The sequence below is a fragment of the Pseudomonas sp. BJP69 genome, from assembly GCF_007633355.1.
Lineage (GTDB): Bacteria > Pseudomonadota > Gammaproteobacteria > Pseudomonadales > Pseudomonadaceae > Aquipseudomonas > Aquipseudomonas juntendi.
This window is the reverse complement of the sequence record NZ_CP041933.1, coordinates 283,439-398,781: the sequence shown is the minus strand read 5'-3', so window position 1 is coordinate 398,781 and position 115,343 is coordinate 283,439. Positions and strand designations below refer to the sequence as shown.

At 62.3% G+C, this 115,343-nt stretch carries 96 protein-coding genes, 1 tRNA gene and 6 pseudogenes; 53 read left to right on the top strand and 50 right to left on the bottom strand.

All coding sequences use genetic code 11. From position 1 onward, the window contains the following. Positions 1-119 precede the first annotated feature (119 nt). The 6 genes from FPB55_RS01830 to bioB all read right to left on the bottom strand — a co-directional run bounded on the left by FPB55_RS01830 (position 120) and on the right by bioB (position 4,995). The gene (locus FPB55_RS01830) at positions 120-416 is read right to left on the bottom strand and encodes a hypothetical protein (protein WP_009681533.1); all 297 of its coding nucleotides are present in this window, start codon (positions 414-416) and stop codon (positions 120-122) included. A gap of 120 nt (positions 417-536) precedes the next feature. Next, the gene (bioD, locus tag FPB55_RS01825; RefSeq protein ID WP_115293290.1) at positions 537-1,217 is read right to left on the bottom strand and encodes a dethiobiotin synthase; all 681 of its coding nucleotides are present in this window, start codon (positions 1,215-1,217) and stop codon (positions 537-539) included. Positions 1,218-1,227: 10 nt separating this feature from the next. Further along, a complete protein-coding gene (gene bioC / locus FPB55_RS01820) occupies positions 1,228-2,046 on the bottom strand; it encodes a malonyl-ACP O-methyltransferase BioC (protein ID WP_009681531.1) in 819 nt (272 codons plus the stop codon). Beyond that, positions 2,039-2,770: an alpha/beta fold hydrolase gene (locus FPB55_RS01815; protein ID WP_009681530.1), complete on the bottom strand. Its 732-nt coding sequence runs from the start codon at positions 2,768-2,770 to the stop codon at positions 2,039-2,041. Before FPB55_RS01815 ends, bioC begins: the two co-directional genes overlap by 8 nt. Then, a complete protein-coding gene (bioF, locus tag FPB55_RS01810; protein ID WP_144187436.1) occupies positions 2,763-3,935 on the bottom strand; it encodes an 8-amino-7-oxononanoate synthase in 1,173 nt (390 codons plus the stop codon). The genes FPB55_RS01815 and bioF overlap by 8 nt, the downstream gene beginning before the upstream one ends. Before the next feature lies 1 nt (position 3,936). Further along, entirely contained in the window at positions 3,937-4,995 is a 1,059-nt protein-coding gene (bioB, locus tag FPB55_RS01805) for a biotin synthase BioB (protein WP_009681528.1), read from the bottom strand. Positions 4,996-5,084: 89 nt separating this feature from the next. Here bioB and FPB55_RS01800 point away from each other — a divergent pair, with 89 nt between their 5' ends. From FPB55_RS01800 to rarD, 4 genes are all read left to right on the top strand, one after another. Beyond that, positions 5,085-5,816 (top strand): ComF family protein, encoded by a 732-nt coding sequence (locus FPB55_RS01800; protein WP_144187434.1) that lies wholly within the window; start codon positions 5,085-5,087, stop codon positions 5,814-5,816. Between the two features lie 54 nt (positions 5,817-5,870). Continuing rightward, positions 5,871-6,617, top strand: coding sequence for a TOBE domain-containing protein (locus tag FPB55_RS01795; protein WP_144187432.1), 747 nt, complete (start codon positions 5,871-5,873; stop codon positions 6,615-6,617). Positions 6,618-6,717: 100 nt separating this feature from the next. Continuing rightward, positions 6,718-7,692 carry a serine/threonine protein kinase gene (locus tag FPB55_RS01790; protein ID WP_009681525.1) on the top strand — a complete coding sequence of 325 codons (975 nt, stop codon included), beginning with the start codon at positions 6,718-6,720 and terminating at the stop codon, positions 7,690-7,692. Positions 7,693-7,756: 64 nt separating this feature from the next. Beyond that, positions 7,757-8,644 carry an EamA family transporter RarD gene (gene rarD / locus FPB55_RS01785; RefSeq protein WP_144187430.1) on the top strand — a complete coding sequence of 296 codons (888 nt, stop codon included), beginning with the start codon at positions 7,757-7,759 and terminating at the stop codon, positions 8,642-8,644. Between the two features lie 294 nt (positions 8,645-8,938). On the opposite strand, the gene FPB55_RS01780 is transcribed toward rarD, so the two are convergent. After that, positions 8,939-9,457, bottom strand: a complete 519-nt coding sequence (locus FPB55_RS01780; RefSeq protein WP_009681523.1) for an ACT domain-containing protein — start codon at positions 9,455-9,457, stop codon at positions 8,939-8,941. Positions 9,458-9,906: 449 nt separating this feature from the next. Here FPB55_RS01780 and FPB55_RS01775 point away from each other — a divergent pair, with 449 nt between their 5' ends. Next, positions 9,907-12,084, top strand: coding sequence for a malate synthase G (locus tag FPB55_RS01775; RefSeq protein ID WP_009681522.1), 2,178 nt, complete (start codon positions 9,907-9,909; stop codon positions 12,082-12,084). Between the two features lie 449 nt (positions 12,085-12,533). Here the strand turns inward: FPB55_RS01775 and FPB55_RS01770 are convergent, their stop codons facing one another. Beyond that, on the bottom strand, positions 12,534-13,073 hold the full coding sequence (locus FPB55_RS01770; protein ID WP_144187428.1) for a response regulator: 540 nt from the start codon (positions 13,071-13,073) through the stop codon (positions 12,534-12,536). A gap of 116 nt (positions 13,074-13,189) precedes the next feature. On the opposite strand from FPB55_RS01770, the gene FPB55_RS01765 reads away from it, so the two are divergent. The 8 genes from FPB55_RS01765 to FPB55_RS01735 all read left to right on the top strand — a co-directional run bounded on the left by FPB55_RS01765 (position 13,190) and on the right by FPB55_RS01735 (position 24,250). Further along, a complete protein-coding gene (locus FPB55_RS01765) occupies positions 13,190-15,127 on the top strand; it encodes a putative nucleotidyltransferase substrate binding domain-containing protein (protein WP_125854591.1) in 1,938 nt (645 codons plus the stop codon). Further along, positions 15,124-15,834: a 3'-5' exonuclease gene (locus tag FPB55_RS01760; RefSeq protein WP_144187426.1), complete on the top strand. Its 711-nt coding sequence runs from the start codon at positions 15,124-15,126 to the stop codon at positions 15,832-15,834. The genes FPB55_RS01765 and FPB55_RS01760 overlap by 4 nt, the downstream gene beginning before the upstream one ends. A gap of 152 nt (positions 15,835-15,986) precedes the next feature. Continuing rightward, a complete protein-coding gene (locus tag FPB55_RS01755; protein ID WP_029885025.1) occupies positions 15,987-16,505 on the top strand; it encodes an RNA polymerase sigma factor in 519 nt (172 codons plus the stop codon). After that, entirely contained in the window at positions 16,502-17,458 is a 957-nt protein-coding gene (locus tag FPB55_RS01750; protein ID WP_054881576.1) for a FecR family protein, read from the top strand. The genes FPB55_RS01755 and FPB55_RS01750 overlap by 4 nt, the downstream gene beginning before the upstream one ends. A 133-nt stretch (positions 17,459-17,591) precedes the next feature. Further along, complete coding sequence (locus FPB55_RS01745) at positions 17,592-20,024, top strand: TonB-dependent siderophore receptor (protein WP_144187424.1); 2,433 nt, start codon at positions 17,592-17,594, stop codon at positions 20,022-20,024. A 58-nt stretch (positions 20,025-20,082) separates the two neighbouring features. Beyond that, entirely contained in the window at positions 20,083-21,195 is a 1,113-nt protein-coding gene (locus FPB55_RS01740) for a PepSY-associated TM helix domain-containing protein (protein ID WP_009683341.1), read from the top strand. Next, positions 21,192-21,368 carry a hypothetical protein gene (locus tag FPB55_RS26160; RefSeq protein WP_009683340.1) on the top strand — a complete coding sequence of 59 codons (177 nt, stop codon included), beginning with the start codon at positions 21,192-21,194 and terminating at the stop codon, positions 21,366-21,368. The genes FPB55_RS01740 and FPB55_RS26160 overlap by 4 nt, the downstream gene beginning before the upstream one ends. A 71-nt stretch (positions 21,369-21,439) precedes the next feature. Then, positions 21,440-24,250 carry a DUF6543 domain-containing protein gene (locus tag FPB55_RS01735; protein ID WP_144187422.1) on the top strand — a complete coding sequence of 937 codons (2,811 nt, stop codon included), beginning with the start codon at positions 21,440-21,442 and terminating at the stop codon, positions 24,248-24,250. On the opposite strand, the gene FPB55_RS01730 is transcribed toward FPB55_RS01735, so the two are convergent. From FPB55_RS01730 to glnE, 8 genes are all read right to left on the bottom strand, one after another. Then, entirely contained in the window at positions 24,211-25,653 is a 1,443-nt protein-coding gene (locus FPB55_RS01730; protein ID WP_047150173.1) for a lipopolysaccharide kinase InaA family protein, read from the bottom strand. The two genes, FPB55_RS01735 and FPB55_RS01730, sit on opposite strands and share 40 nt — an antisense overlap. Next, entirely contained in the window at positions 25,653-26,405 is a 753-nt protein-coding gene (locus FPB55_RS01725) for a lipopolysaccharide kinase InaA family protein (RefSeq protein ID WP_047150174.1), read from the bottom strand. Before FPB55_RS01725 ends, FPB55_RS01730 begins: the two co-directional genes overlap by 1 nt. Further along, the gene (locus FPB55_RS01720) at positions 26,402-27,136 is read right to left on the bottom strand and encodes a lipopolysaccharide kinase InaA family protein (RefSeq protein ID WP_115293279.1); all 735 of its coding nucleotides are present in this window, start codon (positions 27,134-27,136) and stop codon (positions 26,402-26,404) included. Before FPB55_RS01720 ends, FPB55_RS01725 begins: the two co-directional genes overlap by 4 nt. Continuing rightward, the gene (gene rfaP / locus FPB55_RS01715) at positions 27,136-27,942 is read right to left on the bottom strand and encodes a lipopolysaccharide core heptose(I) kinase RfaP (protein WP_029885033.1); all 807 of its coding nucleotides are present in this window, start codon (positions 27,940-27,942) and stop codon (positions 27,136-27,138) included. The genes FPB55_RS01720 and rfaP overlap by 1 nt, the downstream gene beginning before the upstream one ends. Beyond that, positions 27,939-29,063 (bottom strand): glycosyltransferase family 4 protein, encoded by a 1,125-nt coding sequence (locus FPB55_RS01710; RefSeq protein WP_009683334.1) that lies wholly within the window; start codon positions 29,061-29,063, stop codon positions 27,939-27,941. Before FPB55_RS01710 ends, rfaP begins: the two co-directional genes overlap by 4 nt. Continuing rightward, on the bottom strand, positions 29,063-30,121 hold the full coding sequence (waaC, locus tag FPB55_RS01705) for a lipopolysaccharide heptosyltransferase I (protein WP_144187420.1): 1,059 nt from the start codon (positions 30,119-30,121) through the stop codon (positions 29,063-29,065). The genes FPB55_RS01710 and waaC overlap by 1 nt, the downstream gene beginning before the upstream one ends. Then, positions 30,122-31,171 carry a lipopolysaccharide heptosyltransferase II gene (gene waaF / locus FPB55_RS01700; RefSeq protein WP_144187418.1) on the bottom strand — a complete coding sequence of 350 codons (1,050 nt, stop codon included), beginning with the start codon at positions 31,169-31,171 and terminating at the stop codon, positions 30,122-30,124. 224 nt (positions 31,172-31,395) lie between these two features. Further along, positions 31,396-34,329: a bifunctional [glutamate--ammonia ligase]-adenylyl-L-tyrosine phosphorylase/[glutamate--ammonia-ligase] adenylyltransferase gene (gene glnE, locus FPB55_RS01695; RefSeq protein ID WP_029885037.1), complete on the bottom strand. Its 2,934-nt coding sequence runs from the start codon at positions 34,327-34,329 to the stop codon at positions 31,396-31,398. A gap of 383 nt (positions 34,330-34,712) precedes the next feature. On the opposite strand from glnE, the gene aceE reads away from it, so the two are divergent. The 5 genes from aceE to FPB55_RS01670 all read left to right on the top strand — a co-directional run bounded on the left by aceE (position 34,713) and on the right by FPB55_RS01670 (position 43,405). Then, positions 34,713-37,358 (top strand): pyruvate dehydrogenase (acetyl-transferring), homodimeric type, encoded by a 2,646-nt coding sequence (gene aceE, locus FPB55_RS01690; protein ID WP_029885038.1) that lies wholly within the window; start codon positions 34,713-34,715, stop codon positions 37,356-37,358. A gap of 13 nt (positions 37,359-37,371) precedes the next feature. Continuing rightward, complete coding sequence (gene aceF / locus FPB55_RS01685) at positions 37,372-39,012, top strand: dihydrolipoyllysine-residue acetyltransferase (protein ID WP_054881578.1); 1,641 nt, start codon at positions 37,372-37,374, stop codon at positions 39,010-39,012. A 249-nt stretch (positions 39,013-39,261) separates the two neighbouring features. Further along, positions 39,262-41,952 (top strand): GGDEF and EAL domain-containing protein, encoded by a 2,691-nt coding sequence (locus FPB55_RS01680; protein ID WP_144187416.1) that lies wholly within the window; start codon positions 39,262-39,264, stop codon positions 41,950-41,952. 157 nt (positions 41,953-42,109) lie between these two features. Then, a complete protein-coding gene (gene msrA / locus FPB55_RS01675; protein WP_029885041.1) occupies positions 42,110-42,778 on the top strand; it encodes a peptide-methionine (S)-S-oxide reductase MsrA in 669 nt (222 codons plus the stop codon). A 3-nt stretch (positions 42,779-42,781) separates the two neighbouring features. Next, positions 42,782-43,405, top strand: a complete 624-nt coding sequence (locus FPB55_RS01670; protein WP_115293276.1) for a glutathione S-transferase — start codon at positions 42,782-42,784, stop codon at positions 43,403-43,405. A gap of 175 nt (positions 43,406-43,580) precedes the next feature. Here FPB55_RS01670 and FPB55_RS01665 read toward each other — a convergent pair whose 3' ends face one another. Continuing rightward, the gene (locus tag FPB55_RS01665) at positions 43,581-44,081 is read right to left on the bottom strand and encodes an ATP-dependent zinc protease (RefSeq protein ID WP_144187414.1); all 501 of its coding nucleotides are present in this window, start codon (positions 44,079-44,081) and stop codon (positions 43,581-43,583) included. A 182-nt stretch (positions 44,082-44,263) separates the two neighbouring features. Between FPB55_RS01665 and FPB55_RS01660 the strand changes: the two genes are divergently transcribed. The 3 genes from FPB55_RS01660 to FPB55_RS01650 all read left to right on the top strand — a co-directional run bounded on the left by FPB55_RS01660 (position 44,264) and on the right by FPB55_RS01650 (position 47,575). Then, positions 44,264-45,151 carry an acyltransferase gene (locus FPB55_RS01660; protein ID WP_009682545.1) on the top strand — a complete coding sequence of 296 codons (888 nt, stop codon included), beginning with the start codon at positions 44,264-44,266 and terminating at the stop codon, positions 45,149-45,151. A 222-nt stretch (positions 45,152-45,373) separates the two neighbouring features. Continuing rightward, positions 45,374-46,723, top strand: coding sequence for an APC family permease (locus tag FPB55_RS01655; RefSeq protein WP_009682546.1), 1,350 nt, complete (start codon positions 45,374-45,376; stop codon positions 46,721-46,723). Positions 46,724-46,891: 168 nt separating this feature from the next. After that, positions 46,892-47,575: an RHS repeat-associated core domain-containing protein gene (locus FPB55_RS01650; protein WP_255751563.1), complete on the top strand. Its 684-nt coding sequence runs from the start codon at positions 46,892-46,894 to the stop codon at positions 47,573-47,575. Positions 47,576-47,583: 8 nt separating this feature from the next. Here the strand turns inward: FPB55_RS01650 and FPB55_RS01645 are convergent, their stop codons facing one another. Further along, positions 47,584-48,159 (bottom strand): DUF2780 domain-containing protein, encoded by a 576-nt coding sequence (locus FPB55_RS01645; protein WP_009682548.1) that lies wholly within the window; start codon positions 48,157-48,159, stop codon positions 47,584-47,586. Positions 48,160-48,351: 192 nt separating this feature from the next. Between FPB55_RS01645 and FPB55_RS01640 the strand changes: the two genes are divergently transcribed. The 4 genes from FPB55_RS01640 to FPB55_RS01625 all read left to right on the top strand — a co-directional run bounded on the left by FPB55_RS01640 (position 48,352) and on the right by FPB55_RS01625 (position 50,782). After that, positions 48,352-49,263, top strand: coding sequence for an RHS repeat-associated core domain-containing protein (locus tag FPB55_RS01640; protein WP_132476700.1), 912 nt, complete (start codon positions 48,352-48,354; stop codon positions 49,261-49,263). A gap of 456 nt (positions 49,264-49,719) precedes the next feature. Beyond that, on the top strand, positions 49,720-49,962 hold the full coding sequence (locus FPB55_RS01635; RefSeq protein ID WP_144187412.1) for a hypothetical protein: 243 nt from the start codon (positions 49,720-49,722) through the stop codon (positions 49,960-49,962). Between the two features lie 163 nt (positions 49,963-50,125). Next, positions 50,126-50,395, top strand: a complete 270-nt coding sequence (locus tag FPB55_RS01630) for a DUF3077 domain-containing protein (RefSeq protein WP_051095432.1) — start codon at positions 50,126-50,128, stop codon at positions 50,393-50,395. A gap of 162 nt (positions 50,396-50,557) precedes the next feature. Further along, positions 50,558-50,782 (top strand): hypothetical protein, encoded by a 225-nt coding sequence (locus FPB55_RS01625; RefSeq protein WP_009682552.1) that lies wholly within the window; start codon positions 50,558-50,560, stop codon positions 50,780-50,782. Positions 50,783-50,809: 27 nt separating this feature from the next. On the opposite strand, the pseudogene FPB55_RS01620 reads toward FPB55_RS01625, so the two are convergent. After that, positions 50,810-51,610, bottom strand: a pseudogene (locus tag FPB55_RS01620) (zinc-binding dehydrogenase); the annotation flags it as partial. A 35-nt stretch (positions 51,611-51,645) separates the two neighbouring features. On the opposite strand from FPB55_RS01620, the pseudogene FPB55_RS01615 reads away from it, so the two are divergent. Together FPB55_RS01615 and FPB55_RS01610 are read left to right on the top strand one after the other, a co-directional pair. Further along, positions 51,646-52,011 (top strand): annotated as a pseudogene (locus FPB55_RS01615) (Putrescine importer PuuP); the annotation flags it as partial. A gap of 323 nt (positions 52,012-52,334) precedes the next feature. After that, positions 52,335-53,033, top strand: coding sequence for an RHS repeat-associated core domain-containing protein (locus tag FPB55_RS01610; RefSeq protein WP_144187410.1), 699 nt, complete (start codon positions 52,335-52,337; stop codon positions 53,031-53,033). Between the two features lie 16 nt (positions 53,034-53,049). Here the strand turns inward: FPB55_RS01610 and FPB55_RS01605 are convergent. Beyond that, positions 53,050-53,614: pseudogene (locus tag FPB55_RS01605) on the bottom strand (DUF2780 domain-containing protein). 11 nt (positions 53,615-53,625) lie between these two features. Here FPB55_RS01605 and FPB55_RS01600 point away from each other — a divergent pair. Together FPB55_RS01600 and FPB55_RS01595 are read left to right on the top strand one after the other, a co-directional pair. Then, a pseudogene (locus tag FPB55_RS01600) lies at positions 53,626-53,949 on the top strand (transposase); the annotation flags it as partial. 72 nt (positions 53,950-54,021) lie between these two features. After that, on the top strand, positions 54,022-54,900 hold the full coding sequence (locus FPB55_RS01595; protein WP_144187408.1) for an RHS repeat-associated core domain-containing protein: 879 nt from the start codon (positions 54,022-54,024) through the stop codon (positions 54,898-54,900). A gap of 468 nt (positions 54,901-55,368) precedes the next feature. Here the strand turns inward: FPB55_RS01595 and fdhA are convergent, their stop codons facing one another. The 7 genes from fdhA to FPB55_RS01555 all read right to left on the bottom strand — a co-directional run bounded on the left by fdhA (position 55,369) and on the right by FPB55_RS01555 (position 64,532). Continuing rightward, complete coding sequence (gene fdhA / locus FPB55_RS01590; RefSeq protein WP_009683378.1) at positions 55,369-56,568, bottom strand: formaldehyde dehydrogenase, glutathione-independent; 1,200 nt, start codon at positions 56,566-56,568, stop codon at positions 55,369-55,371. A 401-nt stretch (positions 56,569-56,969) separates the two neighbouring features. Further along, the gene (purU, locus tag FPB55_RS01580) at positions 56,970-57,827 is read right to left on the bottom strand and encodes a formyltetrahydrofolate deformylase (protein WP_009683377.1); all 858 of its coding nucleotides are present in this window, start codon (positions 57,825-57,827) and stop codon (positions 56,970-56,972) included. Positions 57,828-57,839: 12 nt separating this feature from the next. Further along, positions 57,840-58,472: a sarcosine oxidase subunit gamma family protein gene (gene soxG, locus FPB55_RS01575; protein ID WP_009683376.1), complete on the bottom strand. Its 633-nt coding sequence runs from the start codon at positions 58,470-58,472 to the stop codon at positions 57,840-57,842. A gap of 179 nt (positions 58,473-58,651) precedes the next feature. Further along, positions 58,652-61,666 (bottom strand): sarcosine oxidase subunit alpha, encoded by a 3,015-nt coding sequence (locus FPB55_RS01570; RefSeq protein ID WP_047150218.1) that lies wholly within the window; start codon positions 61,664-61,666, stop codon positions 58,652-58,654. After that, a complete protein-coding gene (locus FPB55_RS01565; RefSeq protein ID WP_009683373.1) occupies positions 61,663-61,998 on the bottom strand; it encodes a sarcosine oxidase subunit delta in 336 nt (111 codons plus the stop codon). Before FPB55_RS01565 ends, FPB55_RS01570 begins: the two co-directional genes overlap by 4 nt. Positions 61,999-62,012: 14 nt before the next feature. Beyond that, positions 62,013-63,263, bottom strand: a complete 1,251-nt coding sequence (locus FPB55_RS01560) for a sarcosine oxidase subunit beta family protein (protein ID WP_003255680.1) — start codon at positions 63,261-63,263, stop codon at positions 62,013-62,015. A gap of 15 nt (positions 63,264-63,278) precedes the next feature. After that, positions 63,279-64,532, bottom strand: coding sequence for a serine hydroxymethyltransferase (locus FPB55_RS01555; RefSeq protein ID WP_009683372.1), 1,254 nt, complete (start codon positions 64,530-64,532; stop codon positions 63,279-63,281). A gap of 342 nt (positions 64,533-64,874) precedes the next feature. On the opposite strand from FPB55_RS01555, the gene FPB55_RS01550 reads away from it, so the two are divergent. Then, on the top strand, positions 64,875-65,915 hold the full coding sequence (locus FPB55_RS01550; RefSeq protein WP_009683371.1) for a low specificity L-threonine aldolase: 1,041 nt from the start codon (positions 64,875-64,877) through the stop codon (positions 65,913-65,915). Between the two features lie 106 nt (positions 65,916-66,021). Here the strand turns inward: FPB55_RS01550 and FPB55_RS01545 are convergent, their stop codons facing one another. The 3 genes from FPB55_RS01545 to FPB55_RS01535 all read right to left on the bottom strand — a co-directional run bounded on the left by FPB55_RS01545 (position 66,022) and on the right by FPB55_RS01535 (position 68,692). Then, on the bottom strand, positions 66,022-67,959 hold the full coding sequence (locus tag FPB55_RS01545) for a methyl-accepting chemotaxis protein (RefSeq protein ID WP_144187406.1): 1,938 nt from the start codon (positions 67,957-67,959) through the stop codon (positions 66,022-66,024). A gap of 203 nt (positions 67,960-68,162) precedes the next feature. Beyond that, positions 68,163-68,465 (bottom strand): cell division protein ZapA, encoded by a 303-nt coding sequence (locus tag FPB55_RS01540; protein WP_029886391.1) that lies wholly within the window; start codon positions 68,463-68,465, stop codon positions 68,163-68,165. Beyond that, positions 68,462-68,692, bottom strand: a complete 231-nt coding sequence (locus FPB55_RS01535) for a hypothetical protein (protein ID WP_009683367.1) — start codon at positions 68,690-68,692, stop codon at positions 68,462-68,464. Before FPB55_RS01535 ends, FPB55_RS01540 begins: the two co-directional genes overlap by 4 nt. Before the next feature lie 279 nt (positions 68,693-68,971). Between FPB55_RS01535 and FPB55_RS01530 the strand changes: the two are divergent. Next, positions 68,972-69,460 (top strand): annotated as a pseudogene (locus FPB55_RS01530) (MCP four helix bundle domain-containing protein); the annotation flags it as partial. 82 nt (positions 69,461-69,542) lie between these two features. Here FPB55_RS01530 and FPB55_RS01525 read toward each other — a convergent pair. From FPB55_RS01525 to gbcB, 3 genes and pseudogenes are all read right to left on the bottom strand, one after another. Then, positions 69,543-70,631: an IS3 family transposase gene (locus FPB55_RS01525; RefSeq protein ID WP_238706615.1), complete on the bottom strand. Its 1,089-nt coding sequence runs from the start codon at positions 70,629-70,631 to the stop codon at positions 69,543-69,545. Next, positions 70,628-70,915: pseudogene (locus FPB55_RS26885) on the bottom strand (transposase); the annotation flags it as partial. The pseudogene FPB55_RS26885 and the gene FPB55_RS01525, both read right to left, overlap by 4 nt. Before the next feature lie 121 nt (positions 70,916-71,036). After that, positions 71,037-72,137: a glycine-betaine demethylase subunit GbcB gene (gene gbcB, locus FPB55_RS01520; protein WP_009682911.1), complete on the bottom strand. Its 1,101-nt coding sequence runs from the start codon at positions 72,135-72,137 to the stop codon at positions 71,037-71,039. Between the two features lie 295 nt (positions 72,138-72,432). Here gbcB and gbcA point away from each other — a divergent pair, with 295 nt between their 5' ends. Beyond that, positions 72,433-73,725 carry a glycine-betaine demethylase subunit GbcA gene (gene gbcA / locus FPB55_RS01510; RefSeq protein ID WP_009682910.1) on the top strand — a complete coding sequence of 431 codons (1,293 nt, stop codon included), beginning with the start codon at positions 72,433-72,435 and terminating at the stop codon, positions 73,723-73,725. 1,246 nt (positions 73,726-74,971) lie between these two features. On the opposite strand, the gene FPB55_RS01505 is transcribed toward gbcA, so the two are convergent. The 6 genes from FPB55_RS01505 to FPB55_RS01475 form a co-directional block, all read right to left on the bottom strand. Continuing rightward, positions 74,972-75,742: an electron transfer flavoprotein subunit beta gene (locus FPB55_RS01505; protein WP_029886395.1), complete on the bottom strand. Its 771-nt coding sequence runs from the start codon at positions 75,740-75,742 to the stop codon at positions 74,972-74,974. 10 nt (positions 75,743-75,752) lie between these two features. After that, positions 75,753-76,985: an electron transfer flavoprotein subunit alpha/FixB family protein gene (locus FPB55_RS01500; protein ID WP_144187402.1), complete on the bottom strand. Its 1,233-nt coding sequence runs from the start codon at positions 76,983-76,985 to the stop codon at positions 75,753-75,755. Then, positions 76,985-78,937, bottom strand: a complete 1,953-nt coding sequence (gene dgcB / locus FPB55_RS01495) for a dimethylglycine demethylation protein DgcB (protein WP_009682905.1) — start codon at positions 78,935-78,937, stop codon at positions 76,985-76,987. The genes FPB55_RS01500 and dgcB overlap by 1 nt, the downstream gene beginning before the upstream one ends. Positions 78,938-79,142: 205 nt before the next feature. Further along, the gene (gene dgcA / locus FPB55_RS01485; protein WP_019096852.1) at positions 79,143-81,203 is read right to left on the bottom strand and encodes a dimethylglycine demethylation protein DgcA; all 2,061 of its coding nucleotides are present in this window, start codon (positions 81,201-81,203) and stop codon (positions 79,143-79,145) included. A 15-nt stretch (positions 81,204-81,218) separates the two neighbouring features. Beyond that, entirely contained in the window at positions 81,219-81,749 is a 531-nt protein-coding gene (locus tag FPB55_RS01480) for a DUF5943 domain-containing protein (protein ID WP_029886397.1), read from the bottom strand. 77 nt (positions 81,750-81,826) lie between these two features. Then, on the bottom strand, positions 81,827-82,804 hold the full coding sequence (locus FPB55_RS01475; protein ID WP_009682902.1) for a dipeptidase: 978 nt from the start codon (positions 82,802-82,804) through the stop codon (positions 81,827-81,829). Positions 82,805-83,089: 285 nt separating this feature from the next. Here FPB55_RS01475 and FPB55_RS01465 point away from each other — a divergent pair, with 285 nt between their 5' ends. The 3 genes from FPB55_RS01465 (at position 83,090) to FPB55_RS01455 (ending at position 85,024) form a co-directional block, all read left to right on the top strand. Then, positions 83,090-83,506 carry a lysozyme inhibitor LprI family protein gene (locus tag FPB55_RS01465; protein ID WP_033690412.1) on the top strand — a complete coding sequence of 139 codons (417 nt, stop codon included), beginning with the start codon at positions 83,090-83,092 and terminating at the stop codon, positions 83,504-83,506. A 134-nt stretch (positions 83,507-83,640) separates the two neighbouring features. Beyond that, positions 83,641-84,333, top strand: a complete 693-nt coding sequence (locus FPB55_RS01460; protein ID WP_144187398.1) for a hypothetical protein — start codon at positions 83,641-83,643, stop codon at positions 84,331-84,333. 73 nt (positions 84,334-84,406) lie between these two features. Continuing rightward, the gene (locus tag FPB55_RS01455; protein WP_115293263.1) at positions 84,407-85,024 is read left to right on the top strand and encodes a hypothetical protein; all 618 of its coding nucleotides are present in this window, start codon (positions 84,407-84,409) and stop codon (positions 85,022-85,024) included. A gap of 3 nt (positions 85,025-85,027) precedes the next feature. On the opposite strand, the gene FPB55_RS01450 is transcribed toward FPB55_RS01455, so the two are convergent. Then, on the bottom strand, positions 85,028-85,975 hold the full coding sequence (locus FPB55_RS01450; protein ID WP_115293262.1) for a GlxA family transcriptional regulator: 948 nt from the start codon (positions 85,973-85,975) through the stop codon (positions 85,028-85,030). 142 nt (positions 85,976-86,117) lie between these two features. On the opposite strand from FPB55_RS01450, the gene choX reads away from it, so the two are divergent. The 4 genes from choX to FPB55_RS01430 all read left to right on the top strand — a co-directional run bounded on the left by choX (position 86,118) and on the right by FPB55_RS01430 (position 89,576). Further along, positions 86,118-87,062, top strand: coding sequence for a choline ABC transporter substrate-binding protein (gene choX, locus FPB55_RS01445; RefSeq protein WP_115293261.1), 945 nt, complete (start codon positions 86,118-86,120; stop codon positions 87,060-87,062). 122 nt (positions 87,063-87,184) lie between these two features. Next, positions 87,185-88,069 (top strand): 3-keto-5-aminohexanoate cleavage protein, encoded by an 885-nt coding sequence (locus FPB55_RS01440; protein ID WP_115293260.1) that lies wholly within the window; start codon positions 87,185-87,187, stop codon positions 88,067-88,069. 63 nt (positions 88,070-88,132) lie between these two features. Continuing rightward, positions 88,133-89,098, top strand: coding sequence for an L-carnitine dehydrogenase (locus FPB55_RS01435; protein WP_115293259.1), 966 nt, complete (start codon positions 88,133-88,135; stop codon positions 89,096-89,098). Positions 89,099-89,108: 10 nt separating this feature from the next. Beyond that, positions 89,109-89,576, top strand: coding sequence for a thioesterase family protein (locus FPB55_RS01430; RefSeq protein ID WP_009682893.1), 468 nt, complete (start codon positions 89,109-89,111; stop codon positions 89,574-89,576). Between the two features lie 91 nt (positions 89,577-89,667). Here FPB55_RS01430 and FPB55_RS01425 read toward each other — a convergent pair whose 3' ends face one another. Continuing rightward, on the bottom strand, positions 89,668-91,614 hold the full coding sequence (locus tag FPB55_RS01425) for a reprolysin-like metallopeptidase (protein WP_238706614.1): 1,947 nt from the start codon (positions 91,612-91,614) through the stop codon (positions 89,668-89,670). Positions 91,615-91,992: 378 nt separating this feature from the next. Between FPB55_RS01425 and FPB55_RS01420 the strand changes: the two genes are divergently transcribed. Then, complete coding sequence (locus tag FPB55_RS01420; RefSeq protein WP_009682891.1) at positions 91,993-92,250, top strand: hypothetical protein; 258 nt, start codon at positions 91,993-91,995, stop codon at positions 92,248-92,250. A gap of 114 nt (positions 92,251-92,364) precedes the next feature. Here FPB55_RS01420 and FPB55_RS01410 read toward each other — a convergent pair whose 3' ends face one another. Continuing rightward, complete coding sequence (locus tag FPB55_RS01410) at positions 92,365-93,471, bottom strand: GlxA family transcriptional regulator (RefSeq protein WP_009682890.1); 1,107 nt, start codon at positions 93,469-93,471, stop codon at positions 92,365-92,367. Positions 93,472-93,919: 448 nt separating this feature from the next. Further along, entirely contained in the window at positions 93,920-95,296 is a 1,377-nt protein-coding gene (locus FPB55_RS01405) for an L-serine ammonia-lyase (protein ID WP_009682889.1), read from the bottom strand. A 451-nt stretch (positions 95,297-95,747) separates the two neighbouring features. Here FPB55_RS01405 and FPB55_RS01400 point away from each other — a divergent pair, with 451 nt between their 5' ends. The 3 genes from FPB55_RS01400 to choV all read left to right on the top strand — a co-directional run bounded on the left by FPB55_RS01400 (position 95,748) and on the right by choV (position 98,800). Next, positions 95,748-96,695, top strand: coding sequence for a choline ABC transporter substrate-binding protein (locus FPB55_RS01400; protein WP_009682888.1), 948 nt, complete (start codon positions 95,748-95,750; stop codon positions 96,693-96,695). Between the two features lie 81 nt (positions 96,696-96,776). Next, positions 96,777-97,625: a choline ABC transporter permease subunit gene (gene choW / locus FPB55_RS01395; protein ID WP_172828412.1), complete on the top strand. Its 849-nt coding sequence runs from the start codon at positions 96,777-96,779 to the stop codon at positions 97,623-97,625. Next, positions 97,622-98,800 (top strand): choline ABC transporter ATP-binding protein, encoded by a 1,179-nt coding sequence (choV, locus tag FPB55_RS01390; protein WP_009682886.1) that lies wholly within the window; start codon positions 97,622-97,624, stop codon positions 98,798-98,800. The genes choW and choV overlap by 4 nt, the downstream gene beginning before the upstream one ends. Before the next feature lie 103 nt (positions 98,801-98,903). Here the strand turns inward: choV and hisF are convergent, their stop codons facing one another. From hisF to FPB55_RS01360, 6 genes are all read right to left on the bottom strand, one after another. Next, the gene (gene hisF, locus FPB55_RS01385; RefSeq protein WP_144187396.1) at positions 98,904-99,674 is read right to left on the bottom strand and encodes an imidazole glycerol phosphate synthase subunit HisF; all 771 of its coding nucleotides are present in this window, start codon (positions 99,672-99,674) and stop codon (positions 98,904-98,906) included. A gap of 109 nt (positions 99,675-99,783) precedes the next feature. Beyond that, complete coding sequence (gene hisA / locus FPB55_RS01380; RefSeq protein WP_009682884.1) at positions 99,784-100,515, bottom strand: 1-(5-phosphoribosyl)-5-[(5-phosphoribosylamino)methylideneamino]imidazole-4-carboxamide isomerase; 732 nt, start codon at positions 100,513-100,515, stop codon at positions 99,784-99,786. A gap of 114 nt (positions 100,516-100,629) precedes the next feature. Then, positions 100,630-100,890 (bottom strand): DUF2164 domain-containing protein, encoded by a 261-nt coding sequence (locus FPB55_RS01375; protein ID WP_009682883.1) that lies wholly within the window; start codon positions 100,888-100,890, stop codon positions 100,630-100,632. Continuing rightward, positions 100,891-101,529, bottom strand: coding sequence for an imidazole glycerol phosphate synthase subunit HisH (gene hisH / locus FPB55_RS01370; protein ID WP_009682882.1), 639 nt, complete (start codon positions 101,527-101,529; stop codon positions 100,891-100,893). It lies immediately after the preceding gene. Further along, positions 101,530-102,123 (bottom strand): imidazoleglycerol-phosphate dehydratase HisB, encoded by a 594-nt coding sequence (gene hisB, locus FPB55_RS01365; protein ID WP_009682881.1) that lies wholly within the window; start codon positions 102,121-102,123, stop codon positions 101,530-101,532. It abuts the gene before it with no gap. 282 nt (positions 102,124-102,405) lie between these two features. Further along, entirely contained in the window at positions 102,406-104,067 is a 1,662-nt protein-coding gene (locus FPB55_RS01360) for an OFA family MFS transporter (protein ID WP_047150101.1), read from the bottom strand. Between the two features lie 252 nt (positions 104,068-104,319). On the opposite strand from FPB55_RS01360, the gene FPB55_RS01355 reads away from it, so the two are divergent. The 5 genes from FPB55_RS01355 (at position 104,320) to FPB55_RS01335 (ending at position 108,690) form a co-directional block, all read left to right on the top strand. Beyond that, positions 104,320-106,566, top strand: a complete 2,247-nt coding sequence (locus FPB55_RS01355) for an AsmA family protein (protein WP_009682878.1) — start codon at positions 104,320-104,322, stop codon at positions 106,564-106,566. Further along, positions 106,563-107,627 (top strand): A/G-specific adenine glycosylase, encoded by a 1,065-nt coding sequence (gene mutY / locus FPB55_RS01350; protein ID WP_115293256.1) that lies wholly within the window; start codon positions 106,563-106,565, stop codon positions 107,625-107,627. The genes FPB55_RS01355 and mutY overlap by 4 nt, the downstream gene beginning before the upstream one ends. After that, on the top strand, positions 107,627-107,899 hold the full coding sequence (locus FPB55_RS01345) for an oxidative damage protection protein (protein ID WP_009682876.1): 273 nt from the start codon (positions 107,627-107,629) through the stop codon (positions 107,897-107,899). The genes mutY and FPB55_RS01345 overlap by 1 nt, the downstream gene beginning before the upstream one ends. Positions 107,900-107,989: 90 nt before the next feature. Further along, positions 107,990-108,065 (top strand) — tRNA-Phe (locus FPB55_RS01340). 184 nt (positions 108,066-108,249) lie between these two features. Beyond that, positions 108,250-108,690, top strand: a complete 441-nt coding sequence (locus FPB55_RS01335) for a hypothetical protein (RefSeq protein WP_009682874.1) — start codon at positions 108,250-108,252, stop codon at positions 108,688-108,690. Between the two features lie 182 nt (positions 108,691-108,872). Here the strand turns inward: FPB55_RS01335 and gabP are convergent, their stop codons facing one another. Then, positions 108,873-110,258: a GABA permease gene (gene gabP / locus FPB55_RS01330; RefSeq protein WP_009682873.1), complete on the bottom strand. Its 1,386-nt coding sequence runs from the start codon at positions 110,256-110,258 to the stop codon at positions 108,873-108,875. A gap of 641 nt (positions 110,259-110,899) precedes the next feature. On the opposite strand from gabP, the gene FPB55_RS01325 reads away from it, so the two are divergent. The 5 genes from FPB55_RS01325 (at position 110,900) to FPB55_RS01305 (ending at position 115,205) form a co-directional block, all read left to right on the top strand. Beyond that, positions 110,900-111,673 carry an ABC transporter ATP-binding protein gene (locus tag FPB55_RS01325; RefSeq protein WP_009682872.1) on the top strand — a complete coding sequence of 258 codons (774 nt, stop codon included), beginning with the start codon at positions 110,900-110,902 and terminating at the stop codon, positions 111,671-111,673. Between the two features lie 11 nt (positions 111,674-111,684). Next, positions 111,685-112,437: an ABC transporter substrate-binding protein gene (locus tag FPB55_RS01320; RefSeq protein WP_009682871.1), complete on the top strand. Its 753-nt coding sequence runs from the start codon at positions 111,685-111,687 to the stop codon at positions 112,435-112,437. Between the two features lie 54 nt (positions 112,438-112,491). After that, the gene (locus FPB55_RS01315) at positions 112,492-113,184 is read left to right on the top strand and encodes an ABC transporter permease (protein WP_115293254.1); all 693 of its coding nucleotides are present in this window, start codon (positions 112,492-112,494) and stop codon (positions 113,182-113,184) included. After that, positions 113,184-113,873: an ABC transporter permease gene (locus FPB55_RS01310; RefSeq protein WP_009682869.1), complete on the top strand. Its 690-nt coding sequence runs from the start codon at positions 113,184-113,186 to the stop codon at positions 113,871-113,873. Before FPB55_RS01315 ends, FPB55_RS01310 begins: the two co-directional genes overlap by 1 nt. Positions 113,874-113,999: 126 nt before the next feature. Further along, entirely contained in the window at positions 114,000-115,205 is a 1,206-nt protein-coding gene (locus tag FPB55_RS01305) for a methyltransferase (RefSeq protein ID WP_115293253.1), read from the top strand. The last annotated feature ends 138 nt before the right edge of the window (positions 115,206-115,343 follow it).

Below are 115,343 nucleotides of genomic sequence, written 5' to 3'. Positions count from 1 at the left end.
CTGTGGGAGCGGGCATGCCCGCGAAAGGGCCCGGCCAGGCAATGGGTTGCCTGAGCTGACGCTTTCGCGGGCACGCCCGCTCCTACAGGGGCTATGTGTTATTCGAAATCGGCACTCTGTCAGGCGTAGGTATCGATGATCCGGCCGAGCATTTCGTCGGATGCCTTGACGACCTTTGCGCCAAGCTCGACTTCGGTCTTGCCGACCGCCTGTTGCACCAGGCTGGTGGCCAGGTCCATCTGCTGGCTGCGGTCGACCGCACGCAGGCGTTCGGCCTGGAAGTCGCTGGACTGGCTGGTGGCGGTACGTTCGGCGGTGGTGTTGGCGATCTGGCTGGCAGCCTGATCGACGCGGTTCTGGCCGGCTTGTATAGCGCTCAGGCCCGCGTAATAGGCGGAGCTACCGGTGATTTCCATGTCAGGACTCCATTGACGCTGGATAGGAACACAACCCATTAAAACAGGCCGTCGGTAAAAAGGCCCGTTTAAATCGCTAATGGCCCGGTGCCAGTTGATAGGCCCTGAGTATTCCAGCACCTAATCCAGCAAATCCAGCTGCAAATGCTCAGCCACCTTGTCTGCACTGGCCTGCTTCAGCTTGGGCACCCGCCCCAGGCAAGGCGCTGGCAAGCGCTCGGCCAGGCTGGCCAGGTTCTCTTCAAGCCGTGAAGTGCGCGGCTCGATGATGTTCGCCACCCAGCCTGCCAACTGCAGCCCGTCGCGCTCGATCGCCTCGGCGCTGAGCAAGGCATGGCTGATACACCCCAGCCGCACCCCCACCACCAGAATCACCGGCAACTGCAGGGCCACCGCCAGATCTGAAAGGTTCTCCAGCCCCGAAAGCGGCACACGCCAGCCCCCAGCCCCCTCTACCAACGTGAAATCGGCATTTTGTTGCAACACATTGCGCATGGCCGCCAGCAATTCTGCCACCTCCAAAGTCACCCCCGCCTCGCGGGCGGCCACATGCGGCGCAATTGCAGGCTCGAACGCAAACGGGTTGACCTGCCCATAGGGCAACTTGATGGTGCTTTCATCAATCAGCGCCTGGGCGTCGCTGTTGCGTAAGCCGTTGGGGGTCATCGTGCACCCAGAGGCCACCGGCTTGGCGCCCAGGGTGCTCAAGCCTTGCAACCGCGCCGCATGCAGCAAACCGGCCGCGACGGTGGTCTTGCCGACATCGGTATCGGTTCCGGCGATGAAATAGGCCCTGCTCATCTTGCTCCCCTTACGCCTGTGGCTTGCGCAACACACCATAGACCACCTGATAGGTGGCTGGCAGCCCGGCAGGCTGGCGAAATGCCTCGTACGCCTGCAGCAGGCCCTGCATGCGTGCCCGGCCAGTCAACCCGGACGGTCGCCCAGGGTTGAGATTGTGCGCCCCCAACGCCTTCAGTTCGTGGGTCAGGCTGCGTACGTCCGGGTAATGCAGCACATGCGCACAGCGATGCAGCTCAAGCTGCTCAAAACCGCTGGCGGCACACAGGCGCTGGTAGTCCTCGAAACGGCGGAAGCGGTTTACATGCACCAGGCCGTCCACCGCCTGCCAGCTGGCACGCAGTTCGTCGAGGGTACCTACGCACAGGCTGCTGAAGGCCAGCACGCCGCCCGGGCGCAGTACCCGCAGCGCTTCGGCCAGCACACTGGCGAACTGGTCGCACCATTGCACGGCCAGGCTGGTGAACACCAGGTCGACGCTGGCATCGCGCAATGGCAAACGCTCGGCGTCGCCGGCCACGTGGTAGTGCGCACCGCGTTGTTCATTGCGGGCATGGCGCAGCATGCCTTCGGCGATATCCACCGCCACACCGCTGGACTGGGCGAACCGCTCAGCCAGGATACGGCTGAAATGGCCGGTACCGCTGCCCAGGTCCAGCCAGCGCAATGGCTGCCAGCCGGCCGGCATTTGCCCCAACAGGCTCAAGCCCACGGCGCGCTGCAACGCGGCTACGCTGTCGTAGCTGGCTGCAGCGCGGGAGAACGAAGCCGCTACCTGGCGTTTGTCGGGCAAAGCGCCGGGCAGGGTCGGACAGGAAAGGTCAGTCATCGCCACTCTCATGCAGGAAACTCTTGATGCCAGCCGCCAGCTCTTGCGGGTACTCCAGCAAGAAGGCGTGGGAACTGTCTTCTACCAGGCCCACCTCCACATCGGGCAGCAGCTCGCTCAAGGCCTTGGCTGCCTCGCCCGGCACCAGCGCATCGCTGCCGGCGAACAGGTGCAGTTGCGGGCCGCCGTAAGCCTGCAGGGCTTCGCGGGTATCCAGCTTGGCCAGCACTTCAAGGCCGGTGGCGAGGTACAGAGGGTCGGTGTCCGGTACGCCGACACCCAGCTGGCGCAGCAGGGTACGCGGCTGCTGGGCGCCATCGCTGCACAAGCTGCGAAAGCGCTTCAGGGTGACTTGGGTATGGCTGCGGCAGCCGTCGAGGAAAGTGCCAAAGGTGTCTTCGGCCATGCCATGCGGCCAGTCGCCACGGGCAACGAAACTGGGGTTGCTGGCCAAGGTGAGCAAGCCGCAGCAGTGGTCGCCACGCTTGTGTGCCAGGGCGCTGGCGAGCATGCCGCCCAACGACCAGCCACCTAGCCAGACATCGCCCGGCAATTTACGGTCGAGGTGCTCAAGCCAGCCCTCAACATCGCTGTGGGGCAATTCCGGCAGGGGCATCAGCTCTACCTGCAGACGGGGGTCCTGGGCGCGCAGGCTGGCGGCCAGCGGTTCCAGTGCGGCAGTGCCCAGGCCCCAGCCGGGCAGCAGTACAAGACGATTACGCATCGGCGTTCTCCAATTGTGGATAACACTCGGCCAATGCATTCAACAATAGCTGCACCTGCGCCTGGCTGTGGGCGGCGCTCAATGTTACGCGCAGACGGGCACTGCCCGCCGGTACGGTCGGTGGGCGGATGGCGGTGACCAGCAAGCCGCGCTCGCGCAACATGCGCGACAGGCGCAAGGCCTGCGCGCTGTCGCCAATCACGATCGGCTGGATCGGTGTGGGGCTGTCCATCAGTTCCAGGCCGATCTGCTGCGCGCCTTCACGGAACTGGCGAATCAACGCGGCCAGGTGCTCGCGGCGCCAGCTTTCGCGGCGCAGCAGCTCCAGGCTCTTCAGCGTGGCGCAGGCCAGTGCCGGTGGCTGGCTGGTGGTGTAGATGTAGGGGCGGGCGAATTGCACCAGCGCCTCGATCAGTTCCTCGCTCCCGGCAACAAAGGCACCGGAAGTACCGCAGGCCTTGCCCAGCGTACCGATCAGCACCGGTACATCGTCCACGCCCAGGCCGAAGTGCTCGACGATACCACCGCCCTGAGCGCCAAGGGTGCCCAGGCCATGGGCATCGTCGACCATCAGCCAGGCACCCCGGGCGCGGGCGACCTCGGCCAGGGCCGGCAGGTCGGCCAGGTCGCCGTCCATGCTGAACACACCGTCAGTGACCACCAGAGTATTGCCAACGGCCTTGTCCAGGCGGCTGGCCAGGCTGACCAGGTCGTTGTGCAGGTAGCGGTTGAACCGCGCACCGCTGAGCAGCCCGCCATCGAGCAGCGAGGCATGGTTCAGGCGGTCCTGCAGCACCGTGTCGCCCTGCCCCACCAGCGCGGTGATGGCGCCCAGGTTGGCCATGTAGCCGGTGGAAAACAGCAGCGCACGTGGGCGCCCCGTCAGTTCAGCCAGCGCCTCTTCGACCTGGTGGTGCGGGGTGCTATGGCCGATCACCAGGTGCGACGCACCGCCACCGACACCCCAGCGCTCGGCACCGGCCTGCCAGGCGCCAACCACCTCGGGGTGGTTGGCCAGGCCCAGGTAATCGTTGCTGCAGAAGGCCAGCAAGCGCTGGCCGTCGACCACCACCTCCGGGCCCTGCGGGCTTTCCAGCAGTGGCCGTTGCCGGTACAGGTCCGCAACGCGCCGTTCGGCCAGGCGCGCCGCCAGGTCGAAAGCCATCTCAGGCGGTCGCGGCGTTGTAGAACATCTCGCTGCTGCGCTGCTCGACCAGCGCCTGCTCGATGGCGGCCTGGTGCACTTCGTCGGCGTGCTCCTCGCGTGCTTCAGGCTTGATGCCCAGACGCGCGAACAGCTGCATGTCCTTGTCAGCCTGCGGGTTGGCAGTGGTCAGCAGTTTTTCACCGTAGAAAATCGAGTTGGCACCGGCCATGAAGGCCAGGGCCTGCATCTGCTCGTTCATCTGCTCACGGCCGGCAGACAGGCGCACATGCGATTTGGGCATCAACAGGCGGGCTACGGCCAGCATGCGAATGAAGTCGAACGGGTCGACATCTTCCTCCTCGGCCAGCGGCGTACCGGCCACCTTGACCAGCATGTTGATCGGCACCGACTCGGGGTGTTCGGGCAGGTTGGCCAGCTGGATCAGCAGCCCGGCGCGGTCGTCCAGCGACTCGCCCATGCCCAGGATGCCGCCCGAGCAGATCTTCATGCCCGCATCGCGCACGTAGGCCAGGGTCTGCAGGCGCTCGCTGTAGGTGCGCGTAGTGATGATGCTGCCGTAGAACTCCGGCGAGGTGTCGAGGTTGTGGTTGTAGTAGTCGAGGCCGGCCTGGGCCAGGGCCTGGGTCTGCTCCTGGTCGAGCTTGCCCAGGGTCATGCAGGTTTCCAGGCCCAAGGCCTTCACCCCTTTGACCATCTCCAGCACATAAGGCATGTCTTTGGCCGACGGGTGCTTCCACGCCGCGCCCATGCAGAAGCGGGTCGAGCCAATGGCTTTGGCGCGTGCTGCTTCTTCCAGCACCTTCTGCACTTCCATCAACTTCTGTTTTTCCAGCCCAGTGTTGTAGTGGCCGGACTGTGGACAATATTTGCAATCTTCCGGGCAGGCTCCGGTCTTGATCGACAGCAACGTCGAAACCTGCACGCGGTTGGGGTCGAAATGCGCGCGGTGCACCGTCTGCGCCTGGAACAGCAAGTCATTGAAAGGCTGCTGGAACAGGGCCTTGACCTCGGCCAGGGACCAGTCGTGACGTGTTGTTGCAGTTGTGCTGGCGCTCATCGGCGTTTCCTTGTTTAGGCTTAAGCTGGCGCGGGGACAGGAAAGCCCGTCAGCGCATCACGGATAACTCGCATAGTCACGGATGGCCTATGAACTGTCAACTCAACTGGAAACGACTGGTTTACAAGTGCTCACTTATTAACCAGATTTGTTTATTGTGCGACGCGCCTGCCGGGCAACACTACCCGCTGTGCGTCGGTTGTGAGCAAGAGCTGCCCTGGCTGGGCGACCATTGCCGCTACTGCGCCCTGCCACTGCCCATGGCCGGCCTCGCCTGCGCCCAGTGCAGCCGCCGCTTGCCGGCGTTCGAAAAGGTCTTTGCCCTGTGGCATTTCGGCTTTCCGGTCGACACGTTGATCAGCCGCTTCAAGCACAACCGGCAGTGGCCGTTGGGGCGTTTGATGGCCGAGTTGCTTGGGCAAGGGCTACGCTACCGCTATGCCGAGGGGTTGCCACGCCCTGAACTGCTGTTGCCTGTGCCCATGGCCAGGCGTCGACTGCGCGAGCGTGGGTTCAACCAGGCCGGGCTGCTGGCCCGCTGGCTGGCGGCGCACGTGGGCATACCGTGCGATGAGCGGGTACTGCTGCGCACTCGGGAAACCCCCGCGCAGCAGCGGTTGAGTGCCAAAGGCAGGCGGCGCAATCTGCGCCAGGCCTTTGCGGTCGCCGGTGATCTGCCTGGCAAGCACGTCGCCATCGTCGATGACGTGTTGACCACTGGCGCTACCGCCCAGGCCATTGCCGAGGTGTTGCGCAAAGCCGGGGCACAGCGGGTGGATGTGTATTGCCTGGCGCGTACGCCGAAGCCGGGGTATGTATAACCCTGCCGCTACGCCACACTATTCGCCCCAGGCCCCTACAGCGACCGGATGCCCATGTCCTTGCCCACTCTACTCACCCAGCACATCGCCCGGCGCCCGCAGCGCATCGCACTGCTGCAGCACATTGCCGAGCAAGGCTCGATCACCCGTGCGGCCAAGGCGGCGGGCATCAGCTACAAGGCAGCCTGGGACGCCATCGATGAGCTCAACAACCTGGCCAGTCAGCCGTTGGTCGAGCGCAGCACTGGCGGGCGTGGGGGTGGAGGCGCCCGGCTGTCGGTGGAGGGTCAGCGCGTATTGCGCCTGTACCAAAGGCTGCAGGCCCTACAGGCGCAAATTCTCGAGGCCGCGGAAGACTCCAGCGACCTCGACTTGCTTGGGCGCCTGATGCTACGCACCAGCGCGCGTAACCAGCTGCAGGGCCAGGTCAGCGGCCTGCGCCGTGAGGGCCGCTATGACCGGGTCAGCCTGGCGCTGGGTGGCGGGCTGGAGATCGACGCGCTGATCACCCACGACAGCACCGCGCGATTGGAGCTGACCTTGGGCAGCAGGGTGGTGGCACTACTCAAGGCAGGCTGGGTGCAGTTGCTGGCCGAGGGGGACAAGCCTGAAGCGGGGAGCAATTGCCTGCGGGCCACGGTAGAAGACGTGCTGGTGGAGGCCGACGGGCCCAATGAAGTCCGGTTGGCGCTGGGCAACGGGCAAACGCTGTGCGCCATGGCAGAGGCGGATTGGTTGGCCGGCCAGCAGGTACGGGTTCAGTTCCACCCTGCCTATGTGTTGCTCGGGGTGCCTGCCTAGGCCGGCCGTGGCGCAGGCGGTTCGCGGGTAAACCCTACGGGTACGCTACAGGGATAACCCTGTACCATGGAGCCCATGCCGTATACTCCCCGGAGCTCCCATGTCCCATCCGTTCGATACCCTCACCCCTGACCTGGTCCTGGACGCCGTGGAAAGCCTCGGCTTTCTCAGCGATGCCCGGGTGCTGGCACTGAACAGCTACGAGAACCGCGTCTACCAGGTGGGCATCGAGGGGGCGCAGCCGCTGATCGCCAAGTTCTACCGGCCTGGCCGCTGGAGCGATGCGGCCATCCTCGAAGAACACAGCTTTACCGCTGAACTGGCCGATTGCGAAGTGCCGGTCGTAGCGCCCATGCAGCACGCCGGCCGCACCTTGTTCGAGCACCAGGGCTTTCGCTTCACGTTGTTCCCGCGCCGTGGCGGCCATGCCCCGGAGCCTGGCAACCTCGACCAGCTCTACCGCCTGGGGCAACTGCTTGGCCGCCTGCATGCCGTCGGCGCCTGCAAACCGTTCGCTCACCGTGAAGCGCTGACTGTGGACAGTTTCGGCCATGCCTCGCTGAACACTGTGCTCGATGGGGGTTTTGTACCCCGCGAGCTGCTGCCGGCGTACGCGTCAGTCGCCCGCGACCTGCTCAAGCGGGTCGAGGACATCTACGCCCGCACCCCGCACCAGCTCATCCGCCTGCATGGCGACCTGCACCCCGGCAACCTGATGCACCGCGAAGACGTGTACCACGTGGTCGACCTCGACGACTGCCGCATGGGCCCCGCCGTACAAGACCTGTGGATGATGCTGGCCGGCGACCGCCAGGAGCGCCTGGGGCAGTTGGCCGAACTGATCGACGGCTACAACGAGTTCCACGATTTCGACCCGCGCGAGCTGGCCCTGATCGAACCGCTGCGGGCGCTGCGCCAGTTGCATTACAGCGCGTGGCTGGCGCGGCGCTGGGATGACCCGGCATTCCCGCCCAGCTTCCCCTGGTTCGGCCAGCCGCGCTATTGGGGCGATCAGATCCTCGCCCTGCGTGAACAAATGGCGGCGTTGGATGAAGCCCCGCTGAAATTGTTCTAAAAGGGTGCTCGCCTCTGTCTACAATAGGGGTCGCTTTATTTAGCTACCTAAGCAAGGATTCTGCATGCACGCCGCAAACCCGCGTCGCGGGTATCTCCTGGGCCTGAGCGCCTACATCATCTGGGGCCTGTTCCCGATTTACTTCAAGGCAATCCAGAGCGTCCCGGCGGTGGAGATCATCGTCCACCGGGTGCTTTGGTCGGCAATGTTCGGCTCGCTGCTGCTACTGCTGTGGAAACACCCCGGCTGGTGGCGCGAGCTGCGCGACAATCCGCGCCGGCTGGGGGTCCTGGCCCTGAGCGGGGCGCTGATCGCCTTCAACTGGCTGACCTATGTGTGGTCGGTCAACAACGGGCGCATGCTCGAGGCCAGCCTGGGTTACTACATCAACCCGCTGATCAACGTGCTGCTGGGCATGCTGCTGCTGGGCGAGCGGCTGCGCCGCCTGCAATGGCTGGCAGTGGGCATGGCTGCAGTTGGCGTGGCCCAGCAGGTGTGGCAGGTGGGCAGCCTGCCCTGGGTGTCGCTGGCGCTGGCGCTGAGCTTTGGCTTCTACGGGCTGATCCGCAAACAGGCCCCGGTTGCGGCGCTGCCGGGGTTGGTTGTGGAAACCTGGATGCTGGTACCGCTGGCCCTGGGCTGGTTGCTGCTGCACCCAACGGCCATGAGTGCACAAGGCGCGTTCTACACCAGCAGCGAAGCGCTCTGGCTGATGGCGGCGGGGCCGGTGACTCTGGTACCGCTGGTGTGCTTCAACGCCGCAGCACGGCACCTGCCCTACACCACCCTCGGCTTCCTGCAATACCTGGCGCCAACCCTGGTACTGCTGCAGGCGGTGCTGCTGTTCGATGAGCATTTGTCCTCCAGCACCCTGGTAGCCTTCATGTTCATCTGGGCTGGCCTGGCCATTTACAGCGTGGACGCCTGGCTAAGTTTGCGCAAGCGCGCCTGATCAAAAAACGATCAAAACTCTGCAGGCCATGCAGTACCTGGCCTGCAGAGACATCTCCAAAGGTTATCCACACCCTCGTCCCCGTGCTTTGTGCACAAGCTGCTGAATTTTGGGTGTTTTTTGAGCAAACCTCCGCAGCGGGCGCATTGCCTGGGCTGGAGAGGTGAACCCCCAGGTTATCCACAGGGCCTTCCCCGTGATACCGGGATAACCGCAAGGGATGTCTTTACCAAATCCCCTGTAGGAGCGGCCTTGCGTCGCGATGGTCCGCAAAGCGGCCCCCGGCCAATCCACTCAATCCTCCGCCCGCAACCGCAACTCCACCATCAAGTCATCCGCCAGACTCTCCAGCCGCTGCTGCAGCTCGTCCAGCGGCAAGGCCAGAGGCAAGGCCAACAAGGCATCGGCATGGAACAACGGCTCGCTGCTCATCGGTGCCGGCCGCACTTCTGTCGTGAACCGTTCCACGTTCACCTGCAACTCCGCCAGCAAACGAGTAATGTCCCGCACGATCCCCGGCCGGTCATTGCCGACCAGTTCCATGGCAATCGGCTTCCAGGTACAAGAGGGTTCCACTCCGCTCTCTGCAACCAGCACACGAATGTCGTACTGGGCCAGCCCCTGCAACGCCGCCACCAGCCCATCGTGATGTTCAGCCGGCACCGCCACCCGCAGGATCCCGGCAAACTGCCCGGCCATGCGCGACATGCGGCTTTCCAGCCAGTTGCCGCTGTGGTCGGCGATGCACTGCGCAACACGTTCCACCTGGCCGGCCTTGTCAGGGGCGATAACAGTCAGTACAAGATGATCCACAAGCCGTTCCTCGTGTCGAACCGCGCTAGGCGCAGAAAATCGGGGGGTCGGCTCAGTATAGGCAAGGCGCGGCAACCTGCCGCAGGGCAATCCGCACAGCCAATCGTGTACTGTTTCAAGATTTATCTGGAACAATCCACCCTTTTTTTGCGAACATACCTGCTCCCAGCGTGACCATACGCGACCAATGGGTCGCACAACGGCGCTTTTAGTCTGATTTTGCCCCGTCTACTGCTTCATGTAGTATCCCGTGGCGCGGACTACAAAACGTCGTTTGGATGTCTGCCAAGGCGCCTGTGAAAATACGCACACTGTCTGCCAGCCAGTCTGGCGGGCTGCACCCAGCCGCGCTCGGGGTCTTCCCCGGGGGCAAGTACTGGTACGTGTTTAGAGAAGCGCTACAGGCTTAATACAGAAGAGCGAAATAGCTGAGCAGAGTGAGGCAAGCAATGACTGGATACGTTCAAGTCGGTGGCCTTCAGGTCGCCAAGGTCCTGTACGACTTCGTGAACAACGAAGCCATCCCCGGGACCGGCATCGTCGCCGAGCAGTTCTGGGCGGGTGCAGAGAAGATCATCAATGACCTCGCTCCAAAGAACAAAGCCCTGCTCGCCAAGCGCGACGAGCTGCAAGCCAAGATCGACGCCTACCACCAGGCACGCAAAGGCCAGGCCCATGACGCCGCAGCCTACAAAGCATTCCTCCAGGAAATCGGCTACCTGCTGCCACAAGCCGACGATTTCCAGGCCACCACCCAGAACGTGGACGAAGAAATCGCCCATATGGCCGGCCCGCAGCTGGTCGTGCCGGTGATGAACGCCCGTTTTGCCCTCAACGCCGCCAACGCCCGTTGGGGTTCGCTGTACGACGCGCTGTATGGCACCGATGCCATCAGCGATGAAGGCGGCGCCGAAAAAGGCCAGGGTTACAACAAAGTGCGTGGCGACAAGGTGATTGCCTTCGCCCGCGCCTTCCTTGACGAAGCCGCGCCGCTGGCGGCTGGGTCGCACGTCGACTCCACCGCCTACCGCATCGAAGCCGGCAAGCTGGTGGTCACCCTGAAGGGCGGCACCAACACCGGCCTGCGTGACGACGCCCAACTGATCGGGTTCCAGGGTGATGCCGCGGCACCGACCGCCGTGCTGCTGAAACACAACGGCCTGCATTTCGAAATCCAGGTCGATGCCAGCACCCCGGTTGGCAGCACCGACGCCGCTGGCGTCAAAGACATCCTGATGGAGTCGGCACTGACCACCATCATGGACTGCGAAGACTCGGTCGCCGCTGTCGATGCCGACGACAAGGTCATCGTCTACCGCAACTGGCTGGGCCTGATGAAGGGCGACCTGGCCGAAAGCGTGAGCAAAGGTGGCAAGACCTTCACTCGCACCATGAACCCCGACCGCGAGTACGCTGCGCCCAACGGTGGCAGCGTGACCCTGCACGGCCGTTCGCTGCTGTTCGTGCGTAACGTTGGCCACCTGATGACCAACCCGGCAATTCTCGACGCCCAGGGCAACGAAATTCCGGAAGGCATCCAGGATGGCCTGTTCACCAACCTGATCGCCCTGCACAACCTCAACGGCAACACCAGCCGCAAGAATACCCGCAGTGGCAGCGTGTACATCGTCAAGCCGAAGATGCATGGCCCTGAGGAAGTGGCGTTTGCCGCCGAGATTTTCAGCCAGGTCGAAGACCTGCTGGGCATGCCGCGCAACACCGTGAAGGTCGGCATCATGGACGAGGAGCGCCGGACCACGGTCAACCTCAAGTCCTGCATCAAGGCCGCTGCCGAGCGCGTCGCGTTCATCAACACCGGCTTCCTCGACCGCACGGGCGATGAAATTCACACCTCGATGGAGGCCGGCGCCGTGGTGCGCAAAGGTGCCATGAAGAACGAGAAGTGGATCGGTGCCTACGAGAACAACAACGTCGATGTCGGCCTGGCGACCGGCCTGCAAGGCCGTGCGCAGATCGGCAAAGGCATGTGGGCCATGCCCGACCTGATGGCCGCCATGCTCGAGCAGAAGATCGCCCACCCGCTGGCCGGTGCGAACACCGCCTGGGTGCCGTCGCCAACTGCCGCCACCCTGCATGCCCTGCACTACCACAAGGTGGACGTACAGGCACGCCAGCGTGAACTGGCCTCACGCACCCCGGCGTCGGTGGACGATATCCTGGCCATCCCGCTGGCTGCCGACACCAACTGGTCGGCCGAAGAGATCCGCAACGAGCTGGACAACAATGCCCAGGGCATCCTCGGCTATGTCGTGCGCTGGATCGACCAGGGTGTCGGTTGCTCGAAGGTGCCGGACATCAACAACGTCGGCCTGATGGAAGACCGCGCCACCCTGCGCATCTCCGCGCAACTGCTGGCCAACTGGCTGCGCCACGGCGTGGTCAGCCAAGCGCAGGTGCTGGAAAGCCTCAAGCGTATGGCGGTGGTGGTCGACCAGCAGAACGCCGCTGACCCTCTGTACCGCCCGATGGCGCCGAACTTCGACGACAACATTGCGTTCCAGGCGGCAGTGGAGCTGGTGGTCGAAGGTGGCAAGCAGCCCAATGGCTATACCGAGCCAGTGCTGCACCGCCGTCGCCGCGAGTACAAGGCGCGTAACGGGTTGTAAGTTACACCTGCGTACGGGGGCCGCTTTGCGGCCCAATCGCCGGCAAGCCAGCTCCCACAGGGATCGCGTCAGGGCTGACAGGTGTTTGCCACAAGGTATGGCAGCGCCTGTTAGAGCGAGCGCCGCCCGCGCGGCGCAATCGCGAGCTGCGCTCGCTCCTACGTTTGTTTCGGGCCAATTATTCCTGGGGGATTTGCGCGCGAACGCCTTGGTGCATGCCTCAATATCGCGCCGTACAAACAAGGCGGCCGCGCGCGCCTGTCACAGGCGTTACTGGCCCGAAACAAACGTAGGAGCGAGCGCAGCTCGCGATTGCGCCGCGCGGGCGGCGCTCGATCTCACAGGCGCTGAAGATGCTCCGGCTACCCTTGCCAGGAACCATAGAATCTCCCACAGGGGCTGCACAGGTTTCGGAATCTGTGCGGCCTCTGTGAGAGACGGGCAACTCTTCAATCGAGCTTCAGCTCTTTCTTCACCAGCTCCAGCAACTTGCCCAGGTCCACCGGCTTGAGCAGGAAGTCCACCACCCCCAGGTGCATCACGTCCACCGCCTCTGCCACATCGGTGTCGCCCGACACGACGATGATCGACAACGCCGCCCGCTCCGACCCGCGAATCTTGCGGATCAGCTCCAGCCCATCCTCTGGCTGCATGCGCAAATCGGTAATCATCAAGCCGATGCGCTGCTGGAAATGCAGGTACAACCTGGCCTCCTCGGCCCCGTCCGCGCCCACGCAATCAATGCCCCGGCTTTTCAGGTACAGGATCAAAGCCTCACGGTTCACCGCGTTGTCGTCCACCACCAGCACCAACGGCTTTACGACTACCGGCGCACTGGCCATACCCAATGCCTCGCGCTCTTCGTCGCTTAAAATATCGATTTGCTCAGGCATGGCCATCTCGTCAAAAAAATTCCGCTTCACCCATAGGACCGCAGAACTTGCGTCGCCCGGTTCGCCTTTCGTCGGGTCTTTGACAGGGGTGCTCATAGACTTACGTCCAATGGGCACCACCCCGCCGCAAGCCGACCATGGAGGCAGAGAACAACATGGCCGGCACCTATATATAGATATATATAGTTCGGCATAGCGATACGGTCGGTTTCATGAGCAAAAAGGACGCCTACAGCCAGGCGGGCAGGACCGCAGTGCTGCAGAACATTCAGGGCACGCTGCAGTTTCTGCAGCGCTTTCCGCCGTTCAACCAGATGGAGCACAGCCACCTGGCCTACCTGGTCGAGCAGTGTCAGCTGCGCTTCTATGCCAGCGGCGAAAGCATCGTCAAGCCGGCAGACGGGCCGGTCGAGCATTTCTACATCGTCAAGCAGGGCCGGGTGGTGGGCGAGCGTCAGCACCTGGTGAAACCGGGGGTCGAAACCACCTTCGAAATCACCAGCGGCGAGTGCTTCCCGCTGGCCGCCCTGCTCGGCGAACGGGCCACCCGCACCGAGCACCTGGCCGGCGAAGACACCTTCTGCCTGCAACTGAACAAGGCAGCGTTCATCCGCGTGTTCTCGATGTCTGAAGTGTTTCGGGATTTTGCCCTGCGCGGGGTCAGCAGCCTGCTCGACCAGGTCAACCAGCAGGTTCGCCAGCGTGCGGTGGAAACCCTGGGTACCCAGTACTCGCTGAACACGCCGCTGGGCGAACTGGCCATGCGGCACCCGGTGGTGTGCAACGCGGATACGCCGCTGCGCGAAGCCGTGCGGCTGATGCACGAGCAGCAGGTGGGCAGCATCGTCGTGGTTGACACGCAGCGCTACCCCACCGGCATCTTCACCCTGCGCGACCTGCGCCAGGTGGTGGCCGCGGCGGACGCCGAGCTGGGTGCGCCGATTGCCCGGCACATGACCGCCAAGCCGTTCTACCTCAGCCCACAGGCCAGTGCCTTCGATGCAGCCATGGCAATGACCGAGCGGCACATTGCCCACGTGTGCCTGGTGGAAAACGGCCGGCTGTGTGGCGTGGTTTCGGAGCGCGACCTGTTCTCGCTGCAACGGGTCGACCTTGTGCACCTGGCGCGCACCATTCGCCATGCGCCGCGGCTGGACAGCCTGGTCTCGCTGCGCGGCGAGATCAGCCAACTGGTCGAACGGATGCTCGCCCACGGCGCCTCGTCCACCCAGATCACCCAGATCATCACCCTGCTCAACGACCACACGGTATGCCGGGTCATCGAACTGGCCCTGGCTGAACGCGGCGACCCTGGGGTGCCTTTCAGCTGGCTGTGCTTTGGCAGCGAAGGGCGTCGCGAACAGACCCTGCACACCGACCAGGACAACGGCATCCTTTTCGAGGCGCTGGACAGTGCCGAGGCCGACGCCATCCGTGCCCGCCTGCTGCCGCTGGCACAGTACATCAACCAATGCCTGGCCCAGTGTGGCTTCACCTTGTGTACGGGCAACATCATGGCCGGCAACCCTGCGCTGTGCCTGTCGCGTGCCGAGTGGGCGCGGCGCTTTGCCGGTTTTGTCCGCGAAGCCAGCCCGGAAAACCTGCTGGGCTCAAGCATCTACTTCGACCTGCGGGTGGTGTGGGGCGACGATCAGGGCTGCGAGCAACTGCGCCAAGGCGTGCTGGCGCAGGTGGCCGACAACCGTATATTCCAGCGCATGATGGCGGAAAACGCCCTGCGCCAGCGCCCGCCAGTGGGCCGCCTGCGCGAGTTCGTGCTGACCCGCCAAGGCAATGACAAGGCGGCCACACTCGACCTGAAGGTCCAGGGCCTGACGCCCTTCGTCGATGGTGCCCGGCTGCTGGCGCTGGCCAACGGCATCGGCGCCTGCAATACCCTGGAGCGCCTGCGCCAGTTGGTCGCCAAAGGGGTAATCGAAGCACTGGACGGCGCGGCCTACGAAGAGGCGTATCACTTCATCCAGCAGACCCGCATGCAACAGCATCAACGCCAGGCCCGCGCCAACCTGCCGTATTCCAACCGGCTTGACCCGGACAGCCTCAACCACCTGGACCGGCGTATCCTGCGCGAGTCCCTGCGCCAGGCCCAGCGCCTGCAAAGCAGCCTGGCCCTGCGGTACCAGTTATGAGCCTGTTCGCCTGGCTGCGCCCCGGCACACCCGAGCTGGACCCTGCCACGCTCCAGCGCCTGGCCCGGCAACCTAAACCCGCGCCCCTGGGTGTGTGCACGTTGCGTGAGCAGCGCTGGGTGGTGCTGGACCTGGAAACCAGCGGGCTCAACCCCAACCGTGATCAGGTACTGTCGATCGGCGCAGTGGCCATCGAGGACGGGGCCATCGACTTTGCCCAGCAATTCGAACGCACCCTGCAGCGGCCACTGCTGAAAACCAACGCCAGCGTGCTGATTCACGGGCTGGGGCCAAGCGCCCTGGCGGCCGGTTGCGAGCCCGCCGAAGCCTTGCTGGACCTGCTCGACTTCATTGGCGACAGCCCGGTGCTGGCATTCCATGCTCCGTTTGACCAGCGCATGCTGGCGCGGGCACTGAAAGAAAGCCTGGGTTACCGCTTGCAGTCGCCGTTTCTGGATGTGGCCGAGCTGGCGCCGATGCTCAACCCCGACACGGTTCTGCGCGAGGCGGGCCTGGATGACTGGGTGGCGCGCTTTGGGCTACAGGTGGAAGAACGCCACCACGCCAGCGCTGATGCCCAGGTCACCGCAGAACTTGTGCTGATCCTGTTCAGCCAGGCCCGGCGCCAACAACTGGACAGCCCGCTGCAACTGGAACAGCGCCTGCGCGGCTGGCGGCGACGCAAGGTGCAGAGCTATGGCATGTAAGGCCAGGGCTACGCAGCGCCAGTGAAAACGCAGGCCCTTGGCCAACCCCATGCAGGCGAACCGATAAGCGTCCATTGCACCCACCCCCTCCCCTCTGCAACAATCGCGAATAATTATCGTTAGTTAATGCATACGTTCCGGGGGGACGCTGCTTGCCTTCTGCACAGAGCCCACACGCCGATCTGGTCGGTACGCTGTACCGCGATCACCGCGGCTGGCTGCTCGCCTGGTTGCAACGCAACATGGCCTGCCGCCAACGTGCCGAAGACCTGAGCCAGGACACCTTCGTGCGCCTGCTAGGCCGCGAGCAGCTGGCCTCGCCCCGCGAACCGCGTGCCTTTCTTGCGGCCGTGGCCAAGGGGCTGATGTTCGACCACTTCCGGCGCGCCGCACTGGAACAGGCCTACCTCGCGGAACTGGCACTGGTGCCGGAAGCCGAACACCCCTCCCCCGAAGTACAGCACCTGATTCTGGAAGACCTCAAAGCCATCGACCGCCTGCTTGGCAAGCTGTCGAGCAAAGCCCGCGCGGCGTTCCTGCACAACCGCCTGGATGGCATGGGCCATGCCGAAATCGCCGAGCGCCTGGGCGTTTCGGTGTCGCGGGTGCGCCAGTACCTCGCCCAGGGTATGCGCCAGTGCTACGTGGCCCTGTACGGGGAGCCGACGTGAGCAACGCACCGGTCTCGTCGCGTGTACTGGAAGCTGCCATTGCCTGGAAACTCAACCTCGACGGCGGCAGCGACAGCCCTGCCGAACGTGGCGAGTTCATGCGCTGGCATGCCGCCAGCGAAGAACACGCGCGCGCCTGGCGACAGCTCGGCGCCATGGACCAGCGGCTCAGCGCAGCCGCCGGCCCGGCGCGCCAGGCGTTGCTGCAGTCGCGCGCCAGCCTGCGCCGGCGCATCGGCAAGGTGGGCGGCGGCCTGGCCGGCATGTTCCTGCTCGGCTCGCTGCTGGCGTGGGTCGGCGCACCGTCACTGGCGCCCAGCTACTGGCTTGCCGACCAGCGTACCGCCACCGGCGAGTTGCGCACCTTGCGCCTGGCCGACGGCACCCTGTTGAGCCTCAATACCCACACCGCGGTAGACATCGACTACGCCGGTGCGCAACGGGTGATCGTGCTGCACCAGGGTGAAATCTCGGTCGATACCGGCCACCAGGACCCACGCCCGCTGCTGGTGCGCACCGACGATGGCCGCTTGCGCCCACTGGGCACGCGCTTCCTGGTACGTCGTGAAGCCGCAGGCACGCGCCTTGAAGTGTTGCAAGCGTCGGTCGCGGCCATGCCGCATAACAGCGGTGACGAGCAGGTGTTGCGCGAAGGCCAGCAGGTGCTGATGCATGCCGATGGCCTGGGCCAGGTCAGCGCAGTGCCGGCCGGTGCCGATGCCTGGACGCGCGGCATGCTGGTGGTCGACGACGTACGCCTTGGCGACTTGCTGGCGGTGCTGGGCAAGTACCGCAGCGGCTACCTGGGCGTGGATGCAGCGGTCGCCGACCTGCGGGTAAGCGGCAGCTTCCCGCTGACCGATACCGACCTGGCATTGGCCTCACTGGAGCCGGTGCTGCCGGTGAAGGTCGAGCGGCATACCCAGTGGTGGGTGAAGGTCACGCCCAGGTAGCGCTGTAGCAGCCTGATCGCAGGCGCCCCTGCTTTTACAAACAATTCTCACTTTTTTTCAGATTCGCCCTGTCACTTTTCGATTCTCGCTCGGCAAGGATGCAGCAAGCACTTACCCGTCGAGGAACCGCCGCATGTCCCGTGCCGTAGATCGTATCCTGCGCCCCAGCCTGATGGCCCTGGCCATCGGCATGGCCGCGCCGCTGGTCAGCCCTGCCTTGTTCGCCGCCGAGCAGTCCGCGCTGCGCGCCTACAACCTGCCCAGCGCACCGCTGGCCACTGCCCTGAACCAGATCGCCAGCCAGGCCGGCATCGCCCTGGCCCTGGACCCGGCGCTGGTCAGTGGCCGCACGTCGGCGCCGGTCAACGGCCGCTATGACGGGCTCGGCGCCCTGCAGGCAGCGCTGCTGGGCAGCGGCCTGCAATTGCAGCAGAGCAGCGCGGGCAGCTACAGCCTGGTCGCGGTGCCGGAGGGCAGCCTGGCCTTGCCGGAAATCACCGTGAACGCCAGCAGCGCCAGTGAAAGTGCATGGGGCCCGGTCGACGGCTACCTGGCCCAGCGCACGGCCGCCGGCACCAAGACCGACACCGCCCTGGTCGAAGTCCCACGGTCCATTTCCGTGGCGACCCGCGAGCAGATGAAAGACCGCGGCGTGCACAGCCTCGACGATGCCGTGCGCTATATGCCAGGCATCGTCTCTGCCAGCTTCGGCAGCGACACCCGCTATGACTGGATGCGTGTGCGCGGCTTCGAGCCCACCCAGTTCCTGGATGGCCTGCCGTTGCCACGTGGCGTGTACGCCAACCCGAAAGCCGAAACCTGGAACCTGGACCGCCTGGCGCTGCTGCGTGGCCCGGCTTCTTCGGTCTATGGCCAGACCCCACCCGGCGGCCTGCTGGACATGGTCAGCCGCCGCCCGCAAGCCGAAAGCGCGCATGAAATCGAACTGCAATATGGCAGTGACAACCACCGCCAGATCAACTTCGCCAGCACCGGCAGGATCGATGACGACGGCCGCTTGCTGTATGGCGTGAGCGGTGTGATCCGTGACAGCGGTACGCAGGTCGATCACATCGACAACAAGCGCTACAACATCGCCCCGAGCCTGACCTGGAACCTGGACGAAGATACCTCGCTGACCTTCCTCTCCCAATTCACCCGCGACGATACCGGGGTCACCAGCCAGTTCCGACCGATCCAGGGCACCAAGATCGACATGCCGTTCGGCAAAATCTCGCACCACAAGAACCTGGGTGACCCGAATTACGAATTCTACGACCGTACTTACTACGCGCTGGGTTACGCGTTCGAGCACCGTTTCAACGACGTGTGGCAGTTCCGGCAAAACTTGCGCTATACCAAGTCCGAGCTGTCGTTCCAGACGATCACCGTCAATAGCTACTTGCCGGAGTTCGGCATGGTCGTGGACGACCAAGGCAACGTGGGGCGTAGTACCACCAACGTTGACGAGGACATCAGCCAGTTCGCCGTCGACAACAACTTCCAGGGTGATTTCAGCACAGGCGCCATCAACCACACCTTGCTGGTCGGCCTGGACCACCAACGTACCAACAACAATTTCCTGACGATCTATGGCGCTGCGCCGCCCATCAATGTCAACGACCCGGTCTACGGTTTGCCGATCAGCAGACCGGACCGTTCCACTGCCTACTACGACTACGACCAGAAGACCATTCAGACCGGCCTGTACGTGCAGGACCAGATGGCGCTGGGCAACTGGCGGCTGACCTTGGGTGGTCGGGAGGACTGGGTACACACCGGTACAACGTTCTTCAACAAAGGCGACGCTACCAACACCCAGCGCGACAGTAACTTCAGCGGCAACGCGGCGATCAGTTACGTCTTCGATTCGGGGTTTGTGCCTTACCTGTCCTATGCAGAATCTTTCCAGCCCGCCAGCAAGGCCGATGCGGACCCACTGAAGTCGTTCAAACCAACCGAAGGCAAGCAGTGGGAACTGGGTGTCAAATACCAGCCCCCCGGTTCAAATACGTTGCTCTCGGCCGCGGTGTATGACCTGACTCAACAGAATGTGCTGGTCACCAGCAACGATGGCAACACCAGTGTCACCAGCCAAACCGGCGAAGTGAAAGTCCGCGGCCTGGAGCTTGAAGCGGTTTCCGACGTTACCGACAACCTGAAGGTAATTGCCGCCTATACCCTGGCCAAATCCGAAGTGCAGGATGGTCAGTTCAAGGGCAACCGCCTGCAACTGATGCCTAACCAGCAAGCCTCGGTGTGGGGCGACTATACCTTCCACTCGGGCGTACTGGACGGCTTCGGCATCGGCCTGGGGGCACGCTACACCGGTAATACCTATGGTGACCAAGGCAACACCTGGCTGGGCAAGGCCAATGCCTACACGGTGTTCGATGCCTCGGTGCATTACGACCTGGGCCGCCTCGACAACAGCCTGAAAGGGGCGTCGGTAGCGCTCAATGCGAACAACCTGCTGGACAAGGACTACCTCTCCACCTGTGACTCGTACTACTGCTACTACGGGGACGAGCGGAGTGTCGTGGCCAGCGCCACCTACAAGTTCTGAGTGAGCCGGGGCCGCGTTGCGGCCCCCTCCAATTCCTCAGGCAATAAACGGTACCGTGATGAAAAGCCCAACCATCCGCCGCTGGTCAGCGGTCCACACCTGGAGCAGCCTGGTCTGTACCCTGTTCCTGCTGTTGCTCGCCCTCACCGGCCTGCCGCTGATCTTCCACCACGAACTCGAACACCTGCTGGGCGACGCCGCCGAACTGCGCGAAATGCCGCCCGGCACCCCGCACCTCGACCTGCAACAGCTGGTGCTCAAGGCCGAGCAGCACCGCCCCGGCGAGGTCATGCAGTACTTTGGCTATGAAGAAGACCAACCCGACGGCGTGGTGGCCATCACCGCCGCCACCGCCGGTACCGAACCCAACCTGTCGCACACCTTCATGCTCGACGCCCGCACAGGCGAAGCGGTAGCCATGCCCGCCGCCAACGGTGGTTTCATGATGCTGATGCTGCGCCTGCACGTGGACATGTTCGCCGGCCTGCCGGGCAAGTTGCTGCTGGCCTTCATGGGCGTGCTGTTCGTCGTCGCGATCGTGTCCGGCACCGTGCTGTACGCCCCGTTCATGCGCCGGCTGGGCTTCGCCAGCGTGCGCCACGACAAATCCCGGCGCCTGCGCTGGCTCGACCTGCATAACCTGATCGGCATCGTCACCTTGGCCTGGGCACTGACTGTCGGTGTAACCGGCGTGATCAGCGCCCTGTCCGACCTGGTGATCGCTGCCTGGCGCAACGACAGCCTGGCGGCGATGGTGGCCCCCTACCGCAACGCCCCACCGCTGGGCGAACGCGCTGCGGCCAGCGACCTGCTGGCCATCGCCGAACAGGCCGCCCCCGGCATGCGCCCAGACTTCATCGCCTTCCCCGGTACACGCTTCTCCAGTGAGCACCACTACGCGGTGTTCATGAAAGGTGCCACGCACCTCACTTCGCACCTGCTGACCCCGGTCCTGATCGATGCACGCACGCTGCAAGTGACCGCCGTCGGCGAACGCCCCTGGTACATGGATGCCATGGGCCTGTCGCAACCCCTGCATTTTGGCGACTACGGCGGGCGGCCCATGCAGGTGCTGTGGGCAGCACTGGACGTGCTGACCATCATCGTGCTCGGCAGCGGCCTCTACCTGTGGTGGACCAAGCTGCGCAGCAGCAGGGGGGCGCGCCCGTGAGCCACACGTCACGCAGCACCAGGCAGATCTTCGCCTGGCCTGGGCTCATCGCCGCACTGGGCGCAGCCGGCCTGTTCGCCGCGCTGCTCGGGGACGGCGCCTGGGACGCCCTGGCCTGGCTGGGGCTGGGCATTCCGGCCTGGCTCGGGTTCCGTGGCCTGAGCGGCAAATGAGGTAAACAGCTAACACGCCTGTATCACCAGCTGGCACCAAGCTGCATGGCCTGTTCACCGTGGAGCCCGCCATGAGCCTGACACACTTCAAGTCCTTCGATGCGCAACTGAGCGCCCTGCTCACCCCACCCCCGGCGCCCGAGCCGTCGCTGCCGCTGCTGAACGCACGGCAGCGCTACTTCGCCGACCTTGCGCAGTACTGGCTTGGCACCGCGAGCGGTGATAGCCGGCGGGCACGCCTGGCTACGCTGCTGCGCCAGCAACTGCTGGCGCAAATCGCGTTGCGCAGCGATGACCACACGCTGGGTTCGAGCCATGCCGAGCTGGTCACCTGCTGCGCCAACAGGCCGCTGCCCTCGCAGCGCCAGCATTTACCAGCCGCGCAACGGCCGCAGATCTACCGCCCCGTACTGGACATCACCACACCCAATTGGCGTAGCTACCTGCCCGGCACCTTCGTGATCGTCGAAGGCGGGCCCGAGGGCCGCATGCCAGACCCTCGCAACACCACCGACTACGCGCTGCTGTGCAGTCTGTCCCATGGCATCGAAGCATTCGATAGCCTTGCCGAGCTGCACACCGAGCTTTGCGAACGCCTGGACGACGTGCAGCAAAGCCGGCCACTGCTGCGGCACATGAGCAACGAACACGACCGCGACAACGCCCGCAACGCCGAGCGCCTGCGCTATGAATGGTTCAACGAGGACATGATCCAGGCGCAGGTTCAGGCCTTGATCGACGGCCAGCACGCCGCGCTGACCCAGGCCTGGCAGAAAGCTGCGCAGCAGGCGACGGTGGACTGGCCCAAGCTGACAGCGGACCTGGCCGCGGCCGCCGATCTGCTGCCATGGGCCGACAGCCGCTCTGCGCTACAGACACGCTACGGTCTGCTGCTGGAGCGCAACTCGCCAGCCTGGCTGAAAAACGCCTCGGCACAGGGCCTCACGCACATCATGCAAACCCTGCAAGAGCTGGTGATCGCCATCGACAAGGCGGCGGCACCCGGTATCCTCAGCCTTGAGCAATTCGTCGACCACAATGGCCTGCTCGCCTGGACGCGTGAACGCCTGCGCACGCAACTGCGCCAACGTCACCAGCTAGATATCGACCCGCTCGGCCTGTATGTCAGTGTCACCCTGGCCAGGCCCATAGGCCCCGTGTTGCCGCCCAGCATCACCGGCCCGTGGATACCCGTCGCCAGCCGCCCGCAGGTTGGCGACAGCATCGAGCTGGTCCAGCAGACCTACCGCATCGACGAGCTGGCGCTGATCAACGTCAGCTTGCTCGATATCGACTACTGGTTGACGGCGAGGGTGCACGACAAGCAGGGCGTGACCGTCGATGGCGTCAGCCCAAGCCAGGTCAAGCAGCTGGTCCGTGAGCTGGATGTGGGTGAAAGCTACAGCCAGTACTTGCGCACCCACTTGCTGACATCGCCGCAGGCACAGTGGCGGCAGGACAGTTATGTCGCCATCAGCCATGCGCGCATGCGCGCCGAAGCGGCCAAGGCGCACTATGCCGGCCACCTTCTCGAAGACCCGTTCGAGCGCGGGTTCACCTGGATCACCACCTTGCTCGAATACCCGCAAAGCCATGCCCGCCAACAGGCAGACGTAGCGCAACTGAGCGTGCGCCAGTTGCTGATCGGTGGGCATACGCTGCAAGGCATCATGCTGGTCACCCCAGACAGCCCAGGCTTCGCCCGCTTCATCGTCTACACCCCGGACGCCCCCGACCGCCGTGCCTGGCGTGAGTTTCGCAATACCCGGCACATGCTCAAGACCCTGCGCAAACAACCTGCCCTGCGCGATTACCTGAAAGACCGCCTGCCGCTGGCCGACCGTGAGCAAATCGAGCTATGGCTGACCAAAGGCGGCATGGGGCCCCATGTACTACGCCCGACGATCACCGGCGATTTCCACCAGGCCCGCTACCTCGCTGAAGTCAATGCCATGCTGGCCGCGGTCGATGCCAGCACCAATACCCGGCGGGAACTGCTGGGCGAGCTCGGCCTGCGCGGGCTGACGCTCATTCTGGACTTGATCAGCTTCGTGTTGCCCAACCGGGCACTGGTGGCGGTATCGTTGGGGCGTTCGATCCTGTCGGTGATCGATGCGCACAAGGCCTTCAAACAAGGGCAACGCGTTGACGTGTTGAAACACATCGTCGACGCCTTCACCTACGCCAACGACGCCGTCAACAACCTGGGTGGAACAACCGTGATGCGCCGCGCGTTGCGTGGAATACCCTCGCCTCCACCGCTGAAGTTGCCGCCTTCGGCAAGCGTGAACATCAACCGTGAAAAACTGCGTTACCGCGTCGATGGCATTCGCAAAGAAGGTATCTACGAGCAACCCTCGCCGTACCCTGGCCTGAGCTTCTACTACATCAGGGATGCCAGCGGGGCTACGTACCAGGTCGCTTTCGACGGCTACCGCTGGCGTGTAGTAGACCCGCGGATGCCGGACGCCTATACCAAGGTACCGGTCAAACGCCGCGAAGACGGCGAATGGGTAGTGGACTCGGTGGTGCTGTGGCATGACGGGCTACCCGACTTGCAGGCGCTGTTCGAAGCGTGCCAACTGCCCACGTACCCGGCTGGCGCCGAGCCAACCGACACCGCTGGACTGTACCGCCTGGGCCGGGAGTACTTTCTGGTCGCAGGCAGCCAGGCGTTGCCGCTGCGCGCGCACTTGCTGGACAACCATTACCATTTGCTGATGCCCGGGCAACCGGACCGCAGGCCCATCGCCTGGGCCATTGTCCGTTGGCAGGGGGACCAGTGGCGCATCCGGGTTCGCCAGCCCGGCCGAAGCAGTGGCTGGCTGGCGTTTCCAGACTGTTATTCGGTAAGCCGCGGCAACAGCCCGTCCAACCGCTGATGCAAGGCACTGCCACTTGGCCAGTTGCGCAGCAGCCGTGCCCGGTCGCGGGCATAGGCGGGGGCGAAGCTGAGCTGGGTGGCATGCTGGCACATGGCGTCCAGGTCGATCAGCGACCAGCGCCCGTTGTCCCAGAACAGGTTGTGCCCCTTGAAGTCGCCGTGGCTGATGCGTTCGCGGATCAGTTGCTGCATCACCTGCACCAACGCATCGAGCTGTTCTTGCGGTGCCTCGCCACTTTCCACGTAGGGCGCAAAGCACGCGGTCAGGTCTGGGCCATCGACATACTCGGTGACCAGGTAGGCACGGCTGCGCAGGCCCAGCACCCGCTGCTCCAGCACCGCCAAGGGGCGTGGCGTGGCGATGTCGAGAAACTCCAGGCGGTGCCCTTCGATCCACGAATGCCAGGCCCGGCTCGGGCGCCAGAAGCGCTTGAGCCAGTGCGCGGTGTTCTTGATGTTGTAGCGTTTGAGCACCAACTGCCGGCCATTCACCTCGATACGCGCCACACTGGCGGCGCCACCGGTCTTGTACAGGTGGCCTTGGTCGATCAAGGCATCGGCCTGTTCCAGCACTGGCAGCATGGCGCCCACCTCGCTGCGGCGAACCGCACGCAAGCCCGACAAGCTGCGCTGTACGCTGAACAGGCTGCATTCGCGCCCGGCCTTTTCCAGGTAGTCCTTCTGCCGCCAGCTGCGCACCTTGTCCACCTGCTTCTGCAAGGCTTCCAGTGGCAGCGCGTGCTCGGCATTGGCCAGCAGGTAATGCACCAGCAATTCTTCGATGAACGGCTCCAGGCGCTTGGGCAACTGGGCGAAGAATACCCCGAGGTTTTCCAGCACCCGCGGGCGCGACAGTTGCTGGCCAGGGGTTTCGGCCTTGATGCCGGCGCCATCGATCAGGTACAGCTTGCCGGCGTGGCGCAGCAGGTTGTCCAGGTGCAGGTCTTCCTGCCACAGGCCTTTGGCGTGCATGTGCGCCACGGCCGTCAGCGCCTCACCCAGCACCTGATGCTGCGCGTCGGCCAGCACCGGCAGGTTTTCCACCGCGCCCCAGGCATCGGCCAGGCTCTGGGCACCGTCGAGGAATTCGAACAGCAGCCAGCCACCTTCGCCTTCCCTGAGCCCGTCGGCCAGCAGCCTGGGCGTGGTCAGCCCCTGCCCGGCCAACAGTTTCACGCCCTGCAATTCGCGCTGGAAATGCCGCGCCGCGTTAGCACCCACCAACAACTTGGCCAGTACCGGCGTCCCGCGCCATACACCGGCGCCGACATAGCGCTGGCCCGGTAGCACACGCAACAGGCTGAGCAGCTGCAGGTCGGCGCTGCCGGCGGCATCGGCCAAGGTCAGGGTCAGCGGCAGTGACGGGCTACGCCCGGCAGCCTTGAGTTCAGACAAACGCATCAGCGGGCCTCTTTTTCACGACTGCGTTGCGTCAGGCGTTGCAGCCAGGTGTCGACCAGCGTGCCTTCGGCGGGCTGCGCCAGGTAGCTGGCCAGCAAGGTGCGGACATCGGCCTCGCTCCAGGCCCGGGCGCGGCGTAGCAGCGGCTCCAGGTCTTTGAGGCGGTCACGCATGCCGAACAGCAACGGCCGGGTCTTTTCCAGGTCGATCAGTTGGGCGTCCCACCCCTCGCGGCGCTGGCGCAGAAAGATGTGCTTGGGGTAGAAGCAGCCGTGCACCTGGCCGGCGCCGTGCAGGGTACGCGCCAGCTGGCCGCACGCCTGCAGGATGCCGTTGCGCTTGGCCTCGCCCAACTGCGGCCATTGGCCCAGCAGGCTGTCGAGGTCGGCCCACGTGTCCAAGGCACGGGTCATCAGAATCGCCCGGTGCTGGCCGCCCTGCTTGCGCTCACCGTAGAACACCGCCTGCAAGGCCGGAATGTGCAACTTCTGATAACGGCTGATATTGCGGAATTCGCGGGCGAAGGTTGGCTCGCCAAACGGCCGGTGCAGGGTGCGGGTCAGGTAGTCGCACTGGCGCTTGAGGTAGTACCCCTTGCCTTCGAGCTCCAGGCGGAACACGCTGCTCCAGCCGCCACGGCCGGTGTTGGGCTCGTCCACGGCGTCCAGTTGCAGCGCCCACAGCGCCTCGAAGTCATCCAGCCCATGGCGTTTGAGCAGCGCGAGTTCTGCGCTGGCCAGGTAGTCGGTCATTCCCTTCCCTCGAAAAAGCCCAGTACCTGGCGGATGCGTTTCTTGTCGCGCGCATCAAGCCGATTGCGGTCACGGTACTGCAGGTAGAAACGCAGGCGCTGGGTAGCCGAGAGGTGGTACTTGGCCACCTTGTCGAGGCAGGCCAGGTCCTTGATCAGCCGGTGCCGCCACATGAACCCGCGCCAGAAATCGCCAGTGGGGCAATCGATGAAGAACAGCGTGCCTTGGTCATCGACCAGCAGGTTGCGCCACTTCAGGTCGTTGTGAGCGAAACGGTGTTCGTGCATCACCCGGGTATGGCGGGCCAACTGGCGGCTGATATGGTCGACCCAGGCGCGATCGGCCAGCCGCGCATCGTTGCGCTCGGCCAGGGCCGAGAGGTCTTCGGTGTTGGGCAGCTCGCGGGTGATCATCGCCCCGCGGCCAAAGGCCAGGCCATTGCGCTCAAGGCCCCAGGCCACCACTTCGGCGGTGGGAATGCCCCACTTGGCGAACTGCTTGAGGTTCTGCCATTCGGCCTTGATGCGCGGCCGGCCCAGGTAGCGGCGCATGTGCTTGCCGGCACCGGTGTACCGCTTGACGTAATAGTTGACCCCATCACGCTCGATGCGCACCACCTCGCTGAGCGGGTCGCGGGTCAGGCGTTCGCCCTGAATGGCAAATACCGCATCGAGGCTGCCGAAGTCCGCCGCCAGGTGTTGGTAACCCGGCGCCAGTGTCCAACTCGCCATTAGAGTGCATCCCCATAGCGTTGCTTGCGATCGTAGAGTTTCTGCGCCTTGCGCTCCAGCCAGGCCAGCAGCGCGGCTTCGTCCTTGAGGACTTGCCGCAGCGGGCGCTGGAAGTACGCGCGCAGGAAGCGCAATTTGTCGCGTTGGGTAAGGCCGATGTCCAGCGCCGAGAAGTACAGCGCCGCCAGGTCCTTGTCACGCCAACGCCGGCTGATTGTCGCCCGGGTTTGCGCGCGGTGCAGGTCGATCACCGACAGTTTGAAATCATCCGCCGTCACCGGGCGGTCGGTGTGCAGCAGGAAGTGGCAGATGTAGCAATCGCGGTGGTTGACCCCGGCGCGGTGCATGCCGCCGGTCATTTTCGCCACCTCGGCGATCAGCGCATGCTTCAGGCGCGGCTCGGGCGGCTGCCTGGCCCAGTCGATGCTGAAGTCTTCCAGGCTGATGGTCGGCGCCAGCTCTTCGGTGATGATGAACGAATGCTGCGCGGCTGGGTTGCTGCCGCGCTCACCGTAGGCGACCGCGGTCATGGTCGGCACACCCACTTCATGCAAACGCTGGATCGCCTGCCACTCCTGGCCGGCACCGAGCACCGGCAGCTTGGCGGTCAGCAGGTTCTTGAAGATCTCGCCCCAGCCGATACCGCGGTGGATCTTGACGAAAAAGCCCTCGCCAGCCACCTCGGTACGCAGCGTGCGGCGGCCTTCGAGTTCGCGGTAGACCTCACCTTGCAGCGCCTCCACGGCGTCGAAGGCATCGCGCCCGGCCCACAGGTGTTTGAAGGGTTCGGCCAGTATCAGCTTCATGCGGTTTTCTGCCCCAGGATCACGTCGGCAGCATGCTGCGGCATGCTGTACAGATCGGCGGTTTCGGCGAATGCCAGGCCGTTGCGCGACCAGCTGGCGCGGGCCTGCGGGTCTTCCAGCATGCGCTGCAGGTAGCTGTTGAGCTGGTCCTGCTCGAATGGCTCGTCCAGCACCAGGCCACTGTCGGCCTCGGCAATGTAATGGGCATAGCCGCACACCCTGGACACCAGCACCGGCAAACCGGCCACCAGCGCTTCGAGCAGCACTGTACCGGTGTTTTCGTTGTACGCCGGGTGAATCAGCACGTCGGCACCCAGCAGAAAACGCGGGATGTCGCTACGGCCCTTGAGGAACTGCACCTGGTCGCCCAGGCCCAGGGTAGCGCTTTGCAGCTGGAATACCTTGGGGTCGTCCTGGCCGATGACCATCAACCGGGTGCGCCTGCGCAGCGCCGACGGCAGTGCCGCCAGCGCCTTGAGGCTGCGGTCCACGCCCTTGGTCTTGAAGCCCGAGCCGATCTGCACCAGCAGCAGGTCACCCTCGCCCAGGTTGAACTCCTTGCGGAACTCGGCGCGAATCTCGGCGGCATTGGCCGGCGCGCGGCGGTCCTGGGAAATGCCCGGCGGCAACAGGTGGAAGCGCTCCAGCGGGGTGCCGTAATGCTTGATGAACAGCGGCTGCTGCACTTCGGAAATCATCAGCACTTCGGTATGCGCGTCCTTGGCGAACACCGCATGCTCGTACTCGGCAAAGTGCCGGTAGCGGCCCCAACGGCGGTACAGGCCACCACGCAGGGTTTGCGCCTTGTCCTCGAAGCAGCCGTCGGCGGCGTAGTACACGTCCAGCCCCGGCATCTTGTTGAAGCCGATCAGGCGGTCGACCGGGCGCTTGGCCAGGTCGGCGGCCATCCAGGCACTGAGCTTCTCGTTGCGCCGGTGGTTGAAGACCGCCTTGACCGGCGCCACCAGCACCTCGAAGCCGGGGGGAATGTCGCCCTCCCAGATCAACGTGTACACACGGATCTGGTGGCCGCGCTTCTGGCACTCCAGGGCAATGCGCATGAAGTCGCGTTGCAGCCCGCCAAAGGGGAAATATTTGTAAAGTACGAAAGCCAGTTGCATCAACGGACATCCTCAGCCAGCAGCAACGCGCTCAAGCGGCTCGCCACATGCTCGGGATTCAGGCGAGTGAAGCACAGTGGCCACTCGCGTTTGAGATCGAACCGGGCCAGGTCATCGGCGCTCGGTTTGTAGGTGCACTTCTTCTGCAGGCAGGGCGCACAGGGCCAGTCACTGGCCTGGTGAATCTGGGTCCGTCCGTAGGCGCCGGTCAGGCCCGGGTTGGTCGGGCCGAATAACGAAATGGTCGGCACATCGAGTGCCGCGGCCAGGTGGCCCAGGCCGGTATCGACCGCCACGCAGGCCTTTGCCGCTGCCAGCACGCGGGCCACACCAGCAAGGTTCAATTTGGGGAGCACCTGGCAATTGTTCAAGCCCTGGGCAATGCGCTCGGCCCGCGCCTTCTCCGCCGGGTTGCCCCACGGCAGGCGCACCTCCAGCTTGCGCCGGCCCATGCGCTCGGCCAGTTCGCGCCAGTAGACTTCCGGCCAGTGCTTGGTCGCCCAGGTGGTGCCATGCAGGAACACGACATAGGGCGCCGCTGGCGGCAGTTGCAGGCGCTCGAGGTCCAGGCCGTAGTTGCCGATGCCTTCGGGCAGGTCGTAGGCCAGGGCCATGGCGAACAGCTGGCGCACCCGCTCGACCGCATGCTGGCCGGTAGCAACCGACAGGCGCCGGTCATAAAAGCGGCTGGCCCACCCCTCACGGGCCGAATAGCGGTCCAGGCCAGCCACCGGGGCCTTCACGTAGCGGGTGAGCCAGGCCGACTTGACCAGGCCCTGGGCGTCGATCACCAGGTCGTACTTGCGCGCGCGTAAGCGCTGCTTGAAGGCCTTCCACTCGCCGCTCTTGAGGGTTTGCCAAAGGTTCTTGCGCCAGCGGCGGATGGCCACCGGGATGACCTGGTCAACCGCCGGGTGCCAGCTGGGGATTTCGGCGAAGCCTTCTTCCACCACCCAGTCGAAGCGGATGCCCGGGAGCGCATGGGCGGCATCGGTCAGTGCCGGCAGGGTATGGATCACGTCACCCAGGGATGAGGTCTTGATGATCAGTACCCGCACTTAGTCGACCTCGGCCGCGGCATCGATCAGGTCCGGCCCGCTCAGGCTGTGCAGGGCGGCGATGACTTTACCGGGCTCCAGCAGGCGCAGGCAGTTGTAGTGGCCGAAGCGGCAAGTGCGGTCAAAGCACGGGCTGCACTCGATACCGGTGCGCACCACCTCCACCTGTTCGGCCAGCGGTGGGGTGAAGCCGGGCGAGGTGGAGCCATACACGGCCACCAGCGGGCGGTTGAGCGCAGCCGCCACGTGCATCAGCCCCGAGTCGTTGGACACCACGGCCTGCGCGCACGACATCAGGTCGATAGCCTCGGCCAGCGAGGTTTCGCCAGCCAGGTTGGCGGACTCTTCGCGCAACCCCGGGATCAGCCGGTCGCGGATCTGCTCGCCCACCGGGTGGTCGTTTTTCGAGCCGAACAGCCATACCTGCCAGCCCTGGCGGATCATCGCATCCGCCACGGCGGCATAGTGTTCGGCCGGCCAGCGCTTGGCCTCGCCAAACTCGGCACCGGGGCACAGCGCCAGTACCGGGCGGTCGAGTTCCAGGCCGAACTTGGCCAAGGCGGCCTCGCGGCTCTGGGCTTCGATTTGCAGGTGCGGGCGCGGGTACGGTTGCGGCAATTCGGCGCCAGGGGCGTAGGCCAGGGCCATGAAACGCTCGATCATCAGCGGGTAGCGGGCCTTTTCCAGCTTGCGCACGTCATTGAGCAGGCCGAAACGCATTTCGCCGCGCCAGCCGGTGCGTTTGGGAATGCCGGCGAAGAAGGGGACCAGCGCCGACTTCAACGAGTTGGGCAGCAGGATGGCCTGGTCGTACTGGCCGGCCAGGGACTTGCCGATACGCCGCCGCGTGGCCAGCTCCAGTGCGCCGTGGCCGAGCGGAAAGCTCAAGGCCTGGCGCACTTCGGGCATGCGTTCGAGGATCGGCCGGCTCCACTCGGGGGCCAGCACGTCGATCACGCAGTCGGGGTGCTGCTGTTTCAGGCACTGGAACAGGGTCTGCGCCATCACCATGTCGCCGACCCAGCTGGGGCCAATGATCAGTATTCTCATGCTTAGTCCAGAAACGCTCGGGGAGGCTACAGGCTGCGGTTCAGCCTGGCCTCCCCTCTTTATATTCAGGCTATGTGGCGGACAGTGTACCACCGGTGGTGAAGCATGAGCCTTTGGGGCTGCTTTGCAGCCCATCGCGACACAAGGCCGCTCCTACAAGGGAATGCGTTCTCCTGTAGGAGCGGCCTTGTGTCGCGATGGGCCGCAACGCGGCCCCAACATTCTCAAGTCAAACCCAGCTCACCCCAGATCCGCCGCACCTCACGGCGTTCATCGGCAAACTGCGCCGCATCGATCACCCCGGCCTGTTTCTGCAGGGCCTGGCGGTGCGAGGCCGAGCGGAACGCCTTGTACACTTCACGCAACAGCACCGCGTCACTGGCCGGCAGCAAACCTGCCTGCTCCAGCTCTTCCAGAATGCGGATGTTATCGGTCCATCGGAGTATGGCCGGGTGCTCGTGGCCCCAGGCCAAAGCGGCGTATTGCACCATAAATTCAATATCGACGATACCGCCGGCATCCTGCTTGATATCGAACGGCATGCCGGCCTCGAAGGCATTGCCTGCAGTCCCGGCGGCGGTGGCCTTGGTGCCCAGGTTGTCACGCATCTTGGCGCGCATTTCGCTCACTTCGCTGCGCAGCTTCTCAAGGTCACGGGCCTGGCCCAGCACCTTGGCGCGAACGCCCTCGAACGCAGCTCCCACCTGCTTGCAACCGACCAGCACACGGGCCCGCACCAGGGCCTGGTGCTCCCAGGTCCAGGCTTCGTTCTGCTGGTAGCGCTCGAAGGCCCCCAGCGAACTGACCAGCAGGCCCGAAGCCCCTGACGGGCGCAAGCGCATGTCCACGTCATACAGCTGGCCCGAGTTGGTCTGGGTGGTCAGCAGGTGAATGATGCGTTGGCCAAGGCGGGTAAAGAACTGCGCACTGTCGATCGGCTTGGCCCCGTCGGTTTCCGCCTGCGGGTCGCCATCGTGGATGAACACCAGGTCCAGGTCCGAGCCGTGGCCCAGTTCCAGCCCACCCATCTTGCCGTAGCCGATGATGATGAACCCCGGATCGCACAGGCTGCCGTCACTGCGCTTGGGCTGACCGTGGCGGGCCACGGTCTGGCGCCAGGCCAGCGCCAGCACCTGGTCGAGGATGGCCTCGGCCAGCCAGGTCAGGTAGTCGCTGACCTTCATCAAGGGCAGGTTGCCGCTGATTTCCGAGGCCGCCACGCGCAGGCTGTGGGCCAGCTTGAAATGGCGCAGCGCCTCCATCTGCTGCTCAAGGTCGTCTTCGGGGATACGCGTCAGGCGCTCGCGCAGTTCGCTGGCCAGCTCTGGCGCCAGTGGGGGGCTGAACAGGCGGCCCTCATTGAGCAACTCATCGAGCAGCAGCGGGTAGCGGGCCATCTGCTCGGCGATCCAGGGACTGGCGGCGCACAGGGTCAACAGTTGGCGCAGTGCACCCGGGTTTTCCGTGAGCAGCACCAGGTAGGCCGAACGCCGCGCCACCGCCTCCACCAGCGGCAATACCCGCTCGAGTACCAGGTCGGGGTTGTCGTGCTCCACCGCTTGCGCCAGCAAGCGTGGAATAAAGGCATCCAGGCGCTCACGCCCGATGCGTTGCATGGAGCGCAGCTGCGGGCTTGAGCGCAACGCGGCCAGGCGCCGCAAAGCGTCCACAGGCGCCTTGAAACCGGCCTCCTCCAGTTGGCGACCAGCCGCTTCCTCGTCCTGGGCCTGCTCCCACAGCGGCGACCACTCACCGCCCACCACCAACTCGCCTTCACCGTCTTCATCGTCCGGGTCGGCAATGACCTGGCGGAAATGCCAGTCGATGCGGCCACGCCAGTAGGTCAGCTGGTCGTGGAAGCTCTGCCAGTCGGCAAAGCCAAGCATGAAGGCGACCCGCGCCTGATCGGTCTCGCCCTCGGGCAGCATCTGTGTCTGGCGGTCGGCGATGGCCTGGATGGCGTGCTCGGTATAACGCAGGAACTCATAGCCTTCGCGCAGCTCAGCCACCACAGCCGGCGGCAGGTAGCCCTGGCCTTCGAGGGTGGCCAGCACCTTGAGCAACGGCCGCTGCTGCAGGCTGAGGTCACGCCCACCGTGGATCAGCTGGAACGCCTGGGCGATGAACTCGACCTCACGAATGCCGCCAGCACCGAGCTTGATGTTGTCGGCCATGCCCTTGCGCCGGACTTCCTGCTGGATCAACTGCTTCATGGTGCGCAGCGCTTCGATGGCGGAAAAGTCCAGGTAGCGGCGGTACACGAACGGGCGCAGCATTTCCTGCAACTGCGCGCCAGCAGCCTGATCGCCGGCCACCACCCGAGCCTTGATCATGGCGTAGCGTTCCCAGTCGCGCCCCTGGTCCTGGTAATACTGCTCCAGGGCATTGAAGCTGAGTACCAGGGCCCCGGCAGAGCCGTAAGGGCGCAACCGCATGTCGACGCGGAACACGAAGCCGTCGACGGTCACCGGGTCCAATGCCTTGATCAGGCGCTGGCCCAGGCGGGTAAAGAACTCCTGGTTGTCCAGCGAGCGCTTGACCCCTTCGGTTTCACCGCCCTCGGGGAAACCGAAGATCAGGTCGATGTCCGAGGACAGGTTGAGTTCGACCGCGCCCAGCTTGCCCATGCCCAGCACAACCATGTGCTGCGGCTGGCCACTGCGGTTGCCGATGGGCGTCCCGAATTGCTGACAGTGGCGCGGGTAAAGCCATTGGTAGGCTTCGTCGATGCAGGCATCGGCCAGGTCCGACAGGTCGCGGCAGGTTTCGCCAAGTTCCGCCTGGCGGGTAATGTCACGCCAGATGATGCGCACTTGCTGCCGGTTGCGCGCGCGGCGCAGGTTGCGCGCCAGTTCCTCTTCGCTTTGCGCCGCCTGCGCCGCCGCGGCAATTTGCCCGCGCAGCTCCCCCGGGGCATAGCGCCGTTCCAGCTCACCGCTGGCCAGCAGGGCAAACAGCATGGCCGGGTCGCGCTGGGCCACGCCCAGCACGAAGTCGCTGGCCGCGGCCACCTGGTCGAACTGGTGCCGCTGGGCCGCACTGCAATCGTTCAGGTCCAGTTCGGGGTGAGCCGCTACGGCATCGCGCAGGAACTGCTGGTTGCGAGAAACCAGCGGCTGCAAGCTGGCAGGCAGATCGGAGGGCAAAGGTAGGCGCATGGTCTATCCTTGATCGGCGTGAAATAGAGGGAAAAAAGCGGCCAAGGGGAAGCCGGACCACGGTTGGACTGTCGTACAAAAGTTGGAAATAGCTGAAAAAAATGCAAAATTGGCAACAAACATCAAGAAACACCCGTTCGCGACACAATGCCAACCAACATGAACGTTTTTCCTCACAAGCCAACGTGCGACCAAACGTCGCACAATTGTAGTTTTACTACTACTCGTGTCGTGTAAAAGCATGAAATGCGGAAGCAAATGTAGTAAAACTACAACGCGCCGGACGACACCCCGGTAATCCAAGAATTCACGACGTCTGCCCATAAGGCCAGTCGCAATCTCAGGCAATCGATTCTGGTTGCCTTTCCGCCCTGGAGCAAGCCATGCAAGACCTCGATCCAATCGAAACCCAGGAATGGCTGGATGCCCTGGAGTCGGTCCTCGACAAAGAAGGCGAAGACCGCGCTCATTACCTGATGACCCGTATGGGCGAGCTGGCCACCCGTAGTGGTTCCCAGCTGCCGTATGCGATCACCACGCCATACCGCAACACCATCCCTGTCACCCACGAAGCACGCATGCCTGGCGACCTGTTCATGGAACGCCGCATTCGCTCGATGGTGCGTTGGAACGCCCTGGCCATGGTCATGCGTACCAACCTGAAAGACTCGGACCTGGGCGGACACATCTCCAGCTTCGCCTCCAGCGCCACCCTGTACGACATCGGCTTCAACTACTTCTTCCAGGCCCCGACCGAAGAACATGGCGGCGACCTGATCTTCTTCCAGGGCCACGCCTCCCCAGGCATCTATGCCCGCGCCTTCATGGAAGGCCGCATCAGCGAAGAACAGATGAACAACTTCCGCCAGGAAGTGGACGGCAACGGCCTGTCTTCGTACCCGCACCCATGGCTGATGCCTGACTTCTGGCAGTTCCCGACCGTTTCGATGGGTCTGGGCCCGATCCAGGCCATCTACCAGGCCCGCTTCATGAAGTACCTGGAAGCGCGCGGCTTCATCCCTGCCGGCAAGCAGAAAGTCTGGTGCTTCATGGGCGACGGCGAGTGCGACGAGCCGGAATCGCTGGGTGCAATCGCCCTGGCTGGCCGCGAGAAGCTGGACAACCTGATCTTCGTCATCAACTGCAACCTGCAGCGCCTCGACGGCCCGGTTCGCGGCAACGGCAAGATCATCCAGGAACTCGAAGGCGTGTTCCGTGGCGGTGGCTGGAACGTCAACAAGGTCGTCTGGGGCCGCTTCTGGGACCCACTGCTGGCCAAGGACACCAACGGTGCTCTGCAGCGCCGCATGGACGAAGTCATCGACGGCGAGTACCAGAACTACAAAGCCAAAGACGGCGCGTACGTTCGTGAGAACTTCTTCAACACCCCGGAACTCAAGGCCATGGTCGAAGACCTGTCCGATGACGAGATCTGGAAGCTCAACCGTGGCGGCCACGACCCGTACAAGGTCTACGCGGCTTACCACCAGGCGGTGAACCACAAAGAGCAGCCGACCGTCATCCTGGCCAAGACCATCAAGGGTTACGGTACCGGTGCCGGCGAAGCCAAGAACACCGCGCACAACACCAAGAAGGTCGACGTCGACAGCCTGCGTCACTTCCGTGACCGCTTCGACATCCCGGTCAAGGATGCCGACCTCGAGAACCTGCCGTTCTACAAGCCCGAAGAAGGTTCTGCCGAAGCCAAGTACCTGGCCGAGCGCCGTGCTGCCCTGGGCGGCTTCGTGCCTCAGCGCCGGGCCAAGAGCTTCAGCGTGCCAACCCCGCCACTGGAAACGCTGAAAGCGATCCTGGACGGCTCGGGCGACCGCGAAATCTCCACCACCATGGCCTTCGTGCGTATTCTGGCGCAGCTGGTCAAGGACAAGGACATCGGCCAGCGCATCGTGCCGATCATCCCGGACGAAGCCCGTACCTTCGGTATGGAAGGCATGTTCCGCCAGCTGGGTATCTACTCGTCGGTCGGCCAGCTCTACGAGCCAGTCGACAAAGACCAGGTGATGTTCTACCGCGAGGACAAGAAGGGCCAGATCCTGGAAGAAGGCATCAACGAAGCCGGCGCCATGTCGTCGTTCATCGCTGCCGGTACCTCGTACAGCTGCCACAACCAGCCGATGCTGCCGTTCTACATCTTCTATTCGATGTTCGGCTTCCAGCGTATCGGCGACCTGGCCTGGGCCGCTGGCGACAGCCGCACCCGTGGCTTCCTGATCGGCGGTACTGCCGGCCGCACCACCCTCAACGGTGAAGGCCTGCAACACGAAGACGGTCACAGCCACATGATGGCGGGCACCATCCCGAACTGCCGCACCTACGATCCAACCTACGGCTACGAGCTGGCGGTGATCATCCAGGACGGCATGAAGAAGATGACCGAAGAGCAACAGGACATCTTCTACTACATCACCGTGATGAACGAATCCTACCAGCAGCCAGCCATGCCGGCCGGTGTCGAGGAAGGCATCATCAAGGGCATGTACCTGCTCGAAGAAGACACCCGCGAAGCGGCACACCACGTACAGCTGATGGGCTCCGGCACCATCCTGCGCGAAGTGCGCGAGGCGGCGAAGATCCTGCGTGAAGAGTTCAACGTCGGTGCCGACGTGTGGAGCGTCACCAGCTTCAACGAACTGCGTCGCGACGGCCTGGCCGTAGAGCGCGCCAACCGCCTGAAGCCTGGCCAGAAGCCACAAGCGACCTACGTCGAGCAGTGCCTGGCCGGTCGCAAAGGCCCGGTCATTGCCTCTACCGACTACATGAAGCTGTTCGCCGAGCAGATTCGCCAGTGGGTACCGAGCAAAGAGTTCAAGGTCCTGGGTACCGACGGTTACGGTCGCAGCGACAGCCGCAAGAAGCTGCGTCACTTCTTCGAAGTTGACCGCCACTTCGTGGTGCTGGCTGCCCTGGAAGCCCTGGCTGACCGTGGCGAGATCGAACCCAAGGTTGTTGCAGACGCTATCGTCAAGTTCGGCATCGACCCGGACAAGCGCAACCCACTGGACTGCTGAGGAGTATTTTTAAGTGAGCGAACTCATTCGCGTACCTGACATCGGCAGCGGTGAAGGTGAAATCATCGAGCTGTTCGTCAAGGTCGGTGACCGTATCGAGGCTGACCAGAGCCTGCTGACCCTGGAGTCCGACAAGGCCTCCATGGAGATCCCGGCGCCCAAGGCCGGTGTCATCAAGGAGCTGAAGGTCAAGCTGGGCGACCGCCTGAAGGAAGGCGACGAACTGCTGGTGCTGGAAGCCGAGGGCGCCGCTGCTGCGGCCCCTGAGGCGCCAGCCGCTGCACCGGCCGAGGCTGCTGCCCCGGCCCCGGCCGCTGAAGCCGCCCCTGCCCCAGCGGCAGCGGCTGCACCGGCTGCCGCCGCCGTGCAGGACATCCACGTGCCAGACATCGGTTCGTCGGGCAAAGCCAAGATCATCGAAGTACTGGTCAAAGTCGGCGACACCGTCGAAGCCGACCAGTCGCTGATTACCCTGGAGTCCGACAAGGCCTCCATGGAAATCCCGTCGCCGGCTGCCGGCGTGGTCGAAGAAGTCCTGTGCAAGCTGGAAGACGAAGTCGGCACTGGCGACCTGATCTTCAAGCTGAAGGTCGCTGGCGCAGCACCTGCTGCTGCCCCGGCACCTGCCGCCGCTGCCCCGGCCAAGGCTGAGGCTGCCCCGGCTGCCGCACCTGCTGCTGCCGCCCCAGCGGCAGCCCCTGCGCCGGCTACCACCGCGCCGGCTGCCGGTAGCAACGCCAAGGTCCACGCAGGCCCGGCGGTGCGCCAACTGGCCCGTGAATTCGGTGTCGACCTGGGCGCAGTCGCGGCCACCGGCCCGCACGGCCGCATCCTGAAGGAAGACGTGCAGGTCTACGTCAAAGCGATGATGCAAAAGGCATCGAGCGCCCCGGCAGCTGCCGGCGCGACCGGTGGCGCCGGCATCCCGCCGATCCCTGCCGTGGACTTCAGCAAGTTCGGTGAAGTGGAAGAAGTGGCCCTGACCCGCCTGATGCAGGTCGGTGCCGCCAACCTGCACCGCAGCTGGCTGAACGTGCCGCACGTGACTCAGTTCGACTCCGCCGACATCACCGAGCTGGAAGCCTTCCGCGTGGCGCAGAAGGCCGTAGCCGAAAAGGCTGGCGTGAAGCTGACCGTGCTGCCACTGCTGCTCAAGGCCTGCGCATTCCTGCTCAAGGAACTGCCAGACTTCAACAGCTCGCTGGCGCCAAGCGGCAAGGCCATCATCCGCAAGAAGTACGTGCACATCGGCTTCGCCGTGGACACCCCGGACGGCCTGCTGGTCCCTGTGATCAAGAACGTCGACCAGAAGAGCCTGCTGCAACTGGCTGCCGAAGCTGCGGCACTGGCTGAAAAAGCCCGTACCAAGAAGCTCTCGGCGGACGAGATGCAGGGTGCCTGCTTCACCATCTCCAGCCTCGGCCACATTGGCGGCACCGGCTTCACGCCGATCGTCAACGCGCCGGAAGTGGCGATCCTTGGCGTGTCCAAGGCAACCATGCAGCCGGTCTGGGATGGCAAGGCCTTCCAGCCCAAGCTGATGCTGCCACTGTCGCTGTCCTACGATCACCGTGTGATCAACGGCGCTGCCGCCGCGCGCTTCACCAAGCGCCTGGGCGACGTGCTGGGCGACATCCGCACCATGCTGCTGTAAGGCGGCCCACTGCCCCTGCATGCAGGGGCAGTTCCTTTTTCGAGCTGCCACGCTCGTACCTCAACCCCGTCGATTGGCGGGGCTTTTTTTGCCCGCTGAACAAGCACGCCAAACTACAGATTCCGGCCAGACCGCCGATAACCCCTACACGGCATCACACATGGCTGCTTGCCAGCCCTCGGCACATGATGCAACCTTGCCAGACCCGCAGCGGCCCTACGCAGCATTCCCTCTTCAAGCGAGTCTTCGATGAAAAGCCAACCCGATGCCGCCAGCCGTGTGGCGGCCGAGGTCGTCACGCAGTTACCCGTGCCCTCGCGGCTGGGCATGCTGCGTTTCGAAAGGCTTAACGAAGCCAGCTGGGCCATGCTTTACCTGGACCCAGCCTGCGAGCGGCAGTTCGGCCTGCATGCCGGCACCTTGTGCGCACAGTTCGAGGCGCCCTACGCCAGCCTGATGGAACCCGAGGCACGCTACCGCCTGCACGACGAGATCCAGCAGCAACTGGCCCAGCGCGGTTACTACCGGGTGCGCTATACCCTGCATACGCCCAATACCGCACTGCGCCTGCTGGAGGCGGGTGAAGCCTACAAGCAGCACAACCGCCTGCTGCTGCGTGGCTACCTGAGCGTGCTCGACGAGCAGCCGCACGACGCCGCCGAGCAGGATGCCAACGACCTGGAGTCGCGCAACAACCGCCTGCAGTTGGCCCTGCAACTGAACCAGCGCGCCCAGCAGGAGCAACTTGAGCACTTGGAACGCGTGCGCGGCCAGCAGGACCTGATCCTGCGTTTGGCCCGCCAACGTTACAGTGCCGAAAACTCGCTGCTGGAAGCCGCCCAGCTGATCACCCAGAGCGCTTGCGAAATCTACAACGTCGACAGCGCCAGCATCTGGCACCTGGAAGACCAGCGCCTGGAACCGATCACCGCGTGGAAACGCGACACCCAGGAACACCGCCGCCCCGAAGCCATCGACGCCAGCCGTTTCCCGGACTACCTCGACGCGCTGCACGCCAGCCGCGCCATCGATGCCCATAACGCCGGCCATGATCCGCGCACCCGTGAGCTGGCACGAAGTCTGTGCCCGGAAAACAAGGCCATGCTCGACGCCAGCATTCGTGTCGACGGCCAGGTGGTGGGTGTGCTGTGCCTGGAACAGACCGGTCAGCCGCGGGCCTGGCAGTCGGATGAAATCGCCTTCGCTGGCGAACTGGCCGACCAGTTCGCCCAGGTCATCACCAACCACAACCGCCGCGCTGCAGCCAACGCCCTGCACCTGTTCCAGCGTGCGGTCGAACAAAGCGCCAGCGCGTTCCTGCTGGTCAACCGCGATGGCCGGGTGGAGTACGTCAACCCAAGCTTTACCGCCATTACCCAGTACAGCACCGACGAAGTACAAGGCCGCCACCTCGGCGAGCTGCCGGCGCTGGAAAACCTCAATGAATTGTTGTTCGACTCACCGTCGAGCCTGGCCATGGGCAACAGCTGGCAAGGCGAATTCAAGAGCCGGCGCAAGAACCTCGAGCCCTACTGGGGGCAGCTGTCGATTTCCAAGGTGTACGGCGACAACCGTGAGCTGACCCACTACATCGGCATCTATGAAGACATCACCCAGACCAAACTGGCGCAGCAGCGTATCGAACGCCTGGCGTACACCGACAACCTGACCAACCTGGGCAACCGCCCGGCGTTCATTCGCAGCCTGGATGAGCGCTTTGCCCGCGACGGCGAACACTCGATGTGTCTGCTGCTGGTAGACATCGACAACTTCAAGCGCATCAACGACAGCCTTGGGCATCAGACCGGCGACAAGCTGCTCATCAGCCTGGCCCGGCGCCTGCGCAACAGCCTGCACAGCGGCGGTATCCTGGCACGCTTTGCCAGCAACGAGTTCGCCGTGCTGCTGGACAACACCATCCTGGAAGATGGCCAGGGCGTGGCCTTGCAGTTGCTGCGTACCCTCGACAAGCCGATGTTCGTCGACAACCAGTTGATCAACGTTACCGCCTCGGTCGGCCTGGCCTACGCACCCTTGCACGGCAGCGACCCGGCCAGCCTGATGAAAAACGCCGGCCTGGCGCTGCACAAGGCCAAGGCCAACGGCAAGCACCAGGTGCAGGTGTTCACCGAAGTGCTCAATGCCGAGGCCAGCTACAAGCTGTTCGTCGAGAACAACCTGCGGCGCGCACTGACCCAGAACGAGCTGGAGGTGTTCTACCAGCCCAAGCTGTGCCTGCGCAGCGGTCGCCTGCTGGGCCTGGAGGCGCTGTTGCGCTGGAACCACCCCGAGCGCGGCATGATCCGTCCGGACCAGTTCATCAGCGTGGCCGAGGAAACCGGCCTGATCATCCCCATTGGCAAGTGGGTCGTGCGCCAGTCCTGCCGCATGAGCCAGGAATTGCGCGCCGCTGGCATGGGTAACCTGCATGTGGCCATCAACCTGTCGCCCAAGCAGTTTTCCGACCCGGACCTGGTGGCATCGATCAGCAGCATCCTCAAGGAAGAAGCCCTGCCCCCGCACCTGCTGGAGCTGGAGCTGACCGAAGGCTTGCTGCTGGAAGCCAGCGAAGACACCCACCGCCAGCTGGAGGAACTCAAGGCCCTTGGGCTGACCCTGGCCATGGACGACTTTGGCACCGGCTACTCGTCGCTGAGCTATCTCAAGAAGTTTCCGATCGACATCCTCAAGATCGACCGTAGCTTCATCAACGAGATCCCCGACAACCAGGACGACATGGAAATCACCTCGGCAGTGATCGCCATGGCCCACAACCTGAAGCTGAAGGTGGTGGCCGAGGGCATCGAAACCCCGGAGCAGCTGGCATTCTTGCGCAGGCACCGGTGTGATGTGGGCCAGGGTTACCTGTTCGATCGGCCGATCCCGGGGCGCGAGCTGGCCGAGCGGTTGAAGCGCTATCCGCGTGGACCGGTGGCCTGACAGCGGCGTAAACCTCGGGCACTATAGAAGCCATTCGGGCCCCTTCACGGGCACGCCCGCTCCCACAGGCTCCCCACAACGTTCAGATCCTGTGGGAACGGGCATGCCCGCGAAAGCCCCAACACCTATCCAACTGATTAAACACAGAGGAACGGCCATGGTCCTGCGTTCGGAAATCCTGGTGAACAAAAACGTCATGCCTACCGCGGAACAGGCCCTGCCTGGCCGCGAAACGCCAATGAGCCTGCCCGAGTTCCACTACGTCTTCAAGGACACCCCACTGCTCGGCCCGTTCTTCGAAGGCAGCATCGACTTCGCCATCTTCGGCCTAGGCTGCTTCTGGGGCGCAGAGCGCCGCTTCTGGCAGCGCGAAGGTGTGGTCAGCACCGTGGTGGGCTATGCCGGCGGCTTCACCCCGAACCCAACTTACGAAGAGGTTTGCTCGGGCCTGACCGGCCACACCGAAGTGGTGCTGGTGGTGTTCGACAAGGACAAGGTCAGCTACCGCGAACTGCTGGCGATGTTCTGGGAGCTGCACAACCCGACCCAGGGCATGCGCCAGGGTAACGATGTCGGCACCCAATACCGCTCGGCCATCTACTGCACCAGCCCGGAACAGCTGGAACAGGCCAAGGCCAGCCGTGACGCCTTCCAGGCCGAGCTGAACAAGGCCGGGTTCGGCGAAATCACCACCGAAATCGACCAGGCACCGACGGTGTACTTCGCCGAGGCCTACCACCAGCAGTACCTGGCCAAGAACCCGGACGGCTACTGCGGCATCGGCGGCACCGGCGTGTGCCTGCCACCCAGCCTGCAAGGTAACTGAAGCATGAGCACGATGACGCTGTTCCACTCGCCCTTGTCGCCGTTCGTGCGCAAGGTGATGGTTGTGCTGCACGAAACCGGCCAGTTGCAGCGGGTGCAACTGCAGCCGGTCAACATCAGCCCGGTGAGCGGCGACCCGCAGCTGAACCAGGACAACCCGATCGGCAAGATCCCGGCGCTGCGCCTGGAGGACGGCACCGTGCTGCACGACAGCCGGGTGATCTGCGAGTACCTGGACCAGCAGCACGTCGGCTTGCCGCTGCTGCCACGCGAAGGCTCAGCACGCTGGCGGCGCCTGACGCTGGTGTCGCAGGCCGATGCGATCCTGGATGCAGCGGTATCGTGCCGTTATGAAAGCTTCCTGCGGCCTGAAGACAAGCGCTGGGACGGTTGGCTGCAGGCGCAGGGCGACAAGATTCGCCGTAGCCTGGCCAACCTGGAGCAGGAGCATTTGCCTGAGCTGATGTCCGGGTTCGACCTGGCAGCGATTGGCGTGGCCTGTGCGCTGGGGTATCTGGACCTGCGTCAGCCCGAGTTCGGCTGGCGCGAGCACCAGCCCGGGCTGGCCGCGTGGTATGCCGAGGTGAGCAAGCGGCCGTCGATGGTCGCCACTTCTCCGCAGGCCTGAAGGGCCTCTTCGCGGGCACGCCCGCTCCCACAGGGACATCACAGTATTCGAGAGCTGTGCAGTACCTGTGGGAGCGGGCATGCCCGCGAATGCCTCACCGGGGTCCCACAGGAAACAACTGCCCAATCCTGACCCAATCAGCGCCCGACCTGTTTGCCCTTCCTCAAGCTACGTATCAGCAGTCTGGCTTGCCAGCAGTAAATTTCTTCGCCGGGTTGACCGCCGCCTTGAACTCGCGCAGCGCCTTGGAGCCAATCAACAGCGGGTAGTTGAAGTTGCTGCGGTCCACCAGGTTCACTTCAACAGTGCGTTTCACGTCACCCAGGCACAACTGCAGGTCGACCACCGGGCGCTTGGAAACTTCCGGCGTATCCCCTTCGTCTTCCTCATCGGCCCGCCCTTTGATCTTGCTGATACGCGAGACCTTGTGCTCGTAAACTTTGCCATCGGCGTCCTTGGTCGCCAGGCGAAAGCGCACCCAATCATCGCCATCGCGGGTGAACAACTCGATATCCTTGGCCGACAGCGAGGCGGTAAAGGCGCCGGTATCCATCTTGGCTTTCAACGTTTCGCCCAGCTCGGGCAGGGCGATGTTCTCGTAGCGGCCGTAGAGGGTAGGGTCGGCGGCCATTACCGGCAGTGACAACAACGACAACAGGGCAAGCAAAGGTTTCACAGGCAGGCTTCCTTCAAAGAGGTCAGTGCTTAGACTGCACTGGCAGGATAGGTTCGTTGTCACAAGGTTATCCAACATGTTGTGAAACATTTGTTCCTGCCGCCGGGCATTGGACATTTGGCGTAGGCCCCGGCGCTGCTTATCATTGCGCCCTGCCAACTTCATACAACAAGAGTTTCCTTATGCGTCGCCTGCTTACCGGCATTCTTACGACCACCCTGCTGCTGCTCAACACCTTGGTGCTGATCTGCCCACTGCTGGTCTTCGCCCTGCTCAAACTGGTGTTGCCGGGCCGTGGCCGTGACTATGCCTCGTGGGCGGTGATGTGGGTGGCCGAAACCTGGTCGGAAATCGACAAGGCCATCTTTGCCCTGTGCATCCCCACCCAGTGGGACATCCGCGGCGTCGAGAACCTGCGCAAGGACACTTCCTATCTGGCGGTGAGCAACCACCAGTCTTGGGTGGACATTCCGGCCCTGATCGAAAGCCTCAACCGGCGCACGCCGTTCTTCAAGTTCTTCCTGAAAAAAGAGCTGATCTGGGTACCGCTGCTGGGGCTGGCCTGGTGGGGGCTGGATTACCCGTTCATGAAGCGCTACAGCAAGGCCTTTCTGGCCAAGCACCCCGAGCTGAAGGGCAAGGACCTGGAGATCACCAAGGCCGCCTGCGAGCTGTTCAAGCGCCAGCCGGTGACCGTGGTCAACTACCTCGAAGGCACGCGCTTCAGCGACGCCAAGCGCCAGGCGCAACAGTCGCCATACCGTTACCTGCTCAAGCCCAAAGCCGGTGGCGTGGCGTTCGTGCTGGCGGCGCTGGGTGATCAGCTCGATGCGCTGCTGGACGTGACCATCGTGTACCCAGGCAACAAGGCGCCGGGGTTCTGGGATTTGCTCAATGGCAGCATTAGCCGGGTGATTATCGACATTCAGGTGCGTGAGCTGGACCCTGGATTGTGGGCGGGGGATTACGAGAACGATCCTGAATTCCGCCAGACCGTGCAGGCCTGGGTGAACCAGTTGTGGTTGGACAAGGACCAGCGGATCGAGCAACTGCGGGGGGAGATGGGCTGAGGTCTTTACCGCCTGATGGGGCCTCTTCGCGGGTGAACCCGCACCTCACAGGGTGGTGCTACCTTCGAGCTTGCGCTGCCACCCGCGGCCCGCTCAGGTAGCCCAACAATCCGATTAAAACCCAGGCTAATAATCAACATAAGGATTACTTTTTTGTCATCCCCCACCTAAGTGGATAAAAATCGACCAAAGCACAACTAAAAAAACGCTCTGGATCGATCGATGGCCAACCCACCCAGCTTCAACTCCGCTCAGCTTCGCCGTGTTCTCGGCCTTCCGGCCCTGGTGTTCTTCGGCCTGGTGTACATGGTCCCGCTGACCATCTTCACCACCTATGGCATCGTGACAGAGCTGACCGGCGGCCGCACCGCCAGCGCCTACATGGTTACCTTGGTGGCCATGCTGTTCACCGCCGCGTCCTACAGCTTCATGGTCAAGCGTTTCCCAGTGGCAGGCTCGGCGTACTCCTACACCAACATGGCTTTCGGCCCCAACATCGGCTTCCTCGCGGGCTGGTCGTTGCTGCTCGACTATCTGTTCCTGCCGATGATCAACTACCTGTTGATCGGCTTGTTCCTCAATATCGCCTTCCCGGCCATCCCGGCGTGGTCCATCGCGCTGGCCTCGATCGCCCTGGTCACCGTGCTCAACGTGGTCGGCATCCATTCGGTGGCCAAAACCAGCAACCTGATCGTCGGCGCGCAGATCGTCTTCATCGTGGTATTCGTGGCGCTGTCATGCCAAACGCTGGCCGGCCAGCCGCTCGACCTGCTGTCGCCGCTGCTGGGTGACGGCTCACAACCAGGCTTTGGCGCGCTGATGGCCGGTGCGGCGGTGTTGTGCCTGTCGTTCCTCGGCTTCGATGCCGTTTCGACCCTGGCTGAAGAATGCCGCGATGCCCGCCGCGACGTGCCACGGGCGATCATCCTCACCACCCTGTTCGCTGGCGTACTGTTCACCGTACTGGCCTATGTCAGCCAGCTGGTCATGCCGGGCACCACCTTCGCCAATGCCGATGCGGCGGCCAACGAGGTGATGTTCAAGGCGGGTGGGCAGTTCCTGGCCAACTTCTTCACCGCAGCTTTTGTTGCCGGCAGCCTGGGCTCGGCGCTGGCCTCGCAGGCGGCAGTGTCGCGCATCCTGTTCACCATGGGCCGTGACAACGTGCTGCCGCGGCGCAGCTTCGGTTACCTGTCGCCACGGTTCGGTACCCCGGTGTTCGCCATTTTGCTGGTGTCGGCGTTTTCGCTGCTGGCGTTGGTGATCGACCTGGCTACCCTGGCCTCGCTGATCAGCTTTGGGGCACTGGTGGCGTTTTCGGCGGTGAACCTGGCGGTGGTGAAGACCCACCTGATGGATGACGGGGCGCAGCGCAACTTCAAGGGGCTGCTGTGCTACGGTCTGGTGCCGCTGGTGGGCCTGGCGCTGACCCTGTGGCTGTGGACCAGCCTGTCGGCACTGACGTTGGTGATCGGGCTGTGCTGGTTTGCCTTGGGCCTGGCTTACCTGGCGGTACTGACCGCGGGCTTCCGCCGCCCGGTGCGCCTGGTGGACTTCAGCGAAGCCGCCTGACCTGCCGCAATGCAACTTTGCGTTTTGTAGGTGCGACCTGAGTCGCGAAGGGCCGCACCGCCCGTCCAGACCGGGTCGGTGCTCACTGCGTGTACTAGTAATTCTGCTAGTTGTACCTGACGTCGGGAAACTAAAGACTCAAGCTTACCGTCTTGCGAGGCCAAGCCTGTGTCAGTAGCTCTACGTGCCTATTGCCCCTACGGTCATTATCAAAATCAAGCAAGGCCGGCATCCATGCTTGGCTTCAATGGAGAGCAGTATGAGGCGCGCTCCCGCACGTATGTATTAGGCCAGGGATACCGCTGCTACAGCCCGGCACTCCAGCGCTTTCAGGCGCCCGATGACCGCAGCCCATTTTCCGAGGGGGGGCTCAATGCCTATGCGTATTGCGTTAATGATCCCATAAACTACCTGGACGACACTGGGCAGTCGCCGAGTGCAGCGCTACTGCGGAAAGGCAAAGCACAGCTTAAGGCCGTTTCACAGACCCGGTACCAGAAGGTCAGTAACGCCAACCAGCCCCCTCAGCAACGCGTAGCCAATGCGGTCAAAACCAGTCAGAAGAAAAAAAACGTCAGTTTTGCCACTGACACCATCTTTAAGAATGAACGCCACGGGCGATACCACGAGCGGACAATGCTTACCAGCAGACTGGAGCGCCTGCACAGCCTCTACGAAATAGTGAACAGTGACATCCAGCATCTTTGGGCTACTACCACCCGGCTGAACTATAAAAACCACAACCTCATCTATGCATATCTACGCCGACTTAGTTCGCTCAATAACACCGTTAAACAAGTGCAGAATGAAAAAGAACGAATTCAAAAACGCCTGCAAGAGATCCGCTGGTAGTACGAAGCTTATACAGACGGCGTGGCTGCGGGCGCCGGAGTCGCCCACAAGGCCCCCAAGTTCTGCAATAACGAACCGGCTATACCCTGCTGCCCAAGGTACTGCAGCAACAACGGCGCGAACTGCCCGATCATCCCGGTATCCATGCCCAGGGCCTTGAAGGCATTGTCCAGGTCGCTACGGTTCTGCACGTCGTTACCCAATGCCTTGTCCAAGGCCGACTGGCTACCCTTGTTGCTGCCCAGCAAATCCCCCAAGCCACTTAGCCCGCCCAGGGCATTGGCGCCCGACAACAGGTCCAGGCCCGGTACCGCCTTGGTCAGCTGGCCATAGTCCTCGCTGCTCAGGCTGTTGCGTGCCAAACCCAACATCGCCCCCGCCCCGCCCACGGCCTGCTCGGGGGTGATGTTCAACTGGCTGCCCAGGGTGTTGAGCAAATCGGCCTGCGCCTGGGGCGCCTGTACCTGGCCTTGCTGTTGCTGGTTTTGCATGGCGGATACGGCGTTGGCGGCGTCGCTGAGGTTGAAGGCGAACACCGGGCTTGCGGCCAGGGTCATCAGGGTTGCCAGGGTGAGTACTTTCATCGGGAGGGACCTCGTTGGCCGGCATGGCCTGGGAAACAGCGGATTTGACTGGAAATCTGAGTGATTGTTCCGAGCCCAGACAGGCGCACACCTGATATTTCTGCCAGTAGCCAATTGCTCAAAGTACTCAAGATAATCGCAGTACCCACCTCATACATTTTTGGGGCCTACTGCAGAAACGGGAGCACGCCGATGAAAATCAGTCCTGGTATCGCCAAATATTTCTACCAGACCAGCAAACTAACGACTGTCATTGGAAACGATCAAAAGCGTTCAATGCTGCGAATTGAAGCGCTCCCGCTTGCTGAATTATCTGAAAAAGAAGCAAGCAGCACCAAGCTTCTCGCAACAGATGAAATGGGCTCAGTGCTTATCGTGAGAACGCCTGACGATATGCAAATCAATCACAGCTACACCGCCTTTGGATACAACCACAAACTACCAGCAGAATTCGCAGCTATAGGATACAACGGCGAGTTCATGCTGGAAAACATGCACCTTTATCTTCTAGGCCAAGGACACCGTGGATTCAGCACTGAAATTGGACGATTCATCGCCCCGGACAATGCTGGAAGCCCATTTGGCAGAGGCGGGATAAACGCTTTCACGTACTGCCTGAATGACCCCATGAATCGAAAAGACGAAACGGGCATGTGGTCTATCTTTAAGCCTAGAACGTGGTTTCGTAATACCCAAACAAAAAAAGACCAACGCCTTGGCATCATAGCAGACAAAAAAAATGAAATAATAAACAAAACCGAATCCCTCAACGACTTAATTGAGGAAAGGCGTAACCGAGGAAAGCCAATACAGCCTACGATTAACAAGACCGCAAGACAACTTGAAAAAATTTATAAAAGAAGCGAAAGAAAGGCAGAAGGAGTAAACAAATATCAAGACAAAGGCCACAGGTATCTATTCCCCCACCTTACAGCTGCCAAGCAAGCATTAGACGCAGCCCCAAAACCTGCCTATACCCCACAAGGCAATACCAGAAAAGAAGGAAACTGGGCCAGTCCAACAAGAACTCGTGACGACCCATATGACGACAAAAATTACAGAACCAACGTATCCGAACAAAATATTTCGACTCGCCGGCGTTGATAAAAATTGTTAAGTTTCTACATGAAAACGACGGGGCAGTGACTCACATGGTTCACTTTTATGGCAGCACTGCATGGGCCCCATCGTGGCGCCGGGCAACAAAAACCAAACTGATTTAGGCCCTGCCCCACCAGTATTGCAGCGTGCCTATCTCGACAACCTATTCCGTTTTTTCCACTTACCTGTAGGACGTTTCTGAATTACAGTCCCGAGTCGCACAAGCCATTGCGATGATCTGGGTTGGGCTCTAGTCTCGGGCGGTCGCTGCGAAATCAGCGACCGGCTTTGACAGGCCGCCTTGGTATGAATCACATGGCTTCGCTGTTATGGCAGCTGTGCATGGGGCACTTTGTGTGCGCCGGGTTTTGGTTCACCTACCGGTCTGTCAACCCATGTACCGCTGCCACCAATTGTTTGACAGCAGATGGTGATGGCCTCCATTTAAGGTGTTCCATCATGCTTAAGTTCGTCCCCGATCCACCCCACACTTACCATTCCCTAGAAGACACACTCATCCAGGCCGCGGAGTACGCCCTGTGCGCGCAAACGGTCGCGCAGCAGGCGGTGCTGCTGCAGCCCAAGTCGCCAGGCTCGGTACTGATCATGGCGACGATGCATGAACTCGAGGCGTTGCGAGCGCTGCTTGAAGCAGCCTTGATCCAGGCCCAGTTGCCTTCTGAGCCGCGGACGTTGCATTAAGGGCTTCAAGCCTTGCGTTGCCTGAGCTGGCCTCTTCGCGGCTAAAGCCGCTCCCACAGGGATTTTGCGCTCGGCTTTGCGCCTGTGACGAACCTGACCTGGGGGAGCGGGTTCACCCGCGAAGAGGCCGGAACAGGCGCAGCTCAGTTCAAGGGAATAAACAATGACAACAGAAAACACCAAACCCAATACCACCGTTGGCAAAACCATGTTTTACCAAGGCGAAAACAAGACCCACGCGTTGTTCTGCATCGCCCCAGGCATCCCTTGCCAGGATGCACGAGAGCAAGCCTCGGAACTGATGGGCTATGTGCGGGATTTGACCATTGACGGCCTGATGGACAACAAACCGCAGTTGCTCTGGGCTTCACATTACCTGAGCGCGTTGGCCAAGGCGCTGATGGATGATGCTGAGTTGGGGATGATGCGCTGAGTGATGGGTTGGCAGGGCTGGCCTCTTCGCGGGCACGCCCGCTCCCACAGGTTTCGTGTGAGGCTGTAAAACTAGTAGTTCTGCCAGTATCAAAATCCCTGCCGCTGTTCACAATGGGTTTCAAGCGACCTCCATTCATCCAGCACGGTAGGGACTTGAACAATGAGCAAAGCATCAAACAGTACGCTGTTCTTCTACCAGGGCGACAAGCTCGTCACAGTGAAAAAAGGCGCTCACCATCGCGCAATCTTACGTAATGCGGAACAACCGCTGGCAGAGCTGAGTACAGACGACACCAAAGCCGGCGGCCCGCTGGCAACCGATCAGATGGGCTCGGTGCTTGCCGTGCAAGGCTCAGCCAGTCACCCAAGAAAAAGCCCCTCGTGATGAGGGGCTCTTCACTACATCACGGTATCACGCCGCGCCCCACATCTTGTGCGGGTCGATCACAAACTTCTTCGGCACCCCGGCATCAAACTCGCCGTACCCTTCCGGCGCCTGGTCCAGGTTGATCACCTGCACGCCCACCACTTCGGCAATGTTGATGCGGTCCCACATGATCGCCTGCATCAACTGGCGGTTGTACTTCATGGTCGGGGTCTGGCCGGTGTGGAAGCTGTGCGACTTGGCCCAGCCCAGGCCGAAGCGGATGCTCAGCGCGCCGATCTTGGCGGCAGCGTCCACCGCGCCCGGGTCTTCGGTCACGTACAGGCCCGGGATACCGATGTTGCCGGCTACGCGGGTAACCTGCATCAGCGAGTTCAGCACGGTGGCCGGGGCTTCGTGCTTGGCACCTTCATGGCCATGGCCGCGGGCCTCGAAGCCAACGGCGTCAACGGCGCAGTCCACTTCCGGCTCGCCGAGGATATCGACGATCTGCTCGTGCAGCGGGGTGTCCTTGGACAGGTCGACCACCTCAAAGCCCTGCGACTTAGCGTGAGCCAGACGGGCCGGGTTGAGGTCGCCGACGATGACGCAAGCGGCGCCCAGCAGGCGCGCCGAGGCAGCGGCGGCCAGGCCGACCGGGCCGGCGCCAGCGACATATACGGTGCTGCCTGGGCCTACGCCGGCAGTGACGGCGCCGTGGTAGCCGGTTGGCAGGATGTCGGACAGGCAAGTCAGGTCACGGATCTTCTCCATGGCCTTGTCGCGCTCGGGCAGTTTCAGCAGGTTGAAGTCGGCATAGGGCACCAGCACGTATTCCGCCTGGCCGCCGGTCCACTGGCAGTGGTGCGGCCGCGGACCATGTCGGCACCAGAGTGTTCGCCATTGCTCTAGTGTCGGCGTTTTCGCTGCTGGCGTTGGTCATCGACCTGGCGACCCTGGCCTCGCCGACCAGCTTTGGTGCGCTGGTGGCGTTCTCGGCGGTGAACCTGGCGATGGTGAAGACTTACCTGGTGGATGACGGGGCGCAGCGGAACCTCAAGGGCCTGCTGTGCGCCGGTCTGGTGCCGCTGGTGGGCTTGGCGCTGACCCTGTGGCTGTGGGCCAGCCTGTCGGCGCTGACGTTGGTAATCGGCCTGTGCGGGTTTGCCCTGCGCCTTGCCTACCTGGCCGTCCTGACCGTCGGCTTCCGCCGCCCGGTGCGCCTGGTGGACTTCACAGAAACAGCCTGACTCCGCTTTCCCGGGCTTGCGCGGTCGCTTGTAGGAGCGGCCTTGTGTCGCGAAAGGGCCGCGCAGCGGCCCCGGCAATCTTCAAGGCAAAGCTGAAATTCCAGGGCCGCTGCGCAGCCCTTTCGCGACACAAGGTCGCTCCAAATACAGCACCAATCTTAAGGATCCCGGCGCGTTGAAGCAGTTGATTGCCTGAGCTCGCAGCGCCTGATATGTGCCCCTGAAATGAGCTAAAACCAGCGGCACGTACTGGGAATTCTGCTAGTTGCTCATGGCTTCGGAAAGGCCAAGACTCAGGCTCAACGTCTTGCGAGGTAAAACCTGTGCCGGTAACTCTGCGTACCTATTGCCCTTACGGGCAACGTCAAAATCAAGCAAGCCAGGCACTCATACTGGGCTTCAAGGGTGAATTTCTCAATGGGGTCACTGATGGATACGTATTAGGCCAAGGCTATCGTTTCTATAGCCCGACTATCATGCGTTTCTTCTCACCTGACAGTTTTAGCCCTTTTGGCTCAGGAGGGACGAATCCCTACATCTTCTGCGCTGACGATCCAGTTAACCATGCCGATCCCACAGGCCATACTCTACTCTTCATGAATGGTCGGTTTTTTCACACACGTGGCAATATGGCAAAACCGGTTCAAACCGCGCCAGTCAGTGAGCACTTGCAGCGGCGTGCTACCCGTTTCGAGAACCCACCGATTCAATTTACAGCGCCAAAACACGCCGGCATCGACGCGATCAGCGTTCATCCCACAGACGTAGTGTCAGAGCAATCTACCGGGGTACCTGTTGATTCGGTAGCCGTCAAAGCTCGCCACATTACCCGTTTTGTGAAACCGCACCAAGTTGCCGATACCCGAAGATTGCTGGCCAATCACTTCACACTCGAGGAAATCAATCCCCTACTGCGACACGCCAAAATCGAGGAACTGGGTCCGCAAACGCGCACACTGCTGGTCAACGCTGTTCAAGAGCAGAAAGTACTGATTGCGCGCCTGCGTGGCGTTGCCAAATAACCTTCAGTGTCAGCAATCACACTGAAGGTGCCTGGATAGGCGCCGGTGTGACCCACAGGCTTCCCAGGTTCTGCAACAGTGACCCGGCGATGCCCTGCTGACCGAGGTACTGGAGGATCAGCGGGGCAAACTGGCCGATCATCCTGGTGTCCATCCCCAGCGCGTTGAATACAGTGTCCATGTCGCTACGGTTTTCCACATCATTGCCCAGTGCATTGCTCAACACCGAATGGCTTTCGCTGCCCTTGCCCAACAGTTCACCCAGCCCATTCAACCCACCCGACGCATTGGCCCCGGAAAGCAGGTCCAACCCGGGCAAGCCCTTGGTCAACTGCCCATAGCCCTCGCTACTCAGGTTGTTACGCGCCAACCCCAACATCGCTCCCACCCCGCCGAGAGCCTGTTCGGGGGTAAACTTCAATTCGCTGCAAGGTATTGAGCAAATTGGCCTGTGCCTCGGGCGCCTGCACCTGGCCTTGCTGCTTCCGATGTTGCATGGCGGAGACAGCGTTGGCAGCATCGCTGAGGTTGAAGGCGAACCCCGAGGTTGCGGCCAGGGGCATCAGGGCTGCCAATTCCATCAAGCCAACGTGGCCGCCCGCGCAAACGCTGCAAATGGCTGCTCGCCGACAAGGGCTACGACACCGAAACGCTACGTCGCTACTGCGACCAATATCGAATGTAACCCGTCATCCCGCTGCGCTCGATGAAGCGCAAGCCCAAGCCTGGCTTACCCAGATTGTTCGACCGGCCCAAATACCGACAGCGCAACATCATCGAGCGTATGTTTGGCTGGCTGAAAGAGGACCGCCGAATCGTCACGCGTTTTGACAAGCTCGCAAAAAGTTATGCCGCCATGGTCTCGCTGGCTTGTGTCTTGCGCTGTAGGCGACGGCTTTTTTCAGACAGAACCTAGCAGAATTACTAGTTGTGGTTATGCAATGATTCGCGCAGCATCAAACACTCCGACAACTGTTAGGTGAATATCATGTCGAACAAAACGAACGAAAGAACCGAACCAGCTTACGGAGCGACCGGCCTGCGCTTGGAAGAATTGTCAAATGACAATTCTTTACTCTTCTATCAAAATAGTCATCTAAACACCACGATATCTCCGCACGGGTACCGTCATATTGTTCGCGTGCAAGATACAGCTTTGGCGCAACTCGAAAGCGCGCAGGCGGCAAAGATAATGACGAGCGATCGCGCCAATTCTGTCTTGGGCGTACTAGACAAAGTCGTGACGTACTCACCTTACGGCCATCTGGATGCCACGGAAGACGCGGTGCTATTGGCCTTTAACGGTCAGTGGCGTGACCCGCGGACTTTATGCTACCTATTAGGTAGCTATCGGCTGTTCAGTCCGCAACTACAGCAGTTCTGTAGCCCAGACTCTTTTAGTCCCTTTGCTAGTGGTGGCTTGAATACTTACAACTACTGCGCCGGCGACCCCATAAACTATACGGACACTTCAGGCCATAGAGCATCCAAAATATTCAGGCGCTTGTTCTCCAACAATACAACCCGAACTTTAGAGTACCGGCACTACGATGAAAAAACTGCAGCTTTACGCAAAATCGCCTCTAATAAAAATAAACAGTTAAAAAAACTGAAAGATGAAGTGACTCGCAGTAACCCCAGCACTTCGAAAGGCGCGGGAAATCCCCTGGGAAAGCCGGAACAGCCCGCACTGAATCGTCAGGAACTTCACAAAAAGTTAGCCCTCGCCAGCGAAGAGCGGAAAAAATCACTGGAACACTATAAAAGAAACAGAACCAAACTTGTGGCGGCAGCAAATAGAATCCTCGCTGCCCAGCCCATGAACTTATCCGAACGAGCTACCCGCATCAGATTCAATATTGAGTAGCGGGCATGCATGAAATTTGAGGCGCTGCATGCGCGACTCAAGGGGGGCTTGACCCAAATGCAGTTGCCTTCTGAGCCGCGGATTCTGCATTAAGGGCTTCAAGCCTTGCGCTGCCTGAGCTGGCTTTATCGCGGGCCAGCCCGCTTCCAAGGGCTTGGTATAAGCCTTACAGGTTGTTATTTCTAGCAGTCTCGAAATCCCGCCTGCAGTTCTAAATGTTCAGGCCCACTACAACAGGTCAAATCAGACATGAACAAACTTAGCGCGAAAGCTATCGAGAAAGTCAGGTGCCAAGCAGCACACCATCTTCCACAATGGCGAACGACCTCTGGCAGAGCTGAGCACAAGTCAGACGAAAGGCGGTGGCTTGCTAGTCGCTGATGGCGAAAGCTCTGCCCTTAGGGTGCTCGCCCCAGGGGACCACAAAAAAGCCCCTCGACCTGAGGGGCTTCCTGTTTCGTTACGCGATCACGCCGCGCCCCACATCTTGTGCGGGTCGATCACAAACTTCTTCGGCACTCCGGCATCAAACTCGCCGTACCCTTCCGGCGCCTGGTCCAGGTTGATCACCTGCACGCCCACCACTTCGGCAATGTTGATGCGGTCCCACATGATCGCCTGCATCAACTGGCGGTTGTACTTCATGGTCGGGGTCTGGCCGGTGTGGAAGCTGTGCGACTTGGCCCAGCCCAGGCCGAAGCGGATGCTCAGCGCGCCGATCTTGGCGGCAGCGTCCACCGCGCCCGGGTCTTCGGTCACGTACAGGCCCGGGATACCGATGTTGCCGGCTACGCGGGTAACCTGCATCAGCGAGTTCAGCACGGTGGCCGGGGCTTCGTGCTTGGCACCTTCATGGCCATGGCCGCGGGCCTCGAAGCCAACGGCGTCAACGGCGCAGTCCACTTCCGGCTCGCCGAGGATATCGACGATCTGCTCGTGCAGCGGGGTGTCCTTGGACAGGTCGACCACCTCAAAGCCCTGCGACTTAGCGTGAGCCAGACGGGCCGGGTTGAGGTCGCCGACGATGACGCAAGCGGCGCCCAGCAGGCGCGCCGAGGCAGCGGCGGCCAGGCCGACCGGGCCGGCGCCAGCGACATATACGGTGCTGCCTGGGCCTACGCCGGCAGTGACGGCGCCGTGGTAGCCGGTTGGCAGGATGTCGGACAGGCAAGTCAGGTCACGGATCTTCTCCATGGCCTTGTCGCGCTCGGGCAGTTTCAGCAGGTTGAAGTCGGCATAGGGCACCAGCACGTATTCCGCCTGGCCGCCGGTCCAGTCGCCCATGTCGACGTAGCCGTAGGCACCGCCGGCGCGGGCCGGGTTGACGGTCAGGCACACACCGGTGTGCATCTCTTTGCACGAGCGGCAACGGCCGCAGGCAACGTTGAACGGTACCGAAACCAGGTCGCCGATCTGCATGCGCTCGACGTCGCTGCCTTTCTCGACGATTTCACCGGTGATTTCATGGCCCAGAACCAGGCCGACCTGGGCAGTGGTGCGGCCGCGGACCATGTGCTGGTCGGAGCCGCAGATGTTGGTGGAGACCACCTTCAGGATCACGCCATGCTCGATTTTCTTGCCGCGTGGGTCCTGCATTTTCGGGTAGTCGATCTTCTGCACCTCGACCTTGCCGGCGCCGAGATATACCACTCCACGATTGCCAGACATGCTCTTACCTCGCTTGATTTTTATTTATGCAGCGGTGGTTGAACGCGCCGCCATCCTTGGGCGGCATGTGTTTCTGGATGAGGGGAATTGTGGGCCGGATGGGGCCGGGTGCACTGACTGGGAGCGACAGGGAGATGCCATTTAGCGGCAGGTTTGTCGTTGGAAGGTATGGGGGGCAAACAGAGGTGCTGGCCTGTACCGGCCTCTTCGCGGCTGAAGCCGCTCCTACAGGTAAATCACAGCCTTCGAGGCCTGTGATATCCCTGTGGGAGCTGGCTTGCCGGCGGTCACCGGCGTAGCCGGTGCCACACACCGCGTCGCCTGCTTCGCGGGCTTGCCCGCTCCCACAGGTAGTGCGCTGGCTTTGAGTTCACGCAATACCTGTAGGCCGGTACAGGTTATTACAGAACTACAGTCCGGTTGGCGTTGAGGAACACCCGCCGCTCGATGTGATACCCCACCGCCCGCGCCAGGGTCAGGCATTCGATGTCGCGGCCCTTGGCGATCAGGTCTTCCGGGTAATGGCTGTGGTCCACCACCTCGACGCCCTGGGCAATGATCGGCCCTTCGTCGAGGTCGTTGTTGATGTAGTGCGCCGTGGCACCGACCATCTTCACCCCCTTGTTGTACGCCTGGTGATATGGCTTGGCGCCCTTGAAACCCGGCAACAACGAGTGGTGGATGTTGATCGCCCAGCCGTCCAGGCGCCGGCACAGCTCAGGCGACAGCACTTGCATGTAGCGCGCAAGAATCACCAGCTCGGCACCGGTTTCCTCGATGACCTGCAACACCTTGCGCTCTTGCCCAGGCTTGTCCTTGGGGTCGAGGGCAAAGTGGTAATACGGGATCTTGTGCCAATGCGCCAAGGGTTCGAGGTCGGGGTGGTTGGACACCACCGCGACCACGTCCATGCCCAGTTGGCCAATGCGCTGGCGATACAGCAGGTCGTTCAGGCAGTGGTCGGCCTTGGACACCATGATCACCACTTTGGGGCGGTGATTCGGGGCGGTCAGCTCGAACACCATGCCGAACGCTTCGCCGCGCTCGGCAAGGCCGGCGCGAAAGCCGGCTTCATCGAAATCGTCCGGCTGGCGAAACTCCACGCGAATGAAGAAACGCCCCGACTGCCGGTCGTCGAAGGAGTGGTGCTCCGTCACGTAGCAGCGCTGCTCGAAGAGGTAACGCGTCACCACGTCGACGGTGCCGAGCATGCTCGGGCAGTCGGCGGTGAGAATCCAGGTATCCGGTGCCCGACTCATGTTCTGCGCTCCTTAAGCCTCGATGCTCAGGCCGTACTCGGCCGAAGCGTCCTGCAGCCACAGCCACCAGTAGTCGGCGAAGCTGCGGCGAATCACCAGTTCCCAGGTGTCTTCGGCAGTACGGCGGATCACCAGTTGCGACTTGGCGAACACGGTGCCGACGGCCTTGCCCACCGGGAAGTTGTTCGGGTGAACATCATAGCTGGTGGACTTCATCAGCACTTCACGTACATGGGGGCCGCGCAGTTCCAGCAGGCTTTGCCCGCCGCTCACATTGACCACCTGGATGTGCTGGCCTTCGAGGGCTGCACGCAGCTTTTGCTCGACCGCCAGTTCCTGGCCGCCAGGCACGATCAGCAGCCACTCATCGGGGCCGACCCATTGCAGCGACGTGTCGCCGTTGGCCACCACGGTCAGCGCTACAGGCAACTCCAGGCCCAGGGCCTTGTGTACACCCGCGGCGAATTCCGGGTCATGACCATCGCCGCGCAGGGTCAGGTGGCCGAGAAACTTCTTTTCGCGCAGGGTTACGCCTGCGTTCTTGCGGCCTTTGCCAACCAGGCTGGCCAGGTCGGCGTGGTGCAGTGGCGACTGGGCCTTGGCCTCGGCGCCGGGGTTTTGCTGGAAGACGTTGATAGCGCTCATTTCTTACCTGCCTTGAATTCTGGTTCGTCGATGCGACGCAGCGTTTGTGTTGGGGCTACCGGCCCTGTCGCCGGCAAGCCAGCTCCCACAGGGAACTCACCAACCTTCAAAGCTGCATCGATCCTGTGGGAGCTGGCTTGCCGGCGATTGGGCCTGGCCTGCCCGCACAGGGCCCGGAGTCAAACGTTCTGCCGCTCACCCTTCGGATCGAAGAACACCGAAGACACGATTTCCGCCTCGATCACGCTGCCATCCGCCTGCGGCGAGTAGACGCGCTCGCCCATGCGCTTGAGGCCGCCTTTGACTACGCCCATGGCGAACGAGTAGCCCAGCGAGTTGGACGCATAGCTGGAGGTCACGTGGCCAACCATGTCCATCGGGATCGGCTGCTTGGGATCGAATACCAGCTGGGCGCCTTCCGGCAGCCACTTGGTCGGGTCGATCGGCTTCAGGCCCACCAGCTGCTTGCGGTTTTCACGCACGCAGTCTTCGCGGTTCATGCCACGCAGGCCGATCCACGAGAACGGCTTGTTGCGGCCTACGCACCAGCTCATGTTCAGGTCGTCCGGGTTCATCGAGCCGTCGGTGTCCTGACCGACGATGATGAAGCCCTTCTCGGCGCGCAGAACGTGCATGGTCTCGGTGCCATACGGGGTCAGGTTGTACTTCTTGCCCGCCTCGATGATCTGTTCCAGCACGCCCATGGCGTAGTTGGCCTGCACGTTCACTTCGTACGACAGCTCGCCGGTGAACGAAATACGGAACACCCGCGCCGGTACACCGCCTACGTTGCCTTCCTTCCAGGTCATGAACGGGAAGGCTTCCTTGTCCATGTCGATGTCGGTCAGCTCGCTGAGCAGCTTGCGGCTGTTGGGGCCGGACAGGGTCATGGTGGCCCAGTGGTCGGTGACCGAAGTGAAGTACACCTTCAGCTCTGGCCATTCGGTCTGGTGGTACAGCTCCATCCACTGCAGCACGCGTGCAGCGCCGCCGGTGGTGGTGGTCATGATGAAGTGGTTGTCGCCGACGCAGGCGGTTACGCCATCGTCGAAGACCATGCCGTCTTCCTTGCACATCAGGCCGTAGCGGGCCTTGCCCACGTCGAGCTTGGTCCAGGCGTTGGTGTAGATGCGGTTGAGGAACTCACGGGCATCCGGCCCCTGGATGTCGATCTTGCCCAGGGTGGAGGCGTCCAGCAGGCCCACGCTGTCACGCACGGCCTTGCATTCGCGGGCCACGGCAGCATGGATATCTTCACCAGCCTTGGGGAAGTACCAAGGGCGCTTCCACTGGCCGACGTCTTCGAACTCGGCGCCGTTCTTCACGTGCCAGGCATGCAGGGCGGTGAAGCGTACGGGCTCGAACAGGTGACCACAGTGGCGGCCCGCTACCGCGCCGAAGGTGACCGGCGTGTAGTTGGGGCGGAACATGGTGGTACCCATTTCCGGAATGGTAATGCCGATGGAACGCGCAGCAATGGCCAGGCCGTTGATGTTACCCAGCTTGCCCTGATCGGTACCAAAGCCCAGCGCGGTGTAGCGTTTGACGTGCTCGACCGACTCGAAACCTTCACGGGTAGCCAGCTCGATACCAGCGGCGGTCACGTCGTTCTGCTGGTCGACGAACTGCTTCGGCCCTTTGGTGCCCTTGTCGTGCGGTACCAGGAACAGCGCCACGGTGGCCTCTTCCTTGCGCGCAACGGTTTTCGGCAGGGTGCCAACGGTGGCCTTGAAACCAGCTTCGGTGGCCGCGCGAACGCCGCCTTCGAAACCATCGGCAATCACATCGCCCAGGGCGTAGACGCCATTGATGCCACCCACGCATTCGCGTTTTTGCGGCGCATCGCCCGGTACGAAACCGAGGATGTCGTCACGCCATACCGGGCGACCGCCCAGGTGCGATGCCAGGTGAACGATCGGGCTGTAACCGCCCGACGAGGCGATCAGGTCGCACTCGAGGGTTTCACCAGGGCTGGTGACCTTGTGCGCCTGCACATCGATCGCCGCCACACGGGCGCCGGTCACGTGCTTGCTGCCCTTGGCCTCGATCACGGCACTGGAGGTAAGGATGCGGATGCCTTTGGCACGCGCTTCTTCAACCAGCGAACCACGCGGGTTGTGGCGGGCATCGGCAATGGCGACCACTTGCAGGCCGGCATCGTGCCAGTCCAGCGCCGCGCGGTAGGCGTGGTCGTTGTTGGTCGACAGCACCAGCTTGCGGCCCGGGGCCACGCCGTAGCGGCGTACGTAGGTGGACACGGCACCGGCCAGCATGTTGCCCGGCACGTCGTTGTTGCCGTACACCAGCGGGCGCTCGTGGGCGCCGGCAGCCAGTACCACGCGCTTGGCGCGCACACGGTGCACGCGGTGGCGTACCTGGCCGATCGGGGCGCGGTCGCCGAGGTGGTCGGTGAGGCGCTCGTGAATGGTCAGGAAGTTATGGTCGTGGTAGCCGTTGACCGTGGCACGTGGCAGCAGGGTCACTTCCGGGAGGCCTTCCAGCTCTTTGACCACGGCGCTGACCCATTCGGCGGCAGGCTTGCCGTCCAGGGTTTCGCGGGTATCGAGCAGGCTGCCGCCGAACTCTTCCTGTTCGTCGGCCAGGATCACCCGGGCACCGCTGCGCGCGGCGGCCAGGGCTGCTGCCAGGCCAGCAGGGCCGGCACCGACGATCAGCACGTCGCAGTGCTGGTTCATGTAGTCGTAGCTGTCCGGGTCGTTCTGCAGCGGTGCACGGCCCAGGCCGGCTGCCTTGCGGATGTACTTCTCGTAAGTCATCCAGAACGATTTGGGGTACATGAAGGTTTTGTAGTAGAAGCCCGGCGGCATCATGCTGCCGCCGACCTTGCCCAGGATGCCCATGACGTCGTTGTTGACGTTCGGCCAGCCGTTGGTGCTGGTGGCGACCAGGCCTGCATACAGCGCCTGCTGGGTGGCACGCACGTTGGGGATCTGGGTGGCTTCGCTGGAGCCGATCTGCAGGATGGCGTTCGGCTCTTCGGTACCGGCGGCGATGATGCCGCGGGGGCGCGAGTACTTGAAGCTGCGGCCAACGATGTCGACGCCGTTGGCCAGCAACGCGGCGGCCAGGCTGTCACCGGCATAACCCTGGTAGGTCTTGCCGTTGAAGGTGAAGTTCAGGACCTTGCTGCGGTCGATACGGCCGCCGCTGGCGAGGCGATAGGTCTGGCTCATACTTTTTCCCCTTGGCCTTTGACGGCGGACGGTGCGCTGGCAGCTTTACCGTTGGCGGTCACTTGCGGCTTTTCGCCAATCTTGTAGGTTTCCAGAATTTCGTAGGTCACGGTGTCGCGGGTGACGTTGAAGTACTGGCGGCAGCCGGCAACGTGGTCCCACAGTTCGTGGTGAATACCGCGTGGGTTGTCACGGTAGAACATGTAGGTACCCCACTCCTCGTCGGAGCAGGCAGCCGGGTCCAGCGGGCGGGCGATGTGCGCCTGGCCAGAGGCGTGGAACTCTTCTTCGGAGCGCAGCTCGCCGCAGTGGGGACAGAAAATATGCAACATGACGGTGTCTCCGGTTAGTGGGCGACGGCGGCGGCGCCGTGTTCGTCGATCAGTGCGCCGTTGTAGAAGCGGTCCATGGAGAACGGCGCAGCCAGTGGGTGCATTTCGCCCTTGGCCAGGCTCGCGGCAAAGACGTTGCCCGAACCCGGGGTCGCCTTGAAGCCGCCAGTACCCCAACCGCAGTTGAAGAACATGTTCTTGACCGGGGTCTTGGTGATGATCGGGCAGGCGTCCGGCGAGGTATCGACGATGCCGCCCCACTGGCGGTTCATGCGAACGCGCGACAGGTTGGGGAACATTTCGACGATGGCTTGCAGGGTATGCTCGATCACCGGGTACGAACCGCGTTGGCCGTAACCGACCCAGCCGTCGATACCGGCACCGATCACCAGGTCGCCCTTGTCGGACTGGCTGATGTAGCCGTGCACGGCGTTGGACATGATCACGCTGTCGATGATTGGCTTGATCGGCTCGGAAACCAGGGCTTGCAGCGGGTGCGATTCGAGCGGCAGGCGGAAGCCGGCCAGCTTGGCCATGTGCCCCGAGTTACCGGCGGTGACCACGCCGACGCGCTTGGCGCCGATGAAGCCCTTGTTGGTTTCCACGCCGATGACGGCACCGTTTTCCTTGCGGAAACCGATCACCTCGGTTTGCTGGATCAGGTCCACACCCAGGGCATCAGCGGCACGGGCAAAGCCCCAGGCCACGGCGTCGTGACGGGCCACGCCGCCGCGGCGCTGCACGGTGGCGCCAAGGATCGGGTAGCGGGTGTTCTTCGAGCAGTCCAGGTAGGGGATTTCGGCCGCGACCTGGGCGGTGTTCAGCAGCTCGCCATCCACGCCGTTCAGGCGGTTGGCCGATACGCGACGCTCGGAGTCACGCATGTCCTGCAGGGTGTGGCACAGGTTGTACACGCCGCGCTGGGAGAACATGACGTTGTAGTTGAGGTCCTGGGACAGGCCCTCCCACAGCTTCATGGCGTGCTCGTACAGGTGGGCCGACTCGTCCCACAGGTAGTTGGAGCGCACGATGGTGGTGTTACGCGCAGTGTTGCCACCGCCCAGGTAGCCTTTTTCGATCACGGCCACGTTGGTGATGCCGTGTTCCTTGGCCAGGTAGTAGGCCGTGGCCAGGCCATGGCCGCCACCGCCAACGATCACCACGTCGTAGACCTTTTTAGGGGTCGGCGTGCGCCACATGCGCTGCCAGTTCTCGTGGTGGCTGAGGGAGTGTTTGAAAAGGCCGAAGCCCGAATAGCGTTGCATTGTCGTTTACTCCACTCAGCGGTAAACAGGGAAATCAGCGCACAGCGCCGCGACGTTCTTCGCCACATCGGCTTCCACGTCTGCGTCACCGAGGTTGTCGAGGATGTCGCAGATCCAGCCGGCCAGGGCCACGCACTGGGTGACCTTGAAGCCGCGGGTGGTGACGGCCGGGGTGCCGATGCGCAGGCCCGAGGTCACGAACGGCGATTGCGGGTCGTTCGGCACGGCGTTCTTGTTAACGGTAATGTGCGCGCGGCCCAGGGCGGCGTCGGCATCCTTGCCGGTGAGGCCCTGACGAATCAGGCTGACCAGGAACAGGTGGTTGTCGGTACCGCCGGACACCACGTCATAGCCACGGTCGATGAACACCTGGGCCATGGCCTGGGCGTTTTCGATCACTTGTTGCTGGTAGGCCTTGAAGCCAGGTTCCAGGGCTTCCTTGAAGCACACGGCCTTGGCGGCAATTACGTGCATCAACGGGCCGCCCTGGGCGCCCGGGAAGACCGCGGCGTTGAGCTTCTTCTCGATCTCTTCGTTGGCCTTGGCCAGGATCAGGCCACCACGCGGGCCACGCAGGGTCTTGTGGGTGGTGGTGGTCACCACATCGGCGAACGGGATCGGGTTCGGGTACAGGCCAGCGGCGACCAGGCCTGCCACGTGGGCCATGTCGACGAACAGCAGTGCGCCCACTTTGTCGGCGATGGCGCGGAAGCGCGGGAAGTCCAGGGTCTTGGAGTAGGCCGAGAAACCGGCAACGATCATTTTCGGCTTGTGCTCGACGGCCAGGCGCTCGACTTCGTCGTAGTCGATCAGGCCAGTATTGGTGTCGATGCCGTATTGCACAGCGTTGTACAGTTTGCCCGAGGACGACACTTTGGCGCCGTGGGTCAGGTGGCCGCCGTGGGCCAGGCTCATGCCGAGGATGGTGTCACCAGCCTGCAGCAGCGCCAGGTAGACAGCGCCGTTGGCCGACGAGCCGGAGTGCGGCTGAACGTTGGCGTAATCGGCGCCGAACAGTTGCTTGGCGCGCTCGATGGCCAGGGCCTCTACCTTGTCGACGTGCTCGCAGCCGCCGTAGTAGCGCTTGCCTGGGTAGCCTTCGGCGTATTTGTTGGTCAGGCCGCTGCCTTGGGCCTGCATCACGCGCTTGGAGGTGTAGTTTTCCGAGGCGATCAGCTCGATGTGGTCTTCCTGGCGCTGCTCTTCGGCATTCATCGCCGCCAGCAGTGCATCATCGTAACCCTGGATCTGGTCTTGCTTGCTGAACATCGTGTATCTCCCGGCAGCGATCGTTTTTTGTCGTGGGGCACTGCGGCCCTTTGTGGCGATGTTATGACTGGGCGGGGTAGGTCAGATGCCTGCGCACGCCTTGCAATGGCGCGTTTACGACATTCGTTTTTTTGCCGTTGCTGCCGGCCCGTTCGCGGGCATGCCCGCTCCCACAGGTATGGCGGTGTTCTGAGGGCTTGAGGTAGCCCTGTGGGAGCGGGCTTGCCCGCGAAGCGGCCAGCGCAGGCAACCCAGCAACCGACTGTTGCACAGCTTGTATAGGCAACCGCCGAATCGATGGTTTAGAGTGCTGATCTGCGTCGTTCACAGGACAGTAGTGTCATGACAGACAAGAGCCAACAATTCGCCAGCGACAACTATTCCGGCATCTGCCCCGAAGCCTGGGCGGCGATGGAGAAGGCCAACCACGGCCACGACCGCGCCTATGGCGACGACCAATGGACCGAGCGCGCGGCCGAGTACTTCCGCAAGCTGTTCGAAACCGACTGCGAAGTGTTTTTCGCCTTCAATGGCACTGCCGCCAACTCCCTGGCCCTGGCCTCGTTGTGCCAGAGCTACCACAGCGTGATCTGCTCCGAGACCGCCCACGTCGAAACCGACGAATGCGGCGCACCCGAGTTCTTTTCCAACGGTTCCAAGCTGCTGACCGCAGCCAGCGTGCACGGCAAGCTGACGCCGGCGTCCATCCGCGAAGTGGCGCTCAAGCGCCAGGACATCCATTACCCCAAGCCCCGCGTGGTCACCATCACCCAGGCCACCGAGGTCGGCACGGTCTACCGCCCCGACGAACTCAGGGCCATCAGCGCCACCTGCAAGGAACTGGGCCTTAACCTGCACATGGACGGCGCGCGCTTCACCAATGCCTGCGCGTTCCTGGGCTGCAGCCCGGCGGAGCTGACCTGGAAGGCCGGCGTCGACGTGCTGTGCTTTGGCGGCACCAAGAACGGGATGGCGGTGGGCGAGGCGATCCTGTTCTTCAACCGCCAGCTGGCCGAGGACTTCGGCTACCGCTGCAAGCAGGCGGGGCAACTGGCGTCGAAAATGCGCTTCCTGTCGGCGCCGTGGGTGGGGCTGCTGGAAGGTGGCGCCTGGCTGCGCCATGGCAGCCACGCCAACCAGTGCGCGCAGCTGCTGGCATCTTTGGTGAGTGATTTGCCGGGGGTCGAGCTGATGTTCCCGGTGGAGGCCAACGGGGTGTTCCTGCAGATGCCGGAGCACGCCATTGAAGCACTGCGCGGCAAAGGCTGGCGGTTCTATACCTTTATTGGCAGCGGCGGGGCGCGGTTCATGTGCTCGTGGGATACCGAGCAAGAGCGGGTGCGTGAGCTGGCGGCGGATATCCGCAGCATAATCACCGCCTGACAGATTGCATTCGCGGGCATGCCCGCTCCCACAGGGTTACCGCCGCCTTCGAGCGCTGTGCAGTACCTGTGGGAGCGGGCAAGCCCGCGAAGAGGCCAACCCCCAACTAAAGTTTGAACCCACCCATCTGCCGCGCCAGGTCATCAGCCAAGCTACGCAACGCCTGACATTCCTCCCGGCACCCTTGCACCTCGGCCGCCGTATCCCGCGCCAGATCGGAAATCCCCTGCACCGTGCGGTTGATTTCCTCGGTCACCGCCGACTGCTCTTCAGTCGCCGTAGCCACCTGGTGGTTCATGTCGCTGATGTGCTCCACCTGATCAGTAATCGCACCCAGCGACGCCCCTGTACGCTGGCTCGCTTCCACACCGGCGCCCGTCGCCTGTTGCCCTGCCTGCATCGAAGTCACTGCAGAACCTGCCCCTTGCTTGAGGCGCTGGATCATCTGCTGCACTTCATCGGTGGACAACTGCGTGCGCCGGGCCAGCGTCCGTACTTCATCGGCGACCACGGCAAACCCGCGGCCCATGTCCCCTGCCCGCGCAGCTTCGATGGCAGCATTCAGCGCCAACAGGTTGGTCTGCTCGGAAATACTGCGGATTACCGCCAATACTTCATCGATCGAGGCCACTTCATCGGCCAACTGGCTGACTGCATCGGCGGCCTTGCCAATGTCGCCCGACATGCCCTCGATGCCCCGGACCGACCGCTGCACCACCTCGCGCGCCTGCAATGCCTCATCCCGTGCCGCCTGCGACGCTTGAGCTGCCTGACCGGCGTTGCGCGCAATGTCCTGCACGGTCAGGCCCATCTCGTGCACGGCGGTGGCGACCATTGCGGTCATGTCTTGCTGGCGCCCAGAGCGCTCGGCGGTGTTGTCCACTACCTGTGTCACCTGCTCCACAGCCCGGTGCAGGCGCTCGGAAGTATTCAGTACCTCGCCGATCAGGTCGCGCTGGCTGCCCTGGAAGCGGTTGAAGCCACGGGCCAGGTCGCCCAGCTCATCCGGGCGTGAGTCATCCAGGCGCTGGCTGAGGTCGCCCGCACCGCTGCCAATCTGCACCAGCGCAGCGGTGACGCGCCGCAGCGGCCGCACCAGGCCGCGTGCCAGCAACACCACCAGCAGCAACGATACCAGGGCCACGGCGCCACCAATCAGGCTGGTCAGCCATACCGCCTGTTGCATGGGGGCGTAAATTTCCGCTTCCGGCACTTCGGCGACCAAGGTCCAGTTCAGGTCACGCAAAGGCAAGCCAAAGGCCAGGTATTGTTCGCCGTCACGCTCGAAGCGGCCGCTGCGCAGGCTGGCGCCGCCGCTCATTACCGCCTTGGCGGCCTGGGCGCCAAGCTGCTCGCCGAGCTGGCGCTTGCCACTTAACGCTGCTTCCGGGTGCACCTGGACAAGGCCATCGTTGCGCACCAGAAATACCTTGCCATGCTCGCCGAAACTGAAGTCGTGGATCAGTTTCGACAGTTCGGTCATTTGCAGGCCCATACCGGCCACGCCGACCAACCGGCCGTTCTTTTCCACGCGGTAGTCGATGAACAGCGCCAGCTCGCCCGTGGAGCCGTCGACATCGATGTTGATGAACCGCTCGGCACCGCTGTCGACGTAGCCGTAGAACCAGCTGTCCTTGGGGTTGCTGCGGTCGAGGGTTCGGTCCAGGCCATTTTCGTTGTAGTAATGGCCGGTTTCGGTCGCCACGAACAGGGTGGTGAACGCCCGGTTGCGCTGCTTGGCTGCCGTGAGGTATTCGAGAAACTGCGGGACCTGGGCGGGGTCTTCACCGGCGGCAAGCCAGTCGCGCAGCAGGGTATTGCCGGCAATGTCCGCCGCTGCCACCAGCGGCTGGCCCAGCATGTGTTCGATTTCGTTGCGGATGGCCTCGATGCTGGCCGGCAGGGCGGTATCTATCAGGTAACGCTCGGTGAGGCGATTGAGTGCCACGGTGAAGATGATGACCACCACCAGGATGCTCGCCAGCAAGGCACCACCCATGCTGGTTATCAATTGCCACTGGATGCTCTTGCGCCAGAAACCCATGCCCTACCCCCCGCAACATTATTGTTTTGCGAGAAGTGTATACACTTGAGTATTCAGTTAATCCAGTCATTGGGGACAATGCACAGGAACTTGGGGCTGCTTTGCAGACCATCGCGACACAAGGCCGCTCCTACAGGGGTCGGGTTAACCCTGTAGGTGCGGCCTTGTGTCGCGAAAGGCGGGCGTAGCGCCCAAACGATTGATCAGGACTCTGCGATTGTGCGGACGATGGCATCCACGGTCGCGTCGATCTGCGCCTGGGTGCGCGCCAGGGTTTGCTGGTGTTCTTTCTGCAACTCGACCTGCCTGGAGCAAAGGTTGAGGGCAGCCAGTACCAACAGCTTGTCACCGATCAATGTCGGGTACTGGCGCTTGGTTTCGTTAAGGGCAGTGTTGAGCATCCGTACCGCCTGGGCCAAGGTTTCTTCCTGGCCTTCGGGCGCCTTGATCGAATAGTCGATGCCGAGAATCGACACGACATTGATCGGCTGCTCTTGCAGTCTCATGCGCCGACAACGCCCGCACTGGCGCGCTCAACCAGGGCCTGGATGCGTGCGGCGGTGGCGCCGTTCTTTTCTTCCTGCTCCATCAGCGACAGCTGCAGGGTTTCGTTTTCTTCCTTGGCCTGGGCCAGTTCCTGGCCAAGGGCGGTGTTCTGCTCGGCAAGTTGAGCGTTCTTCTGCATCAGGTCGCTGACCAGTTGCTCGATTTGATTCAGGGAAGCTTCCAGCATGGGTCTATCTCAGGTTGTTGCGAGGGGCGCACACGATAAAGAAAACTGCCGCCCATCGCCATTAAATATCGGATTCACAAGGTTGCTGACCCGCAGATTGACAGAGGAACCACCCCCTTGTTCCGACCTGGGTCAACCGCCGGTCAGGAAATGGTTAGCGCCCTCATAATTATTTCGCAGCCGCACTCAAGACTCGGCGGCCACGTCCAATAGCCCGGCAAGCCCCATTTCGTCGCATCTCCAGCACCCCTCCTCTTCCTTGCCTGGAACCCTTCTGCCATGTCTCTACGCAACATGAATATCGCCCCGCGCGCGCTACTTGGCTTCGCGTTGATTGGCCTGTTGATGCTCGGCCTCGGCATCTTTTCGCTGGTCCAAATGGGCAACATCCGCCAGGCAGGCGAGGTCATCGAGCAGGACAACGTACCGAGCATCAAGATTCTGGATGAGCTGACCGGGCTGAACCTGCGCATGCGCACGCTCTCGTACCGCCTGCTAGTCAACCGCGATGCTCAGACCCAGCGCGATACCCTGAACCTGCTCGACCAGCGCAATGCCCAGATGGACCGCGCCCGCGAGGCCTACGTGCCCATGATCCGCGCCGACGACGAACAGGCAGCCTTCGACCAGCTCAGCCAATACCGCCAACTTGAGTCGCGTATGCGCACCCTCAGCCAGGAGAACCGCCTCGATGAACTGAGCGACATGCTGAACCGCGACCTGATGGCCAACTCCGAGCAGATGAACAAGGTCATGGACACCCTGCTACCTGGGGCCGCTTTGCGGCCCATCGCGACACAAGGCCGCTCCTACAAAATGAGGTGCGCCCCATTTGTTGGACAATCTTTGATTAGGCTGCTGCGGCCTGATTCCTGTATGCCACGGGACTCAGGCCGGCCAGCCCCATCTTGATTCGGTCATGGTTGTAGTAATCGATGTACTCATCGATTGCAGCGCTCAGATCCTCGATGCTGGCGAAACGCTGACCATGATACATCTCGGTCTTCAGTGTGCCGAAGAAACTCTCCATTCGCGCATTGTCCAGGCAATTGCCTTTGCGTGACATGCTCTGCTCCAGTCCCATCTCCTCTAGTCGATTCCGGTAGCGGTAGTACTGATACTGCCAGCCCTGGTCGGAGTGCAGCATAGGCCTGGCCCCTTCCGGTAGCCGTGACAACGCCTGCTCGAGCATCTGACCGACCAATGGATAGTGCGGCGAGGTGTCGATCTGGTGCGCCACGATCTCACCATTGAACAGGCCCAGCACCGGAGAGAGATACAGCTTTTCACCCGCCACCTTGAATTCGGTCACGTCCGTTACCCACCTCCTGTTTGGCTCCTCTGCCGTAAACTTGCGCTCCATCTTGTTGGGAGCGATGCGTCCGGGCTCGCCACGATAGGACTTGTACTTCTTCACGCGCACCGTGCATTTGAGGTCGAGTTCGGCCATCAGTCGCCGCACGACCTTACTGTTAACTGCGTGGCCGACGCTGTGCAATGTCGCTGTCATGCGCCGATAGCCGTAGCGACCTTTATGCCGCTGCTGAATCTCACGGATACGGTCCTTGAGCGCAGCCAGCTTGTCACCGGCGGCCATCAACTTGCGCTGGTAGTAATACGTACTGCGCGCCAGTCCGGCCAGCTTGAGCAGGCCGTCGAGCGGGAAGCGGGTGCGCAGGGCCGAGATGATCAGGACTTTTTCTTCTCGGCCCTCTTCTGTCTCGCCTTCTCCTCGCGCAGTTCTTTTAACTTTTTTAGGTAGGCGATCTCCATCTCGGCGTGACGCAGCTTGGCCAGCAGTTCGGCGTACGAGAGTTCTTCCTCGGACTTGGGCGAGGTGCTGGCGGGTGGGGTGGATGGTTTGATCATGACGTTTCGCGGTCCCTTGTTCCCTGCTATCAGAGCTTTGATACCGCCACTGTAGTACTGCGCTTCCCATATGCCTATCTGGCTGGAATGCGTCAGGTTGAAAACAGCCGCCGTTTCGCGCAACGACAACTTGTCGCGCCATTTTCGCTCAAGCACCGAGAGCTTGAACTCAGGGCTGAAAGTCTGCGCGTGTCTGGACAGGCTGGCCTCGCCATGGATGCGGTAGGCCTGTACCCAGCGGCGCAGTAAGGAGGGATCCATCTGGAACTGTGCGGCTATGAAACGGTAGCCAATGCCACGTTGCAGAAAAGCCTGGATGGCGGAAAGCTTGAACTGTCTGGTGTACTTGCTCATATGAAACGCCCCTGAGGTTGGATTTTTGTCCAACGTCAGGGGCGCAGTTCAAGGGACCGCGATCGCCTGTGGGAGCGGCCTTGTGTCGCGATGGGCTGCGCAGCAGCCCCCCAATTGCGGATCAGTAATCGATCCGCACATCCCCTTTCGGCACGCTGCAGCACGACAGGATGTAGCCCTCGGCTTCGTCCTCTTCGGTGATGCCGCCGTTGTGCTCCATTTCCACTTCGCCACCCAGCTTGAGCACCTTGCACGTACCGCAAATGCCCATGCCGCAGGCTTTCGGGATCATCAGGCCAACCTTGGCTGCCGCGGCATGCACGGTCTCGCCCGGGGCAATGCGAATGCTCTTCTCGCTGCCGATGAACTCCACCAGGTTGAGGTCGGAGACGTCCAGCTCTGGGGCATCGGCCGCCTGCTCGGCGTGTTCCACGGCGTCGGCCTTGGCCTCTGGCGGCGTGGCGCCGAACGATTCCTCGTGGTAATTGGCCATGTCGAAGCCGACCGCTTCCAGCAGGCGCTTGACCGCGTTCATGTACGGCGTCGGGCCGCAGCAGAACACCACGCGCTCCATGTAGTCCGGCGCGATCAGCTCCATCAGCCGCTGGTTCAGGTACCCGCGGTAACCCGCCCACGGCTCACCCAGGCCATGCTTTTCGCAAATGATGTGCAGGCTGAAGTTGGGGATACGCGAAGCCATCTGCTCCAGCTCGCGGTGGTAGATGATGTCCTTCGGCGAGCGGGCGCTGTGCACGAACACCATGTCGACATTGGCGTTGGTGTCGTAGAACCAGCGCGCCATCGACATCACCGGGGTAATGCCCACGCCGCCCGACAGGTACAGCACCTTGCCCGAAGGGAAGTCGATGGCATTGAACAGGCCCACAGGGCCGTGCACCGGCACCTCGAGGCCTTCGTGCATGGTGTCGTGCAGGAAGTTCGAGACCAGCCCGCCCGGCACGCGCTTGACGGTGATCGAGAAGCTGTACGGCACCGATGGCGAACTGGAGATGGTATAGGAACGCATCACCGGCTTGCCTTCGATCTCCAGCTCCAGGGTGACGAACTGCCCTGGCTTGAAGAAGAACATGATTGGCTGGTCGGCCATGAAGCAGAAGGTGCGCACGTCCCAGGTCTCCTGGATGACCTTGACGCAGCGCACGATGTGGCGGCCATTGGCCCAGGTCTGGGTAGTGACCGGATTGAGGAAGGTATCGGACATGTTCATCTCCAGCGGCCGACTATGGCCCTTTTTATGGCTGCGATAATGCGCAAGCTGAACACGACGCACATTCCTGCCTGCGACATCGACGTGCTTATCGCGACCAGGCCCGTGGCACAAGGCCTGGCGCGTCGTTATTCAATTCGGCCATGTCGCCCATGGATACGGTTCACGACGTCTTCGGACGCACACTCCACGGCAAAACAACATGCTGTTTTTTCAACGACAGCCTTGCGGCACCACCACAACGATTAGCCACCTTTTGCCGGCCGCGCACGGCCCCGAGGAATACACGATGGACGTCACCGCAACCCTGAGCCTGGGCGATCCACTTGAACCTGCACGCAAGGCTACCGCCGAGATGCTGCAGACCCGCGAGCGCACCTACTCGCTGCCCCAGCCGTTCTACACCGACGAGCGTCTGTTCCAGATCGACATGCAGGAAATCTTCCATAAGGAATGGTTGATTGCCGGCATGACCTGCGAGATCCCGGCCAAGGGCAACTACATCACCCTGCAGATCGGCAAGAATCCGATCATCGTGGTGCGCGGTGCCGAAGGCAAGGTGCATGCCTTCCACAACGTCTGCCGCCACCGCGGCTCACGCCTGTGCGTCAGCGAAAAAGGCAAGGTGGCCAAGCTGGTGTGCCCATACCACCAGTGGACCTACGAGCTGGACGGCCGCCTGCTGTTCGCCGGCACCGAGATGGGTGCCGACTTCGACATGAACCAGTATGGCCTCAAGCCCGTGAACGTGAAGGTCGCAGGCGGCTACATCTTCATCAGCCTGGCGCAGAACCCGCCAGCCATCGACGAGTTCCTGGCCACCCTGGACCACTACATGGAACCGTACGACATGGAAAACACCAAGGTGGCGGTGCAGACCACCTTGATGGAAAAGGCCAACTGGAAGCTGGTACTGGAAAACAACCGCGAGTGCTACCACTGCAACGGTTCGCACCCGGAGCTGCTGCAAACCCTGCTGGAATGGGACGACACCAACGACCCGCGCGCCAGCCAGGAATTCAAGGACCACGTGGCCGCCTCTGCCGCCGCCTGGGAAGCCGAGAAGATCCCTTACCTGCACAAGAGCCATGGCCTGCGTAACCGTATCGTGCGCATGCCGCTGCTCAAGGGCACCGTGTCGATGACCATGGACGGCAAGCAGGCCTGCCAGAAACTGATGGGTCGCATCAAGAACCCGGACCTGGGCTCGATGCGCATCCTGCACCTGCCGCACTCGTGGAACCACTGCATGGGCGACCACATGATCGTGTTCACCGTATGGCCGATCAGTGCCCAGGAAACCATGGTCACCACCAAATGGCTGGTGCACAAGGACGCTGTGGAAGGCGTGGACTACAACCCGGAAAACATGCGCAAGGTGTGGGACGCCACCAACGACCAGGACCGTCGACTGGCCGAAGAGAACCAGCGCGGGATCAACTCCACCGCGTACCAGCCTGGGCCGTACTCGAAGACTTACGAGTTTGGCGTGGTCAACTTCATCGACTGGTACAGCCAGCGGGTGTTGAACAACCTGGGAGCGGAGCCGGCGCCGTACCTGAAGGAAGTGCAGGCGCAGTAAGAATCACCCGCCACCTGACAACGCTCTGCCTGCTTTGGGCGGAGCGCGTCAGGCTTGCCCAAATCACTGTAAATCACTGCTATTCAGGGACGTCATAGGGGCCCGTCCTCCAAGACCTTATCCTGGCCGCAGCTGCTGCAACCCCTCGCCCTACATATGTAAATGCGCGGCCTACGCTAGATAGCATCTCATCCAACATCGTGACATCCATGACCGTCTCCAGAGCTACTCCTGGGATTTCCCTCGGGTATTGCCACAGGTACTTGACCAGGTCACTGGCTGACACGTAGTTGCCAAAGTATCCGCCGCTCAGATTAGTGCCTGCATTGAACAAGCCCAGTACATCCGTTGCCGTCTGAGAGGCCGGGCTCAGACCAGAGATCGCAGCGTACAGCTGCGCTGCAGTACCAGTGCCCCCTGTAAAGAGGAATTGCTGGTTTGCAACCCTGCTGAAATGGGGCAACTCGCTATGAGTAGCGCCACTCTCCATCCCCCGATTGGTAGCTGCTTCCCGAAAAGCGGCTCTGCGCTTCACTACATTTTGACCGGTACGTGCCAGCCACCAAAAGCCAGGACGGGTGCTGGGCTGGTTTTCCGGAAGCCGTAGGGTGAATAAGCGTGCAGACTTGGCAACACCGAGCGCTGTAGATCTGTCGTCAGTAAATAAGTTGCCATAGGTTATCCACAGGTATGAGCTGGCAGGAATACCGTAGCGGTCACAGGAAGGTTTGCCTACTGGCCTAAATGTCAGGGGAAATGGCTGATCATTTTTTGGTCAAATCCACCAAGGCGCCATGACTGTAGGGCTACAGAAGACTCCGTACACCTTACCCACAGAAACACCAACAGAGTTTGTGGGCAAAACGCGAAAGCGCAGCGATTGGGTTGTGGATAAGCGATTCAAGGCCTTGATAATCATGAATCAGAAGGCCACCGATTCAATTTGATTATTTTTTGATCAATTCTTCTCAAGCCACGACCTGCGCGGGTTTCAGATAGTACCGAACAGATTATCCACAGAGCAGCTAACAGTGATTGTGGGCAAAACCCTATAGAGCCAGGCTCATCTATGACTTATAAGCCGAGTCAGCGCTGATCAAGCCTGCGCGATTCATTGTAGGAGCGGCCTTGTGTCGCGATGGGCTGCGCAGCAGCCCCTGGATTTCGAGCCTGACTCAAGATTGCCGGGGCTGCTGCGCAGCCCATCGCGACGCAAGGCCGCTCCTACAAGGGATCGCGTGAAGCCTTAACGCAGCACGCCCTCTTCCACCAGCAGCTTGAGGATGGCCTCAGCACCTTCCTGTGGCGAAACGTCCTTCAGCACCTTGCCACCGCCACCACTGGCCTTGGCCGTCGCTGCCTTCATGCGATCGGCACCGCTCTTGGCCTTGATCACCTTCAACCGCTTGGGCCGTGGCCGGGCCGGTTGCAGCTCTGCCTCGGCCAGCAGCTCGTCGTCGACAATGGCCACGTTACGTGCCGCCAATACGCCCCGGCGTGCCGGGCCAAAGGCACTCTGGCGTGGCTTGGGTGCGGCGTTATCCACAGTCGCCAGCAGCGGCAGGCGAACCTTCAGCCGGCGCCGCTGCCCGCGTGGCAGAGCCTGCAGGACCTGGGCGGTGCCGTTGTCGATCGACTCCACCTCGGCCAGCCCTACAATCAACGGCCAACCCAGCTTCTCCGCCAGCAGGAACGGCAACATGCCCGACCCCTCGCCCGTCTCTGCCTGGCTGCCGGTCAGTACCAGTTGCGCCCCGGCATCGCGCAGGTAATCCCCCAGCACGCCCAGCACATCGGCACCGGCCGGTTGCTCCAGCACGTCCAGGTGCTCAAGGCCCATGCCCAGGTAGGCGCGCAGCGCTTCTTCACGAGGGTCGCCGGCATGCACCACCTGCAAGTTATCCCCAGCCAGCTGCAAGCCCAGTTCCACGGCGCGGGCATCCTGTTCGGCGCGGCGGGCGCGGCCGGAGCTGGGGTGGGCACCGATGGAAACCAGGCTGATCACTTTCGTACTCATGCTCGTGCCCTTATGCCGCGTCGCGCTGGCCGCCGCTGCGGTAGTTGTCCACAGCTTCGATCAACGCCTTGAGAATCGCCGAGCTGTCGCCAATTACCGACAGGTCAGCCCGTTTGATCATGTCGCAGCCCGGGTCCATGTTGATCGCCACCACCTTGTCGCAGGCACCGATGCCCTGCAGGTGCTGGATCGCGCCCGAGATACCCACAGCCACGTAAACCCGTGCAGTGACCCAGGTACCGGTGGCACCCACCTGACGGTTGCGCGGCATGAAGCCATCGTCCACCGCCACCCGCGAGGCGCCTTCGGTCGCACCGAGGGCGGCAGTGGCTTTATGGTACAGGTCCCAGTCCTTGACGCCGTTGCCGCCCGATACGATGAACTCGGCTTCGGCCATGGCGATGGTGGCCGGGTCTACAGCCACCGAGCCAAGGTCCTCGATGCGCGACAGGCTGCGCGCGATGCTTGTGGACAACTCCACCGGCAACGCTTCATGGCGGGTTTCGCTGACCGGCTCGGCACACTCGGCCGCCGCCAGGATAAGCCGTGGCACGGCGCGTTGCAGGTCTTGCTGGCCGGCACCGGCACGGCCAATGCACTGGCCGTCCTTGACCTGCCAGACCCGCGTCGCCGGGCGCTCGCCGAGGGACGCACCCAGGCGCCGGCCCAGCTCGCCGCCACCGCTGCGGCTGTCGGGCAGCAGCCAGTGGCGCGGATTGAACTGGTTATCCACAGCGCGCAGGCCCTGCACCAGTTGCTCCGGCGCATAACCTGCAAATTCCTCGCCTTCGAGCACCAGCAGGCGATCGACACCGGCTGTGGAAAAGTTGCTTTCCTTGTGTTCGCCAAACACCACTGCCAGCACGGCGCCGTCGCTGCCGGCCAGGCTATGGGCCAACCCGAGCAGGTCGCGGTCGTGGCTGCTCAGGCGGCTGCCGACCATGTCTGGCACTACGGCAATGTAGAACGCCGGCTCAGGCACCTGGTGCAGCGGCAACTTGACCTCGGCCGCCGCGGTGCGTCGGCCGCCCACAGCCGTGCCCTGCTGGGCGCCACTGCGGTCGATACGCTTGAGGCCGGCCGGGCCCACAAAGCCTGCGGCGAGCGCATGTGGGTTCTTGCGGATGATGCCGTTGGGGCCCATCCAGCTGGTCTGTTGCGTCTGCATCGCAGCATGCAGCGGATGCAGACGGTTACGGGCGATCCACTCGGCGCGTGGGTCGCGGCGGACAATGTCGCTCATCAGTGCACCTCCGCAGGTTCACGTTTGGCCGCTTGCGGCTTGGCGGCGGCAGGCGCGTCTTCTTCGATCAACACATCAGCCACCAGCTCGGCCAGGTCCTTGATCTGTGGGCGCGGTTCGACCACGCCTTCGAGCATGGCAGTGCACTGTGGGCAACCCACGGCTACCAGCTCAGCCTTGGTTTCGCGGATGTCGTCCATGCGCATGTCCGGAATACGCTGCTTGCCGGGGATGTCGGTGATCGGCGCACCGCCGCCACCGCCACAGCACCGGGAACGGAAGCCCGAGCGCTCCATTTCGCGCACTTCGATACCCAGCGCCTTGAGCACCGCACGCGGGGCTTCGTACTCGCCGTTGTAACGGCCCAGGTAGCACGGGTCGTGGTAGGTGACACTGCCACCCTTGTGCTGGCCCAAATTCAGCTTGTTGGCGGCGATCAGCTCGGCAATGTAAGTGCTGTGGTGCTGCACCTGGTAGTCGCCGCCCAATGCACCGTATTCGTTCTTCAACACATGGAAGCTGTGCGGGTCGCAGGTGACGATACGCTGGAACTTGTACTTGGCCAGGGTCTGGATATTGCGCTTGGCCAGTTGCTGGAAGGTCGCTTCGTCGCCCAGGCGGCGCGCCACGTCGCCGCTGTCGCGTTCTTCCAGGCCAAGCACGGCAAAGTCGACACCCGAGGCCTTCAGCACTTTGACGAACGAGCGCAAGGTGCGCTGGTTGCGCATGTCGAATGCGCCATCGCCCACCCAGAACAGCACCTCGGTGGTTTTCACCTCCGACAGCAGTTGCAGGTTAAGGTCGGCGGCCCAGTTCATACGCCCGCCAGGCGCGAACCCGCCAGGGTTGTCGGTGGCGATCAGGTTGTCCAGCACCTCGGCGCCCTTGTTCGGCGTGGCACCCTTCTCCAGGGTGAGGTGGCGGCGCATGTCGACGATGGCATCGACGTGCTCGATCATCATCGGGCACTCTTCGACACAGGCACGGCAGGTGGTGCACGACCACAGCGTTTCAGCGTCGACCAGGCCATTGACGATTGGCTGGTGCGGGCTGCCGCCGTGCTCGCCAATCGGCTTGCCAGGGTACGGGCTGCCGGCGAACTGGGCGTCGGTGCCACCGGCCAGGCCGATGACCATGTCCTGGATGAGCTTTTTCGGGTTCAACGGCTGGCCGGCGGCAAAGGCCGGGCACATGGCTTCACATTTGCCGCACTGCACGCAGGCATCGAAGCCAAGCAACTGGTTCCAGGTGAAGTCCACCGGTTTTTCCACGCCCAGCGGCGCGTTGGGGTCTTCCAGGTCCAGCGGCTTGAGGCCGGTGGAGCGGCCACCGCCAAAGCGTTCGGCGCGGCGGTGCCAGGCCAGGTGCAGGGCACCGGCGAAGGCGTGCTTCATCGGGCCGCCCCAGGTCATGCCGAAGAACAGCTCGGACACGCCCCACAGCACGCCCAGGCCAAGGATGCCGACCATCACCCAGCCACCGGTGTTGGCCGGCAGGATGCCAGCAACCGGCAGGGTGGCGATGAAGAAGCTCACGGCAAACGCCAGCAGGCTCTTGGGCAGGCGCATCCACGGGCCCTTGGACAGGCGCGAAGGCGGGTTGAGACGGCGCTTGAAGACAAAAATGGCACCGCTGAACATGATCACCGTGGCGACCAGCAGCGCGTAACCAAGGATCTTGCTCTGCAGGCCAAAGCCGTGCACCAGGATCGCCAGCACGGCCGACAGCACGAAGCCGCCTGCGGTGGCCACGTGGGTCTTGGACATGTACTTGTCGCGCTCGACCACATGGTGCAGGTCCACCAGGTAGCGGCGCGGCATGGCCAGCAGGCCGCCGATCAGGTCGACCTTGGAGGCCCGGCCACGTCGCCACATACGCACCCGGCGCAAGGCGCCGAGCACTGCCAGGCCAAGGGCAGCGAACAGCAGGATGGGTAACAGGGTGTTCAACATGGGAGGCTCCCACAACAGCTGGATTCTTGCGCCACCTCAAGGGCGGCGCGGACCCCTGTAGGAGCGGCCTTGTGTCGCGAAAGGGCCCTGAAGCGGCCCCAGCATTCTCAGCGCTGATGAATTGCTGGGGCCGCTTCGCAGCCCTTTCGCGACACAAGACCGCTCCTACAGGGGGGCCAGTCCCGTCTCTAGATAGACGGTGCGATCAGAAGTCCTTGCACAGGCGCAAGGCGTCGTAGATCGCCGCATGCACGTTGCGCTGGGCCACGCAGTCACCGATGCGGTACAGCAGGTAGCCTTCGCCCGGCTGGCTGAGGATCGGCTGTGGCTTGATGGCGAACAGCGCCTCCACGTCGATCTGGCCTTTGTTGCGCGAACCTTCCTTCAGCGCGTAATACAGCTGCTCGTCAGGGCGCACGCCGTTTTCCACCACCACCTGGTCAACCACGCGCTCTTCCTTGGCGCCGGTGTACTCGTTCTCCAGCACCGCCACCAGCTTGTCGCCTTCGCGGTAGACCTTTTCCAGCATCATGTCGCCGGTCATGATCACTTCTTTCGGGTACATGCTGCGGTAGTAGGTCGGGAAGGTAGTACCGCCCATGGCCACGCCCGGCTTGATGTCGTCGGTGACGATCTCGACCTGGCTGCCCTTGTCGGCGATGAAGTCGGCCACCGACATGCCGGTGAACTCGCAGATGGTGTCGTACACCAGCACGTTCTTGCCCGGCGCAACCTTGCCGTCGAGTACGTCCCAGCTGCTGACCACCAGCCCTTCGGCGGCGCCCCAGTGTTCGTTCTGCTCAAGGAACGAGTGGCCACCTACCGCCAGCACGATCACGTCCGGGCGCAGGTCCTGGATCGTCGCCACGTCGGCGGCGGTGCCCAGGCGCAAGTCAACCTTCAGGCGCGCCAGCTCCAGCTGGTACCAGCGGGTAATACCGGCAATCTGGTCACGTTGCGGTGCCTTGGCGGCGATGGTGATCTGCCCGCCGATCTGGTCCTTCTTCTCGAACAGGGTCACATCGTGGCCACGCTCGGCGGCCACCCGGGCCGCTTCCATGCCCGCCGGGCCGGCACCTACCACCACCACCTTGCGCTTCACGCCAGTGGTCTTCTCGATGATGTGCGGCACGCCCATGTATTCACGGGAAGTGGCGGCGTTCTGGATGCACAGCACATCCAGGCCCTGGTACTGGCGGTCGATGCAGTAGTTGGCACCGACGCACTGCTTGATCTGGTCGATCTGGCCCATCTTGATCTTGGCGATCAGGTGCGGGTCGGCCATGTGCGCACGGGTCATGCCGACCATGTCCACGTAGCCACCTTCGAGAATGCGCGTGGCCTGGTTCGGGTCCTTGATGTTCTGTGCGTGCAGCACGGGGACCTTGACCACTTCCTTGATACCGGCCGCCAGGTGCAGGAACGGCTCTGGCGGGTAGCTCATGTTCGGGATGACGTTGGCCAGGGTGTTGTGGGTGTCGCAACCCGAGCCGACCACACCGATGAAGTCGAGCATGCCGGTCGCGTCGTAGTAGGCCGCGATCTGCTTCATGTCTTCGTGGCTGAGGCCATCGGGGTGGAACTCGTCGCCACAGATACGCATGCCCACGCAGAAATCGTCACCGACTTCGGCGCGCACAGCCTTCAGCACTTCCAGGCCGAACTTCATGCGGCCCTCGAACGTGCCGCCCCATTCGTCGGTACGCTTGTTGACCCGCGGGCTCCAGAACTGGTCGATCATGTGCTGGTGCACTGCCGACAGCTCGACACCGTCCAGGCCGCCCTCTTTGGCGCGACGCGCGGCCTGGGCGTAGTTACCGATCACCCGCCAGATCTCTTCCACCTCGATGGTCTTGCAGGTGGCGCGGTGCACCGGTTCGCGAATACCCGAAGGCGACATCAGGGTCGGCCAGTTGAAGCCGTCCCAACGCGAGCGACGGCCCATGTGGGTAATCTGGATCATGATCTTGGCCCCATGCTTGTGCATGGCGTCGGCCAGGTTCTGGAAGTGCGGGATGATGCGGTCGGTGGAAAGGTTGACCGATGCCCACCATTCCTGGGGGCTGTCGATGGCCACCACCGACGAACCGCCGCAGATCGCCAGGCCGATACCGCCCTTGGCCTTTTCTTCGTAATACTTCACATAGCGGTCGGTCGTCATGCCGCCGTCAGTGGCGTAGACCTCGGCGTGCGCGGTGCTGAGCACGCGGTTGCGGATGGTCAGTTTGCCGATCTGGATCGGCTGGAACATTGCTTCGAATGCCATGACGCTATCTCCGGCTTACAACGGCTTTGTAACGAACAGGCCATCTTCGTGGCCTTCTTCCGACCCGCCATAGACCTGTTCGGCCACAGTGCGGATAGCGCTGCCGCGGGCAGCGAGAATCTGGTCCATGGCGCCGGCGAACCAGCCGGTGAACATGTAGTCGACCTTGCGGCCGCACTTGCCATAGACGTATACGAACGCAGAGTGCTTGAGCTTGACGCTGCAGGTGCCTTTATCCAGGTCGATGTCCTGGATCTCGAACAGGCCCCAGCCACGCTGGCTCAGGCGCTTCATGTAATGCTCGAACACCGCCACGCCTTCCAGGCCATGGCACTCGGCTTCTTTTTCACACCAGTGCCAGGCGGACTTGTAGCCGGCCTTGTAGAGAATCTCGGCGTACTTGTCGGCGCCCAGTACCTCTTCGATACCCATGTGGTTGTTTACGAAGAAATGGCGCGGCACGTACAGCATCGGCAGGGCGTCGCTGGTCCAGACACCGGTCTCGCTGTCGACTTCGATTGGCAATTGCGGGGCGATTTTGGCCATGGAAACTCAACTCCATAAAAATTTTTGTTTGGGTGCCCCGGCGTTGCTGGCAGGGGCATTCAGGCTTGGAGAGCGGCTTATTCGCCCCACACGTCCTTGAGGACGTTGACCCAGTTCTCGCCCATGATCTTGCGCACCACGCGCTCGGAGTGGCCGCGCTTGAGCAAGGTTTCGGTGAGGTTGGGGAATTCACCCACGGTACGGATACCCAGCGGGTTGATGATCTTGCCGAAGTTGGTCAGGCGGCGGGCGTAACCCTTGTCGTGGGTCAGGTACTCGAAAAAGTCCTGGCCGTGGCCTTGGGTAAAGTCGGTACCGATGCCGATCGCGTCTTCACCCACGATGTTCATGGTGTACTCGATGGCTTCGGCGTAGTCGTCGATGGTCGAATCGATACCCTTGGCCAGGAACGGGGCGAACATGGTCACGCCAACGAAGCCGCCGTGGTCGGCGATGAACTTCAGCTCGGCGTCGGACTTGTTGCGCGGGTGCTCCTTGAGGCCCGATGGCAGGCAGTGCGAATAGCACACCGGCTTTTTCGATTCGAGGATGACTTCTTCGGACGTTTTGGAGCCGACGTGGGACAGGTCGCACATGATGCCGACGCGGTTCATTTCGGCGACGATCTCGCGACCAAAGCCCGACAGGCCGCCGTCGCGCTCGTAGCAACCGGTGCCCACCAGGTTCTGGGTGTTGTAGCACATCTGCACGATGCCAACGCCCAGCTGCTTGAACACGTCGACGTAGGCGATCTGGTCTTCGAAGGCGTGGGCGTTCTGGAAGCCGAAGAGAATGCCGGTCTTGCCCAGTTCCTTGGCCTTGCGGATGTCGGCGGTAGTGCGCACCGGCATTACCAGGTCGCTGTTGTCGCGGATCAGCTTCTGGCTGGCGGCGATCTGGTCGACGGTTGCCTTGAACCCTTCCCACACCGATACCGTGCAGTTGGCCGCAGTGAGCCCGCCTTTGCGCATGTCCTCGAACAGCTCGCGGTTCCACTTGGCAATGATCAGGCCGTCAATGACGATACTGTCGGCGTGAAGTTCGGCTGGGCTCATCAGGCTGTCCCCTTTTATCGAATGGGTTGGCGCCAAACCTTGTGCCGGCGCTTTGGGGCCAGCATATGCCTGTGCCCAAAGGCGCCCCGATGCAAAAACGACAGGGGGTTTGCCGAAAGCGTCAATGCGCGACAACAGGGCATCTGGCGCGCGGGCTGGCGATGCGAGACAGTCTCGACAACGGCATTTGCGGCCACTTCATGAACATTTGGTCAGGTAGCTACCACCAGAGCGCAGGCTGAGCGAGAATCCCTGCGATTCGACAGCCAGGTGAGGGGAAAAAGGATGAAATCAATGGCATGGCTGGCGCTGCTGGCCGTTGTGAGCGGGGCCCAGGCCAGCGAGGAAGAAAGCACACCTTGCGACAATGTGGAAACCGACCAGCAAACCTTCGCCTGTGCAGCATTCAACAAGCAGGTCGCCGAGCGTGAGCTGCAGTCGGCCTACGACGAACTCGCCGCGCGCATGCGTGACCAGTTCGGCGACGAAGCCGGCCTGATGTCGCGAATAGAGGCAGCCGAGCAACTCTGGCGTCAACTGCGTGATGCAGATTGCAAGGTCGAAACCCACGCTGAACAGCCAGGCAGCAAGGCCTACCAGACCGCCTGGAACAGCTGCATTGCACAGCGCAGCGATGAGCGGGCGGAATACCTGCGCAGCCTGGGCCTGCAAGACGGTGACGAACCAGCCCCCGAAGATTGATCAGCACCAGAGAAGGACCAACGCCCGAGGAACAACATGCCGCTGATGCCCCGTGCGTCATTGCTCGATAGTGCCCTCCGACCACGTGCTCAGCATGTGTGTCTTGAAATTCAAAACTATCAAGGAATTACAAAGTGGCTGACATCAAAGTTGAAATGGAAAAAATCCGCAAAGAGGGCCAGGAGCGCGTTGCCGCTACCGGCCAGGCCATCTGCGTTTTCGCTAACAATGTGCCTGCCGACGTTGCCCAAGACATCCTGTCCGGCCTGGGCTTGATGACCGCACTGGCCAACAAGAAGTTCAACAAGGAAACCCAGCAGCGCGAGTGGTACAACTTCTACAACGATGGCCTGATCAAATTCGGCTGGACCATGACAGGTACTGCACATGCCGAAGATGCCATTGATGAGGACAACCTGACCCTGGCAGATCTGATCACCAAGTCCGTCACCATCAGCGTTGCCGCGGACCCTCGCCGCGCCGCCTGCGCCAGGCGTGCTCTGCAGGTTGTCGTGCAGAAGCCGGAAGTCAAGGCACACCTGGAAAAGCACAGCCATAGCGAATCCGGCAAATCGAGCAACTTCGTGGTAGCCCAGTGCGAAATGACGCCACAAGGCCTGCCCGCCATGTACATGACCAGCTTCCAGGCCAGCTACGACTCGAAGATCGAGCGTGAGGGCGCCCTGACCCGCAAGGTCGACAAAACGTCTACCCGCGTCTACCGCGCTTCGCAACAAGGCACGTTCAGCGTTCGTCACTTCGACGCTGCGCGGGAACTTGTGAACGAGAAAGTCAAAAAAGACCTGGGCGAGTTTTTCACTAGCTGATGAGCGAGGCCGGGTACCAGAAGGTGCTGGTACCCGGTTCTGGTCATGTGCAGCCATCGAGGAACAATGCCACATGAGCGATACAAGCCTGGACACCCGAATATTCGAGGAGCGGCTAAGAATAAAGCCTGCCCCCTGGCTGACACTCGAGACATGGGAAGATTTGCAGCTATGCCTGCGTCATTCACAAGCATTGGCCAATGAAAGCTACTCGATGGAGACCCAGCCTCGGCAATGGTTCGCGCACGCCCTCGCCACCTTGAAATCATTGAAATTCAGCCTGTGTGAACATACACACAAAACCATTGTGTATGAGCCGCACTTGCTTGCGCTCAGCGATGTATACAATGGCTTTCTACCGCCACCGCGCGCCAAAGGGCCATGGTTCAAAAGCCTGGAAGAAAATATTCAAAACGCCCTGCAGTCGGCGGGTGCACGTAAATTCACCGTCATGAACGCTTCTTCACATCTAAGTATCGAAATGGACCATGAAGGTGACCAGGTTCCGGTGGCGATCCTGTTTTATACCTACTGCGTTACCGACCCGGTCGAGCCCACCCGAAAGTTGAACCTGACATTCGACCATCTGGGTGCACGCTTCAATGCAGAAGGTTTTGCCCCGCTTCGCAAGGACCTGCAAGCGAGCAACCGGGAAAAACTGAGGGCGATTCTCGAGCGCGAGCTTGAGTGACGCTCATTTGGGGCCGCCCGGCCGACGTTCCTCCCGCGGGCACCGCCCAAACTTCAGCTTGTAGCGCCGCGTAAAATACGATGGAAGTTCAAACCCGCACGCAATGCTGACCTGGGTCACCGACATGTCGGTCTGGGCCAACAGCTGACGCGCCTTGTCCAGCCGTAACGCGAGATAGAAACTGCTGGGTGTGGTATCCAGGTGTATGCGAAACAACCGCTCCAGTTGACGCCTCGTGACCTTGATCGCGGCTGCCAGATCCAGCGTGGTCAGTGGTGGCTCGAAGTGTTTTTCCATTTCGCCAATGGCATGGATCAGCTTCTTGTTACTGATGCCGTAACGCGCGCCGATCTGCATGCGCTGGTGGTCCTGGCGCTGACGGATACGCCCCAGCACGAACTGTTCGGACACTTTCACCGCCAGTTCGCTGCCATGAGCCTGGGCAATCAAGTACAGCATCAGATCGATCGAGGCCGTTCCGCCTGCGCAGGTGATGCGGCTGCGGTCAATCTCGAACAGCTCCTGGGTGGCCTGAAGACCTGGATAGCGTTCCTTGAAGGCCTCCAGCGCCTCCCAATGCAACGTCGCCCGGTAACCCTCGAGCAGCCCCGCCTCGGCCAACACCATCGCACCGGTGTCGATACCCCCAAGCATGACAGCGTCATGGTTGAGCCGGCGCAGCGCATGCAACAGTTTGGGCGCGACATGGGCAAGTGGTTCGAAGCCCGCAACCACCAGCAGGATGTCGGGCGGCTCGCCCTCCCCCAGAGCGGCATCGGCATTGATGGACATGCCATTGCTCGCCAGCACCGCCTCACCGTTCAGGCTCAGCACCTGCCACCGGTACAACGGCCCGCCAAAACGATTGGCTACCCGCAGTGGTTCCACCGCAGAAATGAACCCCATGGCGGAAAAACCGGGCACCAACAGAAAGGCAATCGTCTCCATCATCCCCCTCCACAGAAACTGGTCGCCCAGGTGCTAATTCCTGTCGCTAGCGTGCGCTTGGGCAAGATGGCGCCAGCGTAGCGTATTCACACGGCCCAGAGAGACCGAACCCCATAACAATATGCCCTGCCGATGGAGAGCCACCATGCACAGCTTGATCCGCCGCAGCCTGTTGACCCTTGCCCTGAGCAGCATCGCCACTTCCCCACTGTTGGCCGCCGAACCCGCGGCCTGCAAGAACGTCCGCCTGGGCGTGGTCAACTGGACCGACGTCATTGCCACCAGCGCCATGGCTCAGGTGCTGCTCGATGGCCTGGGCTACCAGACCAAACAGACCAGCGCTTCGCAGCAGATCATTTTTGCCGGCATCCGCGACAAGCGCCTGGACATGTTCCTGGGTTACTGGAACCCGATCATGACCCAGACCATCACCCCGTTCGTCGACGCCGGGCAGGTCAAAGTGCTCGACAAGCCAAGCCTGGAAGACGCCCGCGCCACCCTCGCCGTGCCGAAATACCTGTATGACAAGGGCCTGAAAACCTTTGCCGATATCCACAAGTTCGAAAAGGAACTGGGCGGCAAGATCTATGGCATCGAGCCAGGCTCGGGGGCCAATACGCAGATCAAGGCCATGATCACCAAGAACCAGTTTGGCCTGGGCAAGTTCCAGCTGGTCGAGTCCAGCGAAGCGGGCATGCTCGCCGCGGTCGACCGCGCCGTGCGGCGCAAGGAAGCCGTGGTGTTCTTCGGCTGGGCACCGCACCCGATGAACGTGAACATCGACATGGCCTACCTGGGTGACAGCCAGGACGCCCTCGGCCCCGACGAAGGCCGTGCCACGGTGTGGACGGTGACCGCGCCGGACTACGCCGAACGCTGCCCCAACGCCAATCGCCTGCTGGCCAACCTGAAATTCAGCGCCGAGGACGAGAGCCGCATGATGCAGCCGCTGCTCGACCACAAGGACGCGCTGGAGTCGGCCCGCCAGTGGCTGAACGACCACCCGGATGACAAGGCGCGCTGGCTGGAAGGGGTGACCACCTTCGATGGCAAGCCGGCGGCGGGCAACCTCAAGCTTACCGCCAACTGACAGGGCCTCTTCGCGGCTGAACCCGCTCCCACAGGGCATACCTGGGCAGGGCCATCACGGTCCCCTGTGGGTGCGGGCTTGCCCGCGAAAAGGCCAGCACATACACCACAAGGAACCGCACCATGAACCACGACGTCATCATCACCTGCGCCCTTACCGGAGCCGGCGACACTGCCTCGAAAAGCCACCTTGTCCCCGTCACCCCCCGGCAAATCGCCGACGCTGCCGTAGAGGCTGCCAAGGCGGGCGCCACCGTGGTCCACTGCCACGTGCGCGACCCGCAAACCGGCCGCTTCAGCCGTGACGTGGCGCTGTACCGCGAGGTCATGGAGCGCATTCGTGAAGCCGACGTGGACATCATCGTCAACCTCACCGCCGGCATGGGGGGTGACCTGGAAATCGGCCCGGGTGAAACGCCACTGGAGTTCGGCGCCGGCACCGACCTGATCGGCCCGCTGGAGCGCCTGGCCCACGTGGAAGCGTTGTTGCCGGAAATCTGCACCCTCGACTGCGGCACCCTCAACTTTGGCGACGGCAACTCGATCTACGTGTCCACCCCTGCGCAACTGCGCGCCGGCGCCAAGCGCATCACCGAACTGGGCGTGAAGGCAGAACTGGAAATCTTCGACACCGGCCACTTGTGGTTCGCCAAGCAAATGATGAAGGAGGGCCTGCTGGACGACCCTCTGTTCCAGCTATGCCTGGGCATCCCGTGGGGCGCGCCGGCCGACACCACCACCATGAAAGCCATGGTCGACAACCTGCCGGCCAATGTTACCTGGGCGGGTTTCGGCATCGGGCGCATGCAGATGCCGATGGCAGCGCAGGCCGTGTTGCTGGGCGGCAACGTGCGGGTGGGGCTGGAAGACAACCTGTACCTGGACCGTGGCGTGCTGGCCTGCAATGGCCAGCTGGTCGAACGGGCGGTGGAGATCATCTCGCGCCTTGGCGCCCGTGTACTGACCCCGGCCGAGGGCCGGGAAAAAATGAACCTCAAGCGCCGCTGATCCCGCCCGATCCCCCAAGGACTGGCGCCAATCCTGAGCATTCTTTTAGCCTGAGGACTCGATATGCCCTTCATCACCGAGATCAAGACCTTCGCCGCGCTGGGTAGCGGCGTGATCGGCAGCGGCTGGGTGGCCCGCGCCCTGGCCCACGGCCTGGACGTGATCGCCTGGGACCCTGCACCTGGCGCGGAGCCGGCGCTGCGCAAGCGTATTGCCAATGCCTGGCCAGCGCTTGAGAAGCAGGGGCTGGCGCCCGGCGCGTCACAAGCCCGCCTGAAGTTCGTCGCCACCATCGAGGAATGCGTACGCGATGCCGATTTCATTCAGGAAAGCGCGCCAGAGCGGCTGGACCTGAAGCTCGACCTGCACGCAAAAATAAGCGCCGCGGCCAAGCCCGAGGCCATCATCGGCTCCAGCACTTCCGGCCTGCTGCCCAGCGAGTTCTACGAGTCTGCCACGCACCCGGAGCGCTGCGTGGTGGGCCACCCGTTCAACCCGGTTTACCTGCTGCCGCTGGTGGAAATCGTCGGTGGCAAACGTACCGCGCCCGAAGCCATCGAGGCGGCGAAGGTCATCTATACCGCCCTGGGCATGCGCCCGCTGCACGTGCGCAAGGAAGTGCCAGGTTTCATTGCCGACCGCCTGCTCGAAGCACTCTGGCGCGAGGCCCTGCACCTGGTGAACGACGGCGTGGCGACCACCGGTGAAATCGACGACGCGATCCGCTTTGGCGCCGGCCTGCGCTGGTCGTTCATGGGCACCTTCCTCACCTACACCCTGGCCGGTGGCGATGCAGGCATGCGCCACTTCATGTCGCAGTTCGGCCCGGCGCTGAAACTGCCGTGGACCTACCTGCCCGCACCGGAACTGACCGACAAGCTGATTGACGATGTGGTGGACGGCACCTCGGCGCAACTGGGTGAACGCAGCATTGCCGCCCTGGAACGCTATCGTGATGACACCCTGCTTGCAGTGCTTGAAGCCGTAAAGAGCAGCAAGCAAAAGCACGGCATGTCGTTCGGCGAATGAGGAGCCCACAATGCCCGCACTGATCACCTACCGCACCCCGGTCCAGGAGGACTGGGTGGACTACAACGGGCACCTGCGCGATGCCTTTTACCTGCTGATTTTCAGCTACGCCACCGATGCGCTGATGGAGCGCATCGGCCTTGATGCCGACAGCCGAGGGCAGAGTGGGCATTCGCTGTTCACCCTGGAGGCGCATATCAACTACCTGCATGAAGTGAAGCTTGGCACCGAGGTGTGGGTGCAGACGCAGATCATCGGTTTTGATCAAAAGCGCCTACACATCTACCACAGCCTGCATAGGAAGGGATTCGACGGAGTATTGGCGGCTAGCGAGCAGATGCTGCTGCACGTCGACCTGGCAGGGCCTAAAGCGGCACCGTTGAGCCCAATAAGTATTCAGATACTCCAAGAGCTGCTTCATGACCAACGCGACCAGATGGCAGCTTGCTTCGTAGGCCGCCAAATCACGTTATCTTGAACGGCAGCAGCTGCCAAACCAGCGCAGACGGGTTACTAATTGATTCCGTCTGCACTGGTACGACCTTCAAGCAGCGGGGATCCAACCAGGGCTATTGCCTGCCGAAGGAAACACGGTGCACGGAGCCGTTCATGTAACCACCCCCTGCATGCGTGCGAACAAGCCCCTGCGGCAAATCACTGCCCACGTCCCAATTTCTGATCTGGAAGTTGCCCTGATAGCTCCCTGTGAAGCAAAGACTTCGACGGTCGTCGGTGTTAAGGAAACAAAGCTTGGAGTTGCCACCGGGGAAAGCGTACACCTTCGCGGAGCGTGATTTTCCGCTGGCTACTGCATCGCATCCTGGAAAGTCTGAAATCTTGCGCACATAGCCATGGGACAGGCGGAATGTGCAGGTATCACCTCGATAGTCTGCAAGAGAATAAAGTTGAATGGTTACGGACGTGTCCAGCGTGTACACGATATTTCGAATTTTTCCGATCAAAGGTGTACTACCAGGAGGGATTTCTCGCTCCAGCCCATCAGGCAATGTGCCTGACGCATCAAGGTCCGCCACCTGAAAAGCACCCGTGTAAGAACCGCGGTAACAGGCAAAGTCAAAATCGGTGGCGTAGAAACACAACCTCATTCCAGCTTTGAAATTCTTAACTTTAACCGAATGTACTTCATTGCAGTTGGGGCGTATGTCATTGGGGAGAAACTCTAGGCTGCAATGGCGCCCAGAAAAATTCTTTTCGGGGTAAAATTCCAACTCCATAGGTGGCGCAAGCGGCACGGGATAGAAGTTCTCTACCTTTTCCCTGGCTTCGTTAAAGAGGCGCGCGACATCATGATGTGCCTCAGTCCCAAGAGGAATGCCCTGGTACGTCAGCCGAGGGTTTGAGTGGTACGCAACCCTCGGGCACGCTGGCGAGCATCCATACGACATCTGCGTGCTGAACCTGGGCGTTCCTGTATAGCGATAGCCAAACTTATAGGGCGGACTGCCCTCGCCCTTGCCTTCCTCCCAGTTATGATCGGCGCCCAAGTTATGACCGAGTTCGTGAGCAAGCGAGTCGGTACAACTAATGACCGAGTGAGCCTGGGCTTTACTTGGCGCAATCCAGGCCTTACCGCATAGCGCAGTCGCTGCAGAATACATTGAAACCATATCCGCTCCCAACGCTTCCCTCCTGCGCAAGACATTCCCCGCGAATGGTTGGGCTAGACGGATATCATCCAGTTGCTGCTTGTAATCTCTTCCGGTTTCGTCGTAAGGCTCATCAAAAAAACCGGCCAGCTCATATGTGATCTGCACGTCGCTGTTTTTCATGTACTGGTTAGCATTGAACAGCGCCAGGGCGAGCTCAAGCCGATAGTACGGGCTTTTGGCCCTTCGTTGATTAGTGGCCAGAAACATCACGCGTATTGTGCTGTGCGCTGACAGCGGAGCTTTCCCTTGGGTATCAGCGCGCGCCTGCCCTGCTGGGTCGACGAGGGGTTCGCCTTCCGCAGGAAGCTTGGATTCATCAACCTTGATCAGCACATACTGACCCGAGCCGATTGAATCCAGCCGATAACGCTGCCCTTCGACAACTACGCGGCCCACCAACTTGTCCCCCTCACGCACCAAAGAGAGGTAGTAAAGCGGATCGTTTTCGATCTCCGAAGCAGATGCCGCATGGGCCGCTTTCCATGACGAATGCTTGTAGCCCACCCAACCGTCAATACCCGGTGTGATGGTGGTGAAATCGCGTAAATGAAACTGCGCGGTTTTACCGTCCGGTAAGCTCACCGCCAAATCCTGCGTTTGCTGGCTGATAAGAGCCGGGTTGATCTTCACCAGCGTAAACTCTGCGTTCGCAGGGTCGGCCAGCAATGTGGCCAGGTTGCCGCTAGCCGTGTCTAGCAGGCCTTTGCGCGTAGGGGTGGGTTCAAGGGTGAACAGTTGGGCTGGGGTACTTGTGGCTGCAGTCACGGTGGGGCCAGAGGACGAACATCCCCCAAAAAACATCACCGTTGAAGCCAGCAGGATCCTGTTCCAGATTGCCGTTTTCACATTGCCGCTCCTGAGGATACTCATCACCCTCAGCAGATCACTAGCGCAGCTTTACTGTCACCTGACAAAAATGCCAGGTGGATGGATGTGCAGGAACACGCAGTTGGTTTAAAACAAAAAATAACCCCGGAAAGCCGTGAGCATCCGGGGCCAAGAGCGAGCAACATCCACTGTGCATGAACGAGGGTGACCAAACCCCCTGGTACCGTGAATGGCCTCAGTGTGGGGCCTGGGAAGGCGCTGGATTTAGCCGTAAACGACCTGTTCTTAGCCATGGCAGCCATGCCGGCATTCTGTTGTTGCGGGTCTGTCGCCCGCGTCACAGAATCGGTCGTAAATCACAGCAGCACTCTCTTCGCGATAAAAGGGACAACAGCCATGATGCATGCGGATTTGATTGATCAGGACGACCTGGCAGGCCACCTGCGGGCGCGTGGGTTCGACATTCCAGCCGGGGCCACTGCCGAGCAGGCCTGCGAGGCAGTGGTGCGCGGGCTGACCGAGCCCAATGCACGGGCCCTGAAGGGAATGGTGGAACAGATGTATACCGGTAGCGCGACGATTCTGCCGGCGGTACGCCAGGCCATCGACAAGCAGTTGTTGCCGGCATTGGCGCAGTTCAACAAGCGCGCCTGATTTCTCCTTACGGCCCTATCGCCGGCAAGCCAGCTCCTCCAGGTACTGCACCGGATTCAGAAGCGGTGCAGTACCTGTGGGAGCTGGCTTGCCGGCGATAAGGCCAGTGCCGTTTCAGAGCCTTACACTGGCAAAGGTCGATTCGTTACGCGCCTGGCTCAGGGCAGCCATCGGCCCGCTGTGCGGCGACAAGGTCATGGCCTGCGGAATCGGCATCATTGCCACCTGCTGCGTGGTGTTGGAGCCCACGCGCTCATCACGCGGCGGAATGCCGAAGTACTCGCGGTAGCATTTGGAGAAGTGCGGCGTGGAGACGAAACCGCACACCGATGCCACTTCGATGATCGACATGGGTGTCTGTTTGAGCAGCTGCCGGGCACGGATCAGGCGCAGCTTCAGGTAGTAGCGCGACGGCGAGCAGTGCAGGTACTTCTGGAACAACCGCTCGAGCTGGCGCCGCGACACCGACACATACACCGCCAACTCGTCCAGGTCGATCGGCTCTTCCAGGTTGGCTTCCATCAGCGCGACGATTTCCTGCAGTTTCGGCTGGTTGGTGCCGAGCATGTGCTTGAGCGGCACGCGCTGGTGATCCTGCTCGTTGCGAATGCGCTCGTAGACGAACATTTCGGAAATGGCCGCCGACAGCTCACGGCCGTGGTCGCGGCTGATCAGGTGCAGCATCATGTCCAGCGGCGCGGTGCCGCCAGAGCTGGTGAAGCGGTTGCGGTCGAGGGTGAACAGGCGGGTACTCATGTTGACCCGCGGGTAGGCCTCCTGCATGGCGGCCAGGCATTCCCAGTGCACGCTGCAATCAAAGCCGTCGAGCAGGCCGGCGCAGGCCAAGGCCCAGCTGCCCGTGCACACGGCACCCAGGCGCCGCGACTGACGCGCCTGGGCTTGCAGCCAGGTCACGTGCTCGCGGGTAACGGTGCGCTGAATGCCTACACCACCGCAGACAATAACGGTGTCGATCGCAGGGGCGCTGTGCATGGCCGCGTCCGGGGTAATCTGCAAACCATCGCTGGCCCACACTTGGCCGCCATCGACCGTCAGCGTGTGCCAGCGGTACAGTTCGCGGCCGGACAGCTGGTTGGCCATGCGCAGGGGCTCCACAGCCGAAGCCAGGGAAATCAGGGTGAAATTGTCCAATAGAAGAAACCCGATGGACTGGGGTGCTGTGCGGTTCTGGGACGGGGTCCCGGAGGTGTAGGACGTCATCGCGGTTTCTCCTCACACAAATGCTGGATGTGCCTCAGGCGGGCACTCATTTTCTTGTTATTGCCCCCGCCACATGCCGGGGGGTGGGTGACCATTACCTACGCAAACGCCGTGCCTGAAATTGAATGGCCATCCAAAAAAACCTGAAAACGACCCCTTTGTCAGGCAAATCATAGGCTTTGGATGTGCTGGCCAAGTTGTCTCAAACAGCCGTGCTAGGCGCCGTGCGGGTAACGGCTGAGCAGTTTGGTGACACGCCATGGGGCAGTTGCCCAGAAACGACACTGTTTAGTGTCACCGACAAGCCCCACACTGATTACGACATCCGGCAATTGGCAGATTCGAGTGCACCATAAAGGAGCATTGGCAGGCATTTTGCGCTGCCTTGAAACTCGAAGGCCTCTTGCCGGGTTCAACCGCCAAGAGGCCCTGGGTACCTACTGAAACATCAGCACTCGATGGCACTGACCGCCAGGCCACCGCGGGAGGTTTCCTTGTACTTGTCGTGCATGTCGGCCCCGGTGTCGCGCATGGTACGGATCACCTGGTCGAGGGAAATGAAGTGCTCGCCATCGCCACGCAGGGCCATTTGCACCGCGTTGATGGCTTTTACCGCAGCAATCGCGTTGCGCTCGATGCACGGCACCTGCACCAACCCGCCCACCGGGTCGCAGGTCAGCCCCAGGTTGTGCTCCAGGGCAATTTCCGCGGCGTTTTCCAGCTGCGCCGGGGTCGCGCCCAACACTTGCGCAAGACCGGCCGCGGCCATGGCGCAGGCAGAGCCGACCTCGCCCTGGCAGCCTACTTCGGCGCCGGAGATGGAGGCGTTCTTCTTGCACAGGATGCCGACCGCCGCAGCGCCCAGGAAGAAATCGGTAACACTGGACTCGTCCACCTCATCGCTGAAGCGCATGTAGTAGTGCAACACCGCCGGGATGATGCCCGCCGCGCCGTTGGTAGGCGCCGTCACCATGCGCCCGCCTGCAGCGTTCTCTTCGTTGACAGCCAGGGCGAACAGGTTGACCCACTCCATGGCGCTCATGGTCGAGCCGATCACGTTAGGCTTGCCGATTTCCTGCAGGCTGCGGTGCAGTTTGGCGGCGCGGCGGCGCACATTGAGCCCACCGGGCAACGTGCCCTCGTATTTCAGGCCGTTGTTGACGCATTCCTGCATGGCTTGCCAGAGCTTGCGCAAGCCGGCGTGAATCTCTTCTTCACTGCGCCAGACCTTTTCGTTGGCCATCATCAATTGCGACACGCTGAGGTCGTTTTGCTTGCACAGCTGCAGCAGCTCGGCGGCGCTGTTGAAATCGTACGGCAGCACCGTCTGGTCGGCATCCAGCACACCACTGGCGGCCTGCGCGGCATCCACCACAAAGCCGCCACCCACCGAGTAATAGGTGTCTCGGTGTAACTCGCCCTGCTCGCCTTCGGCAATCAAGGTCATGGCGTTGGGGTGGTAGGGCAGGTTCTCGTCCAGCAACAGCATGTCGCGCGCCCACACGAACTCGACAGGCAGGCGCCCGTCCAGCTTGAGGGTATTGGTTTCGCGCAGGTCGGCGATGCGCGGCACGATCTGGGTCGGGTCAATGGCGTCTGGCCATTCCCCCATCAGCCCCATGATGGTGGCGTTGTCGGTGCCGTGGCCGACGCCGGTGGCCGACAGCGAGCCATACAGGCGCACCTCGACCCGCCGTACCCGTTCCAACTCGCCGCGCTCGCGCAGCCCTTGGACAAACAGGGCGCCAGCACGCATGGGGCCGACGGTGTGGGAGCTGGAAGGCCCGACACCGATCTTGAACAGGTCGAACACGCTGATGGCCATTACCGAATCACCTCTTGCTGGGCTTGTCTGTGCGCGCCATGCGCACGGCGGGGTAGCTGCTAGGCTCAAGCAGGGCCGCCTTGAATTGCCAGCATCATCGGGCTTTTACCGGCCGCCTCGCCGTCTGCAACCGACGCCATTTTGTCCAGCAGCGCCGCACCGGTTTTACCGGGGGAATGGGCCCGACACGCCGTTTTCCATCGGCCTGGTGACGCAAAAATGCGGGCGAGGGGTTGGAAAAATCCATAAGCGACATCGCCCATACTGGATACGACCCGTTCCGTACTGGATACGACCCTACCAGTAGGCGATTGCCCGGCGGTGGAGGATTATCGAAAGCGACTCGTAAAGCACGGCCACGCATCCTGCCCTCTGCAGGCCTGGTCGACCGGACCGTCAGAACGTTCGGCGACCCACGCGAACCCGAAGACAAAATCTCAGGAGTCCACCCATGAAAGGTACACCCTCGCTGTTGCTGGTTGCGTTGCTGTCCGCACCGTTGCTGGCTCAGGCCGCCGAGCCCGAGCAGTGCCAGACGGTCCGTTTCTCCGATGTCGGCTGGACCGACATCACGGTCACCACTGCGACCACCAGCGTTGTGCTCGAAGCACTGGGTTACAAAACCCACACCACCATGATCTCGGTACCGGTGACCTACAAGTCGCTGGCTACCGGCAAGGACCTGGATGTGTTTCTCGGCAACTGGATGCCGACCATGGAAAACGATATCAAGCAGTACCGCGACGCCGGCACTGTGGACACCGTGCGCGCCAACCTGGAAAACGCCAAGTACACCCTGGCCGTGCCCCAGGCGCTGTATGACAAGGGCCTGAAGGATTTCAGCGACATTGCCAAGTTCAAGCAGGAGCTGGGCGGCAAGATCTACGGCATCGAACCCGGCAACGATGGCAACCGCACCATCCAGAGCATGATCGACAAGAACGCCTTCGGCCTGAAAGACGCCGGCTTCAAGCTGGTGCAGTCCAGCGAGGCCGGCATGCTGTCGCAGGTCGACCGGGCGCAGAAGCGTGGCGAAGCCATGGTGTTCCTGGGCTGGGAACCGCACCCGATGAACACCCGCTTCAAGATGCAGTACCTGACCGGCGGGGACGATTACTTCGGCCCCGACTTCGGCAAGGCGACCGTATACACCAACACCCGCAAAGGCTACGTGCAGGAGTGCAGCAACGTTGGCCAACTGCTGAAGAACCTGTCGTTCGAGCTCAAGGATGAAAGCACCATGATGGGCTACGTCCTGGACGACAAGATGAAGCCCGAGGCCGCTGCCAAGAAATGGCTCAAGGACAACCCAGGCAAGCTGGACACCTGGCTGGCCGGCGTGACTACCGTGGATGGCAAACCCGGCCTGGAGGCGGCCAAGGCCAAGCTGACGCAATAACGCAATTCGCCATAGCGCTACCTCGGGGCAAGACCGTGCCTGCCCCGGGTTGAGTTCAATCTATGCAGGTGGAAGCTCGCTATCATGCTTATCGATCAGAAAATACCGCTGGGTCAGTACATCGCCTCGTTCGTTGAATGGCTGACCCTGCACGGCGCGAATTACTTCGACGCCATCGCACAGGGCCTGGAGTTCATGATCCACGGCGTCACCAGTGCCTTGACCTGGTTCAACCCGTTCGTCCTCACCGCCCTGTTCGCCGCCCTGGCGCACCTCATCCAGCGTAAATGGTCGCTGACCGCATTCGTCGCCCTGTCGTTCCTGTTGATTCTCAACCTGGGTTACTGGCAGGAAACCATGGAAACCCTGGCACAAGTGACCTTCGCCACCGTGGTGTGCGTGGCCATCGGTGTGCCGCTGGGCATCGTCGCCGCGCACAAACCCATGTTCTACACCGCCATGCGCCCGGTGCTCGACCTGATGCAAACGGTACCCACCTTCGTGTACCTGATCCCCACCCTGACGCTGTTCGGCCTGGGCGTGGTGCCAGGGCTGATCTCGACCGTGGTGTTCGCCATTGCCGCCCCTATCCGCCTCACCTATCTGGGCATCTGCGACGTACCGCAGGAGCTGATGGACGCCGGCAAGGCGTTTGGCTGCTCGCGCCGCCAACTGCTCACCCGTATCGAACTGCCGCATGCGATGCCCAGCATCGCCGCCGGCGTTACCCAGTGCATCATGTTGTCGCTGTCGATGGTGGTGATCGCCGCCCTGGTCGGCGCTGACGGCCTGGGCAAACCTGTGGTCAACGCACTGAACACCGCCGATATTTCCCTGGGCTTCGAAGCGGGCCTGGCGATCGTGCTGCTGGCGATCATGCTCGACCGTATCTGCAAGCAACCGGAACTGCCGGTAAGGGGTGAAGCATGAGCATCATTCGTTTCGAAGACGTCGACGTCATTTTCTCCAACAAGCCACGCGAGGCGCTGGCACTGCTGGACAAAGGCCAGACTCGCGAGCAGATCCTCAAGCAGACCGGCCTGGTGGTGGGCGTAGAAAAAGCCAACCTGGACATCCAGAAGGGCGAGATCTGCGTATTGATGGGCCTTTCCGGTTCGGGCAAGTCGAGCCTACTGCGCTGCATCAACGGCCTGAACACCGTCAGCCGCGGCAAGCTGTTTGTCGAACATGAAGGCAAGCACATCGACATCGCCCACTGCACCCCGGCCGAGCTGAAAATGATGCGCACCAAGCGCATTGCCATGGTGTTCCAGAAGTTCGCCCTGATGCCCTGGCTGACGGTACGCGAGAACATCAGCTTTGGCCTGGAAATGCAGGGCCGGCCAGAAAAAGAACGGCGCAAGCTGGTCGACGAGAAGCTTGAGCTGGTGGGCCTGACCCAGTGGCGCAACAAGAAGCCGGACGAACTGTCGGGCGGCATGCAGCAACGTGTTGGCCTGGCCCGCGCGCTGGCGATGGACGCCGACATCCTGCTGATGGACGAACCCTTCTCGGCACTGGACCCGCTGATCCGCCAGGGCTTGCAGGACGAACTGCTGGGCCTGCAGGCAAAACTGAGCAAGACCATCGTATTCGTCAGCCATGACCTGGACGAGGCGTTGAAGCTGGGTAGCCGTATCGCGATCATGAAAGATGGCCGGATCATCCAGTACAGCAAGCCGGAAGAAATCGTGCTAAACCCGGCCGACGAGTACGTGCGTACCTTCGTCGCCCACACCAACCCGCTAAACGTACTTTGCGGCCGCAGCCTGATGCGCAGCCTGGACAACTGCAAACGGGTCAATGGTTCGGTGTGCCTCGACCCGAGCGGCGACTCGTGGCTGGACCTGGGCGAAGGCAACTCGATCAAGCGCGCACGCCAAGGGCAAAACGGCCTGGAGATGCAGCAATGGGCGCCGGGGCAGTCGGTGGAAGGCCTGGGGCGTCGGCCGACGCTGGTGCATGCGGACATCGGCATGCGTGAAGCGCTGCAGATTCGCTACCACACCGGCAACAAGCTGGTGCTGCAGGAGAACGACAAACTGGTGGGGATTCTGGGGGATACCGAGCTGTATCACGCATTGCTTGGCAAGAACCACGGGTGATGCAATTGGGGCCGCGCTGCGGCCCTTTCGCGGGCACGCCCGCTCCCACAGTGTAGGAGCGGGCGTGCCCGCGAAGGGCTGCCAAGCAGCCCCAATCAATGTTTCAGCGAACGACGATCCCGCGCGATGCCATGTAGGCCTTGGCCTCCGGCACCGTGTACTCGCCAAAGTGGAAGATGCTGGCCGCCAGCACCGCGCTGGCATGCCCTTGCACAATACCGTCAGCCAGGTGCTGCAGGTTACCCACCCCGCCCGAGGCAATCACTGGAATACCCAGCGCATCGCTGATGGCCCGGGTAACACCCAGGTCGAAGCCGCTCTTCATGCCGTCCTGGTCCATGCTGGTCAGCAGGATCTCGCCGGCACCCAGGCCCTCCATCTTCTTCGCCCATGCCACCGCATCCAGCCCGGTCGGCTTGCGCCCACCGTGGGTGAAGATTTCCCAGCGGGGTTCTTCACCCGGCCCGGACACCTTCTTGGCGTCGATGGCCACGACAATGCACTGCGAGCCAAAACGGTCTGCCGCCTCGCCCACGAACTCCGGGTTGAACACCGCGGCGGTGTTGATCGACACCTTGTCTGCCCCGGCATTGAGCAGGTTGCGGATGTCCTGCACGGTACGCACGCCACCGCCCACGGTCAGCGGGATGAACACCTGGCTGGCCATGCGCTCGACGGTATGCAGGGTGGTATCGCGGCCATCGACGCTGGCGGTGATGTCGAGGAAGGTGATTTCGTCGGCACCCTGCTCGTTGTAGCGACGGGCAATTTCCACCGGGTCGCCGGCATCACGGATGTTCTCGAACTTGACGCCCTTGACCACCCGGCCGTTGTCCACGTCCAGGCAAGGGATGATGCGTTTAGCTAAAGCCATGGAAGCTCCTGGGGGCAGCTGCAAGCTTCAAGCGGCAAGCTGCAAGATAAAGCAGTACGCGGTCCGGCTTTTCTCTTGCAGCTTGCAGCTTGCAGCTTGCCGCTCCTATTCAATAGTTGTCGCAGAAGGCCTGGGCCTCGGCCACGTCGAGGGTGCCTTCGTAGATGGCACGGCCGGTGATGGCGCCGATGATGCCGGGAGCCTTGGCGTCCAGCAGAGCCTTGATGTCACCCAGGTTGTGAATGCCGCCCGAGGCAATTACCGGAATCGAGGTGGCTTCGGCCAATGCCTTGGTGAATGGCACGTTGCAGCCTTGCATCATGCCGTCCTTGGCGATGTCGGTGTAGACGATCGCCGAAACGCCATCGGCCTCGAAACGCTTGGCCAGGTCGATGACCTGCACCGAGCTGACTTCGGCCCAGCCGTCGGTGGCGACGAAGCCGTCCTTGGCATCCAGGCCAACGATGACCTTGCCCGGGAAGGCCTTGCACGCCTCGGCGACGAACGCTGGCTGCTTGACCGCCTTGGTGCCGATGATCACATAGCTGACGCCAGCCTTGACGTAGTGCTCGATGGTTTCCAGCGAACGAATGCCGCCGCCGATCTGAATCGGCAGGGTGGGGTAGCGCTTGGCAATGGCAGTGACCACTTCACCGTTGACCGGCTGGCCTTCGAAGGCGCCGTTGAGGTCGACCAGGTGCAGGCGGCGGCAGCCACCCTCGACCCACTTGGCGGCCATGCTCACCGGGTCGTCGGAGAATACCGTGGAGTCTTCCATACGGCCCTGGCGCAGGCGCACGCAGGCACCGTCCTTCAGATCGATAGCGGGGATAATCAGCATGCTCTTTCCTTCGTCAATTCAAGCGGCAAGTTGCAAGCGACAAGCTGCAAGCAATGCGCGTCGTGTATTCGATAGGCGATCCAGCTTCGGCTTGCAGCTTGAAGCTTGCAACTTTCAGCTTTTTTCAAGCGCCCACAGATCGCTTTCGATGCTCTCGAACCGCTCCTTGAGGTGCAGCTGAACATCGGCAATCGCCCTGTTGTAGTAATGGGGTGCAATTTCTTTGCTGAACAGCTCAAGGACCTCAGCCACCTCGAAAGACCCCAGCTCCAGCTCGAAACGGTCTTCGAGGAAGCGTTTGAGCGTAGCGAGCGCGTCGCGCTCCTGCTCAGGGGCCAGGGTGATGATCGGGGCCTTGGTCTTTGACCTGCTCATTTACCAACGCCCGTCCCAGGCGACGAAATTCTGCAGCAGCTGCAGGCCATGGGTATGGCTTTTCTCTGGGTGGAACTGCACGGCGAAGCGCGAGCCATCGGCCAGTGCGGCAGCGAAATCGACGCCGTAGTGGCCACGGCCGACCACCTGGCCAGGCTTGCCGGCATTGATGTAGTAGCTGTGCACGAAATAGAAACGTGCGCGGTCCGGAATGTCGTGCCACAGCGGGTGGTGGATGGTCTGGCTGACTTCGTTCCAGCCCATGTGCGGCACCTTCAGGTGCTCGCCGTCTTCTTGCAGGTCTTTGCCGAAGAAGCGCACCTGGCCGGGGAACAAACCGATGCAGTCGACGCCGGTGTTCTCCTCGCTGTGTTCGAGCAGTGCCTGCATACCCACGCAGATGCCCAGGAACGGCCGGTCCTGGCTGACTTCGCGCACCAGGCTGTCGAAGCCCAGGCGGCGGATTTCGGCCATGCAGTCGCGAATCGCACCTACCCCAGGGAACACCACGCGATCCGCCTCGCGGATGACCGCCGCATCACTGGTCACCAGCACTTTACCGGCACCGACGTGCTCGAGCGCCTTGGCCACCGAGTGCAGGTTGCCCATGCCATAGTCGATTACGGCTACCGTCTGCATTTACAGGCACCCTTTGGTGGACGGCATCTGGCCGGCCATGCGCTCGTCCAGGGTGACCGCCATGCGCAGGGCACGGCCGAACGCCTTGAACACGGTTTCGATCTGGTGGTGAGTGTTGTGGCCACGCAGGTTGTCGATGTGCAGGGTAACCAGGGCGTGGTTGACGAAGCCCTGGAAAAACTCCTGGAACAGGTCGACATCGAAGCCGCCGACGCTGGCCCGGGTATACGGCACATGCATTTGCAGGCCTGGGCGGCCCGAGAAGTCGATGACCACGCGCGACAGCGCTTCGTCCAGCGGCACGTAGGCGTGGCCGTAGCGGAAGATGCCCTTCTTGTCACCGATGGCCTGGGCGAATGCCATGCCCAGGGTGATGCCAACGTCTTCGACGGTATGGTGGTCGTCGATATGGGTGTCACCCTTGCACTCGATATCCAGATCGATCAGCCCGTGGCGGGCGATCTGGTCCAGCATGTGTTCCAGGAAAGGCACACCGATATCGAATCGGGCCTTGCCACTGCCATCGAGGTTGATCGAGCACTTGACCTGGGTTTCCAGGGTATTGCGCTCGACGGAAGCCTTACGTTCGACCATCACCAGCTCCGCAAAATCATTGGGCGAAAAGGGTGCCATTATAGGCCCAGAACGCGCCAGCTTGAAACGCGGATGACATATGGCAAAGCGAGCAATGACGGGGGGTTGATAGCGCTACAGGTCTATACAACCGAGGGAAGGGGGCTGCTTTGCAGCCCATCGCGACACAAGGCCGCTCCTACAGGGCCACACCGTGCTCAAAGCGTAGGGTGGGCCTGTGGGAGCTGGCTTGCCGGCGATAGGGCCGGTACAGCCGGCAAATTCAGCCGGCTGTATCACTCATCAATGGAACAGTACCGCCGTCTTCTGCAGGGTAATCCACACCCCCCAGGCCAACGGCACGACCACCACTGCCCAGGCCAGCAGCACCAGTGGCAGGCTACCCGGCGCGGCTTTCCACTCCAGCGAGCGTGCGCCATCGGCGCCCTTGTCATGGCTCAACGCCCGCTCGGCCGCCAGCTCGGCATCGCTCATGAAGTGCTTGTCGGCAACCGGCCGCACCAGCATGTTGCAGATAAAGCCCAGCACCAGCAGCCCGGCAAGGATATACAGCGTCATGTCATAGGCTGCCGCGCGTTCTACCCCGGCTGCCAACTGCGACTCGCGCAGGTAGGTGATCAGCACCGGCCCCAGCACCCCTGCAGCCGCCCAGGCGGTCAGCAGGCGCCCATGAATGGCACCGACCATCTGCGTACCGAACAGGTCGGCCAGGTACGCCGGCACCGTGGCGAAGCCACCGCCATACATCGACAGGATGATGCAGAACGCCGCCACGAACAGCGCCACATTGCCCAGGTGGCCCATGTTCGGCACCAGGCTGTACAAGCCCACGCCCAAGGCAAAGAAAGCGAAGTAGGTGTTCTTGCGCCCGATGTAGTCTGAGAACGATGCCCAGAAGAACCGGCCACCGATGTTGAACAGGCTCAGCAGGCCGGTGAAGCCGGCGGCGATCGCGGCGATCTGCGCCAGCTGCGCGGCGTTCAGCTCGCTGAAGGTGAGCTCGTTGCCCAGCAGCTTGCCAGCGAACACTTCCTGCAGCAGCGGCGAAGCCATGCCGATGATACCGATGCCGGCAGACACGTTCAGGCACAGCACCAGCCAGATCAGCGCAAATTGCGGGGTTTTCCACGCCACGCTGACGTGCACGTGGCGGTCGGTGACCATGGTGTTGCCGGCTTTTTTCAGCGGCGCAGTCCAGCCTTCAGGCTTCCAGCCGGTGGGCGGCACGCGGTAGGCCAGGGCGCCGGCAGTCATGAACACGAAGTAGATCGCCGCCATGGCAACGAAGCTCTGCCACACCCCCACTTCCTGCGCGTTGCCAAAGTGGCCCATCAGTGCGGTGGCCAGTGGCGCACCGACCATGGCGCCGCCGCCAAAGCCCATGATGGCCATGCCGGTAGCCATGCCGCGCTTGTCCGGGAACCATTTGATCAGGGTCGACACCGGCGAGATATACCCCAGCCCCAGGCCGATACCGCCGATCACCCCAGAACCCAGCCACATCAGCCACAGTTGGTGGGTTTTGACCCCAATGGCCGAAATCAGCATGCCGCCACACCAGCACAGCGCCGATACCAGGCCGGCCTTGCGTGGGCCGGCGTGCTCCAGCCAGCCACCCAGCACGGCCGCCGAGCAGCCCAGGAAGACGAAGAACAGGGTGTAGATCCAGCTCAGCATGGAAATCGGCCAGTCGCATTCGGCGCTGAACAGGCGGGCCACGAAGCCCATGTCGGCCGCGCACGCCACTGGGGCGGTGATACCCAGGGCTTGCGACAGTGGCAGCCAGAACACCGAGAAGCCATAGGCCATGCCGATACACAGGTGAATGGCCAGGGCAGCTGGCGGAACCAGCCAACGGTTGAAGCCCGGGCGGGCGATGATGCGCTCCTTCGACAGGAAGCCTGGCGTACTCGCCGGGGCGCCCGTCGTGACGGTACTGGTCATGAACGTGATCCTTTTCTTATAGGGTGAGGGCAGGCAAAGCGGCGCAAGGTTAGCAGGATCGAGTCGCGTGAAAGCAATCTGATATCGTGTTTTTTTTGCTTGGCTGAATCGATCATGTCCCCCTTTTGAAGCCGTACTACCGACTAAAAGCGTAGGAAATATCCTGCATCTCTGGTCGAATACGCAGGGATATCCATGGCGGCGCTATACTCAGCCGCTTGAATTTCAAAATCGGACTACAAGGATTCGCCCATGAAAGCGTTCGGCAAAATCCTGGGACTGGGGCTTCTCGGGTTGCTGCTGATCATCGTGGCGCTGGGCTTCGCCCTGACCCACCTATTCGATCCCAACGACTATAAAGACGAGATTCGCCAACTGGCGCGCGACAAGGCACATGTCGAACTGACCCTCAACGGTGATATCGGCTGGAGCCTGTTCCCATGGCTGGGCCTGGAGCTGCACGAGGCCAGCATCGCCACCCTGGCCAAACCCAAAGAGCCGTTCGCCGACCTGCAGATGCTCGGCTTGTCGGTACGGGTACTGCCGCTGCTGCGCCGCGAGGTGCAAATGAGCGACGTGCGCGTCGAGGGCCTGAACCTGACCCTGGCCCGTGACGAACAAGGCCATGGCAACTGGGAAGACATTGGCAAGCCGCTGCCTGCGCAGCCTGGCACTGCCACCGACGCGCCGGCCCAGGCCCCCTCCGAGCAGAAACCCGCGGCCGCCGACGGCAACGAACGCCCTGTCAAGCTGGACATCGACAGCCTGACCGTCAACAACGCCCGGGTGCAGTACACCGACGCCAAGACCGGCCAGAGCTACAGCGCTGAAAGCATCCAGCTGAGCACCGGCCCCGTGCATGAAGGCGCGAACATCCCGCTCAAGGCCAGTGCTTTTGTCAGTGCCAACCAGCCGAATATCAAAGCCCGCACCGAGCTGGCCGGCGAACTGCGTTTCGACCGCAAGCTCAAGCGCTACAACTTCGAGGACATGCGCCTGTCGGGCGAAACTTCGGGTGAACCGACCGGCGGCAAAACGGTGGCCTTCGTTGCCCAAGGCCAGCTGCTGGTCGACATGGCCGCCAATGTCGCCTCCTGGAACGGCCTGAAAGTCTCGGCCAACCAACTGCGCGCCCTGGGTGAACTGAACCTGCGCGACCTGGACAAGACCCCCCAGTTGAGCGGCGGCCTGTCCATTGCCCAGTTCGACCTGCGCACCTTCCTGGACGGCATCGGCCACCCGCTGCCGGCAACCAACGACCCGGCAGCCTTCGGCAAGCTGGAGCTGGTGACCCGCCTGCAAGGCACACCCAGCAGCCTGAGCCTGGATGACCTGGCGGTGAAGCTGGACGACAGCTCGTTCAGCGGCCGCGTCGCCATCGAAGACTTCGCCAAGCAAGCCCTGCGCCTGCAGCTGAAAGGCGACAGCTTCGACGCCGACCGCTACCTGCCAGCCAAGAGCGAACAAGCCAAAGGCGCCACGGCGGCGCGCCAGGCCGAGGTCAAGCAACAGGAAGCCAGCGCGGTTGCCGGTGCCGGCACCACACCGCTGCCCAACGCACCGACCCAGGTAGCCTGGAGCGATGACAAGCTGCTGCCGGTCGACCGCCTGCGTACGCTGGACCTGCAGGCCGAGCTGGCCTTTGGCTCGCTGACCCTCGACAAACTGCCGATCGTCGACGCCCAGCTCAAGGCCAGCGGCCAGGGCGGCCTGTTGACCCTGCAAACCCTGCGCGGCGGCCTGTACAACGGCACCTTCGACGCCAAGGGCACGGTCGATGTGCGCCCTGCCGTGCCACAGCTGGGGGTCAGCACCCGCATCCAACGGGTGCCGGTGGAGCACTTCATCAAGGCCGACGGCAAGGAGCAGGCACCACCGGTCAAGGGCCTGCTGACCCTGACCAGTGATCTGACCGCCACCGGCAACAGCCAGAAGGCACTGGTAGACACGCTCAATGGCAGTGCAAACTTCACCATCAACGACGGTGTGCTGGTCAATGCCAACCTTGAGCAGCAACTGTGCCAGGCCATCGCCACCCTCAACCGCAAAACCCTCACCGGTGAGCCACGCGGCAAGGACACCCCGTTCCAGGAACTGCGTGGCAGCCTGGTGGTGCGCAATGGCGTTGCCAGCAACCCGGACCTCAAGGCACGCATCCCGGGCCTGACCGTGAACGGCCATGGCGACCTCGACCTGCGTGTACTGGGTATGGACTACAACATCGGCGTGATCGTCGAAGGCGACCAGCGTGCCATGCCGGACCCGGCCTGCCAGGTCAACGAGCGCTATGTGGGGGTTGAAGTACCGCTGCATTGCCGCGGCCCGCTGGAGCTGGGCGCCAAGGCCTGCCGCCTGGACCAGAACGGCCTGGGCAAGGTCGCAGCCAAGCTGGCCGGTGACCGCCTCAAAGACAAGATCGACGAAAAACTCGATGAAAAACTCGGAGACAAAGTGAGCCCGGAATTGAAAGACGCGCTCAAGGGGCTGTTCAAGCGATGACCCCCGAGCAGTTCTCCAGCGCTGTGCTGGACTGGTACGACGAACACGGCCGCCACGACCTGCCCTGGCAACAGGGCATAACCCCGTACCGGGTGTGGGTGTCGGAAATCATGTTGCAGCAAACCCAGGTCAGCACCGTACTGAACTACTTCGACCGCTTCATGCAGGCGCTGCCGACCGTGCAGGCGCTGGCCGAAGCGCCCGAAGACGAAGTGCTGCACCTGTGGACCGGGCTGGGTTACTACACCCGCGCCCGCAACCTGCATAAAGCCGCGAAGATCGTCGTGGCGCAACATGGTGGCGAGTTCCCACGCAGTGTCGAGCAGCTCACCGAGCTGCCCGGTATCGGCCGCTCCACGGCCGGTGCCATCGCCAGCATCAGCATGGGCATTCGCGCGCCGATCCTCGACGGCAACGTCAAGCGCGTGCTGGCCCGCTTCACCGCCCAGGGCGGCTTCCCGGGCGAACCGAAGGTGGCCAACCAGCTGTGGGCCACGGCCGAGCGTTTTACCCCGCAGCAGCGCGCCAACCACTACACCCAGGCCATGATGGACATGGGTGCCACGCTGTGCACGCGCAGCAAGCCCAGCTGCCTGATCTGCCCGCTGCAACGTGGCTGCGAAGCCCACCTGCACGGTGAAGAAACTCGCTACCCCGAACCCAAACCGCGCAAGGCGCTGCCGCAGCGCCGCACGCTGATGCCACTGCTGGCCAACCACGAGGGCGCCATTCTGCTTTATCGGCGCCCGTCCAGCGGCCTGTGGGGTGGCTTGTGGAGCCTGCCAGAGCTGGACGACATCGCCCAACTCGACGACCTGGCCTACCAGCACGGTTTGCGCCTGGCCGGCAGCCAGGCCATGGATGGCCTGACCCACACCTTCAGCCACTTCCAGCTGGCGATCGAGCCCTGGCTGGTGCGTGTCGCGCCGCTTGGCGAGCACGTGGCCGAGGCTGACTGGCTCTGGTATAACCTCGCCACCCCGCCGCGCCTGGGCCTTGCCGCCCCGGTGAAAAAACTGCTTAAGCGCGCGGCCGACGAACTGATTGCAGGAGATGCCTGATGACCCGCACCGTGATGTGCCGCAAATACCAAGAAGAACTGCCAGGCCTGGAACGCCCGCCCTACCCCGGCGCCAAGGGCCAGGACATCTTCGAACACATCTCGCAGAAAGCCTGGGCCGACTGGCAGAAGCACCAGACCATGCTGATCAACGAGAAGCGCCTGAACATGATGAACGCCGAGGACCGCAAATTCCTCCAGGCTGAAATGGACAAGTTTTTCGCCGGTGAGGAATACGCCCAGGCGGAAGGCTACGTGCCACCCTCGGAATGACCCCACGAACCGTAAGCGACGGAATTAATTTAAAATTTTTTGAAAAAGTCGTTGACGGCCCGGGAGAAAATCTATTTAATTCACCTCGTCGCCCAGATAGCTCAGTCGGTAGAGCAGAGGATTGAAAATCCTCGTGTCGGCGGTTCGACTCCGTCTCTGGGCACCACCTTCAAGCTTCTGGTGGTTGCAAAGTTACCCGAAGCGACAACAAGAAACCCGCCTAGTGCGGGTTTTTTGTTGTCTGGCATTTCTCAGCCGCGGGGCCTCTTCGCTCTCCGGTGCTTGGGTTTCCTGGGCAACTGCGCTTCAATACGCGTACTTTCCAGACACACCCAAGGATTCAAGCCCTCATGGCCACCCCTACCAAGCAACAAAAACGCGCCAAGCGTGCCGCCAGCAAGGCCAAGCAGAACCGCATGGTACGCAGCGGGCAGGCGGTCAAGGCCAGTGCCGGTGACAGCGCCAGCGTCGAGCAGGTGTACAACAAGGCGATGGAGTCGGGCAGCTACGACGCCATGTTCACCAAAATGAAGGAAGCACAGGAGAGCGGCGGCCTGGTGCCGATGATTTCGGTATTCCTGGTAGACCCGCTTCTGGCGCTGGTGCTCAAGGGGCACAAGGAAGAACACGCCACCGACTATATCGTGCTGGTGTTCACCGCCTACCGCGCGTGGCTCGACGGCGCCGATGAAGAGGCGACCATGGCCTGGCTGGAGAGCGATGAGTTCCAGGCGGCCTATGTAGCGGCCTCCGAGCTGGTGGCCAAGCAGCAGCAAAAACAGTTTGGCTGACAGGGCCATGTAGCCTGTACCGGCCTCTTCGCGGGCTCGCCCGCTCCCACAGGTCAAGCACAAGCCCGAGGGCAACGCCGCCCCTGGTGGGAGCGGGCATGCCCGCGAAAGGGCCGGCCCAGGCAACAAACAAGGCCGCGCCCCCTCTCAGGACGCGGCCTTTTCAGTGCAGCCAGCGTGGATCAGTTATCCAGCGCCACCCGCCCGGCAGCTTCACGCTTGCGGTGCACCAGCAAGCCAGCCGCTACCACACCAATGCTCAGCAGCGCCGTTGCGATAATCTCGGCACGGTGGTCCTCGCGCAGGGCCATCACCACCAGAATCGCCACGATGAAGGCAATGGTCGCCCAGGTCAGGCCCGGGAACAGCCACATCTTGAAGGTGATCTTCTCACCACGGGCCTCACGCTGTGCGCGCATGCGCAGTTGCGACACGGCAATCACCAAGTACACCAGCAGCGCAATCGCACCCGAACTTGCCAGCAGGAACTCGAACACCTGGGCCGGGGCCACGAAGTTGGCGAACACGCACAGGAACGCTGCAGCCGTGGACAGCAATACCGCCACATGCGGCGTAGCGGCCTTGGTGGTGCGCTGGGCAACAGCCGGGGCATCACCGCGCTTGCTCAGCGAGAACAGCATGCGCGAAGAGGTGTACAGCGCCGAGTTCAGGCAACTGGTCACCGCAACCAGCACCACGATGTCGACGATCAACTTGGCATTCGGCACGCCGATGCGGCTGAGCACGGTCTGGTAGGAACCGGTTTCGGCCAGCGCCGGGTCGTTCCACGGCACCAGAGCCACCACCAGGAAGATCGAAACCAGGTAGAACAGGCAGATACGCCAGATCACCGAATTGGTCGCGCGGCTGATCTGCTTGCCTGGGTCTTTAGATTCGGCAGCGGCGATAGTGACGATTTCCGTACCCATGAACGAGAACATGGTGGTGAGCATGGCCGCCAGCACCGCACCCAGGCCGTTCGGCATGAAGCCTTGGGTATCGAACAGGTGGCTGGCACCGCTGACCTGGCTATTGGGCACAAAGCCGAACATGGCCGCGCAACCCACAGCAATGAAGCCGATGATGGCCAGCACTTTCAACAGGGCGAACCAGAACTCGAACTCACCGTAGTTCTTCACGCTGCATAGGTTGGTCAGGGTCAGCGCCAGGGTGATGACCAGGGAGAAGGCCCACAGGTCTACAGCCGGGAACCAGGCATGCAGAATGGCCGCAGCGGCGTTGGCCTCAAGCGGGATCACCAGCACCCAGAACCACCAGTACAACCAGCCGATGGTGAAGCCGGCCCAGCGCCCGATGGCACGGTCGGCATAAGTAGAGAACGAACCGGTGTCAGGCGAGGCGACTGCCATTTCGCCCAACATGCGCATTACCAGCACCACCAGCGTACCGGCGGCGGCATAGGCCAGCAGCACGGCCGGGCCGGCGGCCGCGATGGCGTGGCCAGAGCCTACGAACAGGCCGGCACCGATGACGCCAGCGATGGACAGCATGGTCACATGCCGTTGTTTGAGCCCCTGAGCGAGGTCATTGGTATTGTTACCGCTCATTGAAACTACCTTTGTAAGGAGTGGACCACTCCGACTGCGGTTACGGAGCGCGCCTGGGGTTGGACTAGGCGTCGCTGCAATCGGCGGTTTCCTGCTGGCAATAAGCGCGCCAGGTGCGCACTGCATTCGTCAGAATGCTCCCAGGGCCTTGCACGGCCTGGTTTGGAGGGCATTCGGCCAGGAAGTGACCAAAAGGCCGTTAATAAGGCAGATTACTGAAATACCCACTTACAAACGCACCAAAGGTGCCCCTCGGTAACACCCGTGCACCGCTGCAATGCAAAAAAGTGCAACCCACAGGTACAACCAGGAACGCCGGACAGGCCTTCGCGGTCAAACCCGCTGCTGCGAGGGGCGCGGAACCTGGAACGTCGGGTTTACTGGCGAATGGTCTAAAACCGCTTCCATGAGCTGCCCAAAGCTGGCACCATCGCGCCTTTTTTCATCAAGGCACTGGTGCTGGGCGACACCTTCGCAGACATCTGCGCGACGTTACGCTGTAGCGATGCGACAAACTGCCCCACCAGCGCCCACAGTCCCCGGCGACCCTGTTGGCCGTCATAATGCCGCTATGCTAGCTTGGCGCACGCCAGGAAGGCCGCCAACAGCTGGGAACGCACCCGTACACATGAGGACCGCACATGGCTCAGGCCACGCCCGCGCTGGAAATCCGCAATCTGCACAAACGCTACGGCGAGCAGGAAATTCTCAAGGGTATTTCGCTGACCGCTCGCGACGGTGACGTGATCTCCATCCTGGGGTCGTCAGGCTCCGGCAAGTCCACCCTGCTGCGCTGCATCAACCTGCTCGAAAACCCGCACCAGGGCGAAATCCTGGTCGCTGGCGAAAGCCTCAAGCTCAAGGCCGCCAAAAACGGCGACCTGATCGCCGCCGACAACCGCCAGATCAACCGCCTGCGCAGCGAAATCGGCTTTGTCTTCCAGAACTTCAACCTGTGGCCGCACATGTCGATCCTCGACAACATCATCGAGGCGCCACGCCGTGTACTCGGCCAAAGCAAGGCCGAGGCTGTAGAAGCCGCCGAAGCGCTGCTGAACAAGGTCGGCATATACGACAAACGCCACAGCTACCCCGCCCAGCTTTCCGGTGGCCAGCAACAGCGCGCCGCCATTGCCCGTACCCTGGCCATGAAGCCCAAGGTCATCCTGTTCGACGAGCCAACCTCGGCGCTCGATCCGGAAATGGTCCAGGAAGTGCTTAACGTTATCCGCGCACTGGCCGAAGAAGGCCGTACCATGCTGCTGGTGACGCACGAGATGAGCTTCGCCCGCCATGTGTCCAGTGAAGTCGTCTTCCTGCACCAGGGCCTGGTAGAAGAGCAGGGATCGCCGCAACAGGTCTTCGAAAACCCGACCTCGGCGCGTTGCAAGCAATTCATGTCCAGCCACCGCTAACGGAGCAATACATGCACACCTACAAGAAGTTTCTCCTGGCAGCTGCTGCCACGCTGGTGATGTCGGCGAACGCCATGGCCGCAGAAAAACTGCGCATGGGTATCGAAGCCGCCTACCCACCGTTCAACAACAAGGATGCCAGCGGTAATGTGGTCGGCTTCGACAAGGACATCGGCGACGCCCTGTGCGCCAAGATGAAGGTCGAGTGCTCGGTCGTGACCTCCGACTGGGACGGTATCATTCCGGCCCTGAACGCCAAGAAGTTCGACTTCCTGGTGTCGTCGTTGTCGATTACCGACGAGCGCAAGCAGGCTGTCGATTTCACCGACCCGTACTACTCCAACAAGCTGCAGTTCATCGCACCGAAGAACGTCGACTTCAAGACCGACAAGGCCTCGCTCAAGGGCAAGGTCATCGGCACCCAGCGCGCCACCCTGGCCGGCACCTACCTTGAAGACAACTACCCGGGCGTAGACGTCAAACTCTACGACACCCAGGAAAACGCCTACCTGGACCTGGTGTCCGGCCGCATCGACGGCATCCTGGCCGACAAGTACGTGCAGTACGAGTGGCTGAAAAGCAAAGACGGCTCCAACTTCGAGTTCAAGGGCGAGCCGGTGATGGACAGCGACAAGATCGGCATTGCCGTGCGCAAGGGTGACACCCAGCTGCGCGACAACCTGAACAAGGCCCTGGCAGAAATCAAGGCCGACGGCACGTACAAGAAGATCAACGACAAGTACTTCCCGTTCAGCATCGAATGATCCGCCCTGACCTGCGCGCCCCCGCGGCGCGCAAGTCCCTAGAATGACCTGCCCATGAATATCGACCTGCACGGATTCGGTCCGGCCATGATGGCCGGCACCCTGATGACCGTAAAACTGGCGCTATGCGCCTTGCTGCTGGGCCTGGTTTTGGGCCTGCTTGGCGCCCTGGCCAAGACCTCTTCGATCAAGCCGCTGCAATGGCTTGGCGGTTTCTACTCGACCCTGGTGCGCGGCGTGCCCGAGCTGCTGTGGGTACTGCTTATCTATTTCGGCACCGTCGGGCTTATGAACACCCTCGGCGAAGCCCTGAACATGCCCGGCCTTGAGCTCAGCGCCTTCGCTGCGGGGGTGATTGCCCTGGGCCTGTGCTTCGGCGCCTACGCCACCGAAGTGTTCCGCGGGGCGATCCTGGCGATCCCCAAGGGCCACCGTGAAGCCGGCCTGGCGCTGGGCCTGTCCAAAAGCCGCATCCTGTCGCGGATCATTCTGCCGCAGATGTGGCGCATCGCCCTGCCCGGCCTCGGCAACCTGTTCATGATCCTGATGAAAGACACCGCCCTGGTGTCGGTGATCGGCCTGGAAGAAATCATGCGCCACGCGCAAATCGGCGTGACCGTGACCAAGGCACCGTTCACCTTCTACATGGTCGCGGCCTGCATCTACCTGAGCTTGACGGTCATCGCCATGACTGGCATGTACTTCCTGGAAAAACGCGCCGCTCGCGGCTTTGCGAGGGCCGAATAATGAACTGGGAAGTCATCTTCAAATGGCTGCCACGCCTGGCTGAAGGCGCCGTGCTGACCCTGGAGCTGGTGGCCATTGCGGTGGTTGCCGGGTTGATCCTGGCCATCCCCCTGGGCATCGCCCGTTCCTCGCGCCACTGGTATGTGCGCGCAGTGCCGTTCAGCTATATCTTCTTCTTCCGTGGCACGCCGCTGCTGGTACAGCTGTTCCTGGTGTACTACGGCCTGGCGCAGTTCGATGCCGTGCGCTCCAGCGCGCTGTGGCCGTACCTGCGCGATCCGTTCTGGTGCACGGTGCTGACCATGACCCTGCACACGGCGGCCTATATTGCCGAGATCCTGCGTGGCGCCCTGCAATCGATACCCAAGGGCGAGATCGAGGCGGCACGGGCCCTGGGCATGTCGCGGGGCAAAACGCTGTTCTACATCATGCTGCCGCGCGCTGCGCGCATCGGCCTGCCGGCGTACAGCAACGAAGTGATCCTGATGCTCAAGGCCAGTGCCCTGGCCAGTACCGTGACCCTGCTGGAACTGACCGGCATGGCCCGCACCATCATCGCGCGCACCTACCTGCCAGTGGAGATATTCTTCGCGGCCGGGGTGTTCTACCTGGCGATCTCGTTCTTGCTGGTGCAGGGCTTCAAGCTGCTGGAGCGCTGGCTGCGCGTGGATGCCAGCCAGGGCCGCTGATCGCTCACTGACTGCTTCGCGGGCACGCCCGCTCCCACAAGGTATAGCGCCATATTCAAGGCTGGCGCTGTACTTGTGGGAGCGGGCGTGCCCGCGAAGGCCCTTAAAACCTACACACATCTACCCATGGCCAACTACCTCCACAGCGACCAGCTAAGCACCCGCTTCCAGGCCCTCGACCAGTTCCTGATCGAGCACCAACAGCTGTGGAAACCGCGCCCCTTCACCACCCTGCAACTGGACTGGGAAACCACCCACCCCGAGCTCGCCGCCCACTTGCGCAAGTCCTCTCTGGCAGATGCAGAACACCCCGACGCTGCCGATTTGTTGCCGGCCCCGTTCCCGCAACTGGCCCGGCAAGCCGAACAGCTATCCGCCCTGGGCAACCTCCCGGCAACCGACCTGCCCCCCGCCGCCCACCGCTTGGACGTAGCGGTCCCCGGCCGCAAGTGGCAGCAGATCGAAGCCTTCGCCAGCCACCTGGCCTTCCGCAACCAGCCCCGCCACTGGCTGGACTGGTGCTCGGGCAAAGGCCACCTCGGCCGCCGCCTGCTGCAACCTGGCCAGCAGCTGACCTGCCTGGAATACGATGCCGAACTGGTCGCCGCTGGCCATGCCGTGAGTGCGCACCATCACCTGCCAGCCGTGCACGTACACCAAGACGTGATGGCCGACGACAGCGCCCGCCATCTTGATGGTGCAAAAAGCGTGGTTGCCCTGCACGCCTGTGGCGACCTGCATGTACGCCTGTTGCAGCTGACCAGCCAGCTAGGCTGCCGGCAACTGGCCGTGGCGCCGTGCTGCTACAACCGGATCGCGCTGCAGCAGTACCAGGCGTTATCCACAGCCGCGCAAGCCTCCCGCCTGCAACTGTCGCTGGACGACCTTGCCCTGCCCCTGAGCGAAACCGTGACAGCCGGCGCCCGCGTGCGGCGCCAGCGCGACGCCTCCATGGCCCGCCGCCTCGGTTTCGACCTGCTGCAACGCCAGCAGCGGCAACATGACGAATACCTGCCCACACCTTCCCTGCCAGTGGCCTGGCTGGAGAAACCCTTCGAGCACTACTGCCGTGACCTGGCGCAGCTCAAAAGCCTGCCGCTAAGCGGCAACCCTGATTGGGCAGCGCTGGAAGCCGCAGGCTGGCAACGCCTGGCCGAGGTACGCAACCTGGAGCGGGTGCGTAACCTGTTCCGCCGGCCGTTGGAGCTGTGGCTGGTGCTTGATCGCGCCCTCTTCCTGAAAGAGCAGGGTTTCGACGTGCGGCTGGGGCTTTTCTGCGACTATCCACTGACCCCACGCAACCTGTTGATCCTCGCTGAACGCGACCGTTAGCCGCAGCACAACCTGTGGATAACTCTGTGAACAAGCTTGTGATTACCTGTTGGAGCCAAGCGCTATTTCAAACACCTGGCTTATTCCGCGGCGCTCCTGCAGCCCAGCAAAAACAGGCATTTGCGCAAAGACAGGCGG

Bases quoted from the DNA above. Each gene is read 5' to 3' on its own strand.
- FPB55_RS01735 (WP_144187422.1), top strand. From the start codon at position 21,440: ATGAGCCTGACACACTTCAAGTCCTTCGATGCGCAACTGAGCGCCCTG.
- dgcB (WP_009682905.1), bottom strand. From the start codon at position 78,937: ATGTTGAACACCCTGTTACCCATCCTGCTGTTCGCTGCCCTTGGCCTG.
- FPB55_RS01310 (WP_009682869.1), top strand. From the start codon at position 113,184: ATGAACTGGGAAGTCATCTTCAAATGGCTGCCACGCCTGGCTGAAGGC.
- soxG (WP_009683376.1), bottom strand. From the start codon at position 58,472: ATGAGCGCTATCAACGTCTTCCAGCAAAACCCCGGCGCCGAGGCCAAG.
- FPB55_RS01730 (WP_047150173.1), bottom strand. From the start codon at position 25,653: ATGCGTTTGTCTGAACTCAAGGCTGCCGGGCGTAGCCCGTCACTGCCG.
- FPB55_RS01475 (WP_009682902.1), bottom strand. From the start codon at position 82,804: ATGAGCCCAGCCGAACTTCACGCCGACAGTATCGTCATTGACGGCCTG.
- FPB55_RS01435 (WP_115293259.1), top strand. From the start codon at position 88,133: ATGCCCTTCATCACCGAGATCAAGACCTTCGCCGCGCTGGGTAGCGGC.
- bioC (WP_009681531.1), bottom strand. From the start codon at position 2,046: ATGACTGACCTTTCCTGTCCGACCCTGCCCGGCGCTTTGCCCGACAAA.
- hisH (WP_009682882.1), bottom strand. From the start codon at position 101,529: ATGCAGACGGTAGCCGTAATCGACTATGGCATGGGCAACCTGCACTCG.
- FPB55_RS01335 (WP_009682874.1), top strand. From the start codon at position 108,250: ATGGCCACCCCTACCAAGCAACAAAAACGCGCCAAGCGTGCCGCCAGC.
- hisF (WP_144187396.1), bottom strand. From the start codon at position 99,674: ATGGCTTTAGCTAAACGCATCATCCCTTGCCTGGACGTGGACAACGGC.
- FPB55_RS01710 (WP_009683334.1), bottom strand. From the start codon at position 29,063: ATGCAACTGGCTTTCGTACTTTACAAATATTTCCCCTTTGGCGGGCTG.
- FPB55_RS01345 (WP_009682876.1), top strand. From the start codon at position 107,627: ATGACCCGCACCGTGATGTGCCGCAAATACCAAGAAGAACTGCCAGGC.
- bioF (WP_144187436.1), bottom strand. From the start codon at position 3,935: ATGGCTTTCGACCTGGCGGCGCGCCTGGCCGAACGGCGCGTTGCGGAC.
- gabP (WP_009682873.1), bottom strand. From the start codon at position 110,258: ATGAGCGGTAACAATACCAATGACCTCGCTCAGGGGCTCAAACAACGG.
- FPB55_RS01325 (WP_009682872.1), top strand. From the start codon at position 110,900: ATGGCTCAGGCCACGCCCGCGCTGGAAATCCGCAATCTGCACAAACGC.
- FPB55_RS01525 (WP_238706615.1), bottom strand. From the start codon at position 70,631: ATGGGAAGCGCAGTACTACAGTGGCGGTATCAAAGCTCTGATAGCAGG.
- FPB55_RS01800 (WP_144187434.1), top strand. From the start codon at position 5,085: ATGAACTGTCAACTCAACTGGAAACGACTGGTTTACAAGTGCTCACTT.
- FPB55_RS01770 (WP_144187428.1), bottom strand. From the start codon at position 13,073: ATGAGCACCCCTGTCAAAGACCCGACGAAAGGCGAACCGGGCGACGCA.
- FPB55_RS01630 (WP_051095432.1), top strand. From the start codon at position 50,126: ATGACAACAGAAAACACCAAACCCAATACCACCGTTGGCAAAACCATG.
- FPB55_RS01405 (WP_009682889.1), bottom strand. From the start codon at position 95,296: ATGGCCATCAGCGTGTTCGACCTGTTCAAGATCGGTGTCGGGCCTTCC.
- FPB55_RS01535 (WP_009683367.1), bottom strand. From the start codon at position 68,692: ATGCTGGAAGCTTCCCTGAATCAAATCGAGCAACTGGTCAGCGACCTG.
- FPB55_RS01790 (WP_009681525.1), top strand. From the start codon at position 6,718: ATGTCCCATCCGTTCGATACCCTCACCCCTGACCTGGTCCTGGACGCC.
- FPB55_RS01680 (WP_144187416.1), top strand. From the start codon at position 39,262: ATGAAAAGCCAACCCGATGCCGCCAGCCGTGTGGCGGCCGAGGTCGTC.
- FPB55_RS01360 (WP_047150101.1), bottom strand. From the start codon at position 104,067: ATGACCAGTACCGTCACGACGGGCGCCCCGGCGAGTACGCCAGGCTTC.
- hisB (WP_009682881.1), bottom strand. From the start codon at position 102,123: ATGGTCGAACGTAAGGCTTCCGTCGAGCGCAATACCCTGGAAACCCAG.
- gbcA (WP_009682910.1), top strand. From the start codon at position 72,433: ATGGACGTCACCGCAACCCTGAGCCTGGGCGATCCACTTGAACCTGCA.
- FPB55_RS01775 (WP_009681522.1), top strand. From the start codon at position 9,907: ATGACTGGATACGTTCAAGTCGGTGGCCTTCAGGTCGCCAAGGTCCTG.
- FPB55_RS01440 (WP_115293260.1), top strand. From the start codon at position 87,185: ATGAACCACGACGTCATCATCACCTGCGCCCTTACCGGAGCCGGCGAC.
- waaF (WP_144187418.1), bottom strand. From the start codon at position 31,171: ATGAGAATACTGATCATTGGCCCCAGCTGGGTCGGCGACATGGTGATG.
- FPB55_RS01625 (WP_009682552.1), top strand. From the start codon at position 50,558: ATGAGCAAAGCATCAAACAGTACGCTGTTCTTCTACCAGGGCGACAAG.
- bioB (WP_009681528.1), bottom strand. From the start codon at position 4,995: ATGAGCGCCAGCACAACTGCAACAACACGTCACGACTGGTCCCTGGCC.
- purU (WP_009683377.1), bottom strand. From the start codon at position 57,827: ATGAGTCGGGCACCGGATACCTGGATTCTCACCGCCGACTGCCCGAGC.
- FPB55_RS01430 (WP_009682893.1), top strand. From the start codon at position 89,109: ATGCCCGCACTGATCACCTACCGCACCCCGGTCCAGGAGGACTGGGTG.
- FPB55_RS01660 (WP_009682545.1), top strand. From the start codon at position 44,264: ATGCGTCGCCTGCTTACCGGCATTCTTACGACCACCCTGCTGCTGCTC.
- FPB55_RS01540 (WP_029886391.1), bottom strand. From the start codon at position 68,465: ATGAGACTGCAAGAGCAGCCGATCAATGTCGTGTCGATTCTCGGCATC.
- rarD (WP_144187430.1), top strand. From the start codon at position 7,757: ATGCACGCCGCAAACCCGCGTCGCGGGTATCTCCTGGGCCTGAGCGCC.
- choX (WP_115293261.1), top strand. From the start codon at position 86,118: ATGCACAGCTTGATCCGCCGCAGCCTGTTGACCCTTGCCCTGAGCAGC.
- FPB55_RS01555 (WP_009683372.1), bottom strand. From the start codon at position 64,532: ATGTTCAGCAAGCAAGACCAGATCCAGGGTTACGATGATGCACTGCTG.
- FPB55_RS01355 (WP_009682878.1), top strand. From the start codon at position 104,320: ATGAAAGCGTTCGGCAAAATCCTGGGACTGGGGCTTCTCGGGTTGCTG.
- FPB55_RS01795 (WP_144187432.1), top strand. From the start codon at position 5,871: ATGTCCTTGCCCACTCTACTCACCCAGCACATCGCCCGGCGCCCGCAG.
- choV (WP_009682886.1), top strand. From the start codon at position 97,622: ATGAGCATCATTCGTTTCGAAGACGTCGACGTCATTTTCTCCAACAAG.
- FPB55_RS01550 (WP_009683371.1), top strand. From the start codon at position 64,875: ATGACAGACAAGAGCCAACAATTCGCCAGCGACAACTATTCCGGCATC.
- msrA (WP_029885041.1), top strand. From the start codon at position 42,110: ATGGTCCTGCGTTCGGAAATCCTGGTGAACAAAAACGTCATGCCTACC.
- FPB55_RS01635 (WP_144187412.1), top strand. From the start codon at position 49,720: ATGCTTAAGTTCGTCCCCGATCCACCCCACACTTACCATTCCCTAGAA.
- FPB55_RS01570 (WP_047150218.1), bottom strand. From the start codon at position 61,666: ATGAGCCAGACCTATCGCCTCGCCAGCGGCGGCCGTATCGACCGCAGC.
- mutY (WP_115293256.1), top strand. From the start codon at position 106,563: ATGACCCCCGAGCAGTTCTCCAGCGCTGTGCTGGACTGGTACGACGAA.
- FPB55_RS01480 (WP_029886397.1), bottom strand. From the start codon at position 81,749: ATGGCCAAAATCGCCCCGCAATTGCCAATCGAAGTCGACAGCGAGACC.
- FPB55_RS01720 (WP_115293279.1), bottom strand. From the start codon at position 27,136: ATGGCGAGTTGGACACTGGCGCCGGGTTACCAACACCTGGCGGCGGAC.
- FPB55_RS01830 (WP_009681533.1), bottom strand. From the start codon at position 416: ATGGAAATCACCGGTAGCTCCGCCTATTACGCGGGCCTGAGCGCTATA.
- hisA (WP_009682884.1), bottom strand. From the start codon at position 100,515: ATGCTGATTATCCCCGCTATCGATCTGAAGGACGGTGCCTGCGTGCGC.
- FPB55_RS01410 (WP_009682890.1), bottom strand. From the start codon at position 93,471: ATGACGTCCTACACCTCCGGGACCCCGTCCCAGAACCGCACAGCACCC.
- FPB55_RS01595 (WP_144187408.1), top strand. From the start codon at position 54,022: ATGTCGAACAAAACGAACGAAAGAACCGAACCAGCTTACGGAGCGACC.
- bioD (WP_115293290.1), bottom strand. From the start codon at position 1,217: ATGAGCAGGGCCTATTTCATCGCCGGAACCGATACCGATGTCGGCAAG.
- FPB55_RS01505 (WP_029886395.1), bottom strand. From the start codon at position 75,742: ATGAGTACGAAAGTGATCAGCCTGGTTTCCATCGGTGCCCACCCCAGC.
- FPB55_RS01545 (WP_144187406.1), bottom strand. From the start codon at position 67,959: ATGGGTTTCTGGCGCAAGAGCATCCAGTGGCAATTGATAACCAGCATG.
- FPB55_RS01725 (WP_047150174.1), bottom strand. From the start codon at position 26,405: ATGACCGACTACCTGGCCAGCGCAGAACTCGCGCTGCTCAAACGCCAT.
- FPB55_RS01765 (WP_125854591.1), top strand. From the start codon at position 13,190: ATGAGCAAAAAGGACGCCTACAGCCAGGCGGGCAGGACCGCAGTGCTG.
- FPB55_RS01375 (WP_009682883.1), bottom strand. From the start codon at position 100,890: ATGAGCAGGTCAAAGACCAAGGCCCCGATCATCACCCTGGCCCCTGAG.
- FPB55_RS01640 (WP_132476700.1), top strand. From the start codon at position 48,352: ATGAAAATCAGTCCTGGTATCGCCAAATATTTCTACCAGACCAGCAAA.
- FPB55_RS01740 (WP_009683341.1), top strand. From the start codon at position 20,083: ATGAAAAGCCCAACCATCCGCCGCTGGTCAGCGGTCCACACCTGGAGC.
- FPB55_RS01450 (WP_115293262.1), bottom strand. From the start codon at position 85,975: ATGATGGAGACGATTGCCTTTCTGTTGGTGCCCGGTTTTTCCGCCATG.
- FPB55_RS01465 (WP_033690412.1), top strand. From the start codon at position 83,090: ATGAAATCAATGGCATGGCTGGCGCTGCTGGCCGTTGTGAGCGGGGCC.
- FPB55_RS01645 (WP_009682548.1), bottom strand. From the start codon at position 48,159: ATGAAAGTACTCACCCTGGCAACCCTGATGACCCTGGCCGCAAGCCCG.
- FPB55_RS01315 (WP_115293254.1), top strand. From the start codon at position 112,492: ATGAATATCGACCTGCACGGATTCGGTCCGGCCATGATGGCCGGCACC.
- fdhA (WP_009683378.1), bottom strand. From the start codon at position 56,568: ATGTCTGGCAATCGTGGAGTGGTATATCTCGGCGCCGGCAAGGTCGAG.
- FPB55_RS01745 (WP_144187424.1), top strand. From the start codon at position 17,592: ATGTCCCGTGCCGTAGATCGTATCCTGCGCCCCAGCCTGATGGCCCTG.
- aceE (WP_029885038.1), top strand. From the start codon at position 34,713: ATGCAAGACCTCGATCCAATCGAAACCCAGGAATGGCTGGATGCCCTG.
- FPB55_RS01500 (WP_144187402.1), bottom strand. From the start codon at position 76,985: ATGAGCGACATTGTCCGCCGCGACCCACGCGCCGAGTGGATCGCCCGT.
- FPB55_RS01560 (WP_003255680.1), bottom strand. From the start codon at position 63,263: ATGCAACGCTATTCGGGCTTCGGCCTTTTCAAACACTCCCTCAGCCAC.
- FPB55_RS01670 (WP_115293276.1), top strand. From the start codon at position 42,782: ATGAGCACGATGACGCTGTTCCACTCGCCCTTGTCGCCGTTCGTGCGC.
- gbcB (WP_009682911.1), bottom strand. From the start codon at position 72,137: ATGTCCGATACCTTCCTCAATCCGGTCACTACCCAGACCTGGGCCAAT.
- rfaP (WP_029885033.1), bottom strand. From the start codon at position 27,942: ATGAAGCTGATACTGGCCGAACCCTTCAAACACCTGTGGGCCGGGCGC.
- FPB55_RS01455 (WP_115293263.1), top strand. From the start codon at position 84,407: ATGAGCGATACAAGCCTGGACACCCGAATATTCGAGGAGCGGCTAAGA.
- FPB55_RS01420 (WP_009682891.1), top strand. From the start codon at position 91,993: ATGATGCATGCGGATTTGATTGATCAGGACGACCTGGCAGGCCACCTG.
- glnE (WP_029885037.1), bottom strand. From the start codon at position 34,329: ATGCGCCTACCTTTGCCCTCCGATCTGCCTGCCAGCTTGCAGCCGCTG.
- dgcA (WP_019096852.1), bottom strand. From the start codon at position 81,203: ATGGCATTCGAAGCAATGTTCCAGCCGATCCAGATCGGCAAACTGACC.
- FPB55_RS01815 (WP_009681530.1), bottom strand. From the start codon at position 2,770: ATGCGTAATCGTCTTGTACTGCTGCCCGGCTGGGGCCTGGGCACTGCC.
- FPB55_RS01565 (WP_009683373.1), bottom strand. From the start codon at position 61,998: ATGTTGCATATTTTCTGTCCCCACTGCGGCGAGCTGCGCTCCGAAGAA.
- FPB55_RS01400 (WP_009682888.1), top strand. From the start codon at position 95,748: ATGAAAGGTACACCCTCGCTGTTGCTGGTTGCGTTGCTGTCCGCACCG.
- FPB55_RS01320 (WP_009682871.1), top strand. From the start codon at position 111,685: ATGCACACCTACAAGAAGTTTCTCCTGGCAGCTGCTGCCACGCTGGTG.
- FPB55_RS01655 (WP_009682546.1), top strand. From the start codon at position 45,374: ATGGCCAACCCACCCAGCTTCAACTCCGCTCAGCTTCGCCGTGTTCTC.
- FPB55_RS01305 (WP_115293253.1), top strand. From the start codon at position 114,000: ATGGCCAACTACCTCCACAGCGACCAGCTAAGCACCCGCTTCCAGGCC.
- FPB55_RS01760 (WP_144187426.1), top strand. From the start codon at position 15,124: ATGAGCCTGTTCGCCTGGCTGCGCCCCGGCACACCCGAGCTGGACCCT.